At 71.5% G+C, this 115343-nt stretch carries 83 protein-coding genes and 1 pseudogene (2 of these 84 cut by a window edge); 35 read left to right on the top strand and 49 right to left on the bottom strand.

Annotated elements, in window-relative coordinates; genetic code table 11:
- The 3 genes in view from KY5_RS03685 to KY5_RS03675 are tightly spaced (at most 1 nt apart) and all read left to right on the top strand, a layout consistent with a single transcriptional unit that may run on beyond the window.
- Positions 1 to 1020, top strand: partial view of a cytochrome P450 gene (locus KY5_RS03685; RefSeq protein WP_098240819.1) — the 3' portion only. 246 nt of this gene lie to the left of the window's left edge; 1020 of the gene's 1266 nt are visible here — the last part of the coding sequence; its start codon lies off the left edge, out of view; the stop codon is at positions 1018 to 1020.
- Positions 1017 to 2363, top strand: coding sequence for a condensation domain-containing protein (locus KY5_RS03680; RefSeq protein ID WP_159072484.1), 1347 nt, complete (start codon positions 1017 to 1019; stop codon positions 2361 to 2363). Before KY5_RS03685 ends, KY5_RS03680 begins: the two co-directional genes overlap by 4 nt.
- 1 nt (position 2364) lies before the next feature.
- Complete coding sequence (locus KY5_RS03675; protein ID WP_098240818.1) at positions 2365 to 3888, top strand: amino acid adenylation domain-containing protein; 1524 nt, start codon at positions 2365 to 2367, stop codon at positions 3886 to 3888.
- Between the two features lie 56 nt (positions 3889 to 3944).
- Here KY5_RS03675 and KY5_RS03670 read toward each other — a convergent pair whose 3' ends face one another.
- Positions 3945 to 4667, bottom strand: coding sequence for a nitroreductase family protein (locus KY5_RS03670; protein ID WP_098240817.1), 723 nt, complete (start codon positions 4665 to 4667; stop codon positions 3945 to 3947).
- 157 nt (positions 4668 to 4824) lie between these two features.
- Between KY5_RS03670 and KY5_RS03665 the strand changes: the two genes are divergently transcribed.
- Positions 4825 to 5175 (top strand): hypothetical protein, encoded by a 351-nt coding sequence (locus KY5_RS03665; protein WP_098240816.1) that lies wholly within the window; start codon positions 4825 to 4827, stop codon positions 5173 to 5175.
- A gap of 83 nt (positions 5176 to 5258) precedes the next feature.
- Complete coding sequence (locus KY5_RS03660; RefSeq protein WP_098240815.1) at positions 5259 to 6140, top strand: alpha/beta fold hydrolase; 882 nt, start codon at positions 5259 to 5261, stop codon at positions 6138 to 6140.
- A gap of 41 nt (positions 6141 to 6181) precedes the next feature.
- Here KY5_RS03660 and KY5_RS03655 read toward each other — a convergent pair whose 3' ends face one another.
- The 9 genes from KY5_RS03655 to KY5_RS03620 all read right to left on the bottom strand — a co-directional run bounded on the left by KY5_RS03655 (position 6182) and on the right by KY5_RS03620 (position 16169).
- On the bottom strand, positions 6182 to 7483 hold the full coding sequence (locus tag KY5_RS03655; RefSeq protein ID WP_098240814.1) for an MFS transporter: 1302 nt from the start codon (positions 7481 to 7483) through the stop codon (positions 6182 to 6184).
- Positions 7480 to 8010 carry a hypothetical protein gene (locus tag KY5_RS03650; RefSeq protein ID WP_098247039.1) on the bottom strand — a complete coding sequence of 177 codons (531 nt, stop codon included), beginning with the start codon at positions 8008 to 8010 and terminating at the stop codon, positions 7480 to 7482. Before KY5_RS03650 ends, KY5_RS03655 begins: the two co-directional genes overlap by 4 nt.
- A gap of 29 nt (positions 8011 to 8039) precedes the next feature.
- Positions 8040 to 9266 carry a hypothetical protein gene (locus tag KY5_RS03645; protein ID WP_098240813.1) on the bottom strand — a complete coding sequence of 409 codons (1227 nt, stop codon included), beginning with the start codon at positions 9264 to 9266 and terminating at the stop codon, positions 8040 to 8042.
- Between the two features lie 77 nt (positions 9267 to 9343).
- Positions 9344 to 9496 (bottom strand): hypothetical protein, encoded by a 153-nt coding sequence (locus KY5_RS42085; RefSeq protein WP_199842921.1) that lies wholly within the window; start codon positions 9494 to 9496, stop codon positions 9344 to 9346.
- Positions 9497 to 9714: 218 nt separating this feature from the next.
- Positions 9715 to 11310 carry a SulP family inorganic anion transporter gene (locus tag KY5_RS03640; RefSeq protein ID WP_098240812.1) on the bottom strand — a complete coding sequence of 532 codons (1596 nt, stop codon included), beginning with the start codon at positions 11308 to 11310 and terminating at the stop codon, positions 9715 to 9717.
- Positions 11311 to 11364: 54 nt separating this feature from the next.
- A complete protein-coding gene (locus KY5_RS03635; protein WP_418952738.1) occupies positions 11365 to 12006 on the bottom strand; it encodes a carbonic anhydrase in 642 nt (213 codons plus the stop codon).
- A gap of 361 nt (positions 12007 to 12367) precedes the next feature.
- Complete coding sequence (locus KY5_RS03630; protein WP_159072483.1) at positions 12368 to 14446, bottom strand: NACHT domain-containing protein; 2079 nt, start codon at positions 14444 to 14446, stop codon at positions 12368 to 12370.
- Between the two features lie 84 nt (positions 14447 to 14530).
- Entirely contained in the window at positions 14531 to 15133 is a 603-nt protein-coding gene (locus KY5_RS03625) for an isochorismatase family protein (RefSeq protein ID WP_098240809.1), read from the bottom strand.
- 79 nt (positions 15134 to 15212) lie between these two features.
- A complete protein-coding gene (locus tag KY5_RS03620; RefSeq protein ID WP_098240808.1) occupies positions 15213 to 16169 on the bottom strand; it encodes an MBL fold metallo-hydrolase in 957 nt (318 codons plus the stop codon).
- 186 nt (positions 16170 to 16355) lie between these two features.
- On the opposite strand from KY5_RS03620, the gene KY5_RS03615 reads away from it, so the two are divergent.
- The 7 genes from KY5_RS03615 to KY5_RS03585 all read left to right on the top strand — a co-directional run bounded on the left by KY5_RS03615 (position 16356) and on the right by KY5_RS03585 (position 23563).
- Positions 16356 to 17021 (top strand): TetR/AcrR family transcriptional regulator, encoded by a 666-nt coding sequence (locus tag KY5_RS03615; protein WP_098240807.1) that lies wholly within the window; start codon positions 16356 to 16358, stop codon positions 17019 to 17021.
- A 115-nt stretch (positions 17022 to 17136) separates the two neighbouring features.
- Entirely contained in the window at positions 17137 to 17544 is a 408-nt protein-coding gene (locus KY5_RS03610; RefSeq protein ID WP_098240806.1) for a RidA family protein, read from the top strand.
- A 230-nt stretch (positions 17545 to 17774) separates the two neighbouring features.
- On the top strand, positions 17775 to 18773 hold the full coding sequence (locus tag KY5_RS03605) for a hypothetical protein (RefSeq protein WP_098240805.1): 999 nt from the start codon (positions 17775 to 17777) through the stop codon (positions 18771 to 18773).
- Between the two features lie 120 nt (positions 18774 to 18893).
- Positions 18894 to 19442, top strand: a complete 549-nt coding sequence (locus KY5_RS03600; RefSeq protein ID WP_098240804.1) for a YciI family protein — start codon at positions 18894 to 18896, stop codon at positions 19440 to 19442.
- Positions 19443 to 19552: 110 nt separating this feature from the next.
- On the top strand, positions 19553 to 19969 hold the full coding sequence (locus tag KY5_RS03595; protein WP_199842919.1) for a VOC family protein: 417 nt from the start codon (positions 19553 to 19555) through the stop codon (positions 19967 to 19969).
- Positions 19970 to 20123: 154 nt separating this feature from the next.
- Positions 20124 to 22511, top strand: a complete 2388-nt coding sequence (locus tag KY5_RS03590) for an ATP-binding cassette domain-containing protein (RefSeq protein ID WP_098240803.1) — start codon at positions 20124 to 20126, stop codon at positions 22509 to 22511.
- Positions 22512 to 22645: 134 nt separating this feature from the next.
- Entirely contained in the window at positions 22646 to 23563 is a 918-nt protein-coding gene (locus tag KY5_RS03585; protein WP_098240802.1) for a glutaminase, read from the top strand.
- A 22-nt stretch (positions 23564 to 23585) separates the two neighbouring features.
- Here the strand turns inward: KY5_RS03585 and KY5_RS03580 are convergent, their stop codons facing one another.
- From KY5_RS03580 to KY5_RS03485, 20 genes are all read right to left on the bottom strand, one after another.
- Complete coding sequence (locus tag KY5_RS03580) at positions 23586 to 24440, bottom strand: hypothetical protein (protein ID WP_098240801.1); 855 nt, start codon at positions 24438 to 24440, stop codon at positions 23586 to 23588.
- Positions 24437 to 28576 (bottom strand): hypothetical protein, encoded by a 4140-nt coding sequence (locus tag KY5_RS03575; protein ID WP_098240800.1) that lies wholly within the window; start codon positions 28574 to 28576, stop codon positions 24437 to 24439. Before KY5_RS03575 ends, KY5_RS03580 begins: the two co-directional genes overlap by 4 nt.
- A gap of 2 nt (positions 28577 to 28578) precedes the next feature.
- A complete protein-coding gene (locus tag KY5_RS03570) occupies positions 28579 to 32277 on the bottom strand; it encodes a hypothetical protein (protein ID WP_098240799.1) in 3699 nt (1232 codons plus the stop codon).
- Between the two features lie 209 nt (positions 32278 to 32486).
- The gene (locus KY5_RS03565) at positions 32487 to 33650 is read right to left on the bottom strand and encodes an aminotransferase class V-fold PLP-dependent enzyme (protein WP_098247037.1); all 1164 of its coding nucleotides are present in this window, start codon (positions 33648 to 33650) and stop codon (positions 32487 to 32489) included.
- A gap of 25 nt (positions 33651 to 33675) precedes the next feature.
- Complete coding sequence (locus KY5_RS03560; protein ID WP_098240798.1) at positions 33676 to 34710, bottom strand: Gfo/Idh/MocA family protein; 1035 nt, start codon at positions 34708 to 34710, stop codon at positions 33676 to 33678.
- Position 34711: 1 nt separating this feature from the next.
- A complete protein-coding gene (locus tag KY5_RS03555) occupies positions 34712 to 36067 on the bottom strand; it encodes an amylo-alpha-1,6-glucosidase (RefSeq protein ID WP_098240797.1) in 1356 nt (451 codons plus the stop codon).
- On the bottom strand, positions 36064 to 37305 hold the full coding sequence (locus KY5_RS03550) for an MFS transporter (RefSeq protein WP_098240796.1): 1242 nt from the start codon (positions 37303 to 37305) through the stop codon (positions 36064 to 36066). The genes KY5_RS03555 and KY5_RS03550 overlap by 4 nt, the downstream gene beginning before the upstream one ends.
- Positions 37302 to 38477 (bottom strand): zinc-dependent alcohol dehydrogenase, encoded by a 1176-nt coding sequence (locus tag KY5_RS03545; RefSeq protein ID WP_098240795.1) that lies wholly within the window; start codon positions 38475 to 38477, stop codon positions 37302 to 37304. Before KY5_RS03545 ends, KY5_RS03550 begins: the two co-directional genes overlap by 4 nt.
- A 70-nt stretch (positions 38478 to 38547) precedes the next feature.
- Positions 38548 to 39219: an HAD family hydrolase gene (locus KY5_RS03540; protein ID WP_098240794.1), complete on the bottom strand. Its 672-nt coding sequence runs from the start codon at positions 39217 to 39219 to the stop codon at positions 38548 to 38550.
- On the bottom strand, positions 39216 to 39692 hold the full coding sequence (locus tag KY5_RS03535) for an NUDIX hydrolase (RefSeq protein WP_098240793.1): 477 nt from the start codon (positions 39690 to 39692) through the stop codon (positions 39216 to 39218). The genes KY5_RS03540 and KY5_RS03535 overlap by 4 nt, the downstream gene beginning before the upstream one ends.
- Positions 39693 to 39696: 4 nt before the next feature.
- The gene (locus KY5_RS03530; protein ID WP_098240792.1) at positions 39697 to 40524 is read right to left on the bottom strand and encodes an SDR family NAD(P)-dependent oxidoreductase; all 828 of its coding nucleotides are present in this window, start codon (positions 40522 to 40524) and stop codon (positions 39697 to 39699) included.
- Complete coding sequence (locus KY5_RS03525; RefSeq protein ID WP_098240791.1) at positions 40521 to 41438, bottom strand: TIGR03619 family F420-dependent LLM class oxidoreductase; 918 nt, start codon at positions 41436 to 41438, stop codon at positions 40521 to 40523. Before KY5_RS03525 ends, KY5_RS03530 begins: the two co-directional genes overlap by 4 nt.
- A 3-nt stretch (positions 41439 to 41441) precedes the next feature.
- Positions 41442 to 42014: a VOC family protein gene (locus tag KY5_RS03520; RefSeq protein ID WP_098240790.1), complete on the bottom strand. Its 573-nt coding sequence runs from the start codon at positions 42012 to 42014 to the stop codon at positions 41442 to 41444.
- Between the two features lie 66 nt (positions 42015 to 42080).
- Positions 42081 to 42455, bottom strand: coding sequence for a hypothetical protein (locus tag KY5_RS03515; protein ID WP_098240789.1), 375 nt, complete (start codon positions 42453 to 42455; stop codon positions 42081 to 42083).
- On the bottom strand, positions 42452 to 43222 hold the full coding sequence (locus tag KY5_RS03510; protein WP_159072482.1) for a cupin domain-containing protein: 771 nt from the start codon (positions 43220 to 43222) through the stop codon (positions 42452 to 42454). Before KY5_RS03510 ends, KY5_RS03515 begins: the two co-directional genes overlap by 4 nt.
- Positions 43212 to 44426: a sedoheptulose 7-phosphate cyclase gene (locus tag KY5_RS03505; RefSeq protein ID WP_098240787.1), complete on the bottom strand. Its 1215-nt coding sequence runs from the start codon at positions 44424 to 44426 to the stop codon at positions 43212 to 43214. Before KY5_RS03505 ends, KY5_RS03510 begins: the two co-directional genes overlap by 11 nt.
- 37 nt (positions 44427 to 44463) lie before the next feature.
- Positions 44464 to 45165 (bottom strand): SDR family NAD(P)-dependent oxidoreductase, encoded by a 702-nt coding sequence (locus tag KY5_RS03500; protein WP_159072481.1) that lies wholly within the window; start codon positions 45163 to 45165, stop codon positions 44464 to 44466.
- A 35-nt stretch (positions 45166 to 45200) separates the two neighbouring features.
- Positions 45201 to 46544, bottom strand: coding sequence for a glycosyltransferase (locus KY5_RS03495; RefSeq protein ID WP_098240785.1), 1344 nt, complete (start codon positions 46542 to 46544; stop codon positions 45201 to 45203).
- Positions 46545 to 46623: 79 nt separating this feature from the next.
- Entirely contained in the window at positions 46624 to 48276 is a 1653-nt protein-coding gene (locus KY5_RS03490) for an alpha-amylase family glycosyl hydrolase (protein ID WP_098240784.1), read from the bottom strand.
- Positions 48273 to 49295 carry an NAD-dependent epimerase/dehydratase family protein gene (locus tag KY5_RS03485; RefSeq protein WP_098240783.1) on the bottom strand — a complete coding sequence of 341 codons (1023 nt, stop codon included), beginning with the start codon at positions 49293 to 49295 and terminating at the stop codon, positions 48273 to 48275. The genes KY5_RS03490 and KY5_RS03485 overlap by 4 nt, the downstream gene beginning before the upstream one ends.
- Positions 49296 to 49967: 672 nt before the next feature.
- On the opposite strand from KY5_RS03485, the gene galE reads away from it, so the two are divergent.
- From galE to KY5_RS03450, 7 genes are all read left to right on the top strand, one after another.
- The gene (gene galE / locus KY5_RS03480) at positions 49968 to 50921 is read left to right on the top strand and encodes a UDP-glucose 4-epimerase GalE (RefSeq protein ID WP_098240782.1); all 954 of its coding nucleotides are present in this window, start codon (positions 49968 to 49970) and stop codon (positions 50919 to 50921) included.
- A gap of 47 nt (positions 50922 to 50968) precedes the next feature.
- Positions 50969 to 51880: a UTP--glucose-1-phosphate uridylyltransferase gene (locus KY5_RS03475; protein ID WP_098240781.1), complete on the top strand. Its 912-nt coding sequence runs from the start codon at positions 50969 to 50971 to the stop codon at positions 51878 to 51880.
- 44 nt (positions 51881 to 51924) lie between these two features.
- Entirely contained in the window at positions 51925 to 52656 is a 732-nt protein-coding gene (locus tag KY5_RS03470) for a GntR family transcriptional regulator (protein ID WP_098240780.1), read from the top strand.
- Between the two features lie 42 nt (positions 52657 to 52698).
- Positions 52699 to 53529, top strand: a complete 831-nt coding sequence (locus KY5_RS03465; protein WP_098240779.1) for a hypothetical protein — start codon at positions 52699 to 52701, stop codon at positions 53527 to 53529.
- Between the two features lie 89 nt (positions 53530 to 53618).
- On the top strand, positions 53619 to 54479 hold the full coding sequence (locus KY5_RS03460) for an ABC transporter ATP-binding protein (protein WP_098240778.1): 861 nt from the start codon (positions 53619 to 53621) through the stop codon (positions 54477 to 54479).
- On the top strand, positions 54476 to 55462 hold the full coding sequence (locus KY5_RS03455; protein ID WP_098240777.1) for an iron-siderophore ABC transporter substrate-binding protein: 987 nt from the start codon (positions 54476 to 54478) through the stop codon (positions 55460 to 55462). The genes KY5_RS03460 and KY5_RS03455 overlap by 4 nt, the downstream gene beginning before the upstream one ends.
- 4 nt (positions 55463 to 55466) lie before the next feature.
- The gene (locus KY5_RS03450) at positions 55467 to 57539 is read left to right on the top strand and encodes an iron ABC transporter permease (RefSeq protein WP_098240776.1); all 2073 of its coding nucleotides are present in this window, start codon (positions 55467 to 55469) and stop codon (positions 57537 to 57539) included.
- Positions 57540 to 57614: 75 nt separating this feature from the next.
- On the opposite strand, the gene KY5_RS03445 is transcribed toward KY5_RS03450, so the two are convergent.
- Entirely contained in the window at positions 57615 to 57875 is a 261-nt protein-coding gene (locus tag KY5_RS03445) for a hypothetical protein (RefSeq protein ID WP_159072480.1), read from the bottom strand.
- A gap of 16 nt (positions 57876 to 57891) precedes the next feature.
- Here KY5_RS03445 and KY5_RS03440 point away from each other — a divergent pair, with 16 nt between their 5' ends.
- Entirely contained in the window at positions 57892 to 58608 is a 717-nt protein-coding gene (locus tag KY5_RS03440) for a nucleotide disphospho-sugar-binding domain-containing protein (RefSeq protein WP_234363134.1), read from the top strand.
- An 11-nt stretch (positions 58609 to 58619) separates the two neighbouring features.
- Here the strand turns inward: KY5_RS03440 and KY5_RS03435 are convergent, their stop codons facing one another.
- The 7 genes from KY5_RS03435 to KY5_RS03405 form a co-directional block, all read right to left on the bottom strand.
- Positions 58620 to 60542, bottom strand: coding sequence for an ABC transporter ATP-binding protein (locus KY5_RS03435; protein WP_098240773.1), 1923 nt, complete (start codon positions 60540 to 60542; stop codon positions 58620 to 58622).
- A complete protein-coding gene (locus tag KY5_RS03430; RefSeq protein WP_098240772.1) occupies positions 60539 to 62272 on the bottom strand; it encodes an ABC transporter ATP-binding protein in 1734 nt (577 codons plus the stop codon). The genes KY5_RS03435 and KY5_RS03430 overlap by 4 nt, the downstream gene beginning before the upstream one ends.
- Before the next feature lie 50 nt (positions 62273 to 62322).
- On the bottom strand, positions 62323 to 63837 hold the full coding sequence (locus tag KY5_RS03425) for a carotenoid oxygenase family protein (protein WP_098240771.1): 1515 nt from the start codon (positions 63835 to 63837) through the stop codon (positions 62323 to 62325).
- Between the two features lie 153 nt (positions 63838 to 63990).
- Positions 63991 to 64422, bottom strand: coding sequence for a VOC family protein (locus tag KY5_RS03420; protein WP_098240770.1), 432 nt, complete (start codon positions 64420 to 64422; stop codon positions 63991 to 63993).
- A gap of 156 nt (positions 64423 to 64578) precedes the next feature.
- A complete protein-coding gene (locus KY5_RS03415) occupies positions 64579 to 65460 on the bottom strand; it encodes a geranyl diphosphate 2-C-methyltransferase (protein ID WP_418952737.1) in 882 nt (293 codons plus the stop codon).
- Between the two features lie 17 nt (positions 65461 to 65477).
- Complete coding sequence (locus tag KY5_RS03410; protein WP_098240768.1) at positions 65478 to 66794, bottom strand: family 2 encapsulin nanocompartment cargo protein terpene cyclase; 1317 nt, start codon at positions 66792 to 66794, stop codon at positions 65478 to 65480.
- A gap of 44 nt (positions 66795 to 66838) precedes the next feature.
- Positions 66839 to 68251, bottom strand: a complete 1413-nt coding sequence (locus KY5_RS03405) for a family 2B encapsulin nanocompartment shell protein (protein ID WP_098240767.1) — start codon at positions 68249 to 68251, stop codon at positions 66839 to 66841.
- A gap of 412 nt (positions 68252 to 68663) precedes the next feature.
- On the opposite strand from KY5_RS03405, the gene KY5_RS03400 reads away from it, so the two are divergent.
- A complete protein-coding gene (locus KY5_RS03400) occupies positions 68664 to 70037 on the top strand; it encodes an FAD-dependent oxidoreductase (RefSeq protein ID WP_098240766.1) in 1374 nt (457 codons plus the stop codon).
- 57 nt (positions 70038 to 70094) lie between these two features.
- Here KY5_RS03400 and KY5_RS42080 read toward each other — a convergent pair.
- Positions 70095 to 70489: pseudogene (locus KY5_RS42080) on the bottom strand (zinc-binding dehydrogenase); the annotation flags it as partial.
- A gap of 62 nt (positions 70490 to 70551) precedes the next feature.
- Here KY5_RS42080 and KY5_RS03390 point away from each other — a divergent pair.
- Together KY5_RS03390 and KY5_RS03385 are read left to right on the top strand one after the other, a co-directional pair.
- Positions 70552 to 70944 carry an ABC transporter permease gene (locus KY5_RS03390; RefSeq protein ID WP_107645684.1) on the top strand — a complete coding sequence of 131 codons (393 nt, stop codon included), beginning with the start codon at positions 70552 to 70554 and terminating at the stop codon, positions 70942 to 70944.
- A gap of 88 nt (positions 70945 to 71032) precedes the next feature.
- Positions 71033 to 71473 (top strand): OsmC family protein, encoded by a 441-nt coding sequence (locus KY5_RS03385; RefSeq protein WP_098240764.1) that lies wholly within the window; start codon positions 71033 to 71035, stop codon positions 71471 to 71473.
- A gap of 103 nt (positions 71474 to 71576) precedes the next feature.
- On the opposite strand, the gene KY5_RS03380 is transcribed toward KY5_RS03385, so the two are convergent.
- From KY5_RS03380 to KY5_RS03345, 8 genes are all read right to left on the bottom strand, one after another.
- Positions 71577 to 74684 carry a family 16 glycoside hydrolase gene (locus tag KY5_RS03380; protein ID WP_199842917.1) on the bottom strand — a complete coding sequence of 1036 codons (3108 nt, stop codon included), beginning with the start codon at positions 74682 to 74684 and terminating at the stop codon, positions 71577 to 71579.
- Between the two features lie 126 nt (positions 74685 to 74810).
- Positions 74811 to 75596 carry an SAM-dependent methyltransferase gene (locus tag KY5_RS03375; protein ID WP_098240762.1) on the bottom strand — a complete coding sequence of 262 codons (786 nt, stop codon included), beginning with the start codon at positions 75594 to 75596 and terminating at the stop codon, positions 74811 to 74813.
- A 102-nt stretch (positions 75597 to 75698) separates the two neighbouring features.
- A complete protein-coding gene (locus KY5_RS03370) occupies positions 75699 to 76829 on the bottom strand; it encodes an alpha/beta hydrolase (protein WP_159072478.1) in 1131 nt (376 codons plus the stop codon).
- A gap of 182 nt (positions 76830 to 77011) precedes the next feature.
- Positions 77012 to 78046: a sulfotransferase gene (locus KY5_RS03365; protein ID WP_234362598.1), complete on the bottom strand. Its 1035-nt coding sequence runs from the start codon at positions 78044 to 78046 to the stop codon at positions 77012 to 77014.
- Positions 78047 to 78150: 104 nt separating this feature from the next.
- Entirely contained in the window at positions 78151 to 78837 is a 687-nt protein-coding gene (locus KY5_RS03360) for a hypothetical protein (RefSeq protein WP_199842915.1), read from the bottom strand.
- A gap of 6 nt (positions 78838 to 78843) precedes the next feature.
- The gene (locus KY5_RS03355) at positions 78844 to 80523 is read right to left on the bottom strand and encodes an ABC-F family ATP-binding cassette domain-containing protein (protein ID WP_098240759.1); all 1680 of its coding nucleotides are present in this window, start codon (positions 80521 to 80523) and stop codon (positions 78844 to 78846) included.
- Between the two features lie 80 nt (positions 80524 to 80603).
- Complete coding sequence (locus tag KY5_RS03350; RefSeq protein WP_098240758.1) at positions 80604 to 82238, bottom strand: ABC-F family ATP-binding cassette domain-containing protein; 1635 nt, start codon at positions 82236 to 82238, stop codon at positions 80604 to 80606.
- Between the two features lie 310 nt (positions 82239 to 82548).
- A complete protein-coding gene (locus KY5_RS03345; RefSeq protein WP_098240757.1) occupies positions 82549 to 83295 on the bottom strand; it encodes an SDR family oxidoreductase in 747 nt (248 codons plus the stop codon).
- A gap of 115 nt (positions 83296 to 83410) precedes the next feature.
- On the opposite strand from KY5_RS03345, the gene KY5_RS03340 reads away from it, so the two are divergent.
- Positions 83411 to 83920, top strand: coding sequence for an RrF2 family transcriptional regulator (locus tag KY5_RS03340; RefSeq protein WP_098240756.1), 510 nt, complete (start codon positions 83411 to 83413; stop codon positions 83918 to 83920).
- A gap of 174 nt (positions 83921 to 84094) precedes the next feature.
- Positions 84095 to 84868 (top strand): polysaccharide deacetylase family protein, encoded by a 774-nt coding sequence (locus tag KY5_RS03335; RefSeq protein WP_098240755.1) that lies wholly within the window; start codon positions 84095 to 84097, stop codon positions 84866 to 84868.
- 66 nt (positions 84869 to 84934) lie between these two features.
- Here the strand turns inward: KY5_RS03335 and KY5_RS03330 are convergent, their stop codons facing one another.
- A complete protein-coding gene (locus KY5_RS03330; RefSeq protein ID WP_234362597.1) occupies positions 84935 to 86314 on the bottom strand; it encodes a class II 3-deoxy-7-phosphoheptulonate synthase in 1380 nt (459 codons plus the stop codon).
- Positions 86315 to 86560: 246 nt separating this feature from the next.
- Between KY5_RS03330 and KY5_RS03325 the strand changes: the two genes are divergently transcribed.
- Positions 86561 to 88066: an anthranilate synthase component I family protein gene (locus KY5_RS03325; RefSeq protein WP_324959763.1), complete on the top strand. Its 1506-nt coding sequence runs from the start codon at positions 86561 to 86563 to the stop codon at positions 88064 to 88066.
- Positions 88063 to 88683: an anthranilate synthase component II gene (locus KY5_RS03320; protein ID WP_098240752.1), complete on the top strand. Its 621-nt coding sequence runs from the start codon at positions 88063 to 88065 to the stop codon at positions 88681 to 88683. The genes KY5_RS03325 and KY5_RS03320 overlap by 4 nt, the downstream gene beginning before the upstream one ends.
- On the opposite strand, the gene KY5_RS03315 is transcribed toward KY5_RS03320, so the two are convergent.
- Positions 88635 to 90065 carry a PLP-dependent aminotransferase family protein gene (locus KY5_RS03315; RefSeq protein ID WP_098240751.1) on the bottom strand — a complete coding sequence of 477 codons (1431 nt, stop codon included), beginning with the start codon at positions 90063 to 90065 and terminating at the stop codon, positions 88635 to 88637. The two genes, KY5_RS03320 and KY5_RS03315, sit on opposite strands and share 49 nt — an antisense overlap.
- Positions 90066 to 90210: 145 nt before the next feature.
- On the opposite strand from KY5_RS03315, the gene trpD reads away from it, so the two are divergent.
- From trpD to KY5_RS03275, 8 genes are all read left to right on the top strand, one after another.
- On the top strand, positions 90211 to 91284 hold the full coding sequence (trpD, locus tag KY5_RS03310; protein ID WP_098240750.1) for an anthranilate phosphoribosyltransferase: 1074 nt from the start codon (positions 90211 to 90213) through the stop codon (positions 91282 to 91284).
- Positions 91285 to 91929: 645 nt separating this feature from the next.
- Positions 91930 to 93834, top strand: coding sequence for an AfsR/SARP family transcriptional regulator (locus tag KY5_RS03305; RefSeq protein ID WP_159072477.1), 1905 nt, complete (start codon positions 91930 to 91932; stop codon positions 93832 to 93834).
- Between the two features lie 121 nt (positions 93835 to 93955).
- Entirely contained in the window at positions 93956 to 94438 is a 483-nt protein-coding gene (locus KY5_RS03300; protein WP_098240748.1) for a phospholipase, read from the top strand.
- A 56-nt stretch (positions 94439 to 94494) separates the two neighbouring features.
- Entirely contained in the window at positions 94495 to 95448 is a 954-nt protein-coding gene (locus tag KY5_RS03295; protein WP_098247035.1) for an ArsR/SmtB family transcription factor, read from the top strand.
- A 188-nt stretch (positions 95449 to 95636) separates the two neighbouring features.
- Complete coding sequence (locus KY5_RS03290; protein WP_098240747.1) at positions 95637 to 97385, top strand: fatty acyl-AMP ligase; 1749 nt, start codon at positions 95637 to 95639, stop codon at positions 97383 to 97385.
- Positions 97382 to 97651 carry an acyl carrier protein gene (locus KY5_RS03285; protein WP_098240746.1) on the top strand — a complete coding sequence of 90 codons (270 nt, stop codon included), beginning with the start codon at positions 97382 to 97384 and terminating at the stop codon, positions 97649 to 97651. Before KY5_RS03290 ends, KY5_RS03285 begins: the two co-directional genes overlap by 4 nt.
- A gap of 93 nt (positions 97652 to 97744) precedes the next feature.
- Positions 97745 to 112081 (top strand): non-ribosomal peptide synthetase, encoded by a 14337-nt coding sequence (locus KY5_RS03280; protein ID WP_098240745.1) that lies wholly within the window; start codon positions 97745 to 97747, stop codon positions 112079 to 112081.
- Positions 112078 to 115343, top strand: partial view of a non-ribosomal peptide synthetase gene (locus tag KY5_RS03275; protein ID WP_098240744.1) — the 5' end (the start) only. Its footprint extends 14227 nt past the window's final position; only the first 3266 of its 17493 coding nucleotides appear in the window; its start codon is at positions 112078 to 112080; the stop codon falls past the right edge of the window. The genes KY5_RS03280 and KY5_RS03275 overlap by 4 nt, the downstream gene beginning before the upstream one ends.

The raw sequence follows: 115343 nt of genomic DNA, 5'->3' as shown, positions 1-115343 counted from the left end.
GGGCGGCAGATGGCGGTCACCGACCCACCCCGTCACGACCGGATGCGCGCGCCGCTGCACCGGGCCCTGCGGCTGCGCTCCGCCGAGGCGCACACCGAGCAGATCCGGGCGGGCATCCGTGAACTGCTGCCCGACGTGCCACCGGGCGAGGAGCGGACGTTCGACTTCGCCGCGGCCTGCGCGCAGCTCCCGCTGGTGGTGCTCGGCCCGCTGCTCGGCCTTCCCGCGCGGGACCGCCCCCGCCTCGTGCGGCTCGCGATGATGTGCGCGGCCGAGGACGACCCCGAACACCGGCTGCCCGGCGGATCCGAGGCGACCCTGGAGCGCGGTCACCGCGAACTCTTCGCGTACTTCGCCGACTTGGTGCGCGAGCGGCGGCGTGGGACGCACCACGACCACCCGGAGCGGCCGCACGAGGAACCCGGCGACCTGGTCGACGTGCTGCTGGCCATGGAGGTCGACGGCGCGCGCCTCACGCCCGGCGAGGTCCTCTCGAACTGTTACAGCCTGCTGCTCGGCGCGAGCGTGACGCTGGCCCACGTGCCTTCGGCCGCCGTGTTCGAACTCTCCCGCACCGGCCGCTACGCGGACTGGGCCGACCGGCCCGACCTGCTCGACAGCGGGGTGGAGGAGGCGCTGCGCCGGGCATCGCCCGCGCGTCACTTCATGCGCCACGCGCGACGGCCCGTCGTCCTGGCCGGTGTGCCCCTCGCCGAGGGCGACCCGGTCGTGGCCTGGCTCGGCTCCGCCAACCACGACGAGGCCGTGTTCCACCGCCCCGACGTGTTCGACCCGGGTCGGCGCCGCAACCGGCACCTCGCGTTCGGCGCGGGCCCCCATTACTGCGCGGGCGCGGGCATCGCCAGGGTCACGCTCCGGCTGTTCTTCGCGGAACTGTTCGCCCGGTACGCCGGGATCGAGGTGACCGGCGAGCCCCGGCGGGCGCGATCGACGTTCCTCTCCGGCATCACACACCTGCCCGTACGCGTACGGCCGAGGCAGAAGGAGGTGGCGCGGTGACGGAAGCCACGCCCCGCGCGACGCACGACACGCCCGGCGCGACCCACGCCACGCACCGAGCCGCCCAGGACACCCACGCCACGCACCGAGCCACGTACGCGCAAGAACTCCTGGGCCTCGTGGAGTCGCTCCTGCCGGGCACCGTCCTGCAACCCGGGTTCCTGGTGCGCGCGGCCTACCGGGTGTCGGGCACGGTGGACGAACGGGTGCTGCGCCGGGCCCTGGACGACGTCGTCGCCCGCCACGGCGCACTGCGCACCCTGCTGCTGCGCGACGGCGGTGCCCTGCGGCAGCGGGTGCTGCCCCCGATGCCGTCCCGGCTCGCCGTGACCCGCCTCGGCCCCGGCCGTTCGTTCGACGAGTGGATCGCGGAGGTCGCCCTGCGGCCCCACCCGTGCGACGAACCCCCGCTGCTCTGGGCGGACCTGGGCCGCAAGGGCGACGAGGCGGTCCTCGTCCTCGTCGCCCACCACATCGCGGCCGACGCCTGGTCGCAGGACGTGCTCGCCCGCGATGTCGTCACCGCCTACAGCGCCAGGCTCCGCGGCGATCCGCCGCTCTCGGCGGACGTCATGCAGTACGCCGACATCGCGGCGGAGGACCACGGCGACAAGTGGCAGGCCCGCATCGGCCAGGCACTGCCGTACTGGCGGGACCGGCTCACCGCGGTGGAGGGTCTCGGGCTGCCGGCCGAGACGCCCGACGCCGCGCCGGGGCCGACCGCCGTGCACTCCTTCCGCATCGATTCTGAACTGCGCGACGCCGTGCGCCTGACGGCACGGCACGGCCGCACCACCCCGTTCACCCTGCTCCTCACCGCCTTCGTCGGCGCGCTGCTGCCACCGGGCGACGCCCTGGTCCCGGTCATCACGGCGGGCCGCATCCCGTCCGAATGGGACACCGTCGGCTTCCTGCTCAACGTCCTGCAGATCCAGATCGAGCACTCCGGCGCGCACGACCCGGAGGCCCTGCGGGAGCTGTGCCCGCGCGTCGACCGGCGCTGCCGAGAGGCGTACGCCAACGACATCCCGCTGATCCGTGTCCTCGAGCAGTCCCCGCAGCTCCTGGAGCTGATGACCGCACGCGATCTGGTCGCCCCCGTCTTCCAGGTGATCGTGCGCTCACCGGTGCGCCCGGCGACACGGACGCCCGCGCTCGCCCTGGACCGGCTCACGCTGGACTCCCAGTCGGCGCTGCCGATGCCGCTGCCGTTCTTCTGGACGATGCGCTGGGACGACGAGCCGGGCGGCTACATCACCTACGACACCCATCTGTTCAGCACCGTGTGGATGGAACGCGCCGTCGCCACCTACCTGGACGCCCTGACCGGACTGGTCCGCTGACATGGCAGCGGCCCGCGCCACCGGCGACGTCCGGCTCGCCGGGCCCCGCTGGACCGGTGAGCCGCCGCACATCCTCGACCTCGTCGAGCCCCGCCTCGGCGGCCGCGCGTCCGCCGTCGCCGACGGCACGGGCACCTTCAGCTACCGCGAACTCGACGAGGTCTCGCGCGCGGTGGCCCACGCCCTGCTCGCCCGCGGCGCCCGCCCGGACGAGCCGGTCGTGGTGCACGGCACCGCCTCGCGCCACACGATCGCCGCGCTGCTCGGCGTCCTGCGGGCGGGCTGTTGCTACGTCCCCGTCGACGCGGAGTTCCCCGAGGAGCGGCGACGGCTCATGGCGCAAGGCTGCGGCGCCCGCTTCGTGCTCGTGCCGGAGGAGAACGAAGCGGGCGCCGTGGCGGGTCTCGAGCACGTCGCTCTCGCGACACGGCAGCGCACCGGGCAGCCGTCAGGACCTGCGGACGCGAGCGGCGGCACCCACACACGCCGCGGCACCCACGCCTACACCTGCTTCACCAGCGGCTCGACCGGACTCCCCAAGCCCGTGACGATCGCGGCCACGTCCCTCGGCTGGTCCACCGCCGCGCGCCTGCGCCACTACGCCGAGCGGGTCGGCGCGTTCCTGCTCTGTTCCTCGCTCTCCTTCGACAGTTCCATGGCGGGCATCTGGTGGACCCTGGCGAGCGGCGGGCTGCTCGTCGTCCCCGGCGGCAGACCCGGCGACCTGCTGGCCGTCGCCCGCGCCGCCGAACGCCACCACGCCACCCATCTGCTGATGGTCCCCTCGCTCTACGGAGTGGCACTGCGCGGGGGCCTCGCGCCCCGGCTGCGTACGCTCACCACGGTGATCGTGGCCGGTGAGAGCTGCTCGCCCGCCCTGGTCGCACGGCACCTGGCCGAACTGCCGCAGGCCGAGCTGTACAACGAGTACGGACCGACCGAGTGCACGGTGTGGGCCACGGTCCACGCCTGCGCGCCCGCCGACGCCCGCGCCCGCGCGGTTCCCATCGGACGGCCGATCGCCGGGGTGACCCTGCACATCGCGGCGGCACCGGACACCCCGGGAACGGGGGAGCTGTACATAGCGGGACTGGGCCTTGCCGTCCCCGGGACCGACGCGGAGCGCTTCGTCGACCTGCACGGCACCCGCCACTACCGCACGGGCGACCTCGTGACGGTCCGCGAGGACGGCGAACTCCTCTTCCACGGACGGGCCGACCACCAGCTCAAGCTCGGCGGCGTGCGAGTCGAACGCGCCGAGATCGAACGCGCCCTCACCTCGTGCGACGGCATCACCGATGCGGGCATCGGCGTGAGCGGGGCGCCCCGCCCCCGGCCGGTCGGCTTCGTCGTCACCGGCGGCACGGCACTCGACGAGCAGCGGGTCAGGGCGCAGTTGCTGCGCAGCCTGCCCACGACCGCGCTGCCCGCCCGCGTCATCGCTGTGCCCGCGCTGCCGCGCCTGCCCAACGGCAAGGTCGACTACGGGACGCTGGACCGCAGGGCGGCCGAGGTGCGCCGGTGACGCGTACTCCGGGGACGCCTACGGCCGTACGACAGCGCGTACGGGACGCCGCCGCGTCACCACGCGTCGCGGTGGACCACCTCGCGTACGGAACGGCGCCTGACAGGGCCGAAGTTGCCCACGGGATAGCCGACCGGGATCACGGCGAACGTGTTGATCCCCTCCGGGATGCCGAGTTCGCTCTTCCACTCCTGCTCCAGCATCAGGTGCCAGATGGTGATGTTGGCGGCGAGGCCGAGTCCCCGGGCGGCGAGGAGGAGGTTCTGCACTCCGGGATACACGCACGAACCCTCGGCCAGCGCATGGAAACGTATCTGCGTCGAGGGCTCGGCCTGCCGCGCCGCGGCGACGGGCCCGAGCGCCTCGGTCGAGGCCCGCACCCCCTCCGCGTCGATGCGCGGGGGCGGGAAGCTGTAGCAGGGAATGACGAGCGCGGGGGTCTGCGCGAAGTGATCGCGCTGGTACGTGATCGCGTCGACCATGCGCCCGTACGCCGCGCTGTCCATCCCCTCGGGCGCGTGCTTCCCCGTGGTCGCCAAGTAGGCGTCCACACAGCGTTCCCAGAGCGGGGCGAGCCGCGCCATCACCTCGCGGTCGGTGACGACGACGTACTCGTAGCACTGCATGTTGCCGCCGCTGGGACCCCACACGGCGGCCTGGACCAGTTGGTCGAGCACGGCCTCCGGCACCGGATCCGGCTTGATCCTGCGCATGGCGCGCATCGTGGACATGGTGCTGAACAGCGAGGGGTCCTCGGGCACTGCACGGGCATCAGTCATGATCACGACGGTAGATGACGGCGAGCGCGAGCGGCAGGGGCGTGACACCAGGATCCCGCGAGCAGGTGACCCGGGCGGCGGGTCACCCGTTACCCCGGATACCGAGTTACGCGTTCCGGTTGCCCCGTTGACCGGTCACCCGAGAAGGAGCCACGCCATGCACCGCCCCCTGACCACGCCGCGCCCTCTGATCACCCCCGGTCCCCGTCGCCTCGCCGCGTCCCTGGCCTGCGGCGTCATGCTGGCCGCCGTCCTCACGACAGGCTCCGCGGGCGCCGTCGCCCCCGCCGTGCCGAGGGCCGATGCCCCGGAACCCTGCGCCGCCATCACGGACCGCTTCGAGTCCGGGCTCTGCTACTTCGAGACCGCCAAGACCCTGGAGGACTGCTCGCCCCGCTGGCGGCGGGTCATGGCGGAGGTCGTCGCGTCCGGAGCGGTGCAGTTCTTCGTGAACCCGCTCGAACACTGCTCGGACACGGGGGCGCGAAAGGCGCGGCAGACGCGATGAGTTCCGGCGTCGGCACCGGTCTGCACCAGTGAACGTCATGACGACCGAGAACGATGGAACCGAGAACGATGAAGGAGACAGCCATGGCTGATCCGGTGACCCACAAGCTGGCCACGAAAGGCGCCGAGATCCAGTACGACGTCCGGGGCCCTTCGACCGCCGCGGCGGACGGCGAGCGGGTGCTCGTACTGATCGGATCGCCGATGTCCGCCGACGGCTTCGCCTCGCTGTCCTCGTACTTCACCGACCGGACCGTCGTCACCTACGACCCGCGCGGGGTGGGCCGCAGTGTCCGAACGGACGGCGCGGTGGAGTCGACGCCCGAGGAGCACGCCGACGACGTGCGCCGGGTGATCGAGGCGCTCGGGGTCGGCCCCGTGGACCTGTTCGCCAGCAGCGGCGGCGCCGTCAACGCGCTGGCCCTGGTCGCCCGGCATTCGGAGCTCGTGCACACACTGGTCGCGCATGAACCGCCGACGGTGCAGGTGCTGCCGGACCGCGAAGCGGCCCTCGCGGTCTGCGCGGATCTGCACGAGACGTATCAGCGCGAAGGGATGGGACCCGCGATGGCGAAGTTCATCGCGGTGACGAGCCGGAAGGGGCCGTTCCAGGAGAACTGGCGGGACGAACCGGCCCCCTCGCCCGCCGACTTCGGGCTGCCGACGGAGGACGACGGCTCGCGCGACGATCCGCTGCTCGGCCAGAACCTCCGTACGTGCACGGGCTACCGGCCCGACTTCGCCGCACTCGGCGCCGCGTCGACGCACATCGTGCTCGCGGCGGGGAAGGAGTCCGAGGGCGAACTCGCCGCCCGCGCCGCGGCGGAGCTCGCCGCCCGTATCGGCTCCGCGCCGGTGATCTTCCCCAGTCACCACGGGGGATTCCTCGGCGGTGAGTTCGGCCAGCAGGGGGCCCCGGAAGAGTTCGCCGGGGTGCTCCGCAAGGTGCTCGACACCCACCGCTGACCTGCGCACGGGCGCGGCCCGCCCGCCTGACCCGCCGGAGGTCAGGACCGGGCCGCGCCCCGCAGCGCCACCAGCGGGATCACCGCGAGGGCGAGCGTGCCCGCCGCGACCGCGAGCAGCGGATAACCGCCGCCCGCCACCACCAGGCCGGACGCCATGCCGCCGGTCGCGCCCGCCAGGGCCACGCCGACGTCGACCAGGCCCTGCACGGAGGCGCGGCGTTCCCCCGGCACGGCATCGGTGATCAGCGCCGTGCCGCTGACAAGGGCCAGGTTCCAGCCCACGCCGAGCAGGACGAGCGCGCAGGAAAGACCCACCATGCCGGTCGGCGGGGCGAGCGCGGCGACCAGGCAGGCGGCGAGCAGCACGGCGCCGGACGAGGCCGCCACGGGCAGCCGACCGATCCGGTCCACGAGCAGTCCGCTCAGCGGCGACGGCAGGAACATCGCGCCCACGTGCAGCGCGATGACGAACCCGGCGGCCTGGGTGCCGTGGCCGTGCCCGGTCATGTGGACGGGCGTCATGGTCATCACGGCGATCATCACCAGCTGAGCGGTGATCATCACGGTCGCGCCGGTGACGAGACCGGGCAAAGGGGCGGGCCGGTCGGACCGCGCCGTGCGCGCCACCGCCGACGACCGGGGCGCGGGAACGGGGACGGACTCGGGCTCCGCACCCGGCTCCGGCTCCGGCCCTGGCTCGGGCGTCGCGCGCGCGAGCAGCAGCGGATCCGGCCGCAGCCACACCCACAGCACGAGACCCGCCGCGGCATAGGCGACCGCGGCGAGCAGGAAGGGCCCCGCGAGCCGCGGAATGCCCCACGCGTGTGCGAGCGCGCCCGTGGGGCCGACGAGGTTCGGCCCGACGACCGCGCCGAGCGTCGTGGCGAGCAGCACCGTGCCGGTGGCACGGCCGCGCCGCTCGGGCGGGGCGATGTCGGCGCCCGCGTACCGGGCGAGGAGCCCGGTCGCGGTACCGGCGCCGTACACGAAGAGCGACGTCAGGAGCAGCCACGCCCACTGCCAGGCGGCGCCCGCGACGACTCCCGCGCTGCCGAGCGCGGCGGCGCCGTGGCCGAGCGCGAGCCCCGGACGGCGCCCGTGGCGCTGCGAGAGGCGGCCGATGGCGGCGGCACCGACGGCCGCGCCGCCGGTGAACAGCGCGGTCGGCAGTCCGGCAAGGCCGGTGGAGCCGAGCAGGTCCTCGGCGAGGAGCGCGCCGACCGTGATGCCCGCCGCCATGCCCGCGCCGCCGAGCGTCTGCGAGACGACGAGCACGGACATGACGCGGCGGAGCACGTCAGGCGGCGCCGCGCCCCCGGCGCGCGGCGCCGTGACGGTCATGCCGGTGTCCCCGCGACGGCGTCGACGTCCGCGATCTCGGCCAGGGAAAGCCCCAGTTGGTCGTGCAGGAAGCGCACGACCGTCCAGTGCGGCAGAGCGTCCGCGTCGAAGGGACCGAACGCGGCGGTGTACAGGGGGATCCACCGCAGCGCTTCCTCGGCGGCCGTCTCGCGTCCCGGATCGGCCTGGTAGGCGTCGTACGAGATGCTGCGATGGTGGATGAAGTGGCCGCCGGGGAGCCGCTGTTCGCACAGCTCCCGGTACTCGCGGGTCTGCAGGATGAGGTAGTGCCAGATCTCGTCGATGTCCTGCTCGACGGGGAGGAAGAGGCCGCCGAGCCGGTCGGGGTGGCGGGAGACGAGGTAGAGGTAGCGCAGACATTCGCGCACTTGGTACGTGACGAAGTCGGCGTCCGGGGCGTCGGGCTGCTCCGCGAAGTACCGGACCACCTCGTCGTGCAGGGCGGTGCCGAGCAGCTCCTCGGCGGTGGGGGCGGGGCCGTGAGGCGTGCGGGTGTCCGTGTGCATGGTGGGGTCCTGTGCGTAGGGGCGCGAGGTCACGCCGGGTCCTGCGTGGTCAGCCAGGCGTATTTGCCGGAGAGCCCGATGGGCACGTGGTCGAGGTGTTCCACGGTGCAGGCGCGCCCTGTCAACGCGTGGACGGACAGGGCGAGGTCGTGCTCGTCGCCGGGTGTGAGCGGCTTGCCGTCGAAGGTCGTGTACCGCAGACGGCAGGTGCCCTCCCCGGTCAGGTGCAGCTGTTGCAGGAAGACGCGGGGCGAGACCGCGGCGACGCGGGCGTCGAGATCGGCCTGCGCGACCGGCCCTTCCGGTGCGGCGAGGAGTTCCTTCTCGCGGCCGCAGAAGGAGACGATCCGCTCGGGGTCGGTGCCGCCGTCGCTGGTGCGCACGCAGTCGCCCGACCGGTAGCGGACCAGGGGCATGTACGGGTTGCGGACGCTGGTGACGATGAGGCTGTGGATGCCGCTGCCCGGCTCCACCGGGATCAACTCCACGCTCATGTCGTGCAGATAGGGGCGGTAGCCGCCGTCCGCGTCGCTGTAGAAGAGGTAGCCCAGTTCCGTACTGCCGAAGAGGTCGACGACGGGGCACTCGAAGCGGGACCGCAGATACGCGCGGACGTTCAACGGCGCGTACTCGTAGGCGTGGACGATGCCGACGGGGCGGGGGAAGTCGTCCCACAGGTCCCACGCGTCGACCTTGCGGACCAGCTGCGCCAGATGGTTCCCGGAGCAGTCCAGGAGGTACGAGCCGCCGGGGTGCGCGGCGCTCACCGTACGGATCTCGGCGAGCATCCGCTCGACCTCGGCGCGGTCCCAATCAGCCGGATCCAGGCGGCGGTTGAGGTACAGCGTGCGGTCGTCGAGCCAGCGCTCGCCGGGGGTCGCGCCGGGCTTGGCGGCGTTCACACGGGCGACGTGCTCGGTGGCGAGCACGGTGGTCAGGGAGATCCGCCGGGCGCCCTCGTGCCAGCTCGCCGCGAGGTCCGGGTGCTCGCTCCACAGGCGGTAGTAGGAGCGGAGCAGGAAGTAGGGCGGCCGGATCAGGCGCATCCGCGCGTGGTTGGTCCCGGTGGACAGCACGTACTCGGCGTCGCCCGCCTCCAGCGCGCGGGCGAGATCGGGGGTCATCCAGTTGTCGGGGAAGCCCCGGGCGATCTCCGGCTTCTCGAGGATCGGGAACTCCCCGCGCTCCACGGAGTCGCGGTAGAGGGGGATGTCACGGACCTGGTCAAGGACGTCGGCGCTCGGCAGGCGGTTCAAGGGGGCTCCGGGGTGGTGGAGGAGGGGGCGGGGCCGCCGCCGTGACGGCGACGGCGGCCCCGTGAGACATCAGCGGGTCAGGAGATGCAGCCGGCCTTGCCGGTGGCGCTGATGCAGCCGCTCTTCGGGGTGGCGCTGATACAGCCGTCCTTCGCGCCCTGGGCCGAGTTGGCGGCGACCCACTTCTGCCAGACGGTCTCTTCGGTCATGCGCTTGATGAGCTGCTCCATAGTGAAATCTCCTAGCTGATTAGCTTTTGAGGGCGTTTGTCCCCTCGCCATCAAACGTAAAGAGATGGTCAAGGGAGTGTCAATGGGGGCGGACTGGATGGCGTAAATCGCATGGCCGCGTCCGGATACGGCCAGTCGGGGCATGCGGGCACGCCGAACCCGCCGCGCGCGGGCACGTCGGCGCGCGGCGGGTCGGCTCCCGGTCGTACGGGCAGGCGTCAGCGTCGAGTCCGCGCCTTCGCGGACTCCTCGACCCTGGGACCGGCCAGGGGGTCGGTCATGGGATCGGCAGGCGGGTCGGCCACGGAACCGGCCACGGGCCGCGTCTTCATGCGCACCGCCTCCGTGCCGCTGTCGTTGTGCCGCAGCGCCCAGTTCTCCAGGGTCGTGCGGCACGCGTGGTCCAAGTGGCGCACGACCGTCAGGTCCAGCTCTATCGGCCGGTCCTTGGGCATGGCCTCCAGCGTCTCCAGGATCTTCGGAAGCCGCAGGAAGGTCGCGTTCCCCGTGAGGGTCACGACGAGGCGTCCACCGGTCAACTCCCGTACGTCCACCTGTACATGCGAGGTGTCCCACGCGGACTTGACCACCGCGAGGACCAGGCCGATGACCACGCCCTCGAACATGTTGGTGACGAGGATGGCGATCGCGGTCGTGGCGAGGACGACGGCCTCGCCGCGGTGGGCACGGGCCAGCGGGACGATCTCCTTGACGGGGATCAGCTTGCAGCCCGCGTGCACCAGGACACCGGCGAGCGCGGCCAGCGGGATGATGCCGAGCGCGGCGGGCAGCAGCACGGCGAAGAGCAGCAGCCACGCGCCGTGCAGGATGCGCGAGAGCGGGGTGCGGGCGCCCGCCTGCACGTTGGCCGAGCTGCGGACGATGACCGCGGTCATCGGCAGGGCCCCGAGCACGCCGCACACGGTGTTGCCGACGCCCTGGGCGACGAGCTCCTTGTCGTAGTGCGTACGGGGTCCGTCGTGCATGCGGTCCACGGCGGCCGCGCTGAACAGGGATTCGGCGGACGCGATCAGCGTGAACGCCAGGACGGTGCCGAGCACGGCCACGCTGCCGAGCTCCGCGAGGTCACCGAGTCCCGGTGGCTGGATCGCGTCGACCAGGCCGCGCACCGTCACGTTCGCGACGTCCAGGCGGAGCCCGGCGGTCACGGCGGTGGCGAGGGCGACGGCGGCCAGCGGCGCGGGCACCAGGCGCGCGGACGGCGGCAGTTTGGGCCACAGCACGAGCACGGCGATGGTCCCGAAGCCGACGGCGGCGGCGGTCAGCGCCGTGGTGTCGCCCAGGGTGTCGACGAGCAGTCCGGGCAGCCCGGTGATCTTCTCGATCCCGGAACGCGGCTGCTCGGCGCCCGCCATGGTGTACAGCTGTCCGAGGATCAGGACGAGTCCGATGCCCGCCAGCATGCCCTGGACGACGGAGACGGAGATGGCACGGAACCACCGGCCGCAGCGCAGCAGTCCGAGGGCTATCTGGAGCGCGCCGGTGAGCAGCACGATCGCGCCGAGCATGCCGAGCCCGAACTCCTTCACCGCCTCGAAGACGAGGACGGTGAGTCCGGCGGCGGGCCCGCTGACCTGGAGGGCGCTGCCCGGCAGGAAACCGACGACCAGACCGCCGACGATGCCGGTGACCAGGCCCAGTTCGGCGGGGACGCCGGAGGCGACGGCCACCCCGACGCAGAGCGGCAGGGCGACGAGGAAGACGACGAGCGAGGCGAGGAAGTCCCGGCGCAGGGCGCCGGGTTCACGCAACGCGCGGTAGGGGGAGAGCAGGGGGGAGCTGAAGGAGGACATGAGGGGAGGGGGTCCTGTCGTGGGAGTGGGCCGGGCGGTGGGGCGCGGCGGCACTCACAGCGGACCGAAGGCCGGCCGGCCGTCCGACGAAGGACGGTGGGCGGCGACGGTGCCCGTGTGCACCTCGTAGTACCAGGCGTGCAGGGTCAGCGAACCGTCGGCGGTCCGCTCGCTGACACAGGGGTAGGAGCGCAGTATCTCCACCTGGTCCAGGACGTGCGCCTGCACCGCTTCGGCCACGTCCACCGAGGTGGTGGGCTGTGAGCGCAGCGCCGCGTCGGGCGCGACGGAGAGTTCGAGCCAGTCGCGCACGGCCGGTACGGCGGAGAGGTCTTCCTGGCGCACGAGCGCGCCGACCGCTCCGCAGTGCGAATGTCCGCAGACCACGATGTCGCGTACCCCGAGCACGCACACCGCGTACTCGATGGTGGCCGCCTCGCTCATGGGGCGGCCGTCGGCGGCTATCGGGCCGCAGGACGGATAGGGCGGCACGACGTTGCCCGCCGTGCGGAGTTCGAAGAGTTCGCCGGGGCTCGCTCCGGTGATGAGGGTCGGGACGACGCGCGAGTCGGAGCAGGTGACGAACAGGGCTTCGGGTGACTGTCCGGCTCCGAGGGCCTCGAAGGCCGCGGCGTTCCGGGGGTCCGCCACGTGCGTGGTGGCGAAGGTACGGGCGTTCTCGATCAGTGATTGCAAGGTGGCCTGCCTCCTGCGTCGGTGCGGCGGAAGCCGTGACGCGGTGTGGTCGGGTCGATGGTGACGGTGGGGCGGCGGCCCGCCGTGGCGGCGGACGCTCGGGGTGCCCCGGAGACAGCGTGAACCGCTGTCGTGACTCTCACTTTGCCATCGCATTAACCTTCGATGACAGAGCAAAATTCTGCCAAAGATTGAGTAATAAACGCTGCTGAGCTGGGAGTTAGTCCAAGCCTCAACCGTTGGTCATGGATCTCGTGGAGATCATGTGGAGCACGGAAGGGGATTTCGTTCGCAGTTCCTTGCGAATGCGACGACCGTCACGTGATCGCGATGTCCCGCTCGCGGGGTCGCCGGGGCTCGGTCAGCGGTGCGCGGCCGCGTCGCGGGCGAGGTGGTCCTGCAACTCGCGGTGGCGGAACTGGTACGCGGTTCCCGCGACGCGCACGAGGCCCGCGTCGTAACACCACGTCAGGAAGTGTCCGAGGCGCCAGGGCAGCGGTCGGGGGCTCCAACGCCGGGTGCGGACAAGGAGGATGACGTACCACAGGCCCGTCGGGGCCAGCGGGGGAGTGAACAGGAGCCCGCCCGCACAGCCTCCCGCGCCGGTGAGGGCGAGGGCGGTGGCGGCGTCCTTGCCGCTGGCCAGCGCCGCGGCGAACATCAGCTCGGCGAAGAGCAGGGCCGGTGCCAGGAGGCTCCAGATCAGATGGCTCCTGATGTTCAGCGCGGGATGGGAGCTCTCCGGCGCGCCGGGGGAAGGGACGGAGAAGAGCAGGGCGAGGGCGCCGCCGCACGCAAGGAGGGCCGGGACGGCCACGGCCGGTGGTATCGGAGTGTCCTGCCGCACGGCGATCACGGCGAGTGCGCCCGTGGCCAGTCCCCCGATGCGGAGCCCGCCGCTGAGCCGCTGGGTGAAGCTGCGGGGCCGCGTCCGGGTGGGGTGGTACTCGTGGTCCTCCTTGAGGTCGTCCCACGCCACCAGCCAGATGACGCTCGCGATCAGGCCCATCATGGTGAGGGCGGCGAGGTAGGGCCAGGGCGCGACGAGGGGGCCTTGGGTGGAGAGCAGCCCCAGGAGCGCGAGGGCGCCGGTCGCCGACAGCGCGACGGCGGGCAGGACGAGGGCGGTACGGGGACGGCGGCTATCGGCCAGCGGCCAGAGGCGGGACAGGACGATGTCGGTGCCGGACAGCTGTCGGCCCGCGATGGCGCGGCCGGTGGTCGCGTTGTGGTCCAAGTGGCGGGCGAGCGTGGTGAGCCACGTGCGGACGAGGACGGGGTCGAAGTGGGCGGCGCGCGTACGCGGATAGAGGCCGGTGATGGCCGGGATGAAGAGGTCGAGGAGGTGGGTGCCGACCGCCTCGGCGCTGTTGAGGTGTGCCGAGAGGAGGTGGTTGGGGTCGTGCGCGTAGGTCCCGGTGTCGGGGTCCCGCTGCTCGTAGACGGTCACGGCCAGGGTGAGGCGCCAGGGCGTGGCCAGGCCGACGGCGAGCGGTCCGGTGGGTGCGCGGTCGAGGGAGTCGAGGACCTCGGCCCAGCGCGACGGGTCGTCGACGCGGGAGTTGAGGAAGCGGCGGGCCTCGGTGGGGACGACCGGCAGGATCTCGATCCGCGCCGCGTCGTGCGCCCACACCTTCGCCTCCTCCAGCGCGTCGTGCGTGTCGCTGCGGCAGGTGAGGATCAACTCGGCCTTCTCCACGCCCTGTTGGTAGGCGTTCAGGGCGCGGAGCACCCGCGCCGACCGGGACCCGTAGCCCGGGGCGGGCGCGGAGTCCAGCTCGTCGAGGCCATCGAGCACCGGCAGCACGCGCCGCGCCACGACCAGCGCGTGCGCGGCCGGTCGTGACAGGTGGTAGACGCCGACGAGGTGGCGCGCGAGCCACGCCTCCACGTCCAGATGAGCCTGCGAAGAGGCCAGCGAGAGCCGCACGGGGACCGGCTCGTCCGGGCCGCGCTGCTCCAGGAGGCGCAGCATCAACTGCATGGCGAGCACGGTCTTTCCGGCCCCCGGCGCACCGGTGACGACCATGCGCCGCGGGCGCAGCCGCTGGAAGTAGTCGGCCACCTCCGCCAGGGTCCCGCCCACGTCGGCGCCGTGCGCGGAGTGCGCGGGCGAAGGACGGAAGACGAAGCGCAGGTCGACGGTGCGGTCGTGCCCCCCGAGCAGCTGGCGCCGCGCCTCCCGCTCGACCGCCACGACCTGGGCCGCGAGCCGCGCCGACGCGTCGATCAGGTCCGTCTCCTGCCAACGCACCGACTGGAACGTGAGGTACCCGCTCCACACCGTCAGCGGGAACGAGACCAGAGCGATCGCCGCGCTGAGAGGATCGACGTCCCCGGCGGATGATCCGAGCGCACGCATCAGCATCGCCACGGTGACACAGCAAGCCACGAGCGTGGCCGCTCCGAACCCGTACGTCCGCCCCCGCGCGCTCGCCATGGACCACATGATGACCGAAGCGCGCCAACTCAGGTGCGAATCCTGGCGAGTTGGCGCACCCGATGGCCGGGGGAGGCGGTGGTCCTAGACGGTGAGGTCGTCGACCGTCGGGGCCACCGTGCCGAACAGGTCGGCGACGGTGGTGAGCGCCGCCGTCTGGAGGGCGTCGGCGGACAGGGCCGTGCCGTCGGCGGCGGGCAGCGAGCGCGTGGCGGTGGCCTCGGCGACGACCGTGGGCCGGTAGCCGAGGTTGAACGCGCCCTGGGCGGTGAACTGCACACACATGTGCGTCATGAATCCGGCGAGGATCAGCTCGGTGCCGACGCCGTGCTCGCGCAGCACCTTCTCCAGGTCGGTCCCGTGGAAGGCGTTCGGGACCTGCTTGACGACGACGTACTCGCCGTCGACCGGGGCGACCTCGGGGCTGATGGCGCCGATCTCGGCCCGGATGTCGTACGGCGTGCCCTCACCGCCGTCGTTGACGATGTGCACGACGGGGGTGCCCGCGGCGCGGGCGGCGGTCAGCAGCCGGGCACCGGCCGCCAGCGCCTCCTCGGCGCCTTCGAGCCGCATGACGCCGGTCCGGTAGGTGTTCTGGAAGTCGATCATGACGAGCGCCGACTCGCTGAGCCGGGGCAGGGTGTTGTCGAGTCCGACGACGTCACGCAGGGTGCGGGAGACGGTCATGACGGGGTCCTTCCGTACGGGGGATGGCGGGGTGTGAGGTCTGAGGTGTGAAACGTGCGGTGCGGCGTGAACGCGCCTGTCAGCGCAGCGACGTGGGCTTGCCCGCCGGGGCGGGGACGACGAGTGCGTCCTCGACACCGCGCTTCTCGAAGGCCCTGACGAGGCTCTTCATGTCCTGGGAGTAGATGTTCCAGCTGTCCGTGTGGACCGGGACGACCTTGCGCGGGGCGAGCGCCTCGGCGACGGCCGCGGCGTTCTTCGACGTCAGCGTCAGCGGCGCGTTGTCGAGGATGGCCGGGGTGCGGGCGGCGCCCGCGAAGAGGATCGCCGTGTCGAGCGCGCCGAACCGCTTCTCGATCCCGGCGCCGGTCCTCTTGGCCACCTTGACCGCGGCGTTGTCCCCGGAGACGTAGGTGGTCGGCACGCCCCTGCCGCTCAGCGCGAATCCCGTGACCTCACCGTCCGCGCCGCGGTCCACGCCGTCCGGGCCGTGCAGGGCGGGCACGGCGGTGACCTTGATGGTCCTGCCGGAGACCTTGAGGTCGTGCGAGGTCCAGCTCTTCATGCCCTTCACGTGGTCGCCGAGCCGCTGGTGGGCGCCGGGCGTCGAGAGCACGACGGGGACCTCCTCGAGCAGTTCGCGCCCCGCGTCGTCGAGGTTGTCGTCGTGCTGGTCGTGCGAGAGCAGCACCGCGTCGATCTTCCCGATCCGGTCGACGCCGAGGGCCGGGCCCGCCGTCTTCTCCAGGCCGCTCTTGTACTTCTTCGGTTCGTCGAAGGTCGGGTCGAGCAGGATCCGGGCCCCGGCGATCTCCACGATCGTGGTCGGCCCTCCGATGTGCGTCACGGAGAAGTCCCGGCCTCCGGCGGGTCCGGGCCGTGCGGCGGGCGACTTGGCGCCCTCGGCGGTCCTGCCCGCCTTCTCGTTCCCGCCGCCCCCGTCCCCGGAGCCGCACGCGGCGAGCAGGGACATCCCGGCGGTGGCGGCGACGGCCGCGGTCGTGAGGCGGAGGAGCTTCGGGCGTCTGCGTTGCATCAGGGCACCAGCACTTTCGCTACGAGCGGTGGAAAACGCACCCGGGGGAGGAGCCCCTCAGGTGTTAGTAACGCTAACACGACAAGTTAGCGATGTTTTCAATGGGTGTGCGGGAGTCCGTGCTGACCAGGCCGAGGGCGGGGCCGTACCGGACCCCGGAGTGTTAGCGGCGTTATCGTTGTGCGCATGTCTGCCGCACGGGACCGCATCCTCGAAGCCACCTCGGAGCTCCTCGCCACCAAGGACGCGTCGGCCATCTCCACACGGGCGATCTGCGACCGCGCGGGTGTGGGCATGCCGGAGATCTACCGGCAGTTCGGCGACAAGCAGGGCCTGCTCACGGCCGTCGCCGACCTCGGGTTCGAGCGTTTCCTCGCCAACAAGCGGAAGAACCCGCTGACCGAGGACCCGGTCGCCGATCTGCGGGTGGCCTGGGACAGTCACGTCGCGTACGCGCTGGGGAACCCCCACCTGTACCGGCTGATGTTCACGCCCCTCGGCGACCCCAGGCCCCGGGCCATCGACGACGCCCAGGAGTTGCTGCGCTCCGCGGTGCGGCGTTGCGCGGAGGCCGGAAGGCTGCGTACGTCCGTCGAGCTCGCCGCGCAGTCGATCATGTCGGCGAACGTCGGGGTGTGCCTGATGGCGCTCTCCTTCCCCGAGCTGTTCGGCGGGCTCGACGGCTCCCAGTGGGTGCGCGACGCCGTCATCGGCAGGGCCACCGGCGACGAACCGGAAGACACCCGGGTCGACTCGGCCACCGTCCTGGCGCGGGCCCTCCTCGGCACGCTCACCGGGACGGCTCCGGTGGACGACGCGGTGCTGGCGCCCCTGCGGGGGACGGGCCGCTGAGCTCCTCGGTCACCGGAAGGTGCCCAGGTTTCGAAAAAGTGCGTTCTTCCTTGTCAGAGGCCGCTCTCCTACGGTTCTCAAGTAACCGGAAGTGACTGAAGAGGAGGCGTACGGCATGGCCATCACCCTGGTGAATCCGAGCGGACTGCCGGAGATCGACGTCTATCGGCAGGTGTCGATCGCGAGCGGGTCGAAGCAGGTCTTCATCGCGGGACAGGTCTCCTGGGACGCCGACGGCAAGACCGTCGGCGCGGGCGACCTCGCCGCCCAGGTCGAGCGGTGCTACCTCAACGTCGGCACCGCCCTGGCCGAGGTCGGCGGCTCCTTCGCCGACGTGGCGAAGCTGACCGTGTACGTCGTCGACTGGACCCCCGACAAGATGCCCCTGCTCCTGGACGGCATCTCCCGCGCGGCCGCGACACTGGGCGTCACCCCGGCGCCCCCGGCCTCACTGATCGGCGTGGCGGCCCTGTCCGTCCCCGACCACCTGGTCGAGATCGAGGCCACGGCCGTCATCGACTAGGAGACCGCCGGCGGGAGACCACCGGGAAAACGATGCGCGCCGGGCGTGCGACCGTGCCTCCAGCGCACGATTGCACGCCGGTGCCGCGTTCTTCCCCCCTTGCTACTTTCCGGTGCGGAAGTGGAAGGGGAATCCCGATGTGCGCTTCATGGCACGAATACAACCTTGCGCCGGAACGCAGCGCCACTGACACCCGTGGCATCGCCGCGCTCTCACGGATCTCCACCAGCATGGAAGTCTGGTGGACCGGCATCAACCAGTCGGTCGAAGGCGCCTTCTGGTACGAAGGCGGCCAGTGGACGCGCCAGCAGATCGCCCCGAGCGGCAGCACCTCGGTGAGCGGCGGCATGGCCGCGGTCTCCCGCATCCCGGGCAGCATGGAGCTGTGGTGGATCGGCGCCAACGGCTCGGTGGAGGGCGCCTATTGGTACGAGGGCGGCCAGTGGTCGCGCTACCAGATCGCCCCGAACGGCAGCGTGAACAACGAGGGCAACATCGCCGCGGTCTCCCGCATCCCGGGCAGCCTGGAGATCTGGTGGATCGGCGCCAACGGCTCGGTGGAAGGGGCCCATTGGTACGAGGGAGGCCAGTGGACCCGCTACCAGATCGCGCCGGGCGGCAGCGCCGCGGTGCGCGGGGGCGTGGCCGCCGTGTCCCGCATCCCGGGCAGCATGGAGTTGTGGTGGGTCGGTGCCAACGGCTCGGTGGAGGGCGCCTATTGGTACGAGGGCGGTCAGTGGTCGCGCTACCGGATCGCCCCTGACCGCAGCGCGTCCGTCAACGGCGGCATGGCCGCGGTCTCCCGGATCCCCGGCAGCCTGGAGATCTGGTGGGTGGGGGAGACCGGGGGCGCCATCGCCGCCCTGGACGGCGCCTACTGGTACGAGGGCGGGCAGTGGACCCGCTACCGCATCGCGCCGGACGCCGGGGCTTCGCCGAGCACCGGCATCGCCGCGGTCTCCCGGATCCCCGGCAGCATGGAGATCTGGTGGGTGGGCCCGCAGCGCGGGGTGAAGGGCGCGTACTGGTACGAGGGCGGCAAGTGGACCGCCTACCAGCACAGCGCGTTCGGCAGCGGCGCCGCCTACGGCGGGGTGGCCGCGGTCTCCCGGATCTCGGGCAGCCTGGAGACCTGGTGGATCGGCGGCGAGGGCGCACCCAAGGGACCGGGGTCCGTGCAGGGCGCGTACTGGTACGACACGGGACAGGCGGCGGGCGAGAAGGGCTGACGCGCACGCGCGAAAGGGCGGACCGGCCCACCGGTCACCGGCCGCAGGCCGGGCCACCGGTGGGCCGGTCCGCCCGAACCCCCTTGAGCCGCCGCCGCCCGTCGGGGACAGTCTGTCGGCATGGAGTTCCTCTGTTACCACCGAGACCGGCCGGGATCCCTCGCCCTGCGCGAAGAGCTGCTGGAGGACCACTGGTCCTACATGGACCAGTACCAGGCACGGATGATCGCCCGCGGCCCCACCTTCGGCGCCGACGGCGAGACGCCCACCGGGAGCCTGCACATCGTCGATCTTCCCGATCCCGCGGCCGCCCGCGCGTTCGCCTTCGACGAGCCCGGCCACCAGGCCGGGGTCTACCGCGACATAGTGCTGCGCCGCTGGCGCAACCTGCTGGGCCGGACCATGTGGGAGTTCCCCGGCGGACTCACCGGCGGTGACCGGTACCTGGTGCTGGGCTTCGGTTCCGGGGAGGCCGTCGACCTCGCCGTACCGGCAGAGAAGGACGAGCTCATCGCCTACGGGCCGCTGCTCTCCGACGACGGCGACAAGTGGCTCGGCACGGCGGCCGTGGTCAGGGCCCCGGGACCGGAGGCGGCGCGGGCCGTGCTGACCGAGGACCGCTACGCGAGCATCGAGGTGCACGACTGGGAGTGCGGCGGACGTCGCTGAACGCGCGCGAGCAGGAGGACAGGGGCGGCGCGCGGGCGACCGATCAGGACGCGGGCAACCGATCAGGAATGGAGAAGCGCCCGCGCGCCCGCGCTCGTAGCGTGAAGCACATGGACATCAACCTCTCTCAGACCTTCATCGCCGTCGACGACCACGACAAGGCGATCGCCTTCTACCGGGACGTTCTCGGCCTCGAGGTGCGCAACGACGTCGGCTTCGAGGACATGCGCTGGGTGACCGTGGGCTCGCCCACGCAGCCCGACGTCGACATCGTCCTCGAGCCCCCGCTCGCGGACCCCAACGCGGCCCCCGCCGACCGCAAGGCCGTGTCCGAGTTGCTCGCCAAGGGCCTGCTGCGCGGCGTCATCTTCCGGACCGACGACTGCGACGCCACCTTCGAACGCATCCGCTCCGCGGGCGGCGAGGTGCTCCAGGAGCCGATCGACCAGCCGTACGGCGTCCGGGACTGTGCCTTCCGCGACCCCGCGGGCAACATGCTGCGTTTCAGCCAGCCGCGCAAGCAGTGACCCGGGTCGGGCGCCGGGCGCCGCGCGGACACGGCCCGTGCGGCGCCTGCCCCGATCACCCCGCAGACCACGCTCGAAGCTGATTGGATCGAGCCGGACGAGGCCCACGGAGACCGCGAAGGCGGCCCGCGCGACAGAGGGAGACAGAACGAGCATGCCCAAGAGGACGGAAGACCGGTCGCCCGTGCCGCACACCGCCGACAGCCACGATCTGATCCGCGTGCACGGGGCGCGTGAGAACAACCTCAAAGACGTCAGCATAGAGATCCCCAAGCGCCGTCTGACGGTGTTCACCGGGGTCTCGGGCTCCGGCAAGAGCTCGCTGGTGTTCAACACGATCGCCGCGGAGTCCCAGCGGATGATCAACGAGACCTACAGCGCCTTCGTGCAGGGCTTCATGCCCACCCTCGCCCGCCCCGAGGTCGACGTCCTGGACGGTCTGACCACCGCGATCACCGTCGACCAGCAGCGGATGGGCTCCGACCCGCGCTCCACGGTGGGCACCGCCACCGACGCCAACGCGATGCTCCGCATCCTCTTCAGCCGCCTCGGCAAGCCGCACATCGGCCCGCCCAGCGCGTACTCCTTCAACACCGCGTCGGTGAAGGCCAGCGGCGCGATCACCGTCGAGCGCGGCAACAAGACCAAGGCACAGAAGGCGACCTTCCAGCGCACCGGCGGCATGTGCCTGCGCTGCGAGGGCCGGGGCAACGTCTCCGACATCGACCTCACCCAGCTGTACGACGACTCCAAGTCGCTCGCCGAGGGCGCGTTCACCATCCCCGGCTGGAAGTCGGACAGCCAGTGGACCGTGCAGGTCTACGCCCAGTCCGGCTTCGTCGACCCGGACAAGCCGATCCGCGAGTACACCAAGAAGGAACTGCGGGACTTCCTCTACGGAGAGCCGGTCAAGGTCAAGGTCAACGGCGTCAACCTGACGTACGAGGGCCTGATCCCCAAGATCCAGAAGTCCTTCCTGTCCAAGGACAAGGAGGCGATGCAGCCGCACATCCGTGCCTTCGTGGAGCGGGCGGTCACCTTCACCACCTGTCCCGAGTGCGAGGGCACCCGGCTCAGCGAGGGCGCCAGGTCCTCGAAGATCGAGCGGATCTCCATCGCCGACGCCTGCGCGATGGAGATCAGGGACCTGGCCGAATGGGTCCGCGGTCTGTCCGAGCCCTCGGTGGCCCCGCTGCTCGCGGCGCTGCAACAGACCCTCGACTCGTTCGTGGAGATCGGCCTCGGCTATCTCGCGCTCGACCGCCCCGCGGGCACGCTGTCCGGCGGCGAGGCACAGCGCGTCAAGATGATCCGCCACCTCGGCTCCTCGCTCACCGACGTCACCTACGTCTTCGACGAGCCGACCATCGGCCTGCACCCCCACGACATCCAGCGCATGAACGACCTGCTGCTCCGGCTGCGGGACAAGGGCAACACGGTCCTCGTCGTCGAGCACAAGCCGGAGACCATCGCGATCGCCGACCACGTCGTCGACCTCGGTCCCGGCGCGGGCACGGCGGGCGGTTCCGTCTGTTTCGAGGGCACCGTCGAGGGGCTGCGGGCCAGCGGGACCATCACGGGACGCCACTTCGACGACCGGTCCTCGCTCAAGGAGACGGTGCGCACGCCCAAGGACGCGCTGGAGATCCGGGGCGCGTCGGCGAACAACCTGCGGAACGTCGACGTCGACATTCCGCTCGGCGTCCTCACCGTCATCACCGGTGTCGCCGGTTCCGGCAAGAGTTCGCTGGTGCACGGTTCGATCCCGGGCGACGCGGACGTGGTCTCCGTCGACCAGAGTCCGATCAAGGGCTCGCGGCGCAGCAACCCCGCGACGTACACCGGACTGCTCGACCCGATCCGCAAGGCCTTCGCCAAGGCCAACGGCGTCAAGCCCGCCCTGTTCAGCGCCAACTCCGAAGGCGCCTGCCCCACGTGCAACGGCGCGGGCGTCATCTACACCGACCTGGCGATGATGGCCGGTGTCGCCAGCCCCTGCGAGGACTGCGAGGGCAAGCGGTTCCAGGCGTCGGTGCTCGAGTACCACCTCGGCGGCCGCGACATCAGCGAGGTGCTCGCGATGTCGGTGACCGAGGCCGAGGAGTTCTTCGGCTCCGGCGACGCGCACACCCCGGCCGCGCACAAGATCCTCGACCGGCTCGTCGACGTCGGGCTCGGCTACCTCAGCCTCGGCCAGCCGCTCACCACGCTCTCCGGCGGCGAACGCCAGCGGCTCAAGCTGGCCACGCACATGGGCGACAAGGGCGGCGTCTACGTCCTCGACGAGCCGACCACGGGGCTGCACCTCGCCGATGTCGAGCAGCTCCTCGCGCTGCTCGACCGGCTCGTCGACTCCGGTAAGTCGGTGATCGTCGTCGAGCACCACCAGGCGGTCATGGCGCACGCCGACTGGATCATCGACCTGGGACCCGGCGCGGGCCACGACGGCGGCGGGATCGTCTTCGAGGGCACCCCCGCCGAACTCGTCGCCGCCCGCTCCACCCTCACAGGGGAGCATCTGGCGGAGTACGTCGGCGCCTGACGGGCGGTCCGCGGCGGCGCGGGGGAGGTGACGGGAGGCGTGTGGGGGACGACGGGGAGGTGTTCCCTTTCGTCCCGACTGCGCCGGATAAGGTGTGGCTCAAGCACTACCGTACGAAGTCGAAGTGAGCCTGCGTGTCCGACTCTTTCCCGTCCGTCCTCGACCGCATCGCCAGTGAGATCGCGGCCACCCCGGGCCGCGGCCGTCCCGCCGATTACATTCCGGCGCTGGCCGCGGCCGACCCGAACCGCTTCGGCATGGCCGTCGCCGAACTCGACGGCACGGTCCACGGAGTCGGCGACTGGCAGCAGCCCTTCTCCGCGCAGTCCATCACCAAGGTGTTCACCCTGGCCCTGGTGCTGGCCCAGGAGGACGACGAGTTGTGGGAGCACGTCGGCCGCGAGCCGTCGGGCAACCCCTTCAACTCACTGGTGCAGCTGGAGTACGAGAACGGCATCCCCCGCAATCCGTTCATCAACGCCGGCGCGCTCGTCGTCACCGACCGCCTGCAGTTCCTGACGGGCGACGCCAGCGGAACGCTGCGCGACTTCCTGCGTGCCGAGTCCGGGAACCCCGACCTCACCTTCGATCTGGACGTCGCCGACTCGGAGGCCGCGCACGGTGACCGCAACGCGGCCCTCGCGCACTTCATGGCGTCGTACGGCAACATCACGTGCTCGGTGCCCGAACTGCTCGACCAGTACATCCGGCAGTGCTCCATCGAGGCGTCCTGCGGCGATCTCGCCCTCGCCGCGGGATTCCTGGCCCGGCACGGGATAAGGGCCGACGGCTCCACCCTGCTCTCCAGGAGCCGGGCCAAGCAGGTCAACGCGGTGATGCTGACCTGCGGCACCTACGACGCGGCCGGTGACTTCGCGCTCCGGGTGGGCCTGCCGGGAAAGAGCGGCGTGGGCGGCGGCATCATCGCCGTCGTGCCGGGACGCTGCACCGTGTGCGTCTGGAGCCCCGGCCTGGACGAGCGCGGCAACTCGGTCGCGGGCGTCGCCGCGCTCGACCGGTTCACGACGCACACGGGTCTCTCCATCTTCTGATCCCCGTCCCCGGGCCCCGGGGTCAGCCCGAACCGGCGCAGTCGTCGCGCGGGGGCGGCGGTGTCGTGTCGCCCGACTCCGCGTCCGCGGTGGTCAGCACCTTGACGTTCAGCGAGCACTCGATCTGCTTGATGGGGTGGAACGTCACCAGGTCCTCGGGCCCGTGCTCGATCCGGGGACCGCCGCCGACCAGCATGCCGACGAGCATGGCGCCGTACACCTTGTGCCCGTCGATCTCCGTGTCGATGGGGACGAACACGGGCGCGCCCGAGTCGCCCGCCTTCACGATGTTCTTGCCCTCCTTGCCCGCGAGGACGAGACCGTTCGTGCAGATGTGCGGCGGTTCCTCGCCGCACGACTGGCCGCTGGTGAGGTTGTAGACCTCGATGTCGCAGACCAGCTTGGTCACCTTGCCGCTGACGCACACCTTCTGGTCGACCACGGGGCCGTCGGCCTTGCCGAGCACCCGACGGGCGACCGGGGTGCCCTGCGGACCGCCGTCGGTCCACAGCGTCGGCGCGTACACCTGCGGACTCTGCGGGGTTCCGGCGACCAGCGCGGCGTCCACCACGTTGTCGTAGAAGGTCCTGACGAACCTGCCGAAGGGGTACTGGCCCGACGTCGTGTCCACGTTGATCAGGCCGTTGGGGCAGTGCCCCGCGGTGGTCATGGCGCGCTTGCCGTCCTCGACCCTGCGCACCGCGAACCCCGACGAACAGTTGTACGTCTCGCCGAGCACGGTCATCCGGATCTCGGCGCCGCCGCGGTGCGGCTGCGGGTCGTTGAACCTGCTCGCCGGGGCGCCGGAAGCGGGCGAGGACCACACCAGGGCCAGCGCGAGGGTCAGCAGGCAGTAGGCGAACGGTCGTCGTTTCATTCGCTGTCCTCCTGGAGGTCGAAGTCGATCCTGCCGAGCAGGCCGACGGTCAGGCCGAAGAAGTCCGCGTGCACCAGACGCCGGGCGGCGGGCAGCGCGGTGCCCCCCACGGTCACGGTGTCGGTCGCCGTGTCCCGGTCGCTGCGGTAGAGCTCGTACTCCTGGACGAGCAGGCGGTACGAGGTCAGCAACTGCCCGACCGGCGCGGCGATCCCACCGCTCCAGACGAAGCCGCCCGCCTCCGCCCCGCACGTCAGCTCCACCGGCACGCCGAGCGGCTGCCAGTCCATCTCGTCCTGGTTGAGGCTCGCCCTGCTCTGGAGGCTCACGACGACCCGCCTGCTCGCGGCCGCGCCGGGCACCCCCGACCCGGCGAGCTCACCGAGCTCGTTGAACGCCGCGGGCCCGGCCAGCCGGACGGTGAGCCGGTCGCCCTCGCGGTGGCCGCTGACCGAGCGGGGCGGGGCGAGCTGCGCGAACTCGGCGCGCTCCACCTTCGACAGGTGCAGCGGGTCGACCGAGTGCGGCTGGTAGCGGGCCAGGGCGAGGCGCACGTACGGGAAGTAGGCCGACCGCGTCGTGGCCACCGCGCCGAAGTCCACATCGATGTCGACGTACCACAGACGCCGCTCCTGGTGGTACACGGGAGTGAAGGCGGCCGCGTCCACCACCAGCGGTGCCGTATCCGGAGATTCGGCCAGACGCAGCCCCGTCGGGCGCTGCGCGGCGTTCGGGAAGTGCGCGGCCGAAGGGCCCGGCAGGACCGTGGTGTCCGCCCACACGGGGTCCACGCCCCAGCGGGTGGCGAGGGTGTCGGGCAGGTCCGTGCCCCGGTCAAGGACCACGGCGAGCATCTCGTCGTCGCCCGAGGAGAACCAGGGCCGCTTCAGATAGACGCGCAGCCCTGCCGAGCGGCGGTGCCGGGTGATCGTGTCGTGCTCCTCGTCGACGGTCCGCTCCCACCGGAAGGTCGGTACGACGTAGGCGATCACCGGCGGCTCGGGCCGGCGCGAGCTCGGCACCACCAGGGGAGCGGAGACCGGTCCTACGCGGGTGACCTTGGCCCGGTCCTCGGTGAGGCTGGGGTGGAAGTACTCGCGAAAGCGCGTGACGGCGGTCGGGGTGTAGCGCACGTCGCGGTGGTGGGTGTCGCCGAACTCGTGGGTGCGGTCGACGTGTTCCTCGTCCCTCCCGTAGAAGACGGTGACGTCCTCCAGATGGGTGTGTCCGTCGATCCGGCTCGGCGCGTCCTGGGTGACGTCGTCGAGCCACTCGCTCCAGTGCGCGTCCAGCTCGACATGGCCGCTGCTCTCGGAGTGGCTGGTCAGACGGCCGCTCACGCGGGCCGCGGTCTGCTCGGCCTCCCTCCCCGCCGCCAGCGCGTCGACCTCGGGGCGGAGCACGGGCTTCTCCACCGCGTGCACCAGGGTCAGCTCGGTCCACGGGGTGAGCATCCAGTTCTCGCCGTCCGCGCTCGCCCGCGTCACGAACTCCCGGTCGGCTGCGGGCAGGTCCGCCCAGAACGGGGACCCGGTCAGCAGCCCCCACTGGCGTAGCAGCGGCAGCTTCCCGGCGTCGAGGTAGCAACTCAGCCGGACCGTGGCGATCTCGCCCTTGGTCAGGAACACCTCGAGCACCCGCTCGAAGGCGCCGTCGCGCCAGCGCGGCTCGCCGGTGCCCTCCTCGACGCGCAGCTTGAACGGCTTCGCCTGCGGCCACGGCCCGGGGAAGGGGATCTTGCGGTTCGCCGTGTCGCCCGGCAGACCGCGCAGCATCACCCCCTCGGCAAGGACGTCCGGCAGGTACGGCAGGAGCAGCTGGTCGGCGCTGTGCACCACGAACTCGCCCTGCTTGAGCCCGGCGCCGCGCCGGACCAGCGGGAGCGTGGTGAGCGGCAACGGGTCGTGCACGTCGTGCTTGGCGATGTGGACGTCGCCCTCGCGCAGCAGGTCGTGCTCCCGGTACGGCCACTCGGGGTCCCGGACCTTGGTGTCCAGGAAGGAACCGGACTCGCGCGAGGCGACCGCGACGTACTCCTCGCGCACCCGGCCGGGCTTGTCCGGGCCGAAGGCCGCGTCGAACACGCCGTGCTCCTCGGCCATCTGGAGCGCGGTCTTCGGCGGTGCCACATGCCGCTCGGCGACCGGCTTGTACCGCCGGTCGAGACCGTCCACCTCGGAGCGGGCCTCGTGGTCGGGGACGTCGGAGCGGCGCACGGCGTACTCGTCGGTGGAGATGGCGCGGCCGTCGTCGGTGACGGTGCTGCGGATGACGAGGCGCTCCGTGGACTCGCCCTCGTTGAACGGCAGGAGCGGCATGATCACGGGTTGGGGGACCGGCTCCCAGCGGCCGTACGTGAGGGCGTCGGAGTGGACGGCGTCCGGGGTGCTCGCCGTGTGGTCGAGGCTGTTGCCGCTCAGGTCGACGAGCCTGGCGCGCATCCGATAGGTCCTGCCGAAGCGCAGGGCGGGCAGCGAACCGGGCTCGGCGGTGAACTTGGTGTCCAGCGGCACGTCCGGCGACACCGGCGGATCGGGCACCTTCGGCTTGTCGTCGAGGCCGATGGTCAAGCCGGGACGCGGGGCCGCGAGGCTCCAGCCGTGCCAGCCGAACACGGCCTGGTGTCCGTACAGTTGGCGGTCGTCCGCCGCGTCGATGGTGACGGCGCTCGCGCGCACCAGGCCCTCGTCGGGGCCGACCGTGATCTCGAAGGGCGGCAGCCCCGGGCGGCGGATCGTGTAGCGCCCCCGGCGCCTCAGGAGCGAGCGCCACCGGGTGACGCTGCCGGTGGCCGGGTCGACGGAGCCGATGTCGACGCGGTAGCCGCGCACCAGGTCCTGGGCGGTCAACTCGACCTCTTCGGAGGCTACTTGGCGGCCGACGTCGGCGCCGATCTGCCCGGCCAGATGTTTGTCGCGGTCGCTGTGCAGGAGGGTGATCCCGACGCCGCGGGCCGCGGGGGTGCCGGTACCCGACACCTGGTGGGCCACCGACGTCGTGCCCGAGGGTAGGCTTCCGCTCCGCAGGCTGTGGATCGTACGGGCGTAGTCGACGTGCTTGAGCGCCGCGCCGTCCACGTCGAGTTCGGTGAGGTGCCAGGTGTCGGGGGCGCCGAGGTTCAGCATGCGGCCGCTGATCACCGTGCTGTCCCCCGCGGCGGCCTCGAAGACGCCGCCCCTGACGTACCGGGTCTTCGTCCAGGGGCAGTTGCCCGCCGCGTTGAGCCGGCCCGCGTCGGCGATGCGGTCGTCGAAGTGCACGCGGACCTTCGACACCTCGCCGACTCCGGCGGGCATCGTGAAACGCAGGTCGAGCACGAGCCCGAACCTGCGCTGCAGCTCCGGATAGTCGCCCAGGAGACCGCACGCCTCGTGGAAGTCCACGCGGTGCGTGGGTTCATCGGCGAGCGTCGCGGGCTCCTTGCCCCTGTCGTAGAACCGGGCGGCCTCGGCCAGCGGCAGCATGCGCCTGTCGGCGCCGGTGTACACGTCGCTCGTGCGGTCCATGTAGCGGGGCTCGTGCGCGTCGGGCGCGGCGACGTCCCGCGGATGCAGGGCGTTCTCCAGGACCGCGTAACCGGCCTTGGGGTCGCTGCCGAGGTCCAGCACCCGTTCCGAGATCATGTCGGTCAGCCGGAACAGTGCGGGCAGCTCCCAGCCGCGGTGGTCCGTGGGCGGCTCCTCGCACAACAGCCGCTCCTCGCGGGCCCATTCGGTGCGCAGCCTGCTCTGCGTGGTGTACACCGCGACCGCCTCGTAGAGCCCGGTGACCTCGTCGTGCACGAGCTTGCCCGGGTAGGACCGCAGGGTGCGGCGCTCCTGCGCAGCGAGCGTGACCGGTCGCGTGGGTTCCCGCACGTAGGTGTCGTCGGTGAACAGGGTTCGCCACAGGGTGCGGTCGGCGGCCGGATAGCGGCCGGTGGGCTGGTGTTCCTTGACGAGCGGGCCCTGCGCGCTCTCGAACTGCAGCCACAGCGAGGGCAGCAGCGCGGCGAGCCGCTCCGGCCAGTTCTTGAAGTCGTCGGACCGGCCGAGCGTGCTGATGCCGGTGAGGCTCGGGCTGACGAGCACGGACACCCGCACGGTGTCCGCGTCGACGACGCCGTCCGGCAGGATGGTCCATCGGATGCTGTCCATGGTCAGTCCACCTCCGCGAACGCCGTGCAGTAGTCGAGGACCGGGTCGATGCGGGCGCCGGTCGCCGGATCGTCGTAGGGCGACATGAGGTCGGTGAACGTGGGCGGGGTCAGGGCGGGGGCGTCGGCGTCCGCGGCGAAGGCGGTCCGCTTCCCGCTGCCCGCGAACTTCTTCTCGCAGCGGATCGTCACCGACGTCTCGAAGAAGCCGATCTCGATGCTGATGGTGAGGCTGGCGCGGCCGATCGCGTAGCCGTCCTTGTAGCCGAGCTCCATGTACAGCTCGATGGAGGCGGAGACGATGCCGAGGACGTCGACCTCGCCGCGGGCGCGCAGATAGCCGACGAGGGTGACGCTCTTCTGCGCGAGGTCGAGGCGGAAGTAGATCCCCGCCATCACCGACAGACTGCCGCTGGCCACGCCGAAGTTCATCGACACGGCGGCACCGAACTCCAGCGCGGCGTCCAGGACGGCGATCTCTTTGGGGGTGAGGACGATCCCGAAGTAGCCGCCGCCGCCCAGCATCGACACCGTGAGCCGGAAGGGCGCCTCCCGGCGGCAGAACGCGAATCCGGCCTGGAGCGGGGTGTTGCCGATGAAGGGGACCGAGAGCGCGGCGTTCAGCGAGAGGTTCTCCAGGCTGAAGACGCCGACGGCCGCGTTCGGCAGCTGCATCGAGTAGTTCGCGTGGATCCCGGAGCCGTCGACGGTGATCGCGGGCGGGTCGCTGAAGCCGTCCAGCGGGATGATGTTGCGCAGGGTCTGTACGAACTCCAGGTTCCCGATGAAGTCGACGCCGCCGAACTTCACCTCGACATCGGGCTTCTGACCGGCCCGCATGGTGAACTTGATCTGGTCGAAGTGCAGCACGATCGCGTCGAAGCCGGGGACCATGCGCAGGTCGAACTTGCCGAGGGTGCAGGTGACGTCCGCGGCCTGGGACACGTCGGGACGCAGCGAGCCCCGCAGGTCGGTGACCAGGGTCAGCTTGCCCACCGGCCAGAACACGGCGTCCTCGGCCTTGGTCGGCGTCGGCTTGTCCGGGGCCCAGGCCTTGATGTCGGGCTGCCACTCCAGGCGCGAGGTGACGAGGTCGGGCAACTTGGCCCCGAGCGCGGCCAGTTCGATTGCCTTCTTCAGGGCGAGCACCTGACCGACGGCGCTGTCCCAGGTGGCGACCTGCTCGGCGATCCTGCTGAGCAGTTGCCGCACTCCGGTGTCCACGGCGGCGGGCAGCGCGACGCGCAGGGCGGCGAGCGCCTCGGAGAACGCGTTGAAGGCGTTCTCCACCTCTTCGATGGTGGTGGGGTTCGGCGCGCCCTCCAGCTGGTCGGTGATGTAGTCCACGAGAAGCTGCGCGAAGACGACCGCCGCGTCGGTCACGCGGATGACCTGATCCGCGATCTCCGGGAACTGCTCCTCGACGTTGGCGAGCAGGTCGCGCAGCCCCCGCAGGTCGCCGAGGAATCCGGTCACCGCGTTGACGGTCGCCGTGAAGAAGTTCGGCGCCTTGAGGTTGTCCAGGCCGATCTCGCTCATGATCTCCTTGAGCGGGAACATTCCGAACAGCTTGGCGGCCCCGATCGAACTCCCGAAGTAGTCGGCGGGGTTGAACCTGCCCTGGGCGAGCTTGGCCCACTTGTCGAAGGGCGGGGCGTCCGCCGTGGGCGGGGGCGGCGGGGTGGCGGCGACCGGTCCTGTGAGCCGGGAGAGCCCGGCCACCGGGAAGTTCGGCTGGGCGAGCGCTCCCGCGTTCTGGCCGCCGTCGCGGAAGGTGAGGTCCACGGGCTGCGCCAGCTCGACGAAGACCTGCCCCTTGTTCGCCTCGGTGAAGGCGTCCTTCACGTACGGCTCGGGGTAGAACACCGACTGCGGCTGATCCCCGCCGAAGCCGGTGCCGAAGCGGCTCAGCGCGGGGACGACGGCCCGCGCCCAGCGCACGGTCGGCACGAACCGGGGATGGTCGGTGGGATCGAGGCCGAGGAGGGCGTCGGTGGTCTCCGCGCCCCAGACCAACTGGCCGGTGGAGAGCGTCGTGTCGTCGGGCTTGCGGCTCGGGGCGTACGCCAGGGACTGGCCGCGCACGTCGGCGACGGTCCGCCGCACCCCGGGATCGGCCAGGTCCGGCGGCTCGGGCGTCGGGCCCGTGACGAGCCCCTGGTAGTGCGCGACGACGGCCCGCACGTCGGCCGTGTTCTCGTGCACGAGCTTGCCGACGAACGCCATCGGCGTACGGAACTCCAGGCGGCGCCCGTCGAGATCGACCATGGCGACCTGGAAGGCGAACGGATCGTCGGTGGCGGTCACCGGGAAGAAGGCGAGCTTCTCGTTCGGGTCGCCGCCGATCGAGGACAGTCCTGGGATCGGCTGCGGCGCGAGGAGGTCCGGCGTGACCAGGGTGAGCAGCCGGACGCTGGTGAAGGGGAAGAGACGGTGCAGGCGCCGCTGGTCGGCGTTCTCCTCCGGGGTGCCGTAGGCGCGCACCGGTTCGCGCACCATGATGAAGAAGCGCTGGTTGAGGTAGGCGGCACGGTCGGGGCGCGCGTGGTCGAACTTGCGCTCGGTGACCTTGACCAGGTCCGCCAGGTGCCCGAACGGGAAGAGGCGGCCCCGGTACATCACGCGTACGTAGTGGTCGCGGCCGAGCGCCGCGCGGTGGCGCCACTGGGTGACGTCGAAGCCGGTGGGAGGGCGGTCCCAGCGGCCGAGCGAGTCGAGCCAGCCGCCCAGCGTGGACAGGATCAGGTGGTCGACCGCGAGCGGCTCGGGCACGAAGCCGCCGGGCAGCTCGCGGTTGGAGCTGAGATGGACCACCGACGACCGGTCCTTGCGGTCCAGGGCCATGAGGAATTCGCTGCCGCCGCGATCCAGCGGGCGCGGGTCCGCGGGGTCGAAGCCCGGGTCGCGGGTCCATACGGCGCGGGCGCGGCCGGCGGGCAGCCGGGTGTGCCAGAGCTCGACCCGGGCGCCGGGGTCGGGCAGCTCGGTGGTGTGCGTCCAGGCGGCGGTCTGGGGCGGTGACAGGAGCAGGCGGTAGGGCAGTTCGAGCCCGGTGCGCGGGTCGTCGGGGTTGGCGAGGGGGTTCTCGGGGCGGGGGCCCGCGGCGGCGGGCGTCTCCGTGGCGGGGGCGGCGAGGAGCCCGGCGGTGACGGGCCCGTCGGGCCCGTGCCGCGCGGTCAGTTCGGCCACCGTACGAGCCAGCCGAAGGGCCTGGAACACGTCGGGGCGCTCACCGCCGAAGGCCGGTGCGGGGCCGGTCGCCGCGGCGGGTTCGCGGGCGGCGTCCACCACCCGCAGCGGCAGCGTCCGCATGGCCGTGAGCAGGCCGGACTCGGTGTAGTCGATGGCGTCGTCGACGCCCACGGAGAAGACCAGGACGCTGCGGCCGCCGATGCGCGAGGCGACGGGCGCCGGCTTGTGCGGCTCGCCGGTCGCCGGGGCGTCCGCGGCGGTCGACGGCGGGTCGGCCGATGCGGGCAGGCCGGGGCTCACCTCGAAGAACGCCTGCTCGGCGACGTGCTGCGGGCCGAAGGTGACGACCAGGAAGGCGGGTTGGGCGGGGTCCTTGCGGACGAGACGGCGGGGGCCGAGCAAGGGTCGGACGAGACTCAGACCCAGAAAGCCGAAGGTGAGGTCCAGCAGGTCGGTGGCCCGCAGGAGGCGGTAGGGAGGAGGCGGCGGAGGGGGTGACGAAGCGGTCATGTGACTCTCCCGTCAAGCGGCCCCTCCAGCCTCCCGAACTCGCCCCGGTCGCTTGCCTGTTGGGGCCTGTTGCCACCCGAATGAGTGAATCGGGCGAACCGGGCATACACCCTGAGTCGTCGACCCGGCGAGACCCGTGTCGGCCGACGTGGTGTCTGGCGTGTTCCTGCCCGGTTCCCCTGCTCGTCCGCCGCCGTCGGAGCTGGGCCTCACCGCCCGTCGAGCAGCGACCTGAGGCCCGTGGCCAGGCGTTCGTACTCGGCGGGCTCGTTGTAGACCTGTCCGCAGATGCGGATGCCGCCGCCGCCCGGCCAGGCCCAGATCAGCACCCGGCAGCCGAGCCGTGACGCGATCTCCTCGCGCAGGGCGACGGCCTCGTCCTGGGTACGGCCGAGATGCGACGGAAGGCGCAGCGCCCGCATGGCGATGCGGTCGTCGGAGGGCAGCGGGGTCAACCCCGGCAGGCGCGCGAGGAGTTCGGCGCCGTAGGCGGCGAGGGCGCTGTTGTGGGCGCGCACGCGGTCGGGGCCGAGGCCGGTGAGCAGGTCGAGGCCCTCGGGGGCGGCCAGCCAGCCGGTGTAGTCGACGGTGGCCCGGTATTCGAGGGCGCGGGGGTAGCCCCGGTGGTCCTCCCAGGAGGGGACGGGCGCGGGCACCCGGTCGCGGTGGGCGGGGGCGGTCACGAGCAGGGCGCTGCCCGGCGGGGCGTACCCCCACTTGTGCAGGTTGCCGAACCAGAAGTCGGGCCCGCCCGCGAGGGGTTCGGCGAGCATGCCCGGCGCGTGGGCGCCGTCGACCACGGTGGTCACGCCGCGCTCGGCGAGGTCGGCCAGGAGCGCGGGGGTGGCGATGAACCGGGCGGTGGGCGAGCTGATGTGGTCGAGCACCGCGACGCGTGTCCGAGGGGTGAGCCCGGCGAGCACGGCGGCGCGCACCGCGTCCTCGTCCGGCAGGGCGGGGTCCAGGGCGACGGTCCTGACCCGGGCCCTGCGGGCGGCGGCCGCGACGACCGTGCCGTAGCCGTGGTCGGTGACCAGGACCTCGTCGTCGGGGGCCAGGCGCAGCGCGTCGAGTGCCAGGTTGGCGGCCTCGGTGGCGTTGCTGACGAGGGCGGTCCCCTCGGGGTCCGCGCCGATGTGGGCCGCTATGCGGGTACGGGCCTTGGCGAGCCGGTCGGCGACGCCGAGGAAGAACACGTCCGGGTCGTGGTCGGCCTCCTCCGCGAGCTCCCGCTGGACGCGGGAGACGGGGAGCGGGACGGCGCCGAAGGAGCCGTGGTTGAGGTGGGCGACGTGCGGGCCGAGCCGGAAGAGCTCGGCGCCGCCGGGGAACGCGGCGGGCGTCGCGGGGGAGGGGGCGCTGGTGTCAGTCACCCTTCGATTGTCGACCCCCGACCCGTCATCGGGGCAGGTCCCGATCACCCGCGCGAGCGGCGTGCGCGGCCGGCTCACGCCCCGTCCCGCCGTCGGCGCCCGCCGCCGCTGCCCGCACCGCGTCGATCACGCGCGCGATCAGGCGGCTCTGCTCCGGCGGCACCAGGTATCCCGTGCCGCCCGAGAGCGCGCGGTCCACGTCGGTGACCATCAGCCGGTACGGATCGGTCGGGGCGTACTCCCGTACGTCCACGGTCCGCCGTGGGTGCTCGGACGTCGAGGCGAGCGTGCACGGGGCCGCGCCCGCGGTGAAGGCGGGCGCCGACAGGCGCAGCGCTCCCTCGGTGCCGTGGACGGTGAACTCCTCGGCGAGCTCGCCGTCCAGGGAGCACCGGACCTCGGCGGTCCCGCCGCACGGGAAGACGAGTTCCGCGGTGGCCGAGCGGTCGGCGGAGGCGGCGTCCCAGTTCTCCCACCGCGCGTGCGCGACGTGCGGCGGCTGCCAGGAGAACGCCGCCAGCGTGGCCGAAAGGGCGTAGTAGCCCACGTCGTACAGGGCTCCGCCGCCGAGCGCGGGGACGCGGCGGTAGTTGTCGGGGGCCGGTGCGAGGCCGTGGAAGTCGGCCGTGACGTGCAGTGGGCGGCCGATCGTCGCAGCGGCGACGGCCGCCTCCGCGTCCCGGGTGCGCGGGTGCCAGCGGTTCCACGCGGCCTCCACGAGGGTCCGCTCCGCGCGGCGCGCCGCCTGCTCCATCGACGCGGTCTCCGCCTCGGTGAGGCCGAGCGGTTTCTCGCACAGCACGTGCTTGCCCGCGGCGAGCGCCGCCTCGACCCAGGCGCGGTGCGCGGAGTTGTGCAGCGCGACGTACACGATGTCGACCTCGGGGTCGGCCAGGAGGTCGGGATAGGCGGCGTAGGTGCGGTGGGGCGCGAGCGCGGCGGCCCGGGCCTCGTCGCGCGCGGCGACCGCGTGGAGGCGGGCGCCCGGAGCGGCGTGCACGGCGGGAGCCAGGCTCGACGCGGCGATGGAACCGGCACCGAGGAATCCCCAGTTGGCCATCTCAGACCTCCGTCGGCAGCGGGTGCGTCGCGGGCACGCGAGCCTCGTCGTGTGCGTACGCACCGGCAAGAGCCCCCGGCGCGAGCAGGCCCTCCGTGTGCAGCAGGTCGAGGACGAGCGTGCTCCAGCCGAAGGACCGTGCCCCGTGGCCCGCCGCGTCGTACGGTCCGTAGCACTCGCGCGGGCCCCGCGCCGCCACGCACTCGGCCGTGCGCAGCGCCAGTCGCCGGGCCTCCTTGTCGTACCCCCTGCGGCGCAGGCCCCCGTACAGGTACCAGTTGAGGTTCACCCAGCTCGACCCGCGGAAGATCGCGCCGGTGGTGAACGAGGGGTCGAAGGAGGGCTCGGTCGCCGCCACGCTCGGCACCGGGTACGGGAGCCAGAACTCCCGCTCGTTCAGGAGGTGTTCGTGGATGAGACGTTCCGCGATCGGCTCCGGGACGCCGTCGCCGACGAGCGGGAAGAGGGAGCTCGCCGTCAGGACCGTGGAGCGTTGCCCCGACACCAGGTCCAGGTCGAAGAAGGCCCCGCGCCCGGGGTCCCAGCAGTGCTCGACGAGCGCCGACCAGATGTCCCGTGCCGCGGCCTCGGTGGCGCGCGACACCGGCTCCGGTGCGCCCGTCTCCGCCTGCAGCCGTGCGAGGGACATCAGGCCGTCGGCGTAGATGGAGTTGACGAGCACGTCGTTCCGGACGAACGCCCCGGTGGCGCGCAGCGGGCTCTCGGGGCGGCGGTCGTGGGAGTAGCCGTCGATGAGGCGCCGCATCGCGGCGTGCCAGTCGTCGCGCACGGTGTCCGGCGACGAGGTGTCGAGCCCGAGCGCCGCGTCGTACTTGGGGCTCATGTCCAGGCCCGACTCGTCCGGCTGGTAGATCTCGATGAGCCCGGTGCGCGGGCTGCGCCGGTGGCGGTGCAGCCAGTCGAAGAAGCCCTGGACGGCGGGGAGCGTCCGCTTCAGCCAGGCCAGGTCGAGCGTCGCCTCGTAGACGTGCTCGACGGCCCGTGCGATCACCGGCGGCGCGATGGTCACCGAGCGCCAGCCCTCCCACAGGTCGATCCTGAACTCGGCGGTGGCGCGCGGCCGCAGGTCGTCCTGCCAGAGCACCATGTGCGGCAGGAACCCGGTCCCGGTGACCGCCGAGAGCAGCGAGGACAGCTCGGTGCGCGCCCGTTCGGAGTCGACGTGCAGCAGGGCGATCGCGTGGAAGCAGCTGTCCCACGCCCACTGGAACGGGTACGTCTCGGGCGAGGGGCAGGTGTAGTCGTAGGCGAGGCCCGCACCGGCGGAGAAGCCGGTGCGGCGGTTCTCGCGCAGCACATCGGCGGCCTTGTGCGCCGCCGTCGCGTGACTGGTCAACTCGTGACCTCCGTGGGGTCCGACCGCTCCGCGGCGGGACGGGGGGTGGTGGATGGGGGAGTGCGTGGCGCGCGGTCCAGGAGGACGAGCAGCGCGGCCACGGCGATGAGCAGCGCCGTCACCCCGAACGCCGGGCGGACACCGATCCGGTCGGAGAGCGCGCCGAGCAGCAGCGGGGCGCACATGATGGCCGTGGACGCCGTGAGGTAGACGCGGGCGGTGATCCGGTCGCTCTGGTCGGGGGCGACCTCGATGGCGAGCGAGAGCACCAGCGGGAAGAGGTTCGCCACGCCGAAGCCCGTGACGAAGAGGGCGACGAGCGCGACCGGGGCGGCGGTCGCCGCCCACAGCGGCAGGAACCCCGCGCCCGTCACCGCGAGCGCGGCGACGACGAGACGACGGGCCCGCCCGGGGCGGGCCACCGAGCTGCCGACCAGGCGCCCGGCGAGCGCCCCCGCGGCGAACAGACTCATCGCCGTGGCCGCGCCGTCGGCGCTCAGGCCCACCCCGCTGGACAGGTGGGGCGCACCGTAGAACACCACGCAGAACTCCAGGCCGACCACGATGCCCAACAGGGTGCACAGCAGCCGGAAGCGTGCCGGGAGAGGGCCGGGATTCCCCCGGCCGTCCTTCCTGCGGTCGGTGCTTCCGGCAGCGGGCACCGTGCCGAACGGCACCTTTCGGCACGCGACGTACAGGACGACGCCCGCGAGCAGCGGCACCACCAGGGCGGCACGCCAGCCGGGACCGCCCGCCTGGAACGCGCCGACGGCGAGCGGGGCGATCAGCGCCGTGGCGCTCGCGCCCGCGTTCGCCTCCACCAGCGCCCGCTCGCGGTGCGGCCCGTGGTGATCCGAGAGCGCCGACGCGGTCGCGGTCTGGAGCGTCGCCCCGGTGACGCCCATGGCGAGCGAGGCGGCCAGGGTGTACGCCACGCCCGCCCACGCGCCGAGGGCGAGCAGCAGCGCGCTGGCGGCCAGGGCGCCGGCGGCCGCCCAGAACAACCGGCGGCCGCCGAGCCGCGCGCTGACGCGGGCGTAGAGCAGATTGGTGACGATGCCGCCCGCGGCGAAGAGCGTGGAGTGCGCGCTCATCGCTGCGTACGAGAGGTGCGTCTCCTCGCGAAGCAGCGGCAGCAACGGGCCCTGGACGTACAGGACGTACGCGTACAGGGCGAGACCGCCGTACGCCATGCCGGTCACCGAGTCGCGGGTGAACGTCCCTGGTGGCCCGGTCACACGGCGGCCCCGGTCTCCTGGACCGCGTGCCCCACCCGCAGCGGCTCCCCGAGGTCGTCGGCGGTCCGGGTCCGCGCGAAGACGTCCGGCGCGAGCAGCGAGGTCTTCATCGACGCGCCCTGCCCGTACTCGGTGAACGCCCGCCGCACGCCGTCCTCGTCGTCGAGCGAGACGTACGACGTTATGAGCGGCCGGGCGTCGACGAGCCCGGTCTCGATGAGCCGCAGCGCCACCCCGGCGACCTCGGCCGAGCGGGCCATCGGGAACTGGCGCACGTCGAAGGGGGCGGCCCGCAGGCTCAGGCCCTTGGCCAGGATCATCCAGGTGTTGATGAGCTGCGGCACGGCGGTCGCGCCGTAGACGACGTAGGCGCCACCGGGTCGCAGCAGCCCCATGGCCTGCTCGCGGACGTCCTTCGGCGCGGGCGCGGAGCCTTCGGCGGCGGCCTCGACGTGGGGCAGCGCGTCGAAGACGTAGTCGGCGTAGGTGTCGTGGTGCTCGCGCACGAAGTCGCCGAGGGCCTCGGCGCCCGTCTCGGTGTGGAAGGACAGGGCCGCGCCGTGCTCGCGGGCCAGGCGCAGACGCTCGTCGTTGCGGTCCAGGACGGTGACGTGACCGACGCCGAAGTAGCGGCGCAGGACCTGCACCGCGAGCAGGGCGCTGGGGCCGCAGCCGAGGACGACGCAGGTGTCACCGGGCCGCGGCGGGTTCCACAGCAGCGAGCGCAGGACCGAGGTGAGCGGCTCGACGACGGTGGCGAGCGAGGAGGGCACGGTGGCGGGAAGCACCACCGAGGCCGCCTGGTCGGCGTCGTAGAAGTTGCGGTCCGTGTACCAGGTGGTCTCCGCGGCCTCCTGGCCGGGGAACAGGGGGCGCAGCGCGCGGTACTCGGCCATGCCGCCGAAGTCGGTCTGCCCCCAGTAGCAGATGCGGTCACCGGGCTCCACGGAGCCGCCGAGGGCGCGCCCCACCTCCAGGACGCGGCCGACGTACTCGTGCCCCGGGATGATCGGCCAGGCGCCGGGGGACAGATGGCCGCGGAAGTACGAGACGTCCGTCGAGCAGATGGAGACCGCCTCGGTCCGCATCACGATCTCGTCGGGCCCGCACACCGGGTCCGGCACGGTGGACAGGGCGAGTTCGCCGGGGGCGGTCATCATGTGGACGTACATGGGTCTCCCAAGCAGGGTGCAGCCGGGCACCGCACGGTGCCCGTCGAGGGTGGGTGTGCGAGAGGGGTGGTCACAGGGGTGCGGGGCCCGCCGGGCGGCCGAAGAGCGGCAGCAGGTCATCGGGCGTCAGCAGCGTGAGGTCGGCGGGCGCACCGGGGTCGTACTGGTGGCCCCACCCGGCCGCGGCCGCGCGGGCACCGGCGGCGCGCGCGGCGAGCAGGTCGCGCGGCGCGTCACCGGCGTAGACCGCGTCGCGCGCGCTGACGCCCAGGTGCCGACAGGCGCTCAACACGCCCTCGGGGTCGGGTTTCTGACGGGCCACCTCGTCGCCGCCGACGACGGCGTCGAAGTGGTCGGCGAGGCCGGTGGCCGAGAGCAGGATCCGCGCGGCGCGACGGCTGGCGCCGGTGAACACCGCGAGCGGGACGCTCCCGTGCAGCGCGTCGAGCGCCGCCCGGATCCCCGGATAGACGACGGCGCCGACCGCGGTGTCGGCGAGGGCATGGTGATAGAGGTCCAACTCCTCCTCGGTGCACGGCCGTTGGAGGAGGTGGGACAGCATGATGCGCGGTGGGCCCAGGGCGTAGAGCTCGACGACCTCGGCTCTGCTCGGCGTCGCGCCGCCGAGCCTGCGGACGGTCTCGACGAAGGCGTCGGGCACCACCTCACCGGAGTCGAGGAGCGTGCCGTCCATGTCCCAGACGAGGGCGCGCGGCACGCCCGTGCCGCCGTCGCCGCTCATGACGGCTCCACGAACCACGACTCGGCGCCGCCCTTGAGCGCCTGTGTGATCTTGAGGAGGTTCTTCTCCTCCATGGCGGGCAGCGCGTCGGCGGGGAACCAGGCCACTTCGAGCGACTCGTCGTCGTTGACCCGCGCCCGGCCGCCGACCGGGCGGCAGCGGAAGGCGATGTCCAGGTACTGGGCCCGGTCTCCGTTGGGGTAGGTCATGGGCGGCTCGGTGTAGACGGTGCAGACGCGCTCGGGCACCACGTGGACGCCCGTCTCCTCGTGCACCTCGCGCACGATGGCGGGAGCGGGCTGCTCGCCGGGTTCGAGCACGCCGCCCACGATCGCCCACAGACCGTTGTCCGCGCGCCGTACGAGCAGGATGCGCTCGTCGTCGTCGACGACCACGGCACTGACCCCGGAGAGCCAGAGGAGCTGGGTGCCCACGTGGGAGCGCAGATCCGCGAGGAAGGGGGGAACCGGCATGGGGTCAGGTCTCCTGTAGGTGGTCGGTGGCGTCGTGGCGCGGGCCGCGTCGGCCGATCGTCATGCCGCCGTCGACGTGCCAGGTCTGGCCCGTGATGTCGGCGGCGTCCCGCGAGGCGAGGAACGCCACGGTCGAGGCCACCGACGCGCCGCGCTGGAAGCGGCCGAGCGGAATGCCCGCGAGCGTCGCGTCGCGCACGGCGTCGGCGTCCGTGCCGAGCAGGCCGCCCTGGCGGCGGAAGTCCTCGGCGATCATGTCGGTCTCGACGATGCCCGGGCAGACCGCGTTGACCCGCACGGCGGGCGCCAGTTCGACGGCCAGGCACCGGGTCAGGCCGAGCAGCGCCGCCTTGGTCGCCGCGTAGTGGGAGATCAGGGCCTGGCCCTGGACGGCGGCCTGGCTCGACACGTTGACCACGCTGCCGTCGCCCGCCGCCGTCATCGCGGGCACGAGCAGCTGGGTCAGCAGGAAGGCACCGCGCACGTTGACGGCCCACACCTCGTCCAGATCCCGCTCGGGCACGTCGGTGAAGCGGTGCAGCGTCGCCGTGCCCGCGTTGTTGACGAGGACGTCCACGCGGCCCGACCGTGCGAGCACCTCGGCGCCGAGGGCGCGCACCGCGCCGGAGTCGGCCAGGTCGCACCGGACGCCGTGCGCGGTACCGGGGCCCGCGCCCTTCAACTCCCGTACGGCGTCGTCGAGCGGCCCGGCCGAGCGGCCGGTGATCGTGACGTCGGCGCCCTCCTCGACGAGGCGGCGCGCGATGTCGCGGCCGATGCCCCTGGTGCCGCCGGTGACCAGGCAGGTGCGGCCGGTGAAGCGCCCGGTCATCGCGTGCCTCCCGAGGCCGTGCGCACGCCGGACGCCGCGTCCAGGGCGGCGCGCAGCAGGTCCGACGCGTCGTCGAGGCGTTCCCACGACACGTCGAGGATCACTTCGTCGAACCCGGCGGCGGCCGCCGCGACCGTGGCCTCGGCGCAGCGCGTGGCGTCCGCCCCGGCCGGGCAGTTGATCTTCAGGACGCGCTCGGCACGGCCGCTGCGTCCGTGGGCCGACCGCTCCGCCTCCAAGAGGCCCACGGCGGCGCCCAGTTCGGCGCTGTCCACCGCGTCGGCGTCCGCCACGGCGAGCCAGCCGTCGCCGAGCAGGGCGGCGCGGCGCAGGGCCGGTTTGCTCATCCCGCCGACGAGGATCGGCACGCCCGCCTCCCTGACGGGCCTGGGGAACATCAACAGGCCGTCCGGGAGGGAGACCTGCTCGCCTTCGAAGCGGTCGGGCCTGCCGCACCAGCAGGCGCGCAACACCCGTACGCACTCCTCCATGCGCCTGCCGCGGCCCGCGAAGGAGTGCCCGAGCGCATGCATCTCCTCGGCGAGCCACCCCGCCCCGACCCCCAGGCGCAGCCGCCCTCCTGACAGCACGTCAAGGCTCGCGGTGGCCTTGGCGAGCTCCACCGGATTGCGTTGCGGGAGCACCAGGACGGCGGTGCCGATCCTGACCCGCTCGGTGACCGCCGCGGCCTGGGCGAGCGCGACGAGCGCCTCCAGCTGCGGGGCCGAGGGGTCCCAGGCGATGGCTCCGTCGGCCCGGTAGGGATAGGGCGAAGCGGGGTCGGCCACCATCGCCAGATGGTCGTTGACCCACAGCGACGCGGCGCCCTCCTGCTCGGCGGCGCGCGCCACGTGGGCGAGCCCCGGGTCCCAGGCGCGCCGCGATGTCGTCGGCAGCGAGATGCCCACGTCCATGGCTCACACCCCCCGGTCGGCGAGCGAGAACCTGCGGTGCACGGTCGACTCCTCGTAAGGCAGGCGCGCGGGCGGGCAGCTCAGTTCCATCTGCATGCCCCACGGGGTGAGGAAGTAGACCCACCGCATGCCCGCGATGGGCCCCGACGTGACGGTCCGCGGCTCGCCGAGGACGCGTACGCCGGGCTGGGCGCGCAGATGGTCCGCCGCCGCGTCGATGTCGGTGACGTGGAAGGACAGGTGATGGCCGCCGTAGTCGCTGTTGCGCGGCATGAGACGGCGCTGGTCGGGAGCGTGGTAGGCGAACAGCTCGACGTTGGTGACGGGCCCCAGGCGGAGCATGGCGATCTCGGCCACCGCGCGCGGATGCACGTTGAGGGTCTCGCGCATCGCATCGTCGTCGGCACGCACGGGCTCCTCGCGGTAGACGAGGTCGGCGCCGAGCACCTCGGTGAAGAAGCGGATCGCCTCGTCGAGATCCGGGACGGTGTACGCGACGTGGTCGACGTGCGTGGCCGAAGGGATCCCTCGGGTACGGACCCCGCGATCGGCGGGGGCGTTCGGGTGTGGGGGCAAGGTGACTCCCGTGGGGCAAGAGCAGGGTGGGGCGTAGGGGGCTGTGGGGCGGGGCGGGTGCCGGGTCTACATGCAGGGCGCCCGGCGCGGCAGGCGGCGCGAGACGCGCTCCGGGACCGTCGTGAGGGCCAGGAGGGCGGTCGGCTCCGCGCAGGTGAGCCGCGCGGCCGCACCGGCGGGGACCAGCGCCATGCCGTCCGCGGCGAGCGCGCGCGGCGGCTCGCCCGCCGCCTCGAACGTGCCACCGCCCGCGAGGACGTACCAGACGAGATCCGTGCCGTCGTCGGGGCGGGAGGCCAGCGTGCCGCCCGCGTCGAGTACGAGGTGGTCGACCGCCTCGCACTCGCTGAACACCATGCCGCGCCTGGCCAGGGTCCGCCAGACCACGTCGCCGTCCGCGCGGTGGGTGACGGAGGCGGACCGGCTGTCGGTGACGATCATCGTTCGCCCTCCGCTCCCGGCGCGTCACCACTGGCGGCGTCGACGACGAACGTCGCGCAGATCAGATCGAGGCCCTCCGCGCCGGCCGTCACGACCAGGTCCTCGCCGAGTGAGGTGGTCACCGCCGTGTCCGCCCGCACGGGAACCCGGGAGGCGCCGCTCAGTGCCACGCCCGTGCCGGAGCGGACGAACACGCTGTGCTCCTGGCCCGCGCCGGAGAACTTCTCCTCGGCACCGGGCGCCACGACCAGGTGGCGGACCCGGCGCAGCGGGCCCTGGAGGACGGGCCGCGGATCGACGTCCTTCCGCTCGTCCAGGCTGACCACGGCCGTCCTGCCCGGCGGTGGTACCGGCATGTTCTCCTCGCCTTCCCGGCCCCCGGGGGCCGCGTGTGCCGTGCTGATCGTGCGGTGCGCGGGAACTTCGAGGGTGAGCCAACTCAGGTCCACCGAACCGGTGTTGCGCAGCGCGTGGGTGGCGCCCAGGCCGGTGAGGATCAGCTCACCGGCGCGCACCGGATGAGGTGCGCCGTTGAGCAGGGCCTCGCCCTCGCCGGTGAGGAGGATGTACATCTCCTCGGTCCTGGTGTGCCGGTGCTCGCCGCTGATGCCGCCCGGCGGCACGCAGGCCCACTCCACCGCCTCGTAGGGACCGCGCAGGGCCCGGCCCGCCGCCAGCGAGCGCCACTGGGTCCGCCCCGCTGCGCCGTGCACGCCGTACACGTCCGAGGGCGTGCCGAGATGCGACACCTGGAGGTCACCGTGCACGGGTCGTCTCCAGCTGTGCCAACTCCTCGGCCGCGTCGTGCAGTTCACGGGCCGTCACGTCATTGGCGAAGCAGGCGTCGCCGATGCCCACCGGCAGCGGCAGGCGCTGGAGGCCGTCGCGGTGGCGCACCGTGTCCGCGAGCGCCCGCTCCAGGCGGTCGCCGGTGCACACCGGGTGGCTGAGCGGCAGCTCCAGGCGCCGCATCACGCGCAGCGCGCGCTCCTGCTCGGCATCGGTGACCAGGCCGCGACGGCGGCCGATCACGGTGGTCAGGGCCATGTCGAGGTTGACCGCCTCACCGTGCAGGAGGGCGGGCAGCGCGTCCATCTCCAGGGTCGGGCTGAAGGTGTGCCCGTAGTCCACCAGGCGTTCCAGGCGGCTCTCCCACAGGTTGGGCTGGAGCTCTTCGAGCATGCCGTGGATGGCGCGCTCCAACACCTCGGCGGCGACCGGGTCCTGGTCGAACCGGCCCTGGAACGCGGTCTCGATCAGTTCCTCCGCGTGGGACTCCAGGAGGGCGAAGAGCCGGGCGTCCTTGACCAGGGCGATCTTCAGGATCTCCGCGAGGCCGTTGCTGAGGTGGCGCCGGTCGAGGGTGGTGAGGAAGGTCCTGTCCAGGAGCGAGACGGCGGGCGCCGCATAGGTGCCCAGGCGGTTCTTGCCCGCGTCGAAGTTGATGCCGGTCTTCACCCCGACCCCCGCGTCGACCAGGCCGATGAGGGTGGTGGGCACCCGGACGTAGGGAGTGCTGCGGCGGTACATGCTGGCCGCGAAGCCGACGATGTCCAGGAGTACGCCGCCGCCGATGGCGATCACCGGGTCGTGGCGGCGCGAGATGCCGAACTCGTCGATGCCGCGCACCACGCGCAGCACGCTCTCCATGGTCTTGGCCTCCTCGCCGGCGGGCAGCACGCAGAGCCGTCCGGTGAGGCCGTGCCGGTCGAGGTAGGCGCGGATGCGGTCGCCGTAGAGCTCGTGGACGTGGGCGTCCACGACCACGAAGCGGCGATTCCCGGTGCGTTCGGTGGTACCGGCGGTGGCCAGCTCGTCGGAGGCGGGGTCGAGCAGCCCCGCGACCATCCGTACCTCGTACTGGACGGGCTTGACCGCCTGGACGACCCAGCGGGTCTCCTGGGCGCGGTCGGTGTGCAGGCCGGTGGGGAGCGGGGCGGGATCGAGGGAGTCGAGGGTGTGGTACGTCATGGCACTTCCTCAGGTTGGTTCGGGAGGTGAAGAAATGTCAGGTCCAGGCAGGGGGACGGGCGTCGAGCACCTGCCCCGACACATGGGCGGCGTCCTCGGACAGCAGGAAGCACGCGGCAGGGAGGTTGTCGCGGACGTCGGGCAGGGCGGGGTAGGGCGTGGTCAGGCCGAGGGCCTTCTCCTTGCGGTTCAGGTGGTCACGGGCGAGCGGGGTCTCGCCGGAGATGCCGAGGGCGTTGACCCGCACCGGGGTGTCGGCCAGCTCCTCGGCGAGGCAGCGCACGTGCTGTTCGAGGGCGGCCTTGCCCGCGCAGTACGCGGCGAGGGCGGGCACGGGGACGCGGGCGCCGCGCGAGCCGATGGCCAGGACGCTGCCCCGGCCCCGCTCCTTCATCGGCGGGACGACGTGCCGCAGACAGCGCACGAAGCCGACGAACGTCACGTCGACGACCCGGGAGACCTCCTCGACGGGGACCTCCCAGCCGGGCCCGACGGCGGAGGAGTCCGCGGGACAGTAGACGAATCCGTACGGCGCGCCGAAGCGGGCGTCCACCTCGGCGAAGAACGCCGCGACCGACTCGTCGGAGGTCACGTCGACCGGCTGGTAGGGCACGTCGCCGGGGCCTTCGGGCGAGCGCGCCCCGGCCAGGACGGTGTGGCCGCGCCGGGTGAGCTCCTGGGCGAGGGCGGCGCCGAAACCGCTGCTCGCCCCGATGACGACGACGGGTTCCTGTGACATGTGGTCCTCTTCCGTTCGTTCCGTGGCGGGGCCCGTCAGGCCCACAGCTCCTGGTAGAGGCGGTAGTGGTCGGCGAGTTCGCGCTCGGCCAGGAACAGTTCGGCGCACCGCTGGCGGGCCGCGTCCCCGAGCCGCTTGCGCAGCCCTTCGTTCGCGAGCAGCCGCAGGACGTGGGCGGCGAACTCCTCGCCGTCGTGCGCGTCGGCGAGCAGGAGACCCTCGCGTTCGTGGCGCAGTTGGGAGGGGATGCCGCCCACCCGGCTCGCGACGATCGCGGCGCCCTTCCACATGGCCTCGTTCACCGTCAGGCCGAACCCCTCGCGCAGGCTCTTCTGCGCGATGACGTCGGCCCGCCGCTGCAACGCGTTGACGAGCAGCGCGTTGCCCTCGGTGTCCTTGAGCGTCAGCTTCACCAGGTGCACGCGGGCCCTGACCGGTGCGGGCAGCGCGGCCCAGGCGTCGTGCACGCCCGCGAAGATCTCCGCGCCCTCCGGGTCGTCGGGAATGTCGAGGGGCTCGGGCCCGGCGAGGACGAGGTGGGCGGCCGGGCGCCGGGGCGCGATCCGCTCGGCGAACGCGGCGAGCACGCCCGCCATGTCCTTGAGCGGGTCCCAGCGCGACACCTGCACGACGACCTCGGCGCCGGGCGGCAGCGGCGCGTCCTGGAGGACCGTCGCCGTACCGCTCCGCGCGGAACCGGTCGTCCCCGGTGCACCCTCCTCAAGACCGATCGCACGCAGCGCGGCCGTTACCTCGTCCGGTGTCAGGGAGCGGTTCTTGGCGGCGGCCGGATCGATGGACGGCGGGATCGTCACGCACTGTCCCGGCCGCAGGCCCGGGGGCGCGTACCCGTCGACGGAGAAGACGCAGCGCAGCGGCGCGTCCAGGTAGGGGCGCAGGAACTCCCAGGTCTCGCGGACCTCGGGCGATCCGTGGTCGGTGCTGCCGATGTGGCAGCGCCAGACCACCTTGATCCCGGCGGCGGACAGTGCGGGGGCCAGGCCGATGGACTGCGGATCGTGCAGGACGCAGAGGTCGCCGGGCGCCACGTGTGCGAGGACTTCCTCGCCCAGTTGCCCGGTGGCGTCCGCGTAGGTCCGCCGCTCGTCGGCGCCGAGCGCGCCGTGCGGGTCGTGGAAGCCGTGCAGCCGGTGGTGCAGGCGCTTGGTGACCGCGAAGAACTCCGCGTCGCCGCCGAGCGCGAGCCACTTGGCGGGCACTCCCGCCGCGTTGTGGGCGGGCACGGACCTGCGCAGCAGTTCGGCGACACCGCCGCCGTGCGCGGTCGTGTTGATGTGCCAGACCGTGCGCCCGTGCGGCGGCGCGGCGGACTCCCGCGTCCGTGGCGCGGGCGGCAGGTCGACGAGGGAGACGCTCAACTGGGGCCTCTTTTCTGGCCGTACGAGGGTGGGGGCACGGACGGTTCCGGTGGGTGGGCCACGGGGCGGGCGCGCGGGCTCAGATGACCCGCAGCACCACGGCCTCGTCCGCGTCGAGCAGCAGGGGGAGGCAGACGGGGGCGGGCGCGGCGCGGTCCGACGTGGCGGCGAGGAGCTCGAAGGGACCGGGCGGGCCCTCGGGGGAGAGATCGGTGCTGGTGACGTGCCGGGGCGTCGAGGTGAGGTTCAGGAGCACGAGGAGCGCCGATCCCTCGGTGTGGCGCAGGTAGCCGACGACGCCTTCGGGCAGCTCGGAGAGCAACGTCTGCGCGCCGCCTCGCAGTTCGGGCCGCTCCGCGCGCAGCCGCAGCAGCGCGCGGGTGAGCGTGAGCATGGAGCCGGGACGCCCGTCCTGCGCCTCGACGCCGCGCACGGCGGGGTCGTCGGCGAACGGCAGCCAGGGGGTGACGTCGTCGCGGGTGAATCCGGCGCCGGGGGCCGCCGACCACAGCATGGGGGAGCGCTGCGGATCGCGGCCGAGACCCAGCGCCTGCCCCGTCCTGCCCCAGGGGTCCTGGACGAGATGGGGCGGCACATCGGCGTCGGGCAGGGCGAGTTCGTCCCCGGCGTACAGCGTGGGCGTACCGCGCAGGGTGAGCAGGAGCAGCATGGCGACCCTCGCCTGGGCCTCACCGATCCTGGAGGCCACGCGGGGCTCGTCGTGGTTGCCCACGACCCAGCTGGGCCAGGCGCCTTCGGGCAGTACGGAGTCGATGCGCGCGATGAGGTCGCGCACGTCGTCGGCCCGCCAAGGCGTCTGTAACAGACCGAAGTTGAAGGGCATGTGCAGCTCGTCGAGCTGTTCGCCGTAGTACGTGGCCCACTCGGCCCAGTCGAAGACGTGCACCTCGCCCACCGCGATGCGGCTGCCGCCGGGGGCGTAGCTCTCCAGGAGCTTTCGCAGCTCGCGGTAGAGGCCGTGGTTGTCGGGGTGGCCCTTGTCGTGGACGTGCTGCTGCGTGTCGTAGTCGCCGTAGGGCCGGTGCATGGCGAGGGCGCCGTCGGCGGCGGGCGGGTTGTCGCGCAGGTGCGGGTCCTTCATCGGAAAGTGCGCGCAGTCGATGCGGAAGCCGTCCACGCCCCGGTCGAGCCAGAACCTGGCGACGTCGAACATGGCCTCGCGCACGGCGGGCTCGCGCCAGTTCAGGTCCGGCATCGTGGGCAGGAAGGAGTGCAGGTAGTACTCGCCGGTCGCCTCGTCGTACGTCCAGGCGGGGCCGCCGCCGAAGACGCTGAGCCAGTTGTTGGGCGGGCCGCCGCCCGGCGCGGGGGGCCGCCAGACGTACCGGTCGCGGTGGGGGTCGTCGCGTCCCGAGCGGGCGGCGGTGAACCAGGGGTGGTCCGAGGACGTGTGGTTGGGGATGTAGTCCACGAGCAGGCGCAGGCCCCGCTCGTGGGCGGCCGTCAGGAGCCGGTCGAAGGTGTCCAGGTCCCCGAAGAGCGGGTCGACGTCCGTGTGGTCGCTGACGTCGTAGCCGAAGTCCCGCATCGGCGAACGGTAGAAGGGCGAGAGCCAGATCGCGTCGACGCCGAGCCCCGCCACGTGGTCCAGGCGGTCGATGACGCCTTGCAGGTCCCCGACGCCGTCGCCGTCGTGGTCGGCGAAGCTGCGCGGGTAGATCTGGTAGACGACGGCCCCCTGCCACCAGGGAGCGGTGTCATCGGTGGTCATGCCGGGGCTCCCGATGTCGGGTGGAAGATGGTGTCGAGCTGCGGCAGTTCGGGCGTGGGGCCGAGCGCGTCGACCAGCCCCGCGAGGCCCGCGGCCAGGTCGACGGCGGGCCGGTACCCGAGGCCGCGCAGGCGGGAGACGTCGGCGACGAGACGGTAGGTGTCGTCGGTGACGGTGTCGTCGGTCAGCATCCGGGGGCGGTGCCCCGTGACGTCGCCGATGTGCTCGACCAGCTGGCGCAGCGAGACCTCGCGCCCGGAGCCGAGGTTGTAGACCTCGCCGTCGTCGCCCCGCGCCGCGAGCAGCAGGAGCGCCGTGACGATGTCGTGGACGTGCACGAAGTCGCGGGTCTTGCGGTCGGGGTCGCCGGTGACGTGGATGGGCCGGTCGTTGAGGTGCCAGCGCAGGTACTGACCGACCTCGGCGCCCGCCCTGCGGGGGTCCTCGCCCGGCCCGTAGATGACGAAGGCCCGGCCCATGACGGCGGACAGGCCGTAGGTGCGGGCGTAGGCGCGGACGACGTGCTCGCCGGACAACTTGGAGGCGCCGTAGGGGTAGTACGGCAGGGTGGGGTGGTCCTCGTGCTGCGGCACCGCCTGCGGGGTGCCGTAGACCATCGCGGACGACAGGTAGACGAGACGGGGGAGCGAGGTGAGCCGCGCCGCCTCGCAGACGTTGAACGTGCCGAGCGCGTTGGTCTCGAAGTCGAGCCTCGGGTCCGTGACCGCCACCGTGCCGCTGGAGTTGCCGCCCAGGTGGAACAGCAGGTCGAGATCGCCGAGCGCGCTCGTCACGGTCGCGGGATCGCGGAGGTCGAGGGGCACGTGGCGCACGCCCTCCGGCAGGTTCGCGCCGCCCGGCGCCGCGAGGTCGAAGACCGTCACGGAGGCGCCCTGGCGGTGCAGCGCGCGCACGAGGTTGCGGCCGACGAACCCGAGGCCCCCGGTGACGCCGACGCGCCGGAAGGCGGGCGTCGCACCGGTGAACGCCGAGGGAACGTGCGGGGATTCAGGCAGCATGCGATTTCCTCTTCTCCGCTTGACGGCAGGGATCAGGTGAGTTGGAGAAAGGGTTTACGGGATTAGGGGACGTCAGGGAAACGTCAGGAAAACGGCGTGCGGAGCCATCGGCCGTAACGGGAAAGGGATTTGGTTGAATAGTGGGCCACTTCATCGTGGCGGCGCACTTCGCGGTGCGGGACGGTCGTCCTGTGCGCGGAAAGCTGGTTTCTTCCCTCGCAAGCGAATCGGTAGCACTCGCAATGTTGTTGGGTACACGAGTCTGTGTCAACCACGCTGATGATCTTGGCTTGTTCGTGACGAGGGAGCCGATTTCTTACGGTTCGAAGGCGCTCCGGTAAACCGTTCAGCATTCAATTGACGGTGCGTTGTTGATAGGGGTCGGGCGCTCTTGACACTAAGCGGTCTATACAGCTAGACAGGATGGGCGAGGTGGCGGCGGGCGGCCTCCGCGAGACCGCGGAGGCCGCCCACCACACCGCCCCGGGCCACCGATTCGGCTGCCGTACGCGGCGGGTGAGCACCTGTCACGCGAGGCGGGCCCGCACCCGCCGCGCGGGACGGTCCCGTGCCGCCCCCTCGCACCCATCCACCGACCCCCCACCCTCCGCCGCCGGTCCCTGCCGGTCGGCGCACACGGACGTCCTGCGGACGCGGGAAAGGAAAAGGGCGATGAAGTTACTCGTCACCGGAGGCGCCGGCTACGTGGGCAGCGTCGTCACGGCGCAACTCCTGGAGAACGGCCACTCGGTGGTGGTCCTCGACGACTGTTCCACCGGCCACGCGGACGCCGTGCCCGACGGCGCGCGGCTGATCGTCGACACCCTGCGCGACGCGGCCGAAACCGTCCTGGCCAGCGACTCCTTCGACGCGGTCCTGCACTTCGCGGCCAAGTCGGTGACCGGCGAATCGGTGCGGAAGCCGGGCTTCTACTGGCAGCAGAACCTCGGTCAGTCGCTCGCGCTGTTCGACGCGATGCGCCGCGCGGACGTACGCAGGATCGTCTTCTCCTCGACGGCGGCGACCTACGGCGACCCCGAGCGCACCCCGATCACCGAGACCGATCCCACCCGCCCGGTGAGCCCCTACGGCGCCACCAAGCTGGCGATCGACACCGCCCTCGCCTCGTACGCCGATCTGCACGGATTCGGCGCCGTCAGCCTCCGCTACTTCAACGTGGCCGGTGCCTATGACGGGCTCGGTGAGCGCCACGAACCCGAGACGCACCTGATCGCCAACGTCCTGGCGGTGGCCGCCGGACACGCCCCGGAAGTGAAGATCTTCGGCACCGACTATCCCACCGCGGACGGCACGTGTGTCCGTGACTACATCCATGTCGCGGACCTGGCACAGGCGCATCTCCTGGCCCTGGGAGCCTGTACGCCGGGGCGCCACGAAGTATTCAATCTCGGGCGTGGATCCGGCCACTCGGTATGGGACGTGGTGAAGGCGTGCCGTGATGTCACCGGTCATTCCATTCCCGTTTCCTTCGCCGAGCCCCGGGCCGGTGACCCTTCGGTGCTCGTGGCCTCTTCGCAGAAAATCACCGACCAGCTCGGCTGGAAACCCGCACGAGATCTGCACGACATGGTGGCCGATGCCTGGGCGCTCGTCCAGCGGGCCTGAATTACCGGTCACCGCATCTTGAACACGACCACAGGAGAAGGGCGTCTATGAACACGCACGGGGAATTCCGCACCGCCGTCGTGCCGGCGGCAGGACTGGGAACGCGCTTTCTGCCCGTCACCAAATCGGTTCCCAAGGAACTCCTTCCCGTCATGGCGACACCGGCCATCGAAATCGTCGCCGCCGAGGCCGCCGCCGCGGGTGCCGAGCGCCTCATCACCGTCACGTCCCCCGAGAAGGAAGCCGTGGCCGCGCACTTCTCCCGCGACCACGACCTGGAGAAGCTCCTCGAATCCCGGGGCAAGGACGACGCGGCCGAGGCCGTCAGGCGCGCCCCGGGGCTGCTGCGCGTCGAGAACGCCGTACAGCCCGAGCCGCTGGGCCTCGGCCACGCGGTGGCCTGCGCCGAACCCCTCCTGACCGAGGAGGACACCGCGGTCGCCGTCCTGCTCCCCGACGACCTCGTCCTGCCCGCGGGCGTCCTGACGCGGATGGCCGAGGTGCGCCGCCGCTACGGCGGGACGGTCCTGTGCGCCTTCGAGGCGGCTCGCGCGGACCTCTCCGCCTACGGCGTGTTCGACGTGCGCGACACGGCGGACCCGGGCGTCAAACGCGTCCGCGCGATGGTGGAGAAGCCCGCGCCGCACGAAGCCCCCTCCACGCTCGCCTGCGCGGGCCGCTATCTGCTCGACCGTGAAGTCTTCGGCCCGCTGCGGGAGATCGGCCCGGGACCGCGCGGCGAGATCGACCTGACCGACGCGATCTCCGTCCTCATCGAGCGGGGGCACCCGGTGCACGTGGTCCTGCACACCGGGGTCCGGCACGACATCGGCACCCCAGGCGGCATGCTCCGCGCGACGCTCGACGAGGCCCTGCGCGATCCGGCGCGCGGCCCCGCCCTGCGCAGTTGGCTGCGGGAGCGGGTCGACGTCCCCGAGGACGCCCATGCGGTCGGCTGAGGGAGGCAACGGACATCCCGTCGACCGCTCACTAGGATGCGCGCATGCCCACCCGCGGAACGCAGCCCGACTTCGCCCCCCGCTACCACACCATCGAACAGGCCCTGCGACGACGCATCGCGGGCCTCCAGCCGCACGCGCCGCTGCCCTCGGAGACCGAACTGGCGCGGGAGTTCGAGGTCAGCAGGATGACCGCGCGCTCCGCGGTCCTGCGCCTGGTCGCCGACGGACTCGTGTACCGCGAGAGCGGCCGGGGGACGTTCGTGGCGCCGCCGCCCAGCGGCCGCAGGGCCGACAGCCTGGTCCGGTTCAGTGAGGAGATGCGGCGCCAGGGCAGGCTGCCGTCCTCCGAGGTCGTCGCCCGCGAACGGCGCGTGGCCACCGCGGCCGAGGCCGAACAACTGCGCCTGGCGACGGGCACGGAGGTGGTCGCCGTCGAACGGGTCAGGCTCGCGGACGGCACGCCGGTGGCGCGCGAGCGGTCGGCCTTCCCCGTGGCCGTCGCCGCGCTCCTGGAACGCGATCTCGCCACCGGGTCCCTGCACGAGGCGCTCGTGGACCTGGGACACACCCCGTCCTTCGGGCACGCCGTCCTCAGCGCGGACAGTGCGACGAACGAGGACGCCGAACTCCTGGGCCTGGCACGGGGAACGGCGCTCCTGGTGGAGCGTCGGCTCATCCTCGACCAGCACGGCGATCCACTGGAATCCACCGAGTCCCGGTACGCGGGCGAGCGGTACTCGCTCACCGTGACCTTCGACGTCGAGCACGGCTGACCACCTGTCCATACGCACAAGGACATACGCACAAGGAGGGGCATGCGTACCTCATTCCTGTCCACCGCGGGATCGGCGCTGAAGCCCAACGAGGACTTCCTGGCCGTCAATCCGCACGTGGCCCTCGTGGTGGACGGGCTCTCGTCACCGCCCGAACTGGGCAGCGGGTGTGTGCACGGCACCCCCTGGTACGTGGCCCGCCTCAGCACGTATCTGCTGCACGCGGCGACCTCGCGCCCCCACCATCCGCTCGCCGACTGCGCGGCCGAGGCCATCAGCAGGGTCGCCGGGCTCCACCGCGACACCTGCGACCTCGCCCACCCGGGCACCCCTTCGTCCTCGATAGCGCTCCTGCGCGAGGGCCCGGACACCGTCGACCACCTCTCCCTCTTCGACTCCGTCATGCTCCTCGAAGGTCCGGCGGGTCTTCGGGTCCTCTCCGATCACCGTGCCGACGACTTCGCGCAGGAGGAGCACAAGGCGACGCTCGACCAGCGCATCGGCACCGAGGAACACCGCCGCGCGGTGAGCGCCCTGGTGGCCGCCCAGCGTCCGCACCGCAACGTGGCCGACGGCTACTGGGTGGCGGGCTCCGCGCCGGAGGCGGCGTACCACGCGCTGACGGGTTCGGTCCCGCGCGAAGGGGTCACCCGCGCCGCGGTCATGAGCGACGGCGCGTCCTGTCTCGTCGAGGACTACGGCGTCACCGGCTGGGGCGAGACCCTCGACCTCCTGGCGGACAAGGGCACGGGCGAACTGGTCAGGCGGGTGCGCGAGGCGGAGGCGGGCGACCCGGAGGGGGTGCGCTGGCCGAGGTACAAGGCGGGCGACGACTGCACCGTCGTCTACTGCGAGTTCGACGACGTCGTCTGACGGAGGCGCGGCCTGGCCGAATTGTGGCTTGCGGCAAGTACGTGGGGGTCTGTTTCGCTCGGTTGTAAGGTTAGGCTAACCTCTGCGACGTGCATGAAGGCGAAGAGACCAGCGAGGCCGGACGCCCCCGGGGTCATGAACTGTCGGCCACGGGCGTCACCGTGGCGTACGAAGGCGTCGACGTCGTCCACGACGCCTCGATGACCCTGAAGCCGGGCGAGGTGACCGTTCTCGTCGGTCCGAACGGCAGCGGGAAATCGACGCTGCTGCGCACGCTCGCGCGGCTCCAGCGCCCGAGGACCGCCACCCTCGTCATCGACGGCGACACCGACGGCCTCGCCCTCAGTCCCCGTGAGTTCTCCCGGCACGTCGCCCTGCTCACCCAGGGCCGTCCCACGCCGAGCGGCCTGACCGTACGCGACGTCGTCGAGTTCGGCCGCTACCCGCACCGCGGCCGCTGGGGCAAGGCCGACCCGGGCGGCCGGGCCGCGGTGGACCGCGCGCTCGCCATGACCGGCGTCGAGGACCTCGCCGAACGCGGCGCCGAGCACCTGTCCGGCGGACAGCTCCAGCGCGTCTGGCTCGCGGGCTGCCTCGCCCAGGAGACGGGCGTGCTCCTGCTCGACGAGCCGACCAACCACCTCGACCTGCGCTACCAGGTCGAACTCCTCGACCTGATACGGGACTTGGCCGACGACCACGGCATCGCCGTCGGGGCCGTCCTGCACGACCTCGACCAGGCCGCGGCCATCGCCGACCGGATCCTCCTCCTCGACGAGGGACGGGTCATCGCGGACGGCGACCCGGAAGACGTGCTGACACCGGAGCGACTGACCGGCACGTACGGCATCCACATCGAAGTCGACTCCGACCCCCTCACCGGCCGCCTGCGCACCCGCGCCATCGGCCGTCACCACTCGCGAAGCGAAAGGCTCAGCACCACCTCATGAGACGCCTCCTGATCACCGCGGCGACCGCCACCGCGGCGGCCCTCGCCCTGACGTCCTGCGGCACCACCGAGCCGGCCGCCGACGACAACGCCAAGAAGAACGCCGATGCGATCACGCTCACCGACGGCACCGGCGCGAAGGTGACGCTGAAGAACGGCCCGGCCAAGAAGGTCGTCGGCACCGAGTGGAACGCCGTCGAGAGCCTGATATCGCTGGGTGTCGCCCCGACCGGCGTCGCCGACGTCAAGGGCTACAAGACGTGGGACACCGCCGCCCCGCTGAAGAACGACGCCAAGGACATCGGCACGCGCGGCGAGCCGAGCATGGACACCATCGCGTCCCTGAAGCCCGACCTCATCATCGCGACCACCGACCTGCCCGCGGCCGCCGTGAAGCAGCTGCGCGACATCGCCCCGGTCCTCAACCTGCGTCCCTCCGACGCCGGTGACCCGATCGGCCAGATGACGAAGAACCTCGACCTCCTCGCCGAGGCCACCGGCACCACCGAGCAGGCCACGAAGCTCAAGAAGGACTTCGAGGCGAAGCTCGCCGAGGGCAGGAAGAAGCTCGCGGACGCCGGTCGCGGCGGCGCGAAGTACGCCTTCGCCGACGGCTACGTCACGGGCAACCAGACCTCGATCCGGCCGTACACCAGCGGCTCCCTGATCGGCGCGGTCAACGAGAAGCTCGGGCTCGAGAACGACTGGTCGGTCAAGGGCGACAAGGCGTACGGCCTCGGTGCCACCGACGTCGAGGGCCTCACCAAGCTCGACGAGGACGTGCACTTCGCCTACATCGGCAACGACGGCGACAAGGGCAGCAACCCGTTCACCGGAGTCCTCAAGAAGGACAAGGTGTGGACGTCGCTGCCCTTCGTCAAGAAGGACAACGTGCACCGGCTGCCCGACGGCATCTGGATGTTCGGTGGCACCGCGTCGATGAACCAGTACGTCGACTCCGTCGTAGAGGCGCTGAAGAAGTAGCACCATGGCCGTCACCGCAACCACCCCCGCCACCCGTCCCGCGACAGCCGCATCCCGTACGGGCGCGGCCGCGGTGACGGCCGCACTGCTCCTTCTCGTCGCCGCGCTCGCGGTCGTCGACATCACCCAGGGCACCGCCGCCGTCGGCCCCGCAGAGATATGGAAGGCGTTCACCGGCAGCGCCGACACGTCCGACGCGTCCGTCGTCGTCGCCTCCCGGCTGCCGAGGATGACCGCAGGACTGCTCGTCGGCGCCGTGCTCGGCATCGCGGGCGCCGCCCTCCAGGCGGTCAGCCGCAACGTCCTGGCATCGCCCGACACCCTCGCTGTCAACGCGGGCTCCTACCTCGCGCTCGGCGTGGCCGCCGCCACCGGCGTCTCGCTGCCCTTCCTCGCCTCCTCCGGCATCGCCTTCGTCGGCGGCCTCGCTGCGGCGGCCGTGGTCCTCGGCCTGTCCGGCCTCGGCGCGGGCACCGTCCGCCTCGTGCTGGCGGGCAGCGCCCTGACCCTCGGACTGCTCGCCGTCACCGAAGGGCTGCTCCTGCTGTTCCCGCAGGAGACCGAGGGCCTCTACAAGTGGAACCAGGGCAGCATCGCGCAGAACGGCTTCGACGGCGTCCTGCAGATGCTGCCGATCGCCGTCATCGGCCTCGTCGGCCTGATCCTGCTCGCCCGCAGGGTCGACGCGCTGGCCCTCGGCGACGACGCCGCGCACGGCGTCGGCGTGCCCGTGCGCTCCACCCGCGTCATCGCCGTCGTGCTCGCCGCGCTGCTCTCCGCCGCCGCCGTCACCCTCGCCGGGCCCGTCGGCTTCGTCGGCCTGTGCGCCCCCGCCCTCGTACGCCCGCTCGCCCGCAGGTTCCGCGCCTTCACGCGCTCGCGTGCCCGGCTGCCGTTCGCGGGCCTGACCGGCGCGGCCCTGGTGCTCGGCTCCGACGTGCTGTTGCGTGCCGTCGTCCCCTCGGACACGGCGGTCGCGGTGCCGACCGGCGTCGTCACCAGCCTGGTCGGCGCCGTCTTCCTGGTCACCATGGCCGCGCGCGCCAAGGACACGGCGGGCGCCGCACCCGCCGACCGGCTGCGCATCCGCAGCCGCGGCGCCTTCGTCGTCACGACCGTCGCCCTGGTGGCCGTCCTGATCGGCCTGATGATCGCCGCCGTACTCATCGGCGACAGCAAGCTGCTCCTCGGCGACGTCGTCAACTGGGCGCAGGGCAGGGCGGGGCAGACCGTCTCCTTCGTCCTCGACACCCGCGTGCCGCGCGTCACCGCGGCCCTCCTCGCGGGCGGGGCCCTCGCCCTCGCGGGCACCCTCATCCAGGCCGTGACGCGCAACCCCCTGGCCGAACCGGGCGTTCTCGGCGTCACCAACGCCGCCGCTGCGGGGGCCGTCCTGCTCGTGACGACCGTGCCCACGGCCGGGTCGTGGACCCTCGCGGGAGGCGCGTTCGCCGGTGCCGCGATCGGCTCGGTCATCGTCTTCGGGCTCGCGGCACGGGGCGGCTTCCAGCAGAACCGGCTCGTCCTGGTCGGCTTCGGCCTCGCCACCGGATCGGCCGCGGTCATCAGCATGCTGATCATCCTCACCGACCCGTTCAACGCGACGAAGGCGATCACCTGGCTCGCGGGCTCGACCTACGGGCGCACCCTGCCCGACGTGGTGCCCCTCGCGATCGTCCTCGCCGTGGGCGTGGCCGTCGCGTTCACCCGGCGCACCGAACTCGACCTGGTCTCCCTGGACGAGGACACCCCGAGACTGCTCGGCCTGAACCTGAGCCGGGGCCGCCTCGGCTTCCTCGTCCTCAGCGTCCTGCTGAGCGCCACCGCCGTCGCCGCCGCGGGCACGATCGGCTTCGTCGGCCTGGTCGCACCGCACGCGGCCCGCGCCCTCGTCGGCCGTCAGCACACCCGGGTGGTCCCGGTCGCCGTCCTCCTGGGCGCGATCCTGGTGTGCACCGCCGACCTGGTGGGCCGCACGGTGATCGCCCCGGCCCAGCTCGGCGCGGGCCTCATGACGGCCGTGATCGGCACGCCGTACTTCCTGTACCTGCTGGTGCGCAGCCGTGGCGGCCGATAGCCGACATCCTTGCCCATGGGGGCCGCAGCCAGGTACCGGGCCCCCGTTCGACGATATGACTCGCCGGGGGGAGGCTCACCGGGCCGCGCCAGAGGCGGCGGCCGTGTGCGCCAGGATCTCCCCGGCCAGCCGGGCGGTGACCGCCGGATGCAACAGATGCCCCATTCCGGGTATGTGAGCGAGCCGGGCGCCGGGCAGGGTCCCGGCGAGCCACCGGGCGTGCGCGGGAGGCGCGGGCAACAGCCACACCCAGCGCGCGGGTCTGGTGCCCGGCGCGCAGGGCCCCGACAGGGCCACCCTGCGGCCGGTGCTCGCGAGGCTGCGCCGACGTGCCACCACCTACGGCGTGAGCATGGCCTCCGTCCTGATGTCGGGCCCGCCCGCCGAGGTGAACGTGGTGTTCGTCCCCCGTGAGTTCCAGTTCGCGGCCGAGACGTTCGACGACGGCTACCACTTCGTCGGCCCTTCACTCGACGCGGAAGGAGAGGTGGCCCCCGATGCCGACGTGTGCGCCGCGGCCGATGACGAGCCGCTGGTCTACGTCTCGCTCGGCACCGCCTCCCGACGCCCCGGTTTCTTCGCCCTGTGCAGGGACGCGTTCGCCGACACCGGACAGCGCGTCGCCATGGCCACCGGCGAACACATCGACCCCGCCGAACTGGGCCCATTGCCCCCGGAGTTCGACGTGCGACCGTACTTCCCCCAGCGTGCGGTCCTGCGCCGCGCCACCGCCTTCGTCTCGCACGGCGGCATGAACTCCGTCATGGAATCGGTGCACGCGGGAGTGCCCCTCGTCGTGGTGCCCGAGCGTCCCGAACAGGAGGCGAACGCCCGGCGGGTCGAGGAACTCGCCCTGGGGCGGTGGCTGGTGGGCGCGGACCTCACCGCGGACGTGCTCCGGGCCGCCGTGGCGTCGGTGGCCTCGGACACGGCGGTCAGGGCCGGGATCGACCGCATGCGCCGCGCCTGTGCCGCCGCGGGCGGGGCACCCGCGGCGGCCGATGTGGTGGAGACGGTGCTCGCCGCGGAGCGGGACCGTTCCCCGGGCGACGCGCTCGCCGGGGGGTGAGATCGCGGCCCTCACCGCAGCTGCGCCGCGCACAACCGCGCGTACGCCCCTTCCGCGGCCAGCAGTTGGGCGTGCGTGCCCTGTTCCACGACGCTGCCCCGGTCGAGGACCACGATCACGTCGGCGTCGCGCACCGTCGCGAGGCGGTGGGCGATGACGATGCTCGTGCGGCCCTCGCTCAGCCGCGCCATCGCCTGCTGCACCAGGGCCTCGGTGTGCGTGTCCACGGAGCTGGTCGCCTCGTCGAGCACGAGGAGCAGCGGGTCGGCGAGGAAGGCGCGGGCGATGGTGATGAGCTGCCGCTCACCGGCGCTGACCCCCGCACCGCCGTCACCGAGCAGGGTGTCGTAGCCGTCCGGCAGCGTGCGGACGAAGTGGTCGGCGTGGGCCGCCCGCGCCGCCTCCGCCACCTCGGTGCGTGTCGCGCCCTCCCTGCCGTACGCGATGTTGTCGGCGATGGTGCCCGCGAACAGCCACGCGTCCTGGGGCACCATGCCGATCGCGCGCCGGAGTTCCTCGTGCGGCAGCTCGGCGATGTCCACGCCGTCGAGCAGGATGCGGCCCTTGGTGACGTCGTAGAACCGCGGCAGGAGGTTGACCAGAGTCGTCTTCCCCGCTCCCGTCGGGCCGACGACGGCCACCTGCTGTCCCGGTTCGACCGACAAGGACAGGCCCTCGATGAGCGGCTCCTCGGGCGTGTACCGGAAGGACACGTCCTCGAAGTCCAGCCGCCCGACCGGCGGTTGCGCCTCCTGGGCCCCGTTCGGCCGGGAGGTCGTGGGGGTCCGGCGCACTTCCGGGGCGTCGAGGAGGGCGAAGACGCGCTCCGCCGAGACCGCGCAGGACTGCGCCAGGTTGGCGACGCTGGCCGCGTTGGTCAGCGGGCCGCCGAACTGCCGCGAGTACTGCACGAACGCCTGGGCGTCACCGATCGACAGGGCACCCGACGCGACCCGGATGCCGCTGGCCACCGCCACCAGCACATAGCCGAGGTTGCCCATGAAGGTGAGGGCGGGCTGGATGGCGCCGCTCAGGAACTGCGCCCGGTAACCGGCCTGGAACAGCTCCTCGTTGTGCCGGGCGAACTCATCGGCGGACGCCTGCTGACGCCCGTGCAGCAGCACCAGGTCGTGCGCCGTGTACTCCTCCTCGACCTGCGAGGTGAGCCGGCCCGTACGGCTCCACTGGCGCACGAAGTGCGGCTTGGCGCGCCGGGCGATCAGCGCGGTCACCGCGAAGGTGAGCGGCACCGTGACCAGCGCGACCAGGGCCAGCGGCGGCGAGATCCAGAACATCATGCCGAGCACGCCGACCACCAGGAGCAGCGAGTTGGTGAGCTGGCTGATCGTCTGCTGGAGCGTCTGCGCGATGTTGTCGATGTCGTTCGTCGCGCGGCTCAGGATCTCGCCGCGCGGCTGGCGGTCGAAGTGGGAGAGCGGCAGCCGGGACAGCTTCTCCGCCACGTCCTGGCGCAGGGCGCGGACCGTGCGCTGGACCACCCGGGTCGTCACCCGCCCCTGCGCGATCCAGCACAGACCGGAGAGGGCGTACACGGCGACGGCGAGGCTCAGGGTCGCCGCGAGAGCGCCCTGGTCGATGCCGTGCCCCGGCACGACGTCCACCGCGCCCAGCATGTCGGCGAGCCCGTCGTCGCCCTGCTCGCGCAGCCGCCCGACGGCGTCCGCCCTGCTCGTCCCCTCCGGCAGCCGCCGCCCGACGAGACCCGCCACGACCAGGTCGGTGGCGTGCGCGAGGACCTTGGGCCCGGCCACATTGAGCGTCACGCTGGTCGTGCCGAGCGCCAACATGCCGTAGAAGAGGGCGCGTTGGCGTCGTACGCGGCGCAGCAGGCGGCGAGCCGCGCCCTGGAAGTCGGCCGCCCGCGCCGGCGCCTCCTGCTGCTCGGCGGCCGCCGTGCGCCGCGGCCACCTCATGCGACGACTCCGCTCGGCGACTGGGAGCGCACAATCGCCCGGTAGGTCGGGCTGCTCTCGCACAGCTCCTCGTGGGAGCCGGTGCCGACGACCCGGCCGTCGTCGAGGACGACGATGCGGTCCGCGCCGCGCACGCTGCTCACGCGCTGCGCCACCATGACGACGGTGGCGTCGGCCGTCTCCTCGGCGAGCGCCGCCCGCAGCGCGGCCTCGGTGCTCTGGTCGAGCGCCGAGAACGCGTCGTCGAAGAGGTAGACGTCGGGAGCGGCGACCAGCGTTCTGGCGATCGCGAGGCGCTGGCGCTGCCCACCGGAGACGTTGCCGCCGCCCTGGGTGATCGGCGCCCGCAGCCGACCCGGCATCCGTGCCACGAAGTCACGGGCCTGCGCGACCTCGAGGGCCCGCCACAGGTCGTCGTCGGACGCGTCCGGCCTGCCGTACCGGAGGTTGGAGGCGACCGTCCCGGAGAAGAGGTACGCCTTCTGCGGGACCATCCCCACCGTGCGGGTGAGGACCGCCGGATCCAGGTCGCGCACGTCCTGGCCGCCGACGCGCACCGTCCCCGCCGTGACGTCGAACAGGCGCGGGACCAGGCCGAGCAGGGTGGTCTTGCCGCTGCCCGTCGGGCCGATGACCGCGGTGACCGCGCCCGGCTCCGCCGTCAGGGCGAGAGCGCTCAGCACCGGTACCTCCGCGCCCGGATATCTGAGCTCCACCCCGCGCCACTCCACCCGGCAGGGCCGGGACGGCCGGGCCGCCGCCCGGGCCGGCGGCCCGATCTCCGGTTCCGTGCCCAGCACGTCGGCGATGCGCTCCGCACTCACCTCGCCGCGCGGCAGCACCATGAACAGGCCGGTCACGGTCATCACCGACGTGAGGATCAGCGTGAGATAGGTGATCAGCGCGGTCAGCGCCCCGATCCGCATGCTGCCGTCCTCGATCCGGGGCGCGCTCAGCCACACCACCGCGACGCCGAACAGATTCACCGTCGTCGCTCCCAGCGGAAGGAGCAGCGTGGTCATCCTGCCCACCCGGGTCGCGATGTCGGTGAGGTTGTCGTTGGACCGTGCGAAGCGCCGCTGCTCGTAGGCGTCCCGCACGAAGGCCCGCACGACGCGCACTCCGGTGATCTGCTCCCGGAGCGTGCGCGTGACGTCGTCGACGAGTTCCTGGAGGGACCGGACCAGAGGACGCAGCCGCCGCAGGACCAGCGCGGCCTGCACCGCGAGGACGGGGACCAGGAGCAGCAGGACCGAGGAGAGCGGCACGTCCTGGCCGAACGCCATGATCACGCCGCCCGCGCACATCAGCGGCGCGGTGACCAGCAGGGTGAGAACGGTGAGCAGGAGCGTCTGGACGTTGAGTACGTCGTTGGTGGTCCTGTTGACCAGCGACGGCGTGCCGAACCTGGCCACCTGGTGCACGGACAGGCGCTGCACGTGGGCGAAGACGTCCTCCCGCAGATCGCGCCCCACGGCCAGCGCCGTGCGCGCGCCGAAGTGCAGGGCGCCGAGCGCGCACAGGACCTGGACCAGCGTGAGGGCCAGCATCTGACCGCCGACCCGAACGATCACTCCCGTGTCGCCGCGCACCACTCCCTCGTCGATGATCACGGCGTTGAGGGCGGGCAGCCACAACAGGGCGCCGGTCTGGGCGACTTGGAGCAGGACGGTCAGCGACACCGCCGAGCGGTGGGGCGCCAGGCGGTGTAACGCGAGTTTGATCAGCACGGACCGAACCTACTTCGCCGCTCGCTCCGAGGTCACTGCCCGAGGGTCGGCTACTGGTCCGCCACCCAGCTCCCGTGGAAGCCGAGCGGCACGCGTCCCGGCAGGTGGACGCGGGCCAGCGGGTGCCCCTTGAAGTCCTGCGCGGAGAGGATCACCAGGTCGCTCGCGCCGCGGTCGGGGTCGTGCACGTAGGAGAGGATGTAGCCGTCGTCCTCGTCCCGTGCGCCGCGGCGTGGCACGAACACCGGCTCGCTGGCCCCCGCCCCCTTGGGGAAGCGGTGCACCTGCTTGCTGCCGCGCAACATGTCCTGCTTGACCAGGCAGTTGGTGAACTTCTCGTCCGGCGGCACCCCGTCCACCGTCTCGTAGGCGCGCCACATCTCCGCCGCGCTCGCCGTGTACGCGAAGCGGTGCCTGCGGGAGACGAGCGACTCGTTGACACGGGGGAACTCCTGCGCCATGTCGTCGATGCGGGTGGTGCGCACCCGGCCCGCGCGCAGGTCGACCGTCCAGCGGTTCAGCGTCGGCTTGCCCGTCGACGAGGGCCCGCCGTTGCCCCGCCCCGCCGCGTAGAAGGGCGCGGGCATGGAGATGTGCTCAAGGACCAACTCGTCACCCTGGTCGTAGGCGTTGAGCGTGTGCGAGAAGTACACCGGATCGATCTCGAACCACCGGGTGGTGCCGCCGGTGCGCGGCATGACCCCGAGGCGCATCGGGTGCCGCTTGTTCCAGATGTACGGCACGATCGCCCCCGCCTCGGCGGCCGCCGGGTCGAACGTGATGGGGACGTCCACGATCACCACGTACTTCTCGGTGAGGGCGAAGTCGTGCATCATCGGCGCGTCCGTCACCGGGATCTTGTGGGTGCGGGCCACCCGCCCGGTCCGGTCGATCATGATGTGCCGCACGTGGTCCCAGGTCGGGTAGTACGCCACCGCGTGCAGCTCGTCCGCGGCCGCGTCGTACTTGGTGTGCGCGGTGAACGCGCCCTTCAGCGTGCCGCGGAAGTCGTACGGGCGCACCGTGCCGAGCTCGCCGTCCAGTTCGTACGGCAGCGGCCCGCTCTCCTGGACCGCCAGGATCCGTCCCTTGTACGGGATCACGTGCGTGTTGCACGGGAAGTCGTCCGGCGGCACCGGGCCCGGGTACGGCTCGCCCAGTTTCTCGGCCACCTGCGAGGAGCGCACCCACCGGTTGCGGTACCACTCGGCGCGTCCGTCGCGCAGCCGCACCCCGTGCACCATGCCGTCGCCCAGCATCCAGTGGTGCGCCCGCGGGTCCTCGAGGCCGAGCGGGTTCGGTCCCGTGCGCAGGTAGCGGCCGTCCAGGTCGCGCGGCACGCGGCCGGTCACCGGCAGGTCGAACGCGGTCAGCTCCTCGGTGACCGGCGCGAACGCCCCTTCCAGGAACGGCGTCGACGTCGCGCCGCCCGCCGGGGTCCCACCGCCGCCCGCCGCGGCCCGCGCGGTGGTGGCGCCCGGGCCGAGCCCGTAGCCCCCGACCACGCTGCCCGCGGCGGCCAGCGCCGCCCCCTGAAGGACCCTGCGTCGCGTGTGGCTGGTCATCACGTCTCCTGTTCGCCGTCGGTGTCCGGCGCGGGAACGCCGGAGTGTTCGCTGGTGACAGGAGCAAGCCTGCTCCGGCACGCGGCGCGGCACAGGAGGTCTGGGGCCCGGACGGGGGGTGTCGCTGACGCCACCCCCGGCACGGTCCTTCGCTCAGGAGGCGAAGACCTGGGAGTCGTCCGCGAAGGCCTTGAACTCGAGCGCGTTGCCCGCCGGATCGAGCAGGAACATCGTCCGTTGCTCGCCGGTCTGCCCCGCGAAGCGGACGTAGGGCTCGATGACGAAGTCGGTGCCCGCCGCGCGCAGTCGCCCGGCGAGTTCCTCGAAGACGGGGACGGTCAGGATCAGCCCGAAGTGCGGCACGGGGACGTCGTGCCCGTCGACCGGATTGTGGACGGGGCGTGCCCGCCCGGGTGCGAGGTGCGTGACGAACTGGTGGCCGTGGAGGTTCCAGTCGATCCAGGTGTCCGCGCTGCGGCCCTGCTCCAGGCCGAGCACCTCGCCGTAGAAGCGGCGCGCGGCCGCCAGGTCGTCGACCGGTACCGCCAGGTGGAACCGGGGTATCGGAGAGTCGAGAACGCTCATGACACGGCCTTCCTGTCGGTGCGTGGATCGGTCCCTGCCCACAGCTTGCGCCCGACCCCGCGTAGTCGACGATGCCCGGGCGGCGGCGGATCCGCAGCCGTGAGGGGACGGCCCGTTGCCTGACCAACGGGCCGTCCCCGGCAGCACGAGCGGACGTCAGACCCGGTCGGCCGCGATCAGCAGGTACTGGAACGAACCGTCCTTGTAGGAGTTGATGAACGCCTCCTCGATCCCCGTGACCAGCGAGGACGTGGCCCGCAGCTCCCAGTAGGGCAGCGTGTCGGGGGTGAGGTCCACGACGGCCTGCGGCACGAGCCGGTTGTCGGCCATGGCGCGCAGATACTCCCTGCGCGAGTGGATGTTGCACTCGAAGTGCGCGTTGATCTGGGAGACCCACTTCGAGGGCTGGCCGTAACGCGGGTTCCAGCAGCCCGTGATGGTCACGTAGCGCCCGCCGACCTTGAGGACGCGCGAGTGCTCGGCGAACAGATCCTGGAGGTCGACGTACATGCTCGACTCGTTGTTCCACGAGGCCGCGGCCTGCCCGGTCTCGAAGGGCGTGGCGAGCATGTTGCAGACGCGGGCGCGGACGTGGTCCTGGATGCGCAGTTCCTGGGCGCGCCGGTTGGCGAACTCGGCCTGCTTGGCCGAGAGCGTGACGCCTTCGACCTTGCATCCGAAGCGCTGGTGCGCCATCACCATCGAGCCACCGCGCCCGCAGCCCGCGTCCACCAGGGTGTCGTCGCGCCCGATGTCGCCGAGGTGCCCGAGCAGGTAGTCGGCCTGTGCCGATTCCAGCCTGTGCAGCTCGGCGATCAGCTTCTTCTCGCTCTCGCTGTCCTCGGGCTCGCCGAGCGCGGTGCGGTCGACCTCACCGATGCCGTAGTGGTGGTGGTAGAGACCGTCGACATCGCCGAGACGCAGGTTCACGGGCCTGGCTTCCCCGTCCCAGTAGCGGGCGATGTCCCCCTGATAGGGCGTCGCCGGGCCGGGGATGCGTACGAGGGCGTCGGTGGCGGTGAGTTCGGTGCTGGTCACAGATGATTCCATTCTTCCTACCAGAAGTCGGGCAGGCTGTAGCGATAGGTGTTGGTCCGGTGCCAGTGGTGGTTGCCGTCGACCCACGCGGCGACGCCCCGCAGGAAGCGCTGCACGGTCGGTACGGGACAGGCGGCGGCCAGGGCAGCGGCTTCGGTCTCGAAGTCGTGCATGAGGTCGTTGTGGACCTCGACCGACTTCAGATAGGCGTCCCGGTCGGAGAGGCCCTCTCGTTCGGCGATCACGACGGGCAGGTTCAGGTGCCGGCCGGGAGCGTCGAGCTCCTTGGTGTAGGAGTAGAGGTCGTTCACGATGGTCGTCGCGTTTCCCGCGAGTCCGATGACCTTCTGCATGTCGGGCCTGGCGTGCAGATCCGCGGGCAGCTCGTAGCCGCCGACGGTGTCGGTGATGGTCGGGCAGGGGCGGAAGTTGTTGAACTGGCGCATCGCCAGGTACTCCCACACCTGGGGTACGTGGTCCTCCTGGGACCAGGCGGCCTCGGCGAGGTAGCCCAGGTGCAGCCGGGCCATGTCGTGCCGGAACCGGTCGGACTGGGCGGGGCTCGCCGTCCCGGTGAAGTACTCCATGGCGGAGCGGTAGGCGCGCCGCGGCGCGTCCGCGTGCAACGACTCGGCCCACTGCGGCTGGTACTCCGCCGTCGTGTAGAGCGGATCGAGGGCGGTGTGCGCCAGGAGCAGGCGCCCGCCGAGGCCGATGGGCGAGCCGCCGTGGTCCTCGCAGTAGCAGTCGTCCACCGCGTTCTCGGCGACCATCAGGCGGGTGGCGATCATCAGGTGGTCGATCGTGGGCGCGTCCGGATGGCAGCCGACCATGTAGCGGCCCACGGAGAAGCCGTCGAACTGCTCCTCCCAGTCGTCGGGGTAGAGGGAGACCTCGTCCAGCGCCCAGGACTTGATCCTCCGGCTGACCTCCTCGACCCGCACGGGGTCGGGCTCGGGCACCGGGTGGTGGTAGAGGCCGGGGATGGGCTTGCCCTCGGCCGCCGACGGTTCCGCCGCCGTGGCCGGTTCGTCGCGCGGGGTCAGCCGCAGCCCCGTGGTGCCCAGGCCGTTGGGGCCCCGCAGGACCCGCTCCAGGTCGACGTCGGACCCTGCCGGCACGGAGACGGCGGGCGGCTCTGGCTGGGCGGGCACGGACGGCGAGGGCACGGACGGCGTGGGCGGATCGGTCGCGACCGGCGCACAGGGCGCCGTGCCGGTCACGGCCTTGATGTCGCAGGCGCGAGCCGCGGCGTCGGCGAGGACGTGCGCCCCGAAGCGGGCGGCGGCCTCGGGCAGGCTCGGCTGCGGAGGTGTCAGCTCAGGCGCGGACATCGATGGCTCCTTGGCTCCTCGGGGAGATGGTCGGCGGCCATCCGCTACCTGGGCCAGCGGGCGATCTGCACGTTCTCGAGGACACCGACCGCGTCCGGCACGAGGATGGCGGCGGAGTAGTAGGTGCTGACGAGGTAGGAGGTGATCGCCTGCTCGTTGAGGCCCATGAACCGCACGGAGAGACCCGGCTCGTACTCGTCGGGCAGCCCTGTCTGGTGCAGGCCGATGACGCCCTGGTTCTCCTCGCCCGTACGCATGCAGAGGATGGAGCTGGTCTTCTCCTCCGTGATCGGGATCTTGCCGCACGGCAGGATCGGCACCCCGCGCCAGGCGGGCACCTGCTGGCCGCCGAGGTCGACGTGGTCCGGATAGATCCCGCGCGCGTTGAACTCACGCCCGATCGCCGCGATGGTCTTGGGGTGTGCGAGGAAGAACTTGGAGCCGCGGCGCCTGCAGAGCAGCTCGTCCAGGTCGTCCGGGGTCGGCGGTCCCGAGTGCGGCTGGAGCCGCTGCTTGAAGTCGGCGTTGTGCAGCAGGCCGAACTCCCGGTTGTTGACGAGCTCGTGCTCCTGGCGCTCGCGCAACGCCTCGATGGTGAGGCGGAGTTGCTCCTTGGTCTGGTTCATCGGGCCGTTGTAGAGATCGGCGACCCTGGTGTGGATCCGCAGGATGGTCTGCGCGACCGAGAGCTCGTACTCGCGCGGCTTGAGTTCGTAGTCGACGAACGCGCCGGGCAGCGCGTGCTCGCCGGTGTGGCCCGCCGACATCGCGATCTCGGCCTCGCCGCGGTGGTTCTGTCGGCGCTGGGAGCGTGACGTGAACGCTTCGAGGTGCTCGTTCAGACCAGGCGCCGTGGACCGGACGGCGGCGAAGTCCGCGCGCGACAGGGTGAGCAGGGTGCCCGAGGTCTCCGCGGTGGCGGTCACCTCCCAGCGGGCGTCCTCGTCCAGGAGCGCGTGCTCGCCGAACTGGTCGCCGTCGGCGAGTACGTCCAGGTCGACCTCGTCGCCGTAACCGCCCTCCGAGGTCTGGCTGATGCGGCCGTGCGCGATCAGATGGAGCTGGTCCGCGGGCGCGCCGCGCTCGACCAGGGTCTCACCCGCACGGAAGTCGCGCTGGACGCACCGTCCCGCGATGGCGGTGAGGACGTCCACGTCGTCATAGCCGCGCAGCAGGGCCAGTTCGCCCAGTTCACGGGGGATCACCCGGACCGTGGCGCCGTCCTGGACGAACTCCACGGTCCCGTCGCCGACGGTGTAGGAGAGGCGGCGGTTCACCCGGTACGCGCCGCCCTTGGTCTCCGCCCAGGGGAGCATCCGCAGCAGCCAGCGGGAGGTGATCTCCTGCATCTGCGGGGCGGACTTGGTGGTGGTGGCGAGGTTGCGGGCGGCCGCCGTACCCAGGCTGGATTGCCGGGGAGGTTCCAGTCGCGCTTCCGGGCTCGAGTCAACAGTCATCGGGTGAGCTCTCCTTGCTCAAGGCATGCGCGTACATGTGCGTTATGGGGCAATGGAAAGAAAAGGGGTATCCCATCGGGAATCCGTCCAGATCCAGAGGGACACTAGTGGCCGCACGACCCCGCACACCAAGGAAACCGGCGGACATTAACTCGATACGATGATCGCGCCGTGGGGATGTTTGCCGGGGTACCCACGGGATTCAGCCGTTGATGGCCGGTGGGTGCCGTGGCCTGTGGGGCGGTCCCGGGCGCCATGACGTAGTCACCCCTTGTGTGCGAGGTGCGACAGCCCGTGCTCCGCGACGGCGCAATCGCGACAGAAACCGGTCGAGCCGCGGTGCGGTGGGCGCGATACTCCGTGGCGCACGTCGAAGCGGCGGGGAGCCGAACGCGGAGGAGCGGGACCGGTCATGGCCAAGATCCAGCAGAGTTCGTCGCCCGGCACCCGCTGGGACCGGGCCGTCGTCATCGGCGGCGGGTACGCGGGGCTCGTCACCGCGAGAGTCCTCGCCGACCACTTCACCGAGGTGCTCGTCCTGGAGCGCGACCCGATGGACGCGGACACCGGGGTCCACCCGCACGTGCCGCAGGGCTACCACGCGCACGCGCTGCTCGCCCGCGGCGGTGACGCCCTTGAGCGCCTGTTCCCTGGGCTGCGGGCCGAGCTCGCGGAGCTCGGCGCGCCCGTGTTCGACTACGGCGAGCGCATCAGCTTCCTGCTGCCGACCGGCTACGCGCCGACCACCACGGTCGGCGTCCCCGTGCAGACCTTCACCCGCGACGAGCTCGAACGGCGGCTGCGCCAGTGGGTGTTGGCCCTGCCCGCCGTGCGCCTGCTCGCCGCGACCCGCTGCGAGACGGTGACGTCGAGCGTTCCCGGCCGACTCGACCGGGTCCGCTACCGCACGGACGGCGCAGCGACGTCGGACGACGTCACCGCCGACCTGGTCGTCGACGCCTCGGGGCGCACCACGAAGATCGACGCCTGGCTCGGCGAAGCGCGGATCCCAATGTCCGCCAAGTCCGTGATCAAAGCGAAGATCACCTACACCTCTGCGTGCTACGAACGCCCGCCGCAGGACGAGCTGGACTTCGACGTCGCCTACCAGATGGCCTTCGCACCCGGCGTGCCGCGCGGGGGAGTGATCCTCGCCGTGGAGCATCACCGCTGGATGTGCTCGCTGTTCGGCGTGAGCGACCACGTGCCGCCCACCGACGACGACGGGTACCTCGACTTCGCCCACAGCCTCGGCAACCCCCGCCTCGCCGAACAGATCAAGCGCGGCACCCGGCAGGGGGAGATCAGCCGCTACACCAACCCCGGCGACGAGTGGCGCCTGCACCACAAGAACGCCCGCTGGCCCGAACGCCTGATCGCGATCGGCGACGCTCTCTGCGTCTTCAACCCGGTGTACGGACAAGGGCTGACGGTCGCCGCGCTCGAAGCCGAGCTGCTCGACGGGCTGTTGCGGCGCCGCAGGGCGCAGGCGTCGGGGCTCGACGGCCTCAGCCGGGCCTACCTGCGCGCGGCGGCCAAGGTCATCCAGGTCCCCTGGACCATGGCCACCAGCTCCGACCTGATGTGGTCGCCCGAAGGCCAGCCGCTCTCCGCGCGCTTCGCCCACTGGTACAACCGGCACGTCTTCGCGCTGGCCGTGCGGGACCAGGACGTGTGGGCGCGGTTCGTCCGCGTCCTGAACATGACGGCCCCGCCCACGCTGCTGTTCCGGCCGAGGGTGCTCGGCGGTGTGCTCCGCCACGCCTTCACACGTCGCTCGGGCTGAGGCCCGTCCGCGGCCGAGGCCACGGGCGGACCGCGCTGCGGGGCAGGCGCAGGCGCACACCACGACCTTCCCCCGCGTGTGCCCGCGCTCGACATACGTGTGTGCGTCCGCGATCCGTTCGAGCGGGCCCTGCTGATCAAGTTCGGCCGATTCGGCGAGGAGCGTGGAGTCGTTCTCCGCGTTGGCCACGCGCACACCCAGACGCCGCGCGTTGGCGTGGTCTGCAACCGTCGCCATCCGCGCGGGGCCGCCCACGATCGCCCCCCCCCGGGCCACCGCGATCTCGGCCACGGCCCTGCCCACGCCTCCGGCGGCGCCCTCGACGAGCAGGTGCGCCCCCGCAGCGGGCCGAGCGCCTTGAGCCCGCCCAGCGCGGTCACGGAGGCCAGCCCCGCACCGGTGGCCTGCTCGTCGCTCCAGGTGGCGGGCGCGTGCGCCCAGGCCGCTGTCACCGGGCCGCCCCGACGAGCTGCTCGCCCAAGTACCGCCCGACCCCAAGCAGTTGCGGGCCCATGTGGAGAACGACACCAGGACCCTGTTCCTCGCACTCGCCGGGGTGTCGCTGCTGATCGGGGCGATCGGCATCGGCAACACCACGCTGGTCGCGGTCCTCGAACGGCGCCACGAGATCGGCCTGCGCAGGGCCATCGGCGCGTCGCGCCGCTCGATCCTCTCCCAATTCCTCTTCGAGAGCGGCTTGCTGGGTGCTCTCGGCGGTCTGGTCGGCACCGTCGGCGGCCTCGATCTGACCATCTCCATCGCCCTGGCGAAGGGCTGGACCGCCGCGCTCTCGCCCTGGCTGCTCGTCGCGGGCCCGCTGCTCGGTCTGGGCGTCGGCCTGGCCGCGGGGCTCTACCCGGCGCTCAAGGCCGCACGGCTGGAGCCGGTGGCGGCGCTCGCGTCGTAGCCCCCGCGGCCCGGCGTCCGGCCACCTGGCCGACACACACAGGACCGGCCTACGGGGTGGCGGGCCCGCCCCTGGTTACCGTTCCGCCATGGCCGACTACCGCATCGAGACCGTACGCAATGGCGAACGCGACTGGACAGCCCGCAACGACCGGGGTGCCGAAGTCCGGATCGCCGCCGCCGACAACCCGGAGGCCCAGCCCTCCTTCACCCCCGTCGAACTCCTCCTCGCCGCGCTCGGCGGCTGCGGCGGACTCGTCGTGGACCGCACCGCCCGCACCGTCGAACACGACGGGCTGCGCATCGTCGTGGACTCGGTCTCCCGGCCCGAGGACGACGGCCGCGTCGGCGTCCTCAGGGTCTCCTACGAGATCGACCTGGCCGAGGGCGAGGACCAGGCCGCCGAGAAACTGGAGCGTGCCATCCGGCTGACCCACGAGAAGTACTGCACCGTCAGCCGCACCGTCGAACACGGCGCGCGCGTCGAGGCGCTGGGCCCCGACGGCACCACCCTCTTCGCCGGGGGATGACGGTCGAACCCCCACCGAGGGAACCCCCACCGAGGGAATCCCCACCGAGGGAACCCCTGCCGACGACCGGACCGTCGGCAGGGGAGCGGTCCCTCGGCCGCGATCAAGTGAGCGGCTCCAGCGGCTCCACCCACACGTCGCGGAAGCGAACCTTGTTGCCGTGGTCCTGAAGGCGGATGGCACCGGCCGCCGCCGACTCCGGGTCACCCGCGCCCGTCGGACCGTCGACGGCGACGTCGTCGTGGACCTTCTTCCCGTTCCACACCACCGTGATCCGGGCGTCCGACGTCTTCTTCCCCGCCGCGTCGAAGCGGGCGGCGCGGAAGGTGATGTCGTACGTCTGCCAGGTCTCCGGCGCCGTGGACGCGTTGAGGTCGGCGGCCTTCTTCAGATAGATCGCCCCCGCCTCGTTGTTCGCGAGCTTCGCCACGCCGTACGAGTCCAGGATCTGCACCTCGTACCGTTCCTGGAGGTAGACCCCGCTGTTGCCCCGGTCCTGCCCGGTGACGTCGTCCGGCAGCTTCGGCACCCGGAACTCGACGTGCAGCGTGAAGTCCTCGAAGTGCTGCTTGGTGCGCAGATCGCCGCAGCAGACCTCCATCGATTTCTCCGCGGTGTGCGGCCACTCGGGGGCGCGCCCGTCGGAGTGCTGCCAGGCGGTGGCGGCGCTGCCGCCCGAGAAGAGGTCGATCCTGCTGCCGGGCCTGCGCACGTCCAGCGCGTCGAGGTTCACGTGGCCGGTGTCCTCGGGCCCCACGACGTAGGTGAGCGTGTTGTGGCCCTTGCGCAGGTCGAGCCGCTCGGTCTTGGTGGACCAGCGTTTCCACTCGCCGGTGGACGGCAGACTCGTCCGACGCGCCGGGCCGCCGTTGACGCTGACCCCGATCGTCTTGGTGCCGGGGGCGGGATGCGGGCCGTTCGCGTAGCGCAGGCCCACGTCGTACGAACCCTTCTTGTCGACCACGACGTCGAAGGCGGCCCGCGCGCCCTTGTCGCCGAAGCCGTCCACGAAACCGCCACCGGTGTATCCGGCGTGCTCCGTGTCGATGGCCGCGCCCCCCGACAGCTTGGCGGACTCGGCGTCGTAGGTGGTGACGGGCTCCGGCGGCCCCGGCTTGGCGTTCAGGGTGTACCAGGCCTCGGTGGACCACAGTTGCTCGCCCTCGGACGACGAGAACGGGCGGGGTGAACGGACGTGCACCACACGGTCCGACTTCAGGCCCGGGATGGTCAGCGTCACCTTGCGGCGGTCCTCGGAGAGCCGCGCCGACGCCACCGGCAGCGACTCCTCGTCGACCTTCGGGCCGCCGTACGCGGGCGTCGGCACGTAGCGCCACTGCTCGACCGCGTACGCGCCCTTGGTCAGCTTGGCCGCGGTCTCCTCCGACAGGGGATTGGTGTAGGTGAGTTCGAAGCCGTCGCGGGTGGCGCGCATCGTCTTGACGTCGAAGGCCGTCCTGCCGTTCGGCGTCAGCTTCTGCAGGCCGAAGCGGAGCTTGCCCGCCTGGCCCCAGTTGCCGTCGGCGCCCAGGCCACCGGTGTAGATCGCGCCGTCGGGGCCCTCGCTGATCCGGGTGATCCCCGACTCCAGGCCCTGGGTGTGCCGGAACACCGCGCCTTGGTACTCGCCGCCGACCTTCTCCAGATCGGCCCTCTGGAGTCCGCCGTACGTCACGTCGCCGAAGACCATCTGCCCGGCGAACGGCCCCTTCCTCAACCGCAGCGGCGTACTGGGCGAGTTGGCGATCTCGTTCTGCGGCAGCCACAGCACCGGCTTGGTGACGGCCTTGTCGTCGTACGGCCCGTCCGGATTCATGTAGTGGTTGAAGAAGCGGTCCTGCTTGATGTGCACGAGCTTGGACGCGGGCAGCCAGCCGCCCTGGTTGTCCGTGACGAACAGGTCACCGCCGGGGCCGCGCCCGATGCCGTTCGGGGTGCGCAGCCCACCGGCGAGGTAACTCACCTTGCCCGTCGCCTTGTTGACCTTGATGGTCGTGCCGCGGTTCGGTGCGGGCTGCGGATCGGTGGTGGCTCCGCCGTAGTTGATGGCGACGGAGAGGTTCAGATAGAAGTCGCCCTTGTCGTAGAGCAGTCCGAAGGCGAACTCGTGGAAGTTCCCGCCGTACGGCCATGCGGCGATCTTCCGCTTCTCGTCGGCGACGTCGTCGCCGTTCGTGTCGTTCAACTCGGTCAGCTGGTGCTTCTCCGACACGTACAGCTTCCCGTCCGCGTACGTGATGCCCATCGGCTCCTTGAGCCCGTCGGCGATCTTCTTGTACGTGACCTTGTCGGGCCCGGTGTCCCCGGTGACGTTGTCGAGGAGGTACACCTCGCCCTTCGTCTCGGTGCTGCCGCCCCAGGTGGAGATCGCGAGCCGCCCGTCGGGCAGCCAGTCCATCGCGGTCACCTGCGGCTCGAAGCCCTTGGGGCGCAGGTCGGTCAGCGTGTATCCGGGGTTGACCTCGGTGAGCGGCAAGCCGTCGCCGGGGGTGTCGAGCGTGCCCTCGCACTCCTTGCGGCCCGGCGCGGTAACCCGTACGACATCGGCGTCCGTGCTCAGCACGGAGTTCGGCACGGTGGTGAAGGCGTCGGCCCCCGGCGGTTTCCACTGGAGGGTGACCTGCTGGTCGCCGCCCGCGTCGAAGTGGTCGATGCGCAGCGGCTGGTGTCCGGCGTTGAGCGTGACCGAGCCGTCCTTGGGTTCGGCGCCGTGCAGTCCGTCGTGGTCGATGACCCGCCGGTCGCCGAGGAAGAGCCGGGAGCCGTCGTCGCTGATCAGCCGGAAGTCGTACGAGCCCGCTGTGGGCACGTTCAGGTTGCCGATGATCTGCGACACGAAGTTGTCGCTGAACCCGAACCCCTCGGTGGACTTCCAGTCGGCGGCCGGGATCAGCTTGTCGACGTTGGGGGTCTGCGCGGGCTTGAGGTCGCAGAGCTTCTTGAGCGGGGTCCGGACGTCGAACACCCGTAAGGTGACGCCGGGTTCCTGCGGCGGAAGATCCGCGAACGGCCGCGGCCGGTCCTCGGCGGACGCGGCGGTGCTGGGGGCGAGGAGCCCGCCGCAGAGGAGAGCGGTCAGCAGCACACCGGTGGACCCGGCGGCGGCTCTTCGGGCTCTTCGGGCTCTTCGGGCTCTGCGGCGGGGCGGCCCCGACAGCGGCCTGGGACGTGGCTTCACTCTTCCTCCTGCGTGGTTCCGGTATTCCGGCATGGGTTACGCAGATCTCTGTGGCAAAGCGACGCTCAGCGTAGGGATGCCCCCGGAGCGCGTCCATACTTTGTCCTCAGAAAGGAAGAACTGAGGTGTGTCGGCCAGGTCTTGGGTTGCGTACGGCGCCTACGGCACCCGGGCGACGCCCACGTAGAAGCCGCTCAGCTCCTCGGTGGGCGCCGGGGAGTCCTTGTACCACTTGGTCGCGGTGACGAGCCCCGGGTCCAGCAGGTCGAGCCCCTCGAAGAACGGCTCGACCTCGGCACGCGTCCGCATCCGCAACGGAATCTCGCCCTTGCGGTAGGTGGTCGTCACCGACTTCACGAGGTGCGGGTGCTCATCGGTGGTGCCGTGCGAGAACATCAGGTAACTCCCGGAGGGCAGCGCGTCGACCAGCGTCCGCGTGAGCCCGTAGGGGTCCTCCTCGTCGGTGATGAAGTGCATCAGCGCGATCATCGAGAGCGCGACGGGCCGCGAGAAGTCCAGGAACGTACGGGCGTGTTCGAGGATGGCGTCGGGCCGGCGCACATCCGCCTCGATGTAGTCGGTGGCGCCCTCGCGGCTGCTGACGAGCAGCGCCTCCGCGTGCCGCAGCACGATGGGGTCGTTGTCGGCGTAGGCGATCCGCGCCGACGGCACGATGCCCTGCACGATCTGGTGCAGGTTCGGCTCGGTCGGGATGCCCGTGCCGATGTCGAGGAACTGGTCGATCCCGTTGCCCGCGAGCCAGGCCGCCGCCCGGTGCATGAAGGCCCGGTTGCGCATGGCGTTGAGCCGGGCCTCCTTCGGCAGCTTCTCCGCCACCTCCTGGTCGACCGGATAGTTGTCCTTGCCGCCCAGCAGCCAGTCGTAGACGCGCGCCGGATGCGCCCTGCTCGTGTCGATACGGCTTCCGGAGGACGGTGACGTCATGGGTGACTCCAGCGTGTGCGCGGCAGGGACCTCGGCGATTATGGCATTGGCCTGATCATCGCGGTGAGTGGCCGACGACGATACCCGGTCCGTGCGCGTGCCTCACTGCTCCTGCCGCCAGCCGCCGCTGTCCGGGCACGCTGTGGACGCGGTCCCGTACGCGAACCGGAGGAAGTGCTTCAGCGCCGGGGTCCAGGTCGTGAAGTCGTGTCCGTCGGGGCCCGAGCAGTACAGGTGGGAGACGTTCTGCCGCTTCAGGGTCTTGTGGAGTTCGGTGTTCCAGACGTACGGGTCCTCGGCGCGACCGCTGTAGAGCGCCATCTTGCCGCCGTACGAGCGGTAGGCGGCGGGGCGCGTCTCGGCGACCTGGGCGGGGTTGAACGAGGGCCAGCCGGACTGCGGTCCGAAGACCAGCTCCGTGCGCCGCAGCGCGTCGGGGTTGCCGGGGAAGAGGTATTTCCAGAAGTTCCCGAGGTCGGCGCCCGCGCCGTGCCACCAGAAACGTGCCCCGTAGAGGGTGGTGCCGTTGTTGATGATCTCCTGGTGGTCGGGGCGACGGAGGTCCGTGCCGCCGGAGAAGGCACCCACGGCACTGAAGATGTCCGGGTGTTGGGCCGCGTACTTCAGGGCGCCGAAGCCGCCCATCGACATACCGGCGACGGCGCGCTCGCCGGACGTGGCGAAGTGCGCGTCGATCCAGGGCACCAACTGCTTGATGTGGAAGGTCTCCCACTGGGGTGTGAAGTTGCCGTACGTGTAGCCGGGCCAGTCGGAGTAGAAGCCGACCTTGCCGCCCTCGGGCATCACCACGATGCCCTTGAACCCGGCCTCTTTGACGCTCCGGGTGATGTCACCGCCGCCACTTGACCACTGCTCGTAGTCGGCGGCCCCGCCGTGCAGGAGATAGAGCACGGGGTAGCGGGCGGACGGGTCGTAGTCCGCGGGCAGGTGGACGCGCACGCGCACGGGTCTGCGCACGGGATCGATCTGGGGCGCCCCCGGCCCGCGCGCGGTGAAGAGGGCGTCCGAGGTGAACTCCGCCTCGCAGACGAGCCCGTCGGGCGACGGGCGCCAGTACCGCATGTCCAGGCCGTTGGAGTCGCCCGTGCCGAGGTCCGGGCAACTGACGGCGGCCGCGGACGCGGCGGGGGCGGGCAGTCCGACGAAGGCGAGGCCGACGCCCAACGCGGCTGCTGCCAGCCAGGATTTGACGGTGGAAACGGATCGACGCATGGGTTCCCCGATCGGTTCGACGCTCATGGGTGTGCCGCGCCGTCGTGTGGGGGCCGACAGGGCGCGCGCAAGTGGGGCCCCGACGCTATCCCCGTCGCCGCGCGGCCGCGTACAGCGACAGGTGGACATTGGCTACCGCCGTGGTTTACGCGGCCGCCACGTGTCCCGGCGCGACACGGTCCCTACCGCGCCGACAACGCACGTGTGCCCGGTGCGCAGCTCTCCTTGAGCCCGTCGAACTCGGCGGCCGTCAGCTCCTTCGCGGCGGAGCCCCTGCGGCTGCCGTCGAGCTGGGCGCAGGCGTCGTCCAGCCACCGGGGGAGGGGCTCGACCCCGATGAAGGCGGCGAGTCGGGTGAGTTCCTCGCGGGGTGCGTCGAGCAGTTCCTCGTAGGCGAGTGTGGCGCCCTGACCGACAGGCAGGGCGTCGATGAACCGGACGCCGTCGGCGACGAGTTCGGACCACAGGGCACCGAACCTGTGCAGCGGGAACTCCCGGTCCCGTACGAGCGCGGGGTCGAAGCTCCCGGCGAGCAGCGGAGCCAGCTCCGGCGGCAGGGCGCGCACGTGTTCGGCCGTCAGCTCGGCGAAGTCCGCGACACCCGTCCGCTCCCTGATCTCCCGGATCAGTGTGATCGTGCGGTACCCGACGTGGCGGCTCATGGAGAGCGCGCAGTCGGGGCCGTCCCGGTGCAGATGCACGAACTTCGCGTACGGGAAGGTCTCCCGCAGCCCCGGAGCCCAGCCCGTCGAGTACCCGGAGCGCTCCACGACGGCGGTGCGGCCGAACCGCGCGCCGAGCCAGGCGAAGAGCGCTTCGTGATGCTCGGCGGCGGAGCGGTCGGGCCAGTCGGTGACCGAGGCGCGGAGTTCGTCGAGCAGCCCGTCGGGGTCGTCGGTGAGGTGGGGGAGCACCATGAGGGAGAGCGCGGGAATGCCCGTGGTCCGCGCCGTGTACCGTCCCGGGCGCCGGGTGTAGAGGAACTCCGGCATCAGCAGCCCGCTGCGGATCATGTTCGCGAAGTACGGGGTCGGCCGGAAGAGGGTCCACCAGAACTCCGCGCCCGACAACCGGCCTTCGGGGAAGGCCGCGTCGCCGACCGAGGCCATGTACTCGTTGAGGCTCAGCACGTCGGGGTGGGTGCTGAGGATGCGGGACAGCGCGGTGGAGCCGCTGCGGCCCGTGCCGATGACGAAGGTCAGGCTGCGCAAGGTCACTCTCCGAGGGCGCGGGGCGGGTGTTCCGGGCTTGCTGCACCTCAGCACACTCCCGCCGAGTGCACCAGGTGGCAGCGGCCCGGACACGCTCCCTCGGGCGGACCTCAGCCCGCGTCGGCCGGTTTCACGACGGTGTACATCACCGAGCGCTGCTGCTTGTGACGCTGGACGCGGCCCTTGGCGACCAGGGATTCGAGCGTGTTGCGCACCACCTGCGGGGTGGGGTTGCGGCTCGGGTGCTTCTCCAGGAGCTCGTTGCGGAGTTCCTGGGCGAGCCGGGGTTCGGTGTAGCCGGAGAGCAGCTCCAACAGCACGTCTCCGAGGAGGGGTTGACGCGGCGCCGCCTTCGCGCGGGACTTCGGGGCGGGCTTCGGGCTGGACTTCGCGCCGGGCGCCGCCTCGCTCTTCGTGTCGCTCTTCGTGTCGGGCTTCCCCTTGCCCTTCGCTGCGCTCGCTCCGGCCTTCGTCTTGGGACTCTTGTTCGCCTTGGCACCCGTGGGCGGCGCTGCCCCGTTCGACGCCGAGGACCGCGCGTCGCCTCCCGTGTCGTTGCGCCGCTTCGCCTTCGCGACCGAAGGCTCTTCCTGCGCCTGCTTCGGCAGAAGCGCGGCATCCGTCAAACCCTCGTACCGCTCGGTGAGGTTGAGGATGTCCGCCAGCAGTGTTTCCTCCTGCTTGAGGAGTTCGATCCGCTGCGCCAGCTCCTCCTGACGCCTGCGGTTCTCTTCCAGATCCGACGCGACCTGTTCCACGTATCGCGACCTGAGGTTGGCGACTGACTGGCTGTCCACCATCGTTCACTCCCTCTCTACGAATGTGTTGCGCATGGTACTCATGCGGGAGGCCCGGAGCCGGACTTCGCGCCCCTGCCACCGTTGCCGGAGCCAACGGTCGTGGCTCGCGAGGACGATGGCGCCGGGTCCTGTCCCCAGGGCGTCCTCCAGTTCGTCACACAGGCGTGGAGAGAGATGGTTCGTGGGCTCGTCGAGCAGCAGCAACTGCGGCGGACGGGCCATGAGCAGGGCCAGCGCGAGCCGTCGGCGCTGCCCGACGGAGAGTTGACCGACGGGTTTGTCCAGGTCCGCCGCGTGCAGCAGACCGAGCGAGGCGAGCGGCACCTCATCGGCCGGTCCCGCTCCCAGGGACAGCTCATAGGTGTCTCGGGCCGTGCGCTCGGCCCTCTCGAACACGGTGTCCTGGGTGAGCAACCCCACCGTGAGGTGGCGCCGCCGACGCACCTCGCCCTCGGCCGCGAGGTGTCCGGCGAGCACGGCGAGCAGCGTCGACTTGCCCGCGCCGTTGCCGCCGGTGACCAGCAGCCGGTCGGTCGCCGACACCTCCAGGGCGGCCATCGAGAGCCGACCCGGCACGCGCACGTTCCGCAGCGATGCCAGGGGCCGCGTACCTTCCGCCTTCTCCTGGTCCACCTCCGCCGCCGCGGTGAGCGCCGCGGCCGCGAACCGCAACGGGCGCGGGGGCTCGGCGACTTGGGCGCGCTCCAGCTCGTCGAGGCGGCGCGTGGCGTTGCGGACCCGGCGGGAGATCTGGCTCTGCACCCGGCCCGCCCGATGGCCGTACCCCATCTTCTCGCTGTCGCGCGGCCCCCGGTCAGGCGCGACCCGGCGCGCGGTCACACCTGCCGAGCGGCGCAGCTCGTCGAGCTCCTGCTGCTCATCGGCGTACCGCCGCTCCCAGCGCTCCCGCTCGGCATGTTTCTCGGCGAGGTAGGAGCTGTAGTCGCCGCCGTGGCGGACCGGTCCTGCCACGGCCGGGTCGAGGTCGATGAGGTCGGTGCAGACGGCGTCGAGGAACGCCCGGTCGTGGCTGGCGGCCACCACGGTGCCCGGCAGGCCGCGGAGCTGCTCCTCCAGGAAGGCGGCGGCGCTGTCGTCGAGGTGGTTGGTCGGCTCGTCGAGGACCAGCGCCGAGGGGCGTCGGACAAGCAGCGCGGCCAGGGCGAGCCTGCCGCGCTGCCCGCCGGAGAGCGAGCCGAGCGTGCGGTCGTGCCCGAGCGAGCCGATACCGAGGCCGTCGAGGACGAGGGCCGCGCGCCGGTCGGCGTCCCAGGACTCGCGGTCCTGTGCCTGCTCCAGGCGCTTGCCGTAGGCGTCGAGGAGCGCCCGGTGGCCGGGGTCGTCCTCGGGGACCCGCGCGAGCTCCGTGCCGAGCCGCTCCAACTCGGCGAGGTCCTCACGGGCCTCGCGCAGCGCCTCGTCCAGTACGACGGAGATGGTCGACGCGGCGTCGAACGGCATCTCCTGATGGAGGAAGCCGAGGTCGCCCGGGCGGGTGACGCTGCCCGCGTCGGGTTCGTCGGCGCCCGCGATCACCCTGAGGAGGGTGGACTTGCCGACGCCGTTCTCGCCGATCAGGCCGATGCGGTGGCCGGGGGACGCGGTCAGGGAAACACCGTCGAGTACGCGTCGGCCGCCGAAGCCGTGGACGATGTCGTGGGCGAGCAGGGCGGGTCGGGGCATGGGAAAGTCGCTCCTACGTGATCGGTGGTCGGCCCGCCGGGCGCACGGCCTCGGACGCGGGCCACGTCACACGTCGGGGCTCACACCTCCGGGGCCCCGGTCTCCTCGAGTGCTCCGTCGGTGAGGCGCAGCCACCGGTTCACGCCGATCTCGGCGAGGAACTTCTCGTCGTGGCTGATCACCATGAAGGCGCCCCGGTAGGAGTCGAGGGCACTCTCCAACTGGCCCGCGCTGACCAGATCGAGGTTGTTGGTCGGCTCGTCGAGCAGGAGCAGCTGCGGGGCGGGTTCGGCACACAGGACGCAGGCCAGGGTGGCGCGCAGCCGCTCGCCGCCGGAGAGCACACGTACGGGAAGGTGTGCTCGCGCGCCCCGGAAGAGGAAGCGCGCCAGCAGGTTCATCCGCTCCGCCTCGGGCCGCTCGGGGGCGAACGCGGCGAAGTTCTCCGCCACGGTGCGCTCCAGGTCGAGCAGGTCGAGGCGCTGCGAGAGATATGCGATCCGGCCCTCGCTCCGCTTGATCTCCCCGCCGTCCGGGGTGAGTTCGCCGGTGACCAGGCGCAACAGGGTCGTCTTTCCTGCGCCGTTGGGTCCGGTCAGTGCGATGCGCTCGGGGCCGCGTACGCTGAGGTCCACGCCGCCGTCGGCGAACACGGCACGTCCCGCGTGGTGGACCTGCAACCCCGAGCCGATGAACAGATTGCGTCCCGCGGGCACGAGCGTGTCGGGCAGGTCGAGGGTGATGCGCTGCTCCTCGCGCAGCGCGCGTCCTGCCTCGTCGAGCCGGGCCTTGGCCTCGCTCACCCGGCTCGCGTGCAACTGCCCCGACCGGCCCGCCGACTCCTGCGCGCCGCGCTTCATGTTGCCCGCGAAGATGCGGGGCAGACCGGCGCTCTTGAGGTTGCGGGCGGCGTTGCTCTGCCGACGCTCGGCGCGTTCGCGGGCCTGCTGCATCTCGCGCTTCTCGCGCTTCAGCTCCTGCTCGGCGTTGCGGATATTCTTCTCGGCGACCTCCTGCTCGGCCCGCACGGCTTCCTCGTACGCGGTGAAGTCGCCCCCGTACAGGCGCAGTTCGTCGCTGCCGAGTTCGGCGATGCGTTCCATGCGGTCGAGCAGCGCGCGGTCGTGGCTGACCAGGAGCAGACAGCCGGTGAAGTCCGCGAGGACGTCGTAGAGCTGGTGCCTGGCCGCCAGGTCGAGGTTGTTGGTCGGCTCGTCGAGCAGCAGTACGTCGGGGCGCTTGAGCAACTGGGCGGCGAGGCCGAGGGAGACGACCTGACCGCCGCTGAGCGTGCTCAGGCCCCGGTCGAGGGCGAGTCCGGCCAGGCCGAGCCGGTCGAGCTGGGCGCGGGTGCGCTCCTCGATGTCCCAGTCGTCGCCGATGGTGGCGAAGTGCTCCTCGCCCACGTCACCGGACTCGACGGCGTCGAGCGCGCGGATCACCTCGGCGATGCCGAGCACCTCGGCGACCGTGAGGCCGCCGGTCAGGGGGAGGCTCTGCGGGAGATGGGCGAGCGTGCCGCCGACCGACAACGAGCCGGTGGCGGGCGTCAGTTCACCGGCGATCAGCTTGAGCAGGGTGCTCTTGCCGGAGCCGTTGGGAGCGACGAGGCCGGTACGGCCGGTGGGCACGGTGAACGACAGGTCGTGGAAGACCGGCGTGTCGTCGGGCCAGGCGAAGGAGAGGTTCGAGCACACGATGGCGGCGTCGGACATGGAGGTGACCTCGAGGGAGTACGGGCAGGCAGAGCACTGCCCTGGGCGACGTGTGAGAGGGGGGTACGACAAAGGCGGCCACGGCAGCGGCGCCCTTGCGGCACCGGCCGACGGCCGTCAGATCCGGATCTCATCCGGAGATGTCGTCGTCACCCACCACGTCTGTGACTCCTCGATCAAATGGGTCAGGTCACACCCACGGTAGCAGGTGTGCGCCTGGGGCCAGCGGGCCACGCCGCTCGCGGCGGCGTGACCGGGTTCGGTGGAGTCGGCGGGATCGGTCGATGGATCGTCATGTGCCCCTGAGGGCTCAGCTGTTGAGGGAGGTGGCGAGCCAGTCCTCGTAGTGGGTGGGGGCGATCCGGGCGTCGGGGCCCGCGGTCAGGACGGAGCCGGGGACGGCGGCGAACATCCCGGCCCCGGCGTCCGTGATGACGGGCCTTTCGTCCTTGCGGGCGGCCAGGGTCAGGCGGCCGAGCTCGTCGAGGGTGAAGGTGTCCGGGCCCGCGACGTCGAGGATCCCGTTCAGGGGAGGCGCGGCGGCGACGTCGGCGAGGGCGGCGACGACCTCGGCGCTCGCGATCGGCTGGACGGGCGTCGCGGGCAGGCGGACGGCCTCGTCGTCGGCGGTCATGGAGATGACGGAGTCCATGAACTCGAAGAACTGGGTGGCGCGCACGATCGAGTACGGCGTGGGGCCGCCGCGCAGCAGGTCTTCCTGGAGCACCTTCGCGCGGTAGTAGTCCAGGCCGGGCACCTGGTCGACGCCGACGATCGACAGGGCGACCTGGTGGCGTACCCCTGCCCGCTCGCCCGCGGCGAGCAGGTTGTCGACGGTGGTGCGGAAGAACGCGAGGGACCGCTCGTCGAAGGTGGGGGAGTTGCTCACGTTGACGACCGTGTGGGCGCCGTCGAGTGCCTCGTCGAGGCCGGTGCCGGTGAGCAGGTCGAGGCCCGACGACAGCGACGCGGCGACGACCTCGTGGCCCGCGTCCCTGAGCTTGGCGACGAGCTGGGAGCCGATGAGTCCGGTGCCGCCGATGACGGTGGTCTTCATGGTGTGCCTTCCTTCGTGAAGGAAACTCGGACATTCGATATCCGAGATAATACTCGGATACGCTGTGTCCGAGTCAAAGCGACTTTCGGACAGGGCGTCGCGGTGGGGAGGACGTATGAAGCTGTCGGGTGGCGTGGAATGGGCGCTGCACTGCTGCGTGGTCCTGACCGCGGCGAGCGAACCGGTGCCCGCCGCCCGGCTCGCGCAGCTGCACGAGGTGTCGCCGAGCTATCTGGCCAAGCAGATGCAGGCCCTGTCCCGGGCGGGCCTGGTGCGCTCCGTTCAGGGCAAGACGGGCGGGTATGTCCTGACGAAGAAGGCCGAGGACATCACGCTGCTCGACGTGGTGCAGGCCGTCGACGGAAAGAATCCAGCCTTTGTCTGCACGGAGATTCGTCAGCGCGGCCCGTTCGCGACGCCTCCGGAGCAGTGCGCGAAACAGTGCCCCATCGCCCGTGCGATGGGGGCCGCGGAGGCCGCGTGGCGGGCATCGCTCGCCGCGGTCACCATCGCCGACCTCGTCGCGTCCGTGGAGAGCGACAGCGGTCCCGACACGCTCCCGGGCATCGGATCCTGGCTCACCGAGGAGCCGCGCGCTCTCCGACCGGCGCCAGGCACCTCCTGACCCAGCGTCACCATCACGTCCCCCGGGACGCGCTCGCGGCGGAGTTGTCCGCGATCTTTCCCGGAATTGTCCGTGATCTGTAACGGAGGGATCCCCCGGCCCCGGTTCCTCGTCCTGCCAGTTGGTCGCAAGGCGACCGGGGATCGGCGAGGAACTGCGCGAAAAGGGGCGGGCATGGCACGGCACAGCGGTGGGCGGGGCTGGTACGGCAAAGTGATCGGGGCGGCGGTCGGAGTGACCATGCTCGCCACCGGTGCGTCGGTATGGACCGCGCAGGCCGGTGACGCTGACGACGCGTCACCCGAGGCCACCGCGCCCGCCGCGCCCGGCGGTGACGTCAAGCCCGTCTCGCCGACCATCGCGCACGCTTCGGAAGGGGGCAAGCGCGCCGTCAACATCACCATCGACGACGGCCCCGACCCCAAGTGGACCCCTCAGATACTCGACCTGCTGCGCGAGTACGACGTGAAGGCCACGTTCTGCATGGTGGGGACGCAGGCGCAGGCGCACCCGGACATGGTGAAGAAGGTCGTCGCGGCAGGGCACCGGCTCTGCGACCACACCGTGTCGCACAACACCGGCATGGACAAGGACTCCGATGCCTACCAGTCGCAGCAGATACTCGACGCCGAGCGCATGATCACGAAGGCGTCCGGAGGCGTGCGGCCGATGTACTACCGCGCGCCCGGTGGCGCCTTCACCCCTTACAGCCGCAAGCTCGCCGCCTCCCGGGGCATGCGCCCGCTGGGCTGGAACGTGGACACCAAGGACTTCGAGCGCCCGGGGGCGGACGCCATCGTCGCCACCGTCGAGCGGGAACTGCCCAACGGCCCGACGCTCCTCTTCCACGACGCGGGCGGCGACCGCACCCAGACCGTCGAGGCCCTGCGCCGCCTGCTGCCCCGGCTCAAGGAGCAGGGCCACACCTTCGGCTTCCCGGTGCGCTGAGCCTCCCCGGTGCGCCGAGCCCCGGTTCGGGCCTTCCGCGTCCAGGCGCCACTCCGCCCCGCGCGCCTACGGGCGTGTCCGGGTGAGCGCCGGGTCGTGGAGGGCCCTTCGGCCGTCCTGGAGCATCTCGGCGACCAGGAACGCCAGGTCCAGGGACTGGCTGTGGTTGAGGCGCGGGTCGCAGGCCGAGTCGTAGCTGCGTGCGAGGTCGCCGACGCCGATGTCGTGCCCGCCGCCCAGGCACTCGGTGACGTCCTCGCCCGTAAGTTCGACATGTATGCCACCAGGCTGGACACCCAGTGCCTTGTGCACCTCGAAGAAGCCCTTGACCTCGTCGATGACGTCGTCGAAGCGGCGGGTCTTGTAACCCCCGTCCGCGGTGAACGTGTTGCCGTGCATGGGGTCGGTGATCCAGCAGGCCCGGATGCCGTTGGCCGCGGCCTTCTCCATCAGCACGGGCAGCACGTCCCTGACGCGGTCACGCCCCATCCGCGTCACGAAGGACAGGCGTCCCGGCAGGCGTTGGGGATCGATCCGGTCGACGTAGGCGAGCAGGTCGTCCGCGGTGGTGGAGGGGCCCAGCTTGATCGCGACCGGGTTGGCGACGCGCGAGAAGTACTCCACGTGCGCGCCGTCCGGGTCACGGGTGCGCTCACCGATCCAGAGGAGGTGGGCACTGGTGGCGTACGACCTGCCGGTGGCCTCGTCCTCGCGCGTGAGCGCCGACTCGTAGTCCAGGAGCAGCCCTTCGTGGCTGGTGAAGAACTCGGTGATGTGCAGTTGGCGCGGATCCACCCCGCAGGCACGCATGAAGGCCATCGTCCGGTCGATCTCGGTGGCGAGGCGCTCGTAGCGGCCCGCGGCGGGCGAGTCCGTCAGGAAGCCCTGGTTCCAGGCGTGTACGCGGTGCAGGTCGGCGAAGCCCCCGCCCGCGAAGGCGCGGACCAGGTTGAGGGTCGCGGCCGAGGCGTCGTACACGGCGCGCAGCCGCGCGGGGTCGGGTCGGCGCGCGGCGGCGGTGAAGGCGCGGTCGTTGACGGCGTCACCGAAGTAGGAGGGCAGGGTCACGCCCTCCCGCGTCTCGGTGGGGCTGGAACGGGGCTTGGCGTACTGACCGGCCATCCGGCCGATCTTGACCACGGGAACCGAGGCCCCGTGGGTGAGGATCGCCGCCATCTGCAGCAGCGTCTTCAGCTTGCCCTGGATGGAATCGGCGGTGGCGCCGCCCAGGACCTCCGCGCAGTCACCGCCCTGCAGGACGAACGCCTCCCCGCGGGCGGCCTCGGACAGCCGCGAGCGCAGCCGGTCGCATTCGGCGGCCTGCACGAGCGGGGGAGCGGTGGCCAGGTCGTCGGTGACGCGGCGCAGCACGTCGCGGTCGGGCCAGTCCGGCTGCTGAGCGGCGGGCAGGCCGCGCCAGGTCTGCGCCGCGGTCGACTTCTCCATCGGATTCATTCTGATCCCATTCCGGTGAGTGGGGTGAGTACGCAATACAATCCGCGCGGTCACAAAAGGGTCAAGCAATGCGGCGAATGGTCCGTAGCCGTGCCCGTGAATTGGTCTGGTTCGCATCTCGCGGCGCCTGCTTGGCTGACCGGACCAATCCAGCGGATCAATTCAAATGAGGCCCGCATGCGCGTCAGCACAGGTACGCGGACAATCAGCCGGGGGGTATCGGCGGAACGCGTCGGCGTGCGCGTCACCACCACCGAACTGCCCCCGCACGCTCCCTTCGACCTTTACGCACTCCTGCGCCGTGAACGGGGCGAGCAGGACGTCTTCCTCACCGAGAGCCCCGTAGGACCCGAGCAGGATCGCAGGCCGGCCGTCGTCGGCTGCGGACGCCTGGCCGAGATCCGGGTGTACGCGACGCACGTCGAGATGGACGGGGTGCCGGAGCTGCGCTCCGCGCTCGTGGGCGTCGCGGAGCGCGTCGGAATGGCGGGCGACGCGGCGGGCGCCGCGCCCGGGGACGGACGGGCCGACGAGGGCCCGGCTCGCCGCACCTTCCGCTCCGCGGCACAGATGTGGGACCTGCTGCGCCGGGCGCAGACGCTCTTCGAGCTGGACACCCAGGTCCCCGAGGACCGCTACGCCTTCGGCTTCCTGAGCACCCTGTCGTACGAGGCCGCCTGGCACATGGAGCAGTTCCCGCCGCGCGCCGCGGCGTCCGCCGTCCCCGACATCACGCTCACCCTCTTCCGCGACACCGTCTGGTACGACCGGGACTCCGGCGCGGTGGAGCTGCGCAGGGCGGACGGTCCCGGCTTCGGGCGCGTGCCCGTTCCCGACCTGACGGAGCTGGCCGAGCGGGCGCTCGGCTCACCGTCCATCGGCCACCCCGACGCCCCCGCGCCGCGCTCCGTGCGCGACACCGTGGACCGGGAGACGTTCCTCGGCTGGGCCGAGCGGTGCCTCGAGCACATCAGGGTCGGGGACATCTACCAGATCCAGATCGGTCACCGGATCGACGTGGAGAGCGCGTTGACGCCGGTCGACGTGTACCGGCGGCTGCGCGGCCGCAACCCCTCTCCCTACATGTACCTGGTACCGCGCGCGGGCAGCACCTTGATCGGTGCCAGTCCCGAGCTGTTCGTCAGGACCGAGGGCGACCGGATCGTCATGCGGCCGATCGCGGGGACCACCCGTCGCGGCCCTGACGCGGCGGCCAACGAGCGGGGCGTGGCCGAGATGCTCGCCAGCCGCAAGGAGCGGGCCGAGCACATCATGCTCGTCGACCTCTGCCGCAACGACATCGGGCGGGTCAGCGAGCCGAGCACCCTGCCGGTGGACCCGCTGCTGTCGGTGGAGAGCTTCTCCCACGTCTTCCACCTGGTCTCCACGGTGACCGGGCGGCTCAGGTCCGACGCCGACACGTGGGCGGTGCTCCGCGCGACCTTCCCGGCGGGGACCATGAGCGGCGCCCCCAAGATCCGCGCCATGGAGATCATCGACTCGCTGGAGCACGAGCCCCGGGGCGCCTACGCGGGGGCGGTGGGCCTGATCGACGCGCGGGGCTGGAGCGAACTGGCGCTGTGCATCCGCTCCGTGGTGTACGACGGGCGGACCTACTCGACGCAGAGCTCGGCGGGCATCGTCGCCGAGTCCGCCCCGGAAGCGGAGTGGGCGGAGACGCTGGCGAAGATGGGCGCGACCTACTGGGCGCTCACCGGTACGGAGCTGGAGGTGTCGGCATGAGGGTGCTGCTCGTGGACGCGTACGACAGCTTCGTCCACATCATCGACCGCTATCTGCGGACGCTCGGTGCCACCACCCAGGTGGTGCGCTCCGGCACCCGTACCCAGGAGCAGCTGATCGGCCTCGCCCCGGACGCGGTGGTGCTCGGCCCGGGGCCGGGACACCCGGCGGACAGCGGCCACGTCGAACTCGTCAGGACCTTCGCCGACAAGGTGCCGCTGCTCGGGGTCTGCCTCGGGCACGAGGCGATCGCCCTGGCCTTCGGCGGACAGGTGCGGGTCGCGGAGCACATCATGCACGGCCGCACCAGCATGGTGAAGCACGACGGGGAAGGGCTCTTCACGGGCGCCGCGGCCGAGGCGGAAGTCACCCGCTACCACTCGCTGGTCGTGTCCGAGCCGCTGCCGGACGAACTGGTGGTCACGGCCAGGTCGACGGACGACGGATACGTCATGGGGATGCGGCACCGCACCCTCCCCGTCGAAGGGGTGCAGTTCCACCCGGAGTCCATCGCCACCGGTGACGGGCTCGCCATGCTGGACAACTTTCTCTCCCTGTACGCCGGAGGTCAGGCGATGCGCGCCGCCGTCGGCGCGCGTCCGGAGACGTCCGTGTAGGCGGCGCCCAACTGCCGCAGGGCCTCGGCCAGTCCGGACCGGGGCAGCGACGTGTAGCCGACGACCAGCGCGGGGCGCGCCCCCGTCGGCCTGCTGGAGAACTCCCGGCCGCTGCGCACGAGCACCGAACGGTCCAGCGCGGCGGCCACCAGTTCGGCCTCGTCGGTGCCGTGCGGCAGGCGCAGGTAGGCGTGCAGGCCGGCGGCCGCGCCGCTGATGCGCGCCTGCGGCAGGGAGTGCTGCACGGCATCGGCGAGGGTCTCCCTGCGTAACCGGTAGCGGGCCCGCAGCCTGCGCATGTGGCGGTCGTACGAGCCGGATCCGAGCAGTTCGGCGAAGGCGAGCTGGGTCAGGCTGTCCGAGCCGAGGTCACGCCGGGAGCGGGCCCGTTCGAGCGGTGAGAGGAGGTCCCCGGGCACGGCGAGCCAGCCCAGTCGCAGCCCGGGGACCAGGGACTTGGAGGTGGTGCCCGCGTACACCACCCGCTCGGGGGCGTGCCGTTGCAGCGCGAGCGGCCGGGCACGCCGGTCGAACCAGAAGTCGCCGTCGTAGTCGTCCTCGATGACGTAGCCGTCGACGTCTCTGGCCCATCGCGCCAGTGCCGCGCGCCGCTCGTCCGACATCGTGACGCCGGTGGGGAACTGGTGGAACGGCGTGACCAGGACGGCGCGTGCTCCGCTGCGCGCCAGGGCCTCCACGTCGATCCCCTCGTCGTCCACCGGGACGGCGCGGGTGCGCAGGCCGGCCTCCCTTACGAACTCCCGCTGCCGCAGCAGCCCCGGCTCTTCCATGGCGAGCACGTCGATCCGCAACTCGGGCAGCGCCGCGCAGAGCAGGCCCAGGCCGTGCGCGAACCCGGACACGACCATCACCTGTCCCGGCGTGGTGCGCACGCCCCGCACGCGCCCCAGGTGCCGGGCCAGTTCCTCCCGCAGCGCCGGAGTGCCGGACAGCGGTGGATAGTCGAGGTCGCTCTGCCGCGCCGTCTGGAGGACCCGTTGGTAGCCCGCGAGCCACTCCCGGTAGGGGAAGTGCGACAGGTTGGCCCTGCCGGTGCGCAGGTCCCAGCGCACGGACGGCACCCGGCCCTCGTTCAACAGCGTGGGTACGACCGTCTCGGGCGTGGTCGACAGGTGGCGGGCCACCCGCGTGCCGGAGCCCTGCACCGCCTCCAGGTAGCCCTCGGCGATCAGCTGGCCGTACGCCTCCACGACGACGCTCCGCGACACGTCGAGATCGTCGGCGAGGCGGCGGCTCGGCGGCAGGCTGGTCCCCGGGTGCAGCACCCCCTCAGTGATTTCGCGCTTGAGCACGCGCTGGATCTGCGTGGTGAGGGATTCCCCGGAATTGCGCGAGATGTCGAACGAAGTGCGCCAGCTCATTTACCGACTCCCTCCCGTGCCCAATTGGACCGCACTGATTTCCTCAAATGGTCTGGTGAAACGACAACCACGACTCGCAGAATGAACGCCGGTGAACCGAGCCGACCGCAGCGGGCGATGCCCGCGAACTCAGGGAGAATTCGACGTGACCGGAAGCACGTACGCGGGGGACTGGCCCGCCATTCTCAGCGCTCTGCTGGCCCACCGTGACGTGACGTCCGAGGACACCGAATGGGCGATGGACCAAGTGATGAGCGGGTCGGCGAGCCCCGCCCGGACGGCGGGGTTCCTGATCGCGCTGCGCGCCAAGGGCGAGACGGTGGAGGAGATCAACGGCCTGGTGCGCTCGCTGACGGCGCACGCCCGTCCCCTCCACGTGCCGGGCCCGGTCCTGGACATCGTCGGCACCGGCGGTGACGGCGCCAAGACGGTCAACGTGTCCACCATGGCGGCGATCGTCGCGGCGGGCGCGGGGGCGCGGGTGGTCAAGCACGGGAACCGTTCCGCTTCCTCGGCCTGCGGATCCGCCGACGTGCTGGAGGAACTCGGCGTTCCGCTCGACCTGTCGCCGGACCAGGTGGCGGAGACGGTGGCCCAGGCCGGGATCACCTTCTGCTTCGCACCCGGCTTCCACCCCTCGATGCGTCATGCCGCCGCCGTCAGGCGAGAGTTGGGCGTGCCCACCGTCTTCAACATCCTGGGCCCGCTGTCCAATCCCGCGGCACCCGCCGCGAACGCGGTCGGCGTCGCGGACCGGCGGATGGCTCCGCTGATCGCGGGGGTCCTCGCGCGCCGCGGCACCCGGGCCCTCGTCTTCCGGGGCGACGACGGGCTCGACGAGCTGAGCGTCAGCACCACGTCCACCATCTGGTCGGTGCAGGACGGCGAGGTTCACCGCGGCCGCCTCGATCCGCGCGACATCGGCATCGGACGCGCCCCGGTCGAGGCGCTGCGGGGCGGCGACCGGACCCACAACGCCCGGGTCGTCAGGGAGGTGTTGGCAGGTGAGCGCGGGCCCGTCAGGGACGCCGTGCTGCTGTCGGCGGCGGCCGGTCTCGCCGCGCTGGACCCCGACGAGCGGTCGGTGACCGAGCGGATCGGCGCGGGGGTGGAGCGTGCCGCACGGGCCGTCGACTCCGGTGCGGCGGCGCAGGTTCTGGACGACTGGATCACCGCGGCCACCAAACTGAGCTCTGTCACAACCGCCTCCACCGGGTGAGTTCAGGACCGCACGCGGCGGTCGGTCGGCGATCGAGCCGATGGGCATCGCTGGCACGCCGACTCCGGCGCGTCGCCGATGCCCATCGGCTCGCCCGTGTGTATGTTTCGAGCTGGCGTGGGCCAAGTGGCCGTGGGAACGGCCCCGTTGTGTGTGGAGTCGCTCGCTCCGTATTGGTCACAGCGTGTGCGGCCGCAGAGGGCCGAGAGGCGGACGGCGGACCCGCGTCAGCGCTCCGTGAGCGAGGCGGCGGCCTGGGTGGTGCCGGTCTCCGGGAAGGGCGAGCGGGGCATGAGCTCCTCCAGCTTCGATCGGACATCCTCTGCTGCTGAACGGATCATGCGGGCTCCGACTATGCCCGGCCCATCGCGCGGTTATTGAGTGGACAACCGACGCTGCTCGGCCCTGGGTTGGGGTCTTCCGAGGCGTCCGAGTGCTCTACGCAGGACGCCCTACCTGGCGGGATTCAATGGGTGTACGTTCCTCCAGCATGCAAAGATCTCGTCATCGTTGAGGTCCAGGGGAAGGCAGTGCTCCGGGGGATCGTCGCTCACACGACGGGGGGTTCGCGAGATGGCGCAGCAAGGCCAGGTTCGGCGTTCGGTACTGAGACATGGACTGACGGAGGGGGAGGAAACGGCGGAGATGTCACGATCCGGCCTGGAGTTCAAGATTCTGGGGCCGCTCGAGGCCACCGTTGATGGGAAACCGCTGCAGATCCGGGGTGTGCGGCAACGAGCCGTACTCGCCCACCTCCTCCTGGCCCAGGGGGGTGTGGTTTCGGTCGAATCCCTGATCTCGAACGTCTGGGACGGAAGACCGCCGAACACCGCACGTACTCAGGTGTCGATCTGCGTGGCCGCGCTGCGCAAGCTGTTCCGGAACGCCGGAGCCACGGACGAGGTGATCGCCACCGTCCAGCCCGGCTATCGCCTCTCCCTCGCCGGGCGCCGCCTGGACGCCATGGAGTTCTCCCTCGGCGCCGAGCGGGGCTACGGGCTGGGACGGGAGGGCAACCTGGCCGAAGCGGCCGAGTCCCTCAAACAGGCGCTCGCGCTGTGGCGCGGACCGGCCTTGAGCGACGTACCCGCACAGTTCGCCGAGATGGCGGCGACGCGCCTGTCGGAGCAGCGGCTCCTGGCGGCGGAACAGTTGATGACGCTCCGGTTGAAGCTGGGTGAACACCGCTCCATCATCAGTGAGTTGAGAGCCTTGCTGCACGCGCATCCCCTGCGCGAGCAGCTAAGAGCCACCCTGATGAGAGCCCAGTACCGCGCGGGTCAGCGGGCGGAAGCGTTGCACACGTTCCGCGAAGGGCGAACGTTGTCAATCGACGAACTGGGCCTGGAGCCGGGCGCCGAACTCCAGGTGCTCCACGACGCGATACTCAACGACACGTCCGGGGAGCCGTCGGTCGGCGAAGGGCCCGGCATGGTGGCCGAAACCGGCACCATCCCCCTGGAACTTCCCCTGGACGTGGGAGACTTCGTCGGCCGCAAGGCGGAACTCCAGGAACTCGACTACCTGTTGGCCGTGGATCCCGGACGTCGGCGCACCGCCGTCTGCTTCATCAGCGGCAGCCCCGGCAGCGGCAAGACCGCGCTGGCGGTCCACTGGGGCCGCTCCAAGGCCGGGCACTTCCCCGACGGCCAGCTCTACGTGGACATCAGGGACGCGGCGGCGGGATCCCCCGAGCGTACCGCCCTCGCCGTCCTTCAGCGGTTCCTGCGCTCCCTCGGCATGCACCCCGACCTGGTACCGAAGGGGCTCGGCGAGTGCTCGGCCGCCTACCGCAGCCTGCTCGCGGACCGGCGCGCGTTCGTCATCATCGACAACGCCACCACCTTCCGGGAGGTGGAGCCGCTGCTGCCGGGCGGTGGGCAGTGCTGCGTCCTGGTCACCGGCCTCGAGCAGTTCATGCACGGCCGCGGCACCAGGGGCGTGCGCCTGGGCCCGATCGAACACGATGACGCCGTCGCGCTCCTCGCCGCCATCACGGGGCGGGAGCTGGTCGAGACCGAGGCCGTGGACCGGCTCCTCGAACTGTGCGGGCGACTGCCGCTGGCGATACGGGCCGCCGGGCTCAGACTCGACAGCAAGCCGCACTGGAGCGTCGAGGACCTGGTGGCGCGGCTCTCCGACCCGCAGCGTCTGCTGGACACGCTCAGCCATGGCGAGAGCTCCCCGCGCGCGTGCTTCGACCGCGCGCTGCGCCACGTACCGCTGGACACGGCCGCCGCGTACCGCGCCCTGAGCGCCACGCCCGCCGCCGACTTCGACGTGCGCACCGCGGCCGAGGTCCTGTGCACGAGCGCCGCGGACGCCGAGGACACCCTGGAACGGCTCGTCGACCTCAACCTGCTCGAACTGAACCCCTTGGAGGGCAGGCGGCGGATGCGCCGCGGCGGAGGACTCTGTTATCGCTATCCGCACCTCCTTCGGCTCCACGCCGAGCAATTGCTCCACGAAGAATCCCTGGAACACACGACGCTGCGTCTGACGCGACGGGCCGGGCCGACCCGTCTGACCTCCGGCGCATGCTCGACATAGCCCCGCGATAAAGCCGCCATAGCCGGGTTACGCAGACTGTGTAGCACGCACAATCGAATCCGCGTGTTTCCACGTGCTTGCGTGGCTCGGCTGAGTTGCGCCCGATTTCGGAGGTTCCAGGATGCGTTCTCGCATACTTATGTCGGCGGTTGCCGCAGGTGCCGCGCTCGCGGCGTCCCTCGGCTCCGCCATTCCGGCCCAGGCGGCTCCGGCCGACAAGCCCCAGGTACTGTCGAGCTGGACACAGACAAGCGCCTCCAGCTATGCGGCGTGGAACAGTGCGCGGCAGAACCAGGGCAATTGGGCCGCCTATGGTTTCGACTGGTCCACCGACTACTGCACCACGTCACCGGACAATCCGTACGGCTACCCCTTCAAGATGTCCTGTGCGCGGCATGACTTCGGCTACCGCAACTACAAGGCGGCCGGTCAGTTCGCCGCGAACAAGGACCGCATCGACAGCGCCTTCTACGCCGATCTGAAGCGTGTCTGCGCGGGCTACAGCGGCGACAGTCGCACCGAGTGCGAAAGCCTGGCGAAGGTCTATTACGAAGCGGTGCGCATCCTCGGGGTGAAGCAGCAGGAGCACGCACAGGCGGCGTGACGCCCCTCCCCGTCCAGACAGTGTCCGTCGTCGGCGTCCCGGTGGAGGGATGGAAAGTGCAGAGGATTCACTTCACGGTCGAGGATCTGGCGCGCACCAGGCTGAGCCCCACGCTCGGCCCGGTCGCCGAGACCGTGTTCGCCCTGGGCATGCTGGGCAGGGCGGGCACCGCCCCGCATCTGCGGTGGCGCAGCCGTCTCGCCAAGCACCTGCGGCAGCACACCGCACTCTCCGGGCTCCTCACCTCACCGCAGAGCAGGGTGCGCGCCCCCGGCGACCTGCTCTGCCTGGTGGACCGGGCGCCGGAGGCGGACGACAAGGCCCTGCGCGCCCTGGGGCTTTCACGCAAGGAGGCGCTGGCGGCTGTCTGGGACGTCTGGCACCGGGCCGTGGCGCCGTACTGGAACCGGGTGCTCAACCAGCTCGAGTGCGAGTGCAACGCCCGCGGCAGGATCACCATGTCGGGCGGGGTCGACCGGCTGCTCGAAACCCTGCACTCCAAGATCCTGTGGCGCAGTCCCGTGCTCGAGGTCCCGGGCCCCGACCGGGACGTGCACCTGAACGGCCAGGGCCTGGTCCTGGTGCCCTCCCTCTTCTTGACGCACCAGCCGGGCATCCTGATCCGCTCCGAGCCCGAGTCGGGCAACGCGGCCCTGGTCTTCGCCGTCTCGCCCGACTTCCCCCAGGCCGCCGGCCTGTGGGACGAACCCGACCACACCCTCCAGGCGCTGCGCGCACTGGTCGGCCGGACCCGCGCCGCCGCGCTGCAGGCGCTCACCGTCGCGTGCACCACCTCCGAACTGGCCGAAAGGCTGGGCATTTCCTCGGCGGGGGCAAGCCAGCACACGTCAATTCTGCGGGAATCCGGACTCATTACGACGCACCGGAACCGAAACACCGTGCTGCACACGGTCACTCCCCTGGGAATGGCATTGCTCGGCGTGCAGATCAAGGAAGCCGTTGCCCCCGGGCCCTGGGGCAGTGTCGAATCCCAGCTGCCCGCCGCGTGAGACAAGTCCCACACCCGGGTCCTGCCGTTATTTAGGCGACAGTAAAAGATGCAGCTGGCGCCCGATTCACCTCATTGAACCCTCGGAATCACGTCCTTGACGACGCGTTCTGACGGCGGATAGCGTCGCAATGCGCTGGCGACTGAGCACAGGAAATTCCCACCTGAGAATTGAGGAATCGACGGGCCATGTCCGATGTCTTGAACAATCCCAGCGCGACGCAGCTCCTCCGGAATTGGGCGGCAGACCGTCCGGAACAGGATTCCCTGATCTGGGTGCGCGACCCCGAGCAGGGCGTCGCGACGCATCTTTCGTACGCCGAACTCGACGCGCGGGCCCGACAACTGGCCGTTCTGCTCGCCGATCGCCACCCGGCCGGCTCCCGCATGCTGCTTCTCTACCCGCCGGCCGAGTTCATCGTGCCTTTCATCGCGTGCCTTTATGCCGGAATGGTCGCGGTGCCCGCCCCGCTGCCCGGACGCTTCGCCCATGAGCGCAGGCGGGTCCGGGCCATCGCCGCCGACTCGCAGGCCGGCGCCGTACTCACCGACACCGCGAACCTGGGTACGGTCGAGCACTGGGCGGCGGAGGAAGGGCTCGACCAGCTCCCCGTCCTCGTCACCGACGGCGGCGAACTCCCCGACGGCTCGGGGTGGTCGGCCCCCTCGGCCGACCACGGGACGCTGGCCCTGCTCCAGTACACCTCCGGCTCGACCGGCACGCCCAAGGGCGTGATGATCAGCCACGGGAACCTGCTCACCAACGCGGCCACCCTCTGCTCCACCCTCGAGGTGCCACGGGACGCGCGGTTCGGCGGATGGGCCCCGCAGTACCACGACATGGGCCTGATGGCGCAGACGCTGCCCGCGCTCTTCCGGGGCAGCACCTGCGTGCTCATGGACCCGACCACCTTCCTCAAGCGGCCGCACTACTGGCTGCGGATGATCGACACCTACGACATCAGCTGGTCCGCCGCCCCCAACTTCGGCTACGACTACTGCTCCCGCAAGGTGACGGACGAACAGATCACCGGGCTCGACCTCTCACGCTGGCGCTACGCGGTCAACGGCTCCGAGCCGGTGCAGGCCGGATCCATGACCGAGTTCGCCAAGCGGTTCGCGTCCGCCGGGTTCCGTGCCGAGGCCGCTTCCCCCTGCTACGGCCTCGCGGAATCCACGGTGTTCGTCTCCGGCGCGCCCCCGCGCGTCCCGGTCGTCACCAAGGTGGACAGCGATTCCCTCGCCCGCCGCGAGTTCCGCGCGACCACGTTCGCCGACCGGGGGCGGGACCTGCCGAGCAACGGCACCGCGCACGACTACGAGGTGGCCATCGTCGACCCCGAGTCCCAAGAGCGCCTGGCCGCCGGGAACATCGGGGAGATCTGGCTGCGCGGCCCCAGCGTCGCCCAGGGGTACTGGCGCGACGAGCAGGCCACCGAAGCGACGTTCCGCGCGGTGACCGCCGACGGCGAAGCGGGCTTCCTGCGCACCGGTGACCTGGGTGCCGTGCACGACGGCGAGCTCTACGTGACCGGCCGCATCAAGGACATGATGATCTTCCGCGGCCGCAACCTGTACCCCCAGGACATCGAGTACGAGCTCAGGGTCCACCACCCCGAACTGGGCAACGTGGGGGCCGTGTTCGCCACCACGGCGAGCCCGCACGCCGACGGTGACACCGAGGAGTCCCTCGTCGTCACCCACGAGGTCCAGACCGGTCTGGACGAGCAGCAGCTCGCCGGGCTCGCCGCCCGCATGAAGCTGTCCGTCTCACGGGACTTCGGGGTCGTACCGGCCGCGGTGGTCCTGGTGCGCCGGGGCGGCATCCGCCGCACCACCAGCGGAAAGATCGAGCGCTCCGCCATGCGCGAGCTCTACGTCGAAGGACGTCTGGACAGCATGCACACCAGTGTCACGACGCAGGGGGCGGCGGGATGAGCACACACGGCGCTTCCGAGACCGAGATACGTCAGTGGCTGACCGAGCGGATCGGTGACCTCATCGGCGACAACGCCCAGGAGGTCCTCCCGGACGTGCTGCTCGCCGAGTACGGCGTGGACTCCCTCCAGGCGTTCTCCCTGATCGGCGAGATCGAGGACCGCTGGGGACTGAGCCTGGACGCGGCACTGACCTGGGAGTACCCCACCATCGCGCTCCTCGCCGCGTTCCTGGCGACCGAGATCGCCGTCGACGCGGTCGGCTGACCCGCACCGCACCTCCGTACGGCCACCGGGGAGACGGCACCCCGGAGAGGGCCGCGCACTCATCGATGAATTGGCAGAAAGGGCGGGTTGAGTATGTCCGAGGGCGGATCCCTGCGTCACCGTGCGTCGGCCGCACAACTGGGTGTCTGGGTCGCGCAGCAGTTGGAGCCGGGCAGCCCGCTCTACAACTGCGGCGTGTTCTTCGACATTGACGCACCCCTGGACCAAGACCTCCTGGACCGTGCCGTCACCCGTGCCGTACGGGAGACCGAGGCGCTGCGGGTGCGCTTCACCGAGGACGACGAGGGCCTGTGGCTGGAGACCGTCCCCGGCACCGCACCGCTGTCGCACGTCGACCTGAGCGACGAGGCCGACCCCTACGCCGCGGCCCTGGCCCGGATGAAGGCCGACCTGGCCGTCCCGGTCGACCTGACACAGGGGCCGCTCTACGGTCACACGTTGCTGCGCCTCGCACCGGACCGCCACCTGCTCGCCTTCCGCTACCACCACATCGCGCTCGACGGCTGGGGCCAGACCCTGCACTGCCGACGGATCGCCGAGCTGTACACGGCGTACACCCAGGGCGCCGAACCGGCCGAAGCCACCTTCGGCGCCCTGTCCCGACTCCTCGACGAGGACAGCGAGTACCGCCGTTCCGCAGCCCACGAGCGGGACGGCGACTACTGGCGCGAGGCCCTCGCCGACGCCCCCGAGGCGCCGCGCCTCGCGCCGGGCTCCGCACCCCCCGCCCACAGTGAACTCCGCGCCGCCACCTGGCTCTCCGACGCGCAGGTCAGCGGCCTCACCGCGGCGGCCAGGGAGGCGGGCACCCGCTGGACCGTGGTGCTCACCGCCGCCTTCGCCGCCTACCTCCAGCGCCTGACGTCCCTCTCCGACGTCCTCATCGGATTCCCGATCGCCGCGCGCACCGGCCGCGCCGCCCTCACCACCCCCGGCATGCTCGCCAACGAGGTCCCGCTGCGCGTCCGGGTCCGTCCCTCGGAGACCATGGCCGAGCTGACCGCGCAGGTGGCGCGGCAGGTCCTCGGGGCCGTCAAGCACCAGCGGTACCGGGGCGAGGACCTCCACCGCGACCTGGCACGCAACGCCGGGAACCCGCTGGTGGGCCCCGTCGTCAACCTCGTCGGACACGAGCAGTCCCTGGACTTCGGCGGCCGCACCGCCACGGCACGCCAGCTCTCCACCGGGCGCGTCAGGGACCTGTCCGTACACATCAGCGGAACCCCCGACGGCACCGGCGGCATCCGCGTCGACTTCGACGCCCACGCCGGCCTGTACAGCGACGCCGAACTCCACGCCCACCGCGACCGGTTCCTCACCTACCTCTCCAGGCTCCTCGCCGACACCTCCGAGCCCATCGGACGCGCCGACCTGCTGGACGCCGACGAGCACCACCGCGCCGTCGTGGAGTGGAACGACACCGGCAGGGACGTGCCCTCGACCACGCTGCCCGCGCTCTGGGCAGAGCAGGTGCGACGCACCCCCGAGGCCCCGGCGGTCGAGTCGCGCGACCAGGTCCTCAGCTACGCCGAGCTCGACGAGCGCGCGGACCGCCTCGCGCGCCGGCTGAGCCGCGCGGGGGCGGGCCCCGAGAAGTTCGTCGCGCTGGTGCTGCCCCGCTCCGTGGAGCTGGTCGTCGCGCTGCTCGCCGTGGTCAAGGCGGGTGCCGCGTACGTACCGGTGGACCCCGACTACCCGGCCGACCGCATCCAGTACATGATCGAGGACTGCGAACCGGCGCTGATCGTCACCGACACCCGGTTCGCCGACCGCGTTCCCGGCCCGGCGTCCCGGCGCGTACTCGTCGACGTGCCCGACACCGCGGCCGCACCGCACGAAGAGGGCGCTGCCGAGGCCGACGACACCGCGCACGCCACACGCCTCCTGCCGAACCACCCCGCCTACGTCATCTACACCTCGGGTTCGACCGGTCGCCCCAAGGGAGTCGTGGTCGAGCACCGCTCCCTGACCGCCTACCTCCAGCGGGCCCGCGCGACGTATCCGGCCGCGGCGGGAGCCTCCCTGTTGCACTCGCCGGTCGCCTTCGACCTCACGGTCACCGCGCTGTACACCCCCCTCGTCAGCGGCGGCCGCGTCCGCGTCGGCGACCTGGACGAGGACACCGCGGGCAGCGGCGCACGGCCTACCTTCATGAAGGTCACACCGAGCCACCTGGAACTCCTCGACACCCTCCCCGACGCCGCGTCGCCCAGCGACACGCTCATCATCGGAGGCGAGGCACTGCACGGCAGCGCCCTCGACGCCTGGCGTCGACGGCACCCGGACGCCGTGGTCTACAACGCGTACGGACCCACCGAAGCCACGGTGAACTGCCTGGACCACCGCCTTGAGCCCGGCGAGCCCACACCGGACGGACCCGTACCGGTCGGCCGCCCCTTCTGGAACACCCGCGCCTACGTGCTCGACAGCGCCCTGCGCCCCGTCCCGCCGACGGTCGTGGGCGAGCTGTACATCGCCGGTACGGGACTGGCCCGTGGCTACTGGCGGCGCCAGGACCTCACCGCGGAACGCTTCGTCGCCGACCCCTTCGCCCCCCTGCACGACGCTCCCGGCGCGCGCATGTACCGCACCGGCGATCTCGTGCGCCAACGGCACGACGGCAGCATCGAGTTCGTGGGACGGGCCGACGGGCAGGTCAAGATCCGCGGCCACCGCATCGAGCTCGGCGAGATCCAGGCCAGGCTCGCCCGGCTGCCGGAAGTCGCCCAGGCCGTCGTCATCGCCCGCAGCGACCGGCCAGGGGACGTCAGCCTCGTCGGGTACGCCGTCCCCGCGGGCGGCGCCCACCCCGACTCGCTGCGCGAGCAACTCGCCGACGCGCTGCCCGAGTACATGGTCCCGGCCGCCGTCGTCCTCCTGGACGAACTGCCGCTCACCCCGAACGGCAAACTCGACCGCAAGGCCCTCCCCGCGCCCGAGTACGCCGACGACACCCCCGCCCGTGCTCCTCGCACGCCCCACGAGGAGCTGCTCTGCGAGCTCTTCGCGCGCGTCCTCGGCCTGCCGCAGGTCGGGCCCGACAGCGACTTCTTCACCCTGGGCGGGCACTCCCTGCTGGCCACCCGGCTCGTCTCCCGCGTCCGCGCCAGCTTCCGGGCGGAGATCACCGTCCGGCAGCTGTTCGACGCCCCCACCCCGGCGGCCCTGGCCCGCGCCCTGGCCTCCGCGGGCGCCGTCGGCGAACCGCTGAGCCCCGCGGGGCCGCGCCCCGCACGCATACCCGCCTCGTACGGTCAGCGCCGCTGGTGGTTCCTGGACCGCATGGAGGACCAGGACGCCAACGCCACCCACAACATCCCGGCCGCCCTCAGGCTCTCCGGCACCCTGGACCGCGCGGCCCTGCACGCCGCCCTGGGCGACGTCGTCCGCCGTCACGAGCCCTTGCGCACCCTCCTCACCGAGGACGCCGAAGGACTGTGCCAGACCGTACTCGCCCCCGAGGACGCCGAACCGTCCCTCCTGGTGGCACCCGTCGACCCCGCGGACCTCGACGCCGGACTCGACCGCGTGGCCCGCGAGCGCTTCGACCTCTCGGCCGAACCGCCCCTGCGCGTACGGCTCTTCGAGATGTCCGACACCGAGCACGTCCTGCTGCTCGTCGTCCACCACGTCGCGGCGGACGGCTGGTCCATGGAGCGGCTCGTCCGCGACATCGCCACCGCGTACGCCGCCCGTCAGCAGGGCAAGGCACCCGACTGGTCGCCGCTGCCCCTCCAGTACGCCGACTACGCGCTGTGGCAGCGCGACGCCCTCGGCACGCCCGGCGACCCCGACAGCCTCGCCGACCGGCAGCTCGCCTACTGGAAGCAGACGCTCGACGGCCTGCCCGACGAGGTGCCGCTCCCGGTCGACCGCCCCCGCCCCGCCGTCGCCACCGGCGCCGGAGCCCACTTCGAGTTCGACGTGCCCGCCGAACTGCACACCCGGATGGTCGCCCTCGCGCGCACCCACAACGCCAGCGTCTTCATGGTCGTGCAGGCCGCCCTCGCGGCACTCCTGTCCAGGCTCGGCGGCGGCGAGGACATCCCGATCGGGTCGCCGATCGCCGGGCGCACCGACGAGGCGGTCGAGGAACTGGTCGGCGTCTTCGTCAACACCTTGGTGCTGCGCACCGACGTGTCGGGCGCCCCCACGTTCCGTGAACTCCTGGCCCGCGTGCGCGAGAGTGACCTCTCCGCGTACGTCCACCAGGACGTGCCCTTCGAGCGCCTCGTGGAGGAGCTCAACCCTGCCAGGTCGCTCTCCCGCAGCCCGCTGTTCCAGGTGATGCTCGCCTTCCAGAACACCTACCGCCACGACGGGATCAACGCGCTCAGCGAGCTCTCGGGGCTCGACGCGGAACTGCTGCCCAGCCACACCGGCACGGCCGAGTTCGACCTCTCCTTCGACCTCGGCGAGCGCTTCACCACCGACGGCGCACCGGCAGGTATGTACGGCGGCCTCGAGTACAGCACCGAACTCTTCGACCCCGCGACGGCTCACGCTGTCGCGGACCGCCTCCTGCGCGTCCTGGACCAGGCGTGCGCCGACCCCGATGGTCGTGTGTCCGATCTCGACGTGTTGTCGGGTGAGGAGTTGCGGCGTGTGGTGGTGGAGTGGAACGCGACGGAGAGTGTGGTGCCCTCGGCGTCGTTGGCTGATCTGTTCGTGGAGCAGGTGGGGCGGACGCCGGACGCGGTGGCGCTGGTCTCGGGCGATGAGTCGTTGTCGTATGCGGAGTTGGATGCGCGTGCGTGTGGTGTGGCCGGGCTGCTTGCCGCGCGGGGTGTGAGGGTGGGGGACCGGGTTGGTGTGATGGTGCCTCGGTCGGTGGAGCTGATGGTGGCTCTGCTGGCGGTGCACAAGGCCGGAGCGGCGTATGTGCCGGTGGATGTGGACTATCCGGTGGATCGCGTCCGGTATGTGCTGGATGATGCGGCGCCGTCGTTGGTGTTGACGGTGTCGGGTGTGTCGGTGGACGTGCCGGGCGTTCCGGTGGTGTGTGTGGATGAGGTGGGGTCGGGTACGTCGGGCGGCTTCGCGCCGCGCGCCTTGCCGGAGAGCCCCGCATATGTCATCTACACGTCGGGCTCCACAGGCCGCCCCAAGGGCGTCGTCGTGCCGCACCAAGGCGTCGTCAACCGCCTCCTGTGGATGCAGCACGCATACGGACTCACCCCGGACGACCGGGTCCTGCAGAAGACACCGGCCGGCTTCGACGTATCGGTGTGGGAGTTCTTCTGGCCGCTGATCACCGGCGCGACCCTGGTCCTCGCGCGGCCCGACGGGCACCGTGACCCGGCCTACCTGGCGGACGTGATCCGCCAGGAGAGGATCACCACGCTGCACTTCGTCCCCTCCATGCTGCGGGTCTACCTGGCGGAGCCCACCGCCGCCGAATGCCCCTCCCTGCAAAGGGTGTTCTGCAGCGGCGAAGCACTCCCCGGCGAGCTGTCCGACCGCTTCCACGAGGTGATGGACGCTCAGCTCCACAACCTCTACGGACCGACCGAAGCCTCGGTGGACGTCACCTACTACCCCTGCGCACAGGGGAGTGGTGTGTCGGTCCCGATCGGCCGTCCGGTGTGGAATACGTCGGTGTTCGTGCTGGATGGTGGTTTGCGTCCGGTGGCGCCGGGTGTGGTGGGTGAGTTGTATTTGGCGGGTGTGCAGTTGGCGTATGGCTATTGGGGTCGTGCGGGGTTGAGTGCGGAGCGGTTTGTGGCGTGCCCGTTTGGGTCGTCGGGGTCGCGGATGTATCGGACGGGTGACTTGGTGCGGTGGACCGCGTCGGGTGATCTGGTTTTTGTGGGGCGTGTGGATGATCAGGTGAAGATCCGTGGTCAGCGGGTCGAGTTGGGTGAGGTTCAGGCGGTGGTGGCGGCTGTTCCGGGTGTGGGGCAGTCGGTGGTGGTGGCGCGTGAGGAGGGTGTGGGGGACTGGCGTCTGGTGGCGTATGTGGTGTCGTCGCCTGATGTGGTGGTGGATGCGGGTGTGGTGCGTGAGTGGGTGGCGGAGCGGTTGCCGGAGGGGATGGTTCCTTCGGCGGTGGTGGTGCTTGATGCGTTGCCGGTGACGGTGAATGGCAAGTTGGATCGTCGTGCGTTGCCTGCTCCGGAGTATCAGGTGGGTGCGGGGCGGTTGCCGCGGGGTCCGCGCGAGGAGATTCTGTGTGGTCTGTTCGCGGAGGTGTTGGGTGTTCCGCGGGTGGGTGTGGATGACTCGTTCTTCGACTTGGGTGGGCATTCGCTGTTGGTGACGCGGCTGGTGAGCCGGGTCCGTACCGTCTTCGACGCCGAACTCCCCATCCAGCGGGTCTTCCGCACGCCCACCGTCGCTGGACTCGCCGAGGTCCTGGAGACCGTGGACGCCGCCCGCGTCCCCGTGACCGCGGGGCCGCGCCCGGACCGGCTGCCGCTCTCGTTCGCTCAGGAGCGGTTGTGGTTCCTGCACCGCTTCGAGGGCGCGGCGGCCACGTACAACCTGCCTCTGGTGCTGGAGCTTTCGGGCCGCTTGGACCAGGAGGCGCTTCGTGCGGCCCTTGCCGACGTGGTGGCACGTCACGCGCCGCTGCGCACCCTCTTCGCCGAGGACGCCGAAGGGCCCTATCAGCGCGTACTCGACCCCGGCCGCCCCGAGCTGACCGTCGTCAGCCTCACCGGCGCCGACGCGGGCCAGGTACGTCGACACATCGACGCGGCGACGCGCGTCGGATTCGACATCGCCGCCGAACCGCCGCTGCGCGTCACCCTCTTCGAGACGGCGCCGGACGAGCACACGTTGCTGCTCCTGCTCCACCACATCGCCGGTGACGGCTGGACCCTGCCCGTACTCGCCGAGGACCTGGCGACGGCCTACACGTCCCGGCTGGACGGCGCGGCACCCGGCTGGTCCCCGCTCACCGTGGAGTACGCGGATTACGCGGTGTGGCAGCGGGATGTGCTGGGGTCCGGTGATGATCCGGATTCGCTGCTCGGTGGTCAACTGGCGTACTGGCGTGAGGCGTTGGCCGGGTTGCCGGAGGAGTTGGCGTTGCCGGTGGACCGGCCGCGTCCGGCTGTGGCTTCGTATGAGGGTGAGCGGCTGGAGTTCGAGGTTCCGGCGGAGTTGCATGCCCGGGTGGTGGAGGTGGCTCTCCAGCATCGGGTGAGTGTGTTCATGGTGGTGCAGGCCGCGCTCGCGGTGCTGTTGTCACGGCTCGGTGCGGGGACGGATGTGCCGATCGGTACGCCGGTGGCGGGGCGTACGGATGAGGCGGTGGAGCGGCTGGTGGGCTGCTTCGTCAACACGCTGGTGCTGCGCAACGACCTGTCGGGCGAGCCGACGTTCGCCGAGCTCCTGGAGCGGGTGCGCGAGACGGACCTGGCGGCCTACGCGCATCAGGACCTGCCCTTCGAACGGCTGGTGGAGGAGCTCAACCCCGAGCGCTCCCTCGCCCGCCACCCCCTCTTCCAGGTCACTCTCACGTTCGACACCGAAGGCTCGGCGCTCGAGCGGGTCGACCAGGCCATGAAGGGCCTGTCCGTCACCGACGGCAAGGCGTGGAGCGGCTCCGCCAAGTTCGACCTGGTCTTCGGCTTCGCCGAGCGCCACACCACGTCCGGCGACCCCGACGGGATGCGCGCCGCGCTGGTGTACAGCACCGACCTCTACGACCCCGAGACCGCGCGGTCCCTGACCGACCGCCTGACGCGCCTGCTCGACTCCGTCACGGCCCGGCCCTCCCTGCACATCGACGCCGTGGACGTTCTCACCGAGGCGGAGCGTGTGGTGGCTCGTGAGCTGCCGCCGGAGGGTGAGCGCTCGACTCTGCCCGAGTTGTTCGAGGCGCAGGCTGCCCGTACACCGGACCGCGCGGCGGTGGTCTTTGGTGATGTGTCGTTGTCGTATGCGGAGTTGGATGGGCGTGCGGAGCGTGTGGCGCATCTTCTGTTGGATCGGGGGGTGTGTGCGGGTGATTTCGTGGCGTTGGCTCTTCCTCGGTCGGAGGAGTTGGTTGTTGCGATTTTGGGTGTGTTGAAGGCTGGGGCGGCGTATGTGCCGGTGGATCCGGCGTATCCGGCGGATCGGATCAGGAACACGTTGGTGGACTGTGGTCCGGCGTTGGTGGTGACGAGTGCGAGTGTTGTCGCGAGTCTGCCGGAGGATGTGGGCTGCGAGGTGGTGGTGCTGGATTCCCCTTCGGTGGTAGGGGAGTTGGCGTCTGGGCCTGCCGCTGGTGTGGCGGGTCGGCGTGGTGGGGTGTTGCCGGAGCATCCGGCGTATGTGATTTATACGTCGGGTTCGACGGGGCGCCCTAAGGGTGTGGTGGTGGCGCATCAGAATGTGGTGCGGTTGTTCTCTGCGACGGATGAGTGGTTCGGGTTCGGGGCGGATGATGTGTGGACGTTGTTCCACTCGTTCGCGTTCGATTTCTCGGTGTGGGAGTTGTGGGGTGCGCTGCTGCACGGTGGGCGTTTGGTGGTGGTCTCGCATGAGGTGAGCCGGTCGCCTGCGGACTTTTTGGATCTGCTGGTGCGTGAGCGGGTCACTGTGTTGAATCAGACGCCGTCGGCGTTCTACCAGTTGAGTCAGGCTGATGCTGATCGCCCGGAGGTGGGGCGGGAGTTGGCTCTGCGGTATCTGGTGTTCGGTGGTGAGGCGTTGGAGCCGTCGCGGTTGGCGGACTGGTATGCCCGGCACGGGGACCGTTCGCCACTGTTGGTGAACATGTATGGCATCACCGAGACGACGGTGCATGTGACGTATCTGCCGTTGGATGAGTCGCTGACCGACGGCAGTGCCCGCAGTGTGATCGGTGTGGGTATCCCGGATCTGCGGGTGCATGTGCTGGACGAGCGGTTGCGGCCGGTTCCGTTCGGTGTGGTGGGCGAGTTGTATGTGGGTGGCCGGGCTCCGGCGGACGGTTATCTGCACCGTCGGGCTCTGACCTCGGAGCGCTTTGTCGCCGACCCCTTCGCGGCCGACGGTTCCCGCATGTATCGCACGGGGGACCTGGCGCGGCGCCTGCGCGATGGAGGTCTTGAGTACCTCGGCCGCTCCGACCACCAGGTGAAGATCCGCGGGTTCCGCATCGAACTCGGCGAGATCGAGGCCGTGTTGGCGCGGCACCCCGACGTCGGCCAGTGCGCCGTCGTGGTGCGCGAGGACCGGCCTGGCGACAAGCGCCTCGTCGCCTACACCGTGTCCGCTGCCGGGCCCGTGCGGCACGCCGCCCTCCGTGAGCACGCGGCGGGCTCCCTCCCCGACTACATGGTTCCCTCCGCGTTCGTCGCGCTGGACGCCCTGCCCCTCACGCCGAACGGCAAGCTCGACCAGAAGGCACTGCCCGAGCCCGAGACGGGCGCGGCCCCCGAGGGCCGAGCACCGCGCAACCCGCGTGAAGAGATCCTCTGTGCCCTGTTCGCCGAGGTCCTCGACGTGCCCGAGGTCTCCGTGGACGACGACTTCTTCGCCCTCGGCGGCCACTCCCTGCTCGCGACCCGCCTGGTCGGCCGCATCCGCGGCGCCCTCAGCGCCGAGCTGTCGGTACGCGCCCTCTTCGAGTCGCCCACCGTCGCCGAACTGGCCACGCTGCTCACGTCGGCGGACGACGCACGCACCGCCCTGACCCGCGCCGAGCCGAGGCCGGGGCGCGTCCCCCTGTCGTACGCACAGCAGCGGCTGTGGTTCCTCCAGCACCTCCAGGGCCCCAGCCCCGCCTACAACATTCCGGCGGCGCTGCGTCTCTCGGGCGACGTGGACCGCGATGCGCTGGAGGCGGCACTGGCCGACCTCGCCGAGCGCCACGAATCGCTGCGCACGGTCTTCGCCGAGGACGAGCAGGGCCCGTACCAGAAGGTCCTCTCCCCGGCCGAGGCCCGGCCGGGACTGCCCGTCGAGCACATCACCGAGGAGCAGCTGGCCGAGCGGCTCGCGGATGCGGCACGCACCGGCCTTGACCTGACCTCCGACGCACCGCTGCGGGCCCGGCTGTTCGCTCTCGCCCCCCAGGAGCACGTACTGCTCCTGGTGATCCACCATGCCGCCACGGACGGCTGGTCGCTGCTGCCGCTCGCTCGCGACATCGTCACCGCCTACGCGGCGCGCAGCGAGGGCCGGACGCCCGACTGGGCGCCACTGCCCGTCCAGTACGCCGACTACAGCCTGTGGCAGCGTGCGCGGCTCGGCTCGGAGGACGACCCCGAGTCCCCGGTCTCCCGCCAACTGGCCCACTGGACCGGCGAACTCGCTGACCTGCCGTCCGAACTGACCCTGCCCACCGACCGCCCCCGCCCGCTCGTCGCCTCCGAGGACGGTGACGAGATCGGCTTCGACGTGCCGGCCGAGGTGCACCAGAGCCTGCTGCGGCTGGCCAGGGAGAGTGGCGCGAGCCTGTTCATGGTGGTGCAGACGGCACTGGCCGCGCTCCTTACCCGGCTGGGCGCGGGCACGGACGTACCGATCGGGACGCCGGTCGCCGGACGTGACGACGAGGCCGTCGAGGACCTCATCGGCTTCTTCGTCAACACGCTGGTGCTGCGCACCGACACGACGGGCGACCCCACGTTCACCGAACTGCTCGACCGGGTCCGTGCCACCGACCTCACGGCGTACGACCACCAGGACGTGCCCTTCGAGAGGCTGGTCGACGCGCTCAACCCGGAGCGGTCGCTCGGCCGTCACCCGCTGTTCCAGGTGTCCCTGCGCGTCGACACCTCCGACCGGCAGTCCGCGCTCGACACGATCGGCCGACTGCCCGGCCTCGACGTCACCCGGCACCCGGTGACCACGCACGCGGCCAAGTTCGACCTCGCCTTCGCCCTGGAGGAGCGTCACACCGCGGAGGGCGGCCCCGACGGTCTGCGGGGCGTCCTGGAGTACCGCACCGACCTCTTCGACGAGGCCACCGTCCGGTCGATCGGCGAACGGCTCGTCCACGTCCTGACCGCCGCCGCCGAGCAGCCCGCTCAGCGCATCGGCGCCGTGGACGTACTGACCGAGGCGGAGCGTGTGGTGGCTCGTGAGCTGCCGCCGGAGGGTGAGCGCACGACCTTGCCGCTGCTGTTCGAGGCGCAGGCCGCCCGTACACCGGACCGCGCGGCGGTGGTCTTTGGTGATGTGTCGTTGTCGTATGCGGAGTTGGATGGGCGTGCGGAGCGTGTGGCGCATCTTCTGTTGGATCGGGGGGTGTGTGCGGGTGATTTCGTGGCGTTGGCTCTTCCTCGGTCGGAGGAGTTGGTTGTTGCGATTTTGGGTGTGTTGAAGGCTGGGGCGGCGTATGTGCCGGTGGATCCGGCGTATCCGGCGGATCGGATCAGGAACACGTTGGTGGACTGTGGTCCGGCGTTGGTGGTGACGAGTGCGAGTGTTCTCGCGAGTCTGCCGGAGGATGTGGGCTGCGAGGTGGTGGTGCTGGATTCCCCTTCGGTGGTAGGGGAGTTGGCGTCTGGGCCTGCCGCTGGTGTGGCGGGTCGGCGTGGTGGGGTGTTGCCGGAGCATCCGGCGTATGTGATTTATACGTCGGGTTCGACGGGGCGCCCTAAGGGTGTGGTGGTGGCGCATCAGAATGTGGTGCGGTTGTTCTCTGCGACGGATGAGTGGTTCGGGTTCGGGGCGGATGATGTGTGGACGTTGTTCCACTCGTTCGCGTTCGATTTCTCGGTGTGGGAGTTGTGGGGTGCGCTGCTGCACGGTGGGCGTTTGGTGGTGGTCTCGCATGAGGTGAGCCGGTCGCCTGCGGACTTTTTGGATCTGCTGGTGCGTGAGCGGGTCACTGTGTTGAATCAGACGCCGTCGGCGTTCTACCAGTTGAGTCAGGCTGATGCTGATCGCCCGGAGGTGGGGCGGGAGTTGGCTCTGCGGTATCTGGTGTTCGGTGGTGAGGCGTTGGAGCCGTCGCGGTTGGCGGACTGGTATGCCCGGCACGGGGACCGTTCGCCACTGTTGGTGAACATGTATGGCATCACCGAGACGACGGTGCATGTGACCTACCTGCCGTTGGACGAGTCGCTGACCGACGGCAGTGCCCGCAGTGTGATCGGCGTGGGTATCCCGGACCTGCGGGTGCATGTGCTGGACGAGCGGTTGCGGCCGGTTCCGTTCGGTGTGGTGGGCGAGTTGTATGTGGGTGGCCGGGCCCCGGCGGACGGTTATCTGCACCGTCGCGGTCTCACCTCGGAGCGCTTTGTCGCCGACCCCTTCGCGGCCGACGGTTCCCGCATGTATCGCACGGGCGACCTCGCGCGCCGAAACCGTGACGGAGGTCTTGAGTACCTCGGCCGCTCCGACCACCAGGTGAAGATCCGCGGGTTCCGCATCGAACTCGGCGAGATCGAGGCGGCCCTCGCCCGCCACCCGGGGGTCGGCGAGTGCACCGTCGTGGTGCGCGAGGACCGTCCCGGCGACAAGCGCCTCGTCGCCTACGCCGTTCCGGCCACCGGTGCCGGGACCGGTCAGGACCCGGCGGCCTGGCGGGAACACCTCGCGCGGGAGCTGCCCGCCCACATGGTGCCCACGGCGATTGTGCCGCTGGACGCCCTGCCGCTCACACCCAACGGGAAGGTCAACCAAAAGGCGCTGCCCCGCCCCGAGTACGGCGGCGACACCCAGCGACGCGCGCCCTCCACCGCGCGCGAGGAAGTGCTGTGCGCCGTGTTCGCCGAGGTGCTCGGCCAGGACGAGGTCGGCGTCGACGAAGGATTCTTCGTGCTCGGCGGCGACAGCATCATGGCCATCCAGCTCGTCAGCAAGGCCCGGCGCGCCGGACTCGAACTCTCCGTGCGGGACGTTTTCGAGTACCAGACGGTCATGGCCCTCGCCCATGCCGCACAGGACTCCGACCCCGGAGTGGCGGTCACCGAGGAGTACGCGAAGGGAGCCGGTGACGTACCCCTCATGCCCATCACCCACTGGCTCGCCGAACTGGGCGGTCCCACCGACCACTTCAGCCAGTCGCAGGTCGTCCGGGTACCCGCGGGCGCCGACCCCGACCGTCTCGCGCGGGCGCTCCAGGCGGTCCTCGACCACCACGACGCCCTGCGCATGACCCTCCACGTCACCGACGACGACGGCGGCGAAGGCGGGAGCGCCGCGGGCTGGCGACTTGAGGTTCCCGAAGGCCCCGGTCCCCGCGCGGCCGACGTGCTGCACCGGGTCGACGTCTCCGGCGCGGACGACGAAGGACTGCGGACCCTGCTCCTGGAGGAGGGAGCCGCGGCCAGGGCCCGGCTCGCGCCCCGCGAGGGCGTGATGGTGCGGGCCGTGTGGTTCGACGCGGGACCGAGGCGGCAGGGCAGGCTCCTGTTGGTGGTGCACCACCTCGCCGTCGACGGCGTGTCCTGGCGCATCCTCCTGCCGGACCTCGCGGAGGCCTGGCACGGCTGCGCCTCCGGGGGAGTCCCGCAGCTCCAGCCGGTGGGCACCTCGCTGCGCGGCTGGGCCCACCGCCTCGCGGAGCTCGCCGCCGAACGCCCGGACGCCACCGAACTCGCCCTGTGGCAGGACGTCCTGGCCGATGAGGGACCGCGGCTCGGTGCACGTTCCCTGGACCCGGCGCGCGACACCTACGCCACGGCCCGGCATCTGTCGGTGACCTTGCCGCCGGACGTCACCGAAGCCGTGCTCAGCTCCGTCACCGCCGCCTTCCGCGCGGGACCCGACCAGGTGCTCCTGGCCGCGTTCGCCCTCGCCACGGCGGAATGGCAGGGCCGGTCGGGCCGCACGGGCGCGGGCCGTCCGGCGCGGGCGGGTGCCGAGGTGCTGCTCGACCTCGAAGGACACGGCAGGGAAGAGGAGTTCGCGGGCGGCGCCGACCTGTCGCGCACCGTCGGCTGGTTCACCAGCATCTACCCCGTACGCCTGCGGGCCGGGGACCTGGACCTGGCCGACGCGTGGGCGGCGGGCCCGGCCGCGGGTGACCTCGTCAAACGGGTCAAGGAACAGCTGCGCGCCATCCCCGACCGTGGCATGGCCTACGGCCTCGCCCGCTACCTGGACCCGCGGACCGCGGGTCAGCTCGCCGCCCGCCCGCAGCCGGAGATCGGCTTCAACTACCTGGGCCGGTACGCCGTGGGCACCGACGACGACCCCGCCGACTGGACCATCGAGGCGGGTGTCGACACCGGCACCGACCACGATCCGCGCATGCCGCTGCCGCATGTGCTCGAACTGAACGCCGCCACCCGGGACACCCCGCAGGGGCCCGAACTGGCAGCCGTATGGACCTGGGCGGGTGACCTGCTCAGCGAGGACCGGGTCGAGGAACTGGCCCGCCTGTGGTTCCGGGCACTGGAGTGCCTTGCCACACATGCCGAACGGCCGGACGCGGGTGGACTCACCCCGTCCGACGTGGGCCTTTCCACGATCGACCAGAACGAGATCGACGAGTTCGAAGAAGAGTTGACCCAGGAGTGGGAGACGCACAAATGAGCCGACAGCCGCGGACCATCGAGGACATTCTGCCGCTCTCGCCGCTGCAGGAGGGTCTCCTCTTCCACAGCGTGTACGACCGTTCCGGCAACGACGTGTACACCGCGCAGTCGGTGTTCGAGCTGGCGGACCCGCTGGACACCGATGCCCTGCGGGCGGCCGTGGGCGGCCTCCTGCGCAGGCACGCCGCCCTGCGCGCCTGCTTCCGCGAGCGCAAGTCCGGCGAGTGGGCGCAGCTGGTGCTGCGCGACGTCGAGCCGGTGTGGCAGGAGATCGACCTGAGCGACCTGCCCGAGGCCGAGCGCGTCGCCGAGGCGGACCGCATCGTCGCCGAGGACCGGATACGCCGCTTCGACCTCGCCAAGCCGCCGCTGATGCGCTGCACCCTGCTCAGGCTCGGCGGCGGCATCTACCGCTTCCTGCTGACCAGCCACCACCTGCTGTTCGACGGCTGGTCGCAGCCCGTCCTCGCCCGCGAGCTGTTCGCCCTGTACGAGAGCCGTGGGGCCGTCGACGAGCTGCCCCCCGTACGCCCCTACCGCGACTACCTGGCCTGGCTGGCCCGGCAGGACCGCGACGAGGCCGTCCGCGCCTGGAGCGAGGCGCTCGACGGCATCGACGACGCCACCCTCGTCGCACCCGGCGCCGACCGCGACCCCGTCGTGCCCGAAGAGGTACGCCTCGAACTGTCCGAGGCCGACACCACCACCCTGCTCAACTGGGCACGGGAGAGCGGCCTCACCCTCAGCACCGTCGTGCAGGGTGCCTGGGCCCTGGTCCTGAACGCCATGACCGGACGGGACGACGTCGTCACCGGCGTCACCGTCAACGGGCGCCCGCCCGAGGTCGCGGGCGTCGAGTCGATGGTCGGCCTGTTCATCAACACCGTGCCCCTGCGGCACCGCATCCGCTACGACGAGTCCCTCGCGGCGATGCTGCGACGCCTCCAGGGCGAGCAGGCCCTCCTCCTCGCGCACCAGCACATCGGCCTCTCCGAGATCCAGCGGCAGGCCGGAGCCGGTGAACTCTTCGACACGCTCTGCGTCTTCCAGAACTACCCCTCCAGCGGGGCGGGCCGCCGCAGGTCCACCGGATCCCTGCACGTCAACCGCGTGGACAACCGGGACGCCACGCACTACCCGCTGGCCCTGATCACCGCGCCGGGCGACCGGCTCGGCTTCCGTCTCGACTACCGCCCCGACACCGTCGACCGCGCCGGCGCCGAAGCGGTGCTCGACAGGCTCGCGAAGGTGCTCGACGCGCTGATCCGCGACCCCGATGGCCGTGTGTCCGATCTCGACGTGTTGTCGGGTGAGGAGTTGCGGCGTGTGGTGGTGGAGTGGAACGCGACGGAGAGTGTGGTGCCGTCGGCGTCGTTGGCTGATCTGTTCGTGGAGCAGGTGGGGCGGACGCCGGATGCGGTGGCGCTGGTCTCGGGTGATGAGTCTTTGACGTATGCGGAGTTGGATGCGCGTGCGTGCGGTGTGGCCGAGCTGCTTGCCGCGCGGGGTGTGGAGACAGGGGACCGGGTTGGTGTGATGGTGCCTCGGTCGGTGGAGCTGATGGTGGCTCTGCTGGCGGTGCACAAGGCCGGAGCGGCGTATGTCCCGGTGGATGTGGACTATCCGGTGGATCGCGTCCGGTATGTGCTGGATGATGCGGCGCCGTCGTTGGTGTTGACCGTGTCGGGTGTGTCGGTGGACGTGCCGGGCGTTCCGGTGGTGTGTGTGGATGAGGTGGGGCCGGGTAAGTCGGGCGGGTTCGCGCCGCGCGCCTTGCCGGAGAGCCCCGCATACGTGATGTACACGTCGGGCTCGACCGGTCGCCCCAAGGGTGTGGTGGTGCCGCACCAGGGCATCGTCAACCGCCTCCTGTGGCTCCAGTCCCAGGAACCCCTCACCGCCGACGACCGTCTCCTGCAGAAGACCCCCGCGGGCTTCGACGTCTCCGTCCCCGAGTTCTTCTGGCCGCTGATCACCGGCGCGACCCTGGTCCTCGCGCGGCCCGACGGGCACCGTGACCCGGCCTACCTGGCCGAGGTGATCCGTCAGGAGAAGATCACCTCCGTGCACTTCGTGCCCTCCATGCTGGGCGCGTTCCTCTCCGAACCGACCGCGGCGGAGTGCACCTCCCTCGCGCGCGTCTTCTGCAGCGGCGAGGCGTTCCCCGCCGAACTGCGCGACCGCTTCACCGCCGTACTCGACGCCAGGCTGCACAACCTCTACGGCCCCACCGAAGCCTCCATCGAGGTGACGCACTTCGAGTGCACCGGCGGTACGGGCGGCGACGTGTCGGTGCCCATGGGCCGTCCGGTGTGGAATACGTCGGTGTTCGTGCTGGATGGTGGTTTGCGTCCGGTGGCGCCGGGTGTGGTGGGTGAGTTGTATTTGGCGGGTGTGCAGTTGGCGTATGGCTATTGGGGTCGTGCGGGGTTGAGTGCGGAGCGGTTTGTGGCGTGCCCGTTTGGGTCGTCGGGGTCGCGGATGTATCGGACGGGTGACTTGGTGCGGTGGACCGCGTCGGGTGATCTGGTTTTTGTGGGGCGTGTGGATGATCAGGTGAAGATCCGTGGTCAGCGGGTCGAGTTGGGTGAGGTTCAGGCGGTGGTGGCGGCTGTTCCGGGTGTGGGGCAGTCGGTGGTGGTGGCGCGTGAGGAGGGTGTGGGGGACTGGCGTCTGGTGGCGTATGTGGTGTCGTCGCCTGATGTGGTGGTGGATGCGGGTGTGGTGCGTGAGTGGGTGGCGGAGCGGTTGCCGGAGGGGATGGTTCCTTCGGCGGTGGTGGTGCTTGATGCGTTGCCGGTGACGGTGAATGGCAAGTTGGATCGTCGTGCGTTGCCTGCTCCGGAGTATCAGGTGGGTGCGGGGCGGTTGCCGCGGGGTCCGCGGGAGGAGATTCTGTGTGGTCTGTTCGCGGAGGTGTTGGGTGTTCCGCGGGTGGGTGTGGATGACTCGTTCTTCGATCTGGGTGGGCATTCACTCCTGGTGACGCGGCTGGTGAGCCGGGTCCGTACCGTCTTCGACGCCGAACTCCCCATCCGGCAGGTGTTCGAGAACTCCACCGTCGCGCAGCTGGCCGCCCTGCTCGACAGCGCCGCCTCGGCGCGGACCAAGGTCACACGGCCGCAGACGAGCCCCGACCGGCTGCCGCTGTCCCTCGCCCAGGAGCGGCTGTGGTTCCTGCACCGCTTCGAGGGGCCCGCCGCCACGTACAACCTGCCGCTGGTGCTCGAACTGTCGGGCCGCCTCGATCAGGAGGCCCT

Origin of the sequence: Streptomyces formicae (assembly GCF_002556545.1) — a bacterium.
GTDB lineage: Bacteria > Actinomycetota > Actinomycetes > Streptomycetales > Streptomycetaceae > Streptomyces > Streptomyces formicae_A.
The sequence above is the reverse complement of the archived record's forward strand: the minus strand, read 5'-3'. Positions and strand labels throughout refer to the sequence as shown.

Bases quoted from the DNA above. Each gene is read 5' to 3' on its own strand.
- KY5_RS03675 (WP_098240818.1), top strand. From the start codon at position 2,365: ATGGCAGCGGCCCGCGCCACCGGCGACGTCCGGCTCGCCGGGCCCCGC.
- KY5_RS03670 (WP_098240817.1), bottom strand. From the start codon at position 4,667: ATGACTGATGCCCGTGCAGTGCCCGAGGACCCCTCGCTGTTCAGCACC.
- KY5_RS03665 (WP_098240816.1), top strand. From the start codon at position 4,825: ATGCACCGCCCCCTGACCACGCCGCGCCCTCTGATCACCCCCGGTCCC.
- KY5_RS03660 (WP_098240815.1), top strand. From the start codon at position 5,259: ATGGCTGATCCGGTGACCCACAAGCTGGCCACGAAAGGCGCCGAGATC.
- KY5_RS03655 (WP_098240814.1), bottom strand. From the start codon at position 7,483: ATGACCGTCACGGCGCCGCGCGCCGGGGGCGCGGCGCCGCCTGACGTG.
- KY5_RS03650 (WP_098247039.1), bottom strand. From the start codon at position 8,010: ATGCACACGGACACCCGCACGCCTCACGGCCCCGCCCCCACCGCCGAG.
- KY5_RS42085 (WP_199842921.1), bottom strand. From the start codon at position 9,496: ATGGAGCAGCTCATCAAGCGCATGACCGAAGAGACCGTCTGGCAGAAG.
- KY5_RS03640 (WP_098240812.1), bottom strand. From the start codon at position 11,310: ATGTCCTCCTTCAGCTCCCCCCTGCTCTCCCCCTACCGCGCGTTGCGT.
- KY5_RS03630 (WP_159072483.1), bottom strand. From the start codon at position 14,446: ATGGCGAGCGCGCGGGGGCGGACGTACGGGTTCGGAGCGGCCACGCTC.
- KY5_RS03625 (WP_098240809.1), bottom strand. From the start codon at position 15,133: ATGACCGTCTCCCGCACCCTGCGTGACGTCGTCGGACTCGACAACACC.
- KY5_RS03620 (WP_098240808.1), bottom strand. From the start codon at position 16,169: ATGCAACGCAGACGCCCGAAGCTCCTCCGCCTCACGACCGCGGCCGTC.
- KY5_RS03615 (WP_098240807.1), top strand. From the start codon at position 16,356: ATGTCTGCCGCACGGGACCGCATCCTCGAAGCCACCTCGGAGCTCCTC.
- KY5_RS03610 (WP_098240806.1), top strand. From the start codon at position 17,137: ATGGCCATCACCCTGGTGAATCCGAGCGGACTGCCGGAGATCGACGTC.
- KY5_RS03605 (WP_098240805.1), top strand. From the start codon at position 17,775: ATGGAAGTCTGGTGGACCGGCATCAACCAGTCGGTCGAAGGCGCCTTC.
- KY5_RS03600 (WP_098240804.1), top strand. From the start codon at position 18,894: ATGGAGTTCCTCTGTTACCACCGAGACCGGCCGGGATCCCTCGCCCTG.
- KY5_RS03595 (WP_199842919.1), top strand. From the start codon at position 19,553: ATGGACATCAACCTCTCTCAGACCTTCATCGCCGTCGACGACCACGAC.
- KY5_RS03590 (WP_098240803.1), top strand. From the start codon at position 20,124: ATGCCCAAGAGGACGGAAGACCGGTCGCCCGTGCCGCACACCGCCGAC.
- KY5_RS03580 (WP_098240801.1), bottom strand. From the start codon at position 24,440: ATGAAACGACGACCGTTCGCCTACTGCCTGCTGACCCTCGCGCTGGCC.
- KY5_RS03575 (WP_098240800.1), bottom strand. From the start codon at position 28,576: ATGGACAGCATCCGATGGACCATCCTGCCGGACGGCGTCGTCGACGCG.
- KY5_RS03570 (WP_098240799.1), bottom strand. From the start codon at position 32,277: ATGACCGCTTCGTCACCCCCTCCGCCGCCTCCTCCCTACCGCCTCCTG.
- KY5_RS03560 (WP_098240798.1), bottom strand. From the start codon at position 34,710: ATGGCCAACTGGGGATTCCTCGGTGCCGGTTCCATCGCCGCGTCGAGC.
- KY5_RS03545 (WP_098240795.1), bottom strand. From the start codon at position 38,477: ATGTACGTCCACATGATGACCGCCCCCGGCGAACTCGCCCTGTCCACC.
- KY5_RS03540 (WP_098240794.1), bottom strand. From the start codon at position 39,219: ATGAGCGGCGACGGCGGCACGGGCGTGCCGCGCGCCCTCGTCTGGGAC.
- KY5_RS03535 (WP_098240793.1), bottom strand. From the start codon at position 39,692: ATGCCGGTTCCCCCCTTCCTCGCGGATCTGCGCTCCCACGTGGGCACC.
- KY5_RS03530 (WP_098240792.1), bottom strand. From the start codon at position 40,524: ATGACCGGGCGCTTCACCGGCCGCACCTGCCTGGTCACCGGCGGCACC.
- KY5_RS03525 (WP_098240791.1), bottom strand. From the start codon at position 41,438: ATGGACGTGGGCATCTCGCTGCCGACGACATCGCGGCGCGCCTGGGAC.
- KY5_RS03515 (WP_098240789.1), bottom strand. From the start codon at position 42,455: ATGATCGTCACCGACAGCCGGTCCGCCTCCGTCACCCACCGCGCGGAC.
- KY5_RS03505 (WP_098240787.1), bottom strand. From the start codon at position 44,426: ATGACGTACCACACCCTCGACTCCCTCGATCCCGCCCCGCTCCCCACC.
- KY5_RS03500 (WP_159072481.1), bottom strand. From the start codon at position 45,165: ATGTCACAGGAACCCGTCGTCGTCATCGGGGCGAGCAGCGGTTTCGGC.
- KY5_RS03490 (WP_098240784.1), bottom strand. From the start codon at position 48,276: ATGACCACCGATGACACCGCTCCCTGGTGGCAGGGGGCCGTCGTCTAC.
- KY5_RS03485 (WP_098240783.1), bottom strand. From the start codon at position 49,295: ATGCTGCCTGAATCCCCGCACGTTCCCTCGGCGTTCACCGGTGCGACG.
- galE (WP_098240782.1), top strand. From the start codon at position 49,968: ATGAAGTTACTCGTCACCGGAGGCGCCGGCTACGTGGGCAGCGTCGTC.
- KY5_RS03475 (WP_098240781.1), top strand. From the start codon at position 50,969: ATGAACACGCACGGGGAATTCCGCACCGCCGTCGTGCCGGCGGCAGGA.
- KY5_RS03470 (WP_098240780.1), top strand. From the start codon at position 51,925: ATGCCCACCCGCGGAACGCAGCCCGACTTCGCCCCCCGCTACCACACC.
- KY5_RS03465 (WP_098240779.1), top strand. From the start codon at position 52,699: ATGCGTACCTCATTCCTGTCCACCGCGGGATCGGCGCTGAAGCCCAAC.
- KY5_RS03455 (WP_098240777.1), top strand. From the start codon at position 54,476: ATGAGACGCCTCCTGATCACCGCGGCGACCGCCACCGCGGCGGCCCTC.
- KY5_RS03450 (WP_098240776.1), top strand. From the start codon at position 55,467: ATGGCCGTCACCGCAACCACCCCCGCCACCCGTCCCGCGACAGCCGCA.
- KY5_RS03440 (WP_234363134.1), top strand. From the start codon at position 57,892: ATGGCCTCCGTCCTGATGTCGGGCCCGCCCGCCGAGGTGAACGTGGTG.
- KY5_RS03435 (WP_098240773.1), bottom strand. From the start codon at position 60,542: ATGAGGTGGCCGCGGCGCACGGCGGCCGCCGAGCAGCAGGAGGCGCCG.
- KY5_RS03425 (WP_098240771.1), bottom strand. From the start codon at position 63,837: ATGACCAGCCACACGCGACGCAGGGTCCTTCAGGGGGCGGCGCTGGCC.
- KY5_RS03420 (WP_098240770.1), bottom strand. From the start codon at position 64,422: ATGAGCGTTCTCGACTCTCCGATACCCCGGTTCCACCTGGCGGTACCG.
- KY5_RS03410 (WP_098240768.1), bottom strand. From the start codon at position 66,794: ATGTCCGCGCCTGAGCTGACACCTCCGCAGCCGAGCCTGCCCGAGGCC.
- KY5_RS03405 (WP_098240767.1), bottom strand. From the start codon at position 68,251: ATGACTGTTGACTCGAGCCCGGAAGCGCGACTGGAACCTCCCCGGCAA.
- KY5_RS03400 (WP_098240766.1), top strand. From the start codon at position 68,664: ATGGCCAAGATCCAGCAGAGTTCGTCGCCCGGCACCCGCTGGGACCGG.
- KY5_RS03385 (WP_098240764.1), top strand. From the start codon at position 71,033: ATGGCCGACTACCGCATCGAGACCGTACGCAATGGCGAACGCGACTGG.
- KY5_RS03380 (WP_199842917.1), bottom strand. From the start codon at position 74,684: ATGCCGGAATACCGGAACCACGCAGGAGGAAGAGTGAAGCCACGTCCC.
- KY5_RS03375 (WP_098240762.1), bottom strand. From the start codon at position 75,596: ATGACGTCACCGTCCTCCGGAAGCCGTATCGACACGAGCAGGGCGCAT.
- KY5_RS03370 (WP_159072478.1), bottom strand. From the start codon at position 76,829: ATGCGTCGATCCGTTTCCACCGTCAAATCCTGGCTGGCAGCAGCCGCG.
- KY5_RS03355 (WP_098240759.1), bottom strand. From the start codon at position 80,523: ATGCCCCGACCCGCCCTGCTCGCCCACGACATCGTCCACGGCTTCGGC.
- KY5_RS03350 (WP_098240758.1), bottom strand. From the start codon at position 82,238: ATGTCCGACGCCGCCATCGTGTGCTCGAACCTCTCCTTCGCCTGGCCC.
- KY5_RS03345 (WP_098240757.1), bottom strand. From the start codon at position 83,295: ATGAAGACCACCGTCATCGGCGGCACCGGACTCATCGGCTCCCAGCTC.
- KY5_RS03340 (WP_098240756.1), top strand. From the start codon at position 83,411: ATGAAGCTGTCGGGTGGCGTGGAATGGGCGCTGCACTGCTGCGTGGTC.
- KY5_RS03335 (WP_098240755.1), top strand. From the start codon at position 84,095: ATGGCACGGCACAGCGGTGGGCGGGGCTGGTACGGCAAAGTGATCGGG.
- KY5_RS03330 (WP_234362597.1), bottom strand. From the start codon at position 86,314: ATGGAGAAGTCGACCGCGGCGCAGACCTGGCGCGGCCTGCCCGCCGCT.
- KY5_RS03320 (WP_098240752.1), top strand. From the start codon at position 88,063: ATGAGGGTGCTGCTCGTGGACGCGTACGACAGCTTCGTCCACATCATC.
- KY5_RS03315 (WP_098240751.1), bottom strand. From the start codon at position 90,065: ATGAGCTGGCGCACTTCGTTCGACATCTCGCGCAATTCCGGGGAATCC.
- KY5_RS03305 (WP_159072477.1), top strand. From the start codon at position 91,930: ATGTCACGATCCGGCCTGGAGTTCAAGATTCTGGGGCCGCTCGAGGCC.
- KY5_RS03300 (WP_098240748.1), top strand. From the start codon at position 93,956: ATGCGTTCTCGCATACTTATGTCGGCGGTTGCCGCAGGTGCCGCGCTC.
- KY5_RS03290 (WP_098240747.1), top strand. From the start codon at position 95,637: ATGTCCGATGTCTTGAACAATCCCAGCGCGACGCAGCTCCTCCGGAAT.
- KY5_RS03285 (WP_098240746.1), top strand. From the start codon at position 97,382: ATGAGCACACACGGCGCTTCCGAGACCGAGATACGTCAGTGGCTGACC.
- KY5_RS03280 (WP_098240745.1), top strand. From the start codon at position 97,745: ATGTCCGAGGGCGGATCCCTGCGTCACCGTGCGTCGGCCGCACAACTG.